Origin of the sequence: Nocardioides sp. cx-169 (assembly GCF_021083605.1) — a bacterium.
Classification (GTDB): Bacteria; Actinomycetota; Actinomycetes; order Propionibacteriales; family Nocardioidaceae; genus Nocardioides.
This window is the reverse complement of record NZ_JAJNRO010000002.1, coordinates 562,355-676,163: the sequence shown is the minus strand read 5'-3', so window position 1 is coordinate 676,163 and position 113,809 is coordinate 562,355. Positions and strand designations below refer to the sequence as shown.

Annotated in this window: 104 protein-coding genes (1 of these 104 only partly in view); 47 read left to right on the top strand and 57 right to left on the bottom strand. The window is 72.5% G+C overall.

The features are described from left to right. The 3 genes from LRP67_RS04410 to LRP67_RS04400 form a co-directional block, all read right to left on the bottom strand. Window positions 1-558, bottom strand: the 5' portion of a protein-coding gene (locus LRP67_RS04410) for a bifunctional 2-polyprenyl-6-hydroxyphenol methylase/3-demethylubiquinol 3-O-methyltransferase UbiG (RefSeq protein ID WP_231268964.1). The gene continues 48 nt to the left of window position 1, outside the view; only the first 558 of its 606 coding nucleotides appear in the window; its start codon is at window positions 556-558; the stop codon falls past the left edge of the window. Between the two features lie 62 nt (window positions 559-620). After that, the gene (locus LRP67_RS04405; RefSeq protein WP_231268963.1) at window positions 621-2,981 is read right to left on the bottom strand and encodes a DUF6351 family protein; all 2,361 of its coding nucleotides are present in this window, start codon (window positions 2,979-2,981) and stop codon (window positions 621-623) included. A gap of 26 nt (window positions 2,982-3,007) precedes the next feature. Next, the gene (locus LRP67_RS04400; protein ID WP_231268962.1) at window positions 3,008-3,400 is read right to left on the bottom strand and encodes an OsmC family protein; all 393 of its coding nucleotides are present in this window, start codon (window positions 3,398-3,400) and stop codon (window positions 3,008-3,010) included. Between the two features lie 333 nt (window positions 3,401-3,733). Here LRP67_RS04400 and LRP67_RS04395 point away from each other — a divergent pair, with 333 nt between their 5' ends. Further along, window positions 3,734-4,693 (top strand): YihY/virulence factor BrkB family protein, encoded by a 960-nt coding sequence (locus LRP67_RS04395; protein WP_231268961.1) that lies wholly within the window; start codon window positions 3,734-3,736, stop codon window positions 4,691-4,693. An 87-nt stretch (window positions 4,694-4,780) separates the two neighbouring features. On the opposite strand, the gene LRP67_RS04390 is transcribed toward LRP67_RS04395, so the two are convergent. The 4 genes from LRP67_RS04390 to LRP67_RS04375 form a co-directional block, all read right to left on the bottom strand. Then, complete coding sequence (locus LRP67_RS04390; protein WP_231268960.1) at window positions 4,781-6,034, bottom strand: HNH endonuclease signature motif containing protein; 1,254 nt, start codon at window positions 6,032-6,034, stop codon at window positions 4,781-4,783. 115 nt (window positions 6,035-6,149) lie between these two features. Next, entirely contained in the window at window positions 6,150-7,271 is a 1,122-nt protein-coding gene (gene nagA, locus LRP67_RS04385) for an N-acetylglucosamine-6-phosphate deacetylase (protein WP_231268959.1), read from the bottom strand. 2 nt (window positions 7,272-7,273) lie between these two features. Continuing rightward, entirely contained in the window at window positions 7,274-8,512 is a 1,239-nt protein-coding gene (locus tag LRP67_RS04380; protein WP_308189693.1) for a PTS transporter subunit EIIC, read from the bottom strand. Beyond that, the gene (locus LRP67_RS04375) at window positions 8,509-9,291 is read right to left on the bottom strand and encodes a GntR family transcriptional regulator (protein WP_231268958.1); all 783 of its coding nucleotides are present in this window, start codon (window positions 9,289-9,291) and stop codon (window positions 8,509-8,511) included. The genes LRP67_RS04380 and LRP67_RS04375 overlap by 4 nt, the downstream gene beginning before the upstream one ends. Before the next feature lie 106 nt (window positions 9,292-9,397). Between LRP67_RS04375 and LRP67_RS04370 the strand changes: the two genes are divergently transcribed. Genes LRP67_RS04370 through LRP67_RS04355 form a run of 4 tightly spaced genes read left to right on the top strand, consistent with a single transcriptional unit; the run spans window position 9,398 to window position 11,772 of the window. Further along, window positions 9,398-10,438, top strand: coding sequence for an SIS domain-containing protein (locus LRP67_RS04370; protein WP_231268957.1), 1,041 nt, complete (start codon window positions 9,398-9,400; stop codon window positions 10,436-10,438). After that, a complete protein-coding gene (locus LRP67_RS21290) occupies window positions 10,389-10,694 on the top strand; it encodes a PTS glucose/sucrose transporter subunit IIB (RefSeq protein ID WP_308189696.1) in 306 nt (101 codons plus the stop codon). Before LRP67_RS04370 ends, LRP67_RS21290 begins: the two co-directional genes overlap by 50 nt. Then, complete coding sequence (locus tag LRP67_RS04360) at window positions 10,691-11,140, top strand: PTS glucose transporter subunit IIA (RefSeq protein ID WP_231268956.1); 450 nt, start codon at window positions 10,691-10,693, stop codon at window positions 11,138-11,140. The genes LRP67_RS21290 and LRP67_RS04360 overlap by 4 nt, the downstream gene beginning before the upstream one ends. Next, window positions 11,137-11,772, top strand: coding sequence for an HAD family phosphatase (locus tag LRP67_RS04355; protein ID WP_231268955.1), 636 nt, complete (start codon window positions 11,137-11,139; stop codon window positions 11,770-11,772). The genes LRP67_RS04360 and LRP67_RS04355 overlap by 4 nt, the downstream gene beginning before the upstream one ends. Before the next feature lie 4 nt (window positions 11,773-11,776). Here LRP67_RS04355 and LRP67_RS04350 read toward each other — a convergent pair whose 3' ends face one another. Together LRP67_RS04350 and LRP67_RS04345 are read right to left on the bottom strand one after the other, a co-directional pair. Beyond that, window positions 11,777-13,021 (bottom strand): acyl-CoA desaturase, encoded by a 1,245-nt coding sequence (locus tag LRP67_RS04350; protein ID WP_231268954.1) that lies wholly within the window; start codon window positions 13,019-13,021, stop codon window positions 11,777-11,779. Between the two features lie 29 nt (window positions 13,022-13,050). Next, window positions 13,051-14,166 (bottom strand): ferredoxin reductase, encoded by a 1,116-nt coding sequence (locus tag LRP67_RS04345; RefSeq protein WP_231268953.1) that lies wholly within the window; start codon window positions 14,164-14,166, stop codon window positions 13,051-13,053. A gap of 85 nt (window positions 14,167-14,251) precedes the next feature. On the opposite strand from LRP67_RS04345, the gene LRP67_RS04340 reads away from it, so the two are divergent. Then, window positions 14,252-15,427: a CdaR family transcriptional regulator gene (locus LRP67_RS04340; protein WP_231268952.1), complete on the top strand. Its 1,176-nt coding sequence runs from the start codon at window positions 14,252-14,254 to the stop codon at window positions 15,425-15,427. Window positions 15,428-15,432: 5 nt separating this feature from the next. Beyond that, window positions 15,433-16,386: an SGNH/GDSL hydrolase family protein gene (locus tag LRP67_RS04335; protein ID WP_231268951.1), complete on the top strand. Its 954-nt coding sequence runs from the start codon at window positions 15,433-15,435 to the stop codon at window positions 16,384-16,386. Window positions 16,387-16,399: 13 nt separating this feature from the next. Here the strand turns inward: LRP67_RS04335 and LRP67_RS04330 are convergent, their stop codons facing one another. After that, window positions 16,400-17,884, bottom strand: a complete 1,485-nt coding sequence (locus tag LRP67_RS04330) for an amidohydrolase (protein WP_231268950.1) — start codon at window positions 17,882-17,884, stop codon at window positions 16,400-16,402. A gap of 118 nt (window positions 17,885-18,002) precedes the next feature. Between LRP67_RS04330 and LRP67_RS04325 the strand changes: the two genes are divergently transcribed. Beyond that, entirely contained in the window at window positions 18,003-18,641 is a 639-nt protein-coding gene (locus LRP67_RS04325; protein WP_231268949.1) for a hypothetical protein, read from the top strand. 10 nt (window positions 18,642-18,651) lie between these two features. Here LRP67_RS04325 and LRP67_RS04320 read toward each other — a convergent pair whose 3' ends face one another. After that, window positions 18,652-20,127: a serine/threonine-protein kinase gene (locus tag LRP67_RS04320; protein ID WP_231268948.1), complete on the bottom strand. Its 1,476-nt coding sequence runs from the start codon at window positions 20,125-20,127 to the stop codon at window positions 18,652-18,654. Between the two features lie 31 nt (window positions 20,128-20,158). On the opposite strand from LRP67_RS04320, the gene LRP67_RS04315 reads away from it, so the two are divergent. Beyond that, window positions 20,159-20,728 (top strand): RNA polymerase sigma factor, encoded by a 570-nt coding sequence (locus tag LRP67_RS04315; protein WP_308189691.1) that lies wholly within the window; start codon window positions 20,159-20,161, stop codon window positions 20,726-20,728. After that, window positions 20,725-22,203 (top strand): M1 family metallopeptidase, encoded by a 1,479-nt coding sequence (locus LRP67_RS04310; protein WP_231268947.1) that lies wholly within the window; start codon window positions 20,725-20,727, stop codon window positions 22,201-22,203. Before LRP67_RS04315 ends, LRP67_RS04310 begins: the two co-directional genes overlap by 4 nt. A 21-nt stretch (window positions 22,204-22,224) precedes the next feature. On the opposite strand, the gene LRP67_RS04305 is transcribed toward LRP67_RS04310, so the two are convergent. From LRP67_RS04305 to LRP67_RS04290, 4 genes are all read right to left on the bottom strand, one after another. After that, window positions 22,225-22,404 (bottom strand): hypothetical protein, encoded by a 180-nt coding sequence (locus LRP67_RS04305; RefSeq protein ID WP_231268946.1) that lies wholly within the window; start codon window positions 22,402-22,404, stop codon window positions 22,225-22,227. Between the two features lie 231 nt (window positions 22,405-22,635). Beyond that, entirely contained in the window at window positions 22,636-23,067 is a 432-nt protein-coding gene (locus LRP67_RS04300) for an Hsp20/alpha crystallin family protein (RefSeq protein ID WP_231268945.1), read from the bottom strand. Then, window positions 23,064-23,564, bottom strand: a complete 501-nt coding sequence (locus LRP67_RS04295) for a DUF1269 domain-containing protein (protein WP_231268944.1) — start codon at window positions 23,562-23,564, stop codon at window positions 23,064-23,066. Before LRP67_RS04295 ends, LRP67_RS04300 begins: the two co-directional genes overlap by 4 nt. A gap of 134 nt (window positions 23,565-23,698) precedes the next feature. After that, a complete protein-coding gene (locus LRP67_RS04290; protein WP_231268943.1) occupies window positions 23,699-23,983 on the bottom strand; it encodes a hypothetical protein in 285 nt (94 codons plus the stop codon). 360 nt (window positions 23,984-24,343) lie between these two features. Here LRP67_RS04290 and LRP67_RS04285 point away from each other — a divergent pair, with 360 nt between their 5' ends. After that, window positions 24,344-25,024: a response regulator transcription factor gene (locus tag LRP67_RS04285; protein WP_231268942.1), complete on the top strand. Its 681-nt coding sequence runs from the start codon at window positions 24,344-24,346 to the stop codon at window positions 25,022-25,024. Window positions 25,025-25,271: 247 nt separating this feature from the next. Next, entirely contained in the window at window positions 25,272-26,906 is a 1,635-nt protein-coding gene (locus LRP67_RS04280) for an ATP-binding protein (protein WP_231268941.1), read from the top strand. A gap of 31 nt (window positions 26,907-26,937) precedes the next feature. On the opposite strand, the gene LRP67_RS04275 is transcribed toward LRP67_RS04280, so the two are convergent. Then, complete coding sequence (locus LRP67_RS04275; RefSeq protein WP_231268940.1) at window positions 26,938-27,801, bottom strand: universal stress protein; 864 nt, start codon at window positions 27,799-27,801, stop codon at window positions 26,938-26,940. A 44-nt stretch (window positions 27,802-27,845) separates the two neighbouring features. Next, a complete protein-coding gene (locus LRP67_RS04270) occupies window positions 27,846-29,372 on the bottom strand; it encodes a YfcC family protein (protein WP_231268939.1) in 1,527 nt (508 codons plus the stop codon). Window positions 29,373-29,534: 162 nt separating this feature from the next. On the opposite strand from LRP67_RS04270, the gene LRP67_RS04265 reads away from it, so the two are divergent. The 5 genes from LRP67_RS04265 to LRP67_RS04245 all read left to right on the top strand — a co-directional run bounded on the left by LRP67_RS04265 (window position 29,535) and on the right by LRP67_RS04245 (window position 34,201). After that, window positions 29,535-30,758: an arginine deiminase gene (locus LRP67_RS04265; RefSeq protein WP_231268938.1), complete on the top strand. Its 1,224-nt coding sequence runs from the start codon at window positions 29,535-29,537 to the stop codon at window positions 30,756-30,758. Between the two features lie 5 nt (window positions 30,759-30,763). Further along, window positions 30,764-31,765 carry an ornithine carbamoyltransferase gene (gene argF, locus LRP67_RS04260; RefSeq protein WP_231268937.1) on the top strand — a complete coding sequence of 334 codons (1,002 nt, stop codon included), beginning with the start codon at window positions 30,764-30,766 and terminating at the stop codon, window positions 31,763-31,765. A gap of 1 nt (window position 31,766) precedes the next feature. Beyond that, window positions 31,767-32,741, top strand: a complete 975-nt coding sequence (arcC, locus tag LRP67_RS04255; RefSeq protein WP_231268936.1) for a carbamate kinase — start codon at window positions 31,767-31,769, stop codon at window positions 32,739-32,741. A gap of 210 nt (window positions 32,742-32,951) precedes the next feature. Further along, a complete protein-coding gene (locus tag LRP67_RS04250; protein ID WP_231268935.1) occupies window positions 32,952-33,170 on the top strand; it encodes a hypothetical protein in 219 nt (72 codons plus the stop codon). A gap of 44 nt (window positions 33,171-33,214) precedes the next feature. Next, window positions 33,215-34,201, top strand: a complete 987-nt coding sequence (locus tag LRP67_RS04245; protein WP_231268934.1) for an NAD-dependent epimerase/dehydratase family protein — start codon at window positions 33,215-33,217, stop codon at window positions 34,199-34,201. A gap of 73 nt (window positions 34,202-34,274) precedes the next feature. Here LRP67_RS04245 and LRP67_RS04240 read toward each other — a convergent pair whose 3' ends face one another. From LRP67_RS04240 to pdhA, 4 genes are all read right to left on the bottom strand, one after another. Next, on the bottom strand, window positions 34,275-35,579 hold the full coding sequence (locus tag LRP67_RS04240; protein ID WP_231269004.1) for a serine/threonine-protein kinase: 1,305 nt from the start codon (window positions 35,577-35,579) through the stop codon (window positions 34,275-34,277). 89 nt (window positions 35,580-35,668) lie between these two features. Then, a complete protein-coding gene (locus LRP67_RS04235; RefSeq protein WP_231268933.1) occupies window positions 35,669-37,105 on the bottom strand; it encodes a dihydrolipoamide acetyltransferase family protein in 1,437 nt (478 codons plus the stop codon). Next, complete coding sequence (locus LRP67_RS04230) at window positions 37,105-38,088, bottom strand: alpha-ketoacid dehydrogenase subunit beta (protein WP_308189690.1); 984 nt, start codon at window positions 38,086-38,088, stop codon at window positions 37,105-37,107. Before LRP67_RS04230 ends, LRP67_RS04235 begins: the two co-directional genes overlap by 1 nt. Then, entirely contained in the window at window positions 38,085-39,305 is a 1,221-nt protein-coding gene (gene pdhA, locus LRP67_RS04225; RefSeq protein ID WP_374107389.1) for a pyruvate dehydrogenase (acetyl-transferring) E1 component subunit alpha, read from the bottom strand. The genes LRP67_RS04230 and pdhA overlap by 4 nt, the downstream gene beginning before the upstream one ends. Window positions 39,306-39,484: 179 nt before the next feature. Here pdhA and LRP67_RS04220 point away from each other — a divergent pair, with 179 nt between their 5' ends. Beyond that, window positions 39,485-39,943, top strand: a complete 459-nt coding sequence (locus LRP67_RS04220; protein WP_231268932.1) for an SRPBCC family protein — start codon at window positions 39,485-39,487, stop codon at window positions 39,941-39,943. A 145-nt stretch (window positions 39,944-40,088) separates the two neighbouring features. Here LRP67_RS04220 and LRP67_RS04215 read toward each other — a convergent pair whose 3' ends face one another. The 9 genes from LRP67_RS04215 to LRP67_RS04175 form a co-directional block, all read right to left on the bottom strand. Beyond that, complete coding sequence (locus LRP67_RS04215; protein WP_231268931.1) at window positions 40,089-41,009, bottom strand: cation diffusion facilitator family transporter; 921 nt, start codon at window positions 41,007-41,009, stop codon at window positions 40,089-40,091. Window positions 41,010-41,171: 162 nt separating this feature from the next. Beyond that, window positions 41,172-42,125, bottom strand: a complete 954-nt coding sequence (locus LRP67_RS04210; protein WP_231268930.1) for a glutathione S-transferase family protein — start codon at window positions 42,123-42,125, stop codon at window positions 41,172-41,174. A gap of 43 nt (window positions 42,126-42,168) precedes the next feature. Further along, entirely contained in the window at window positions 42,169-43,164 is a 996-nt protein-coding gene (locus tag LRP67_RS04205) for a putative zinc-binding metallopeptidase (protein ID WP_231268929.1), read from the bottom strand. Between the two features lie 13 nt (window positions 43,165-43,177). After that, window positions 43,178-44,056 carry a transglutaminase family protein gene (locus LRP67_RS04200; protein WP_231268928.1) on the bottom strand — a complete coding sequence of 293 codons (879 nt, stop codon included), beginning with the start codon at window positions 44,054-44,056 and terminating at the stop codon, window positions 43,178-43,180. After that, window positions 44,053-46,560 (bottom strand): circularly permuted type 2 ATP-grasp protein, encoded by a 2,508-nt coding sequence (locus LRP67_RS04195; protein ID WP_231268927.1) that lies wholly within the window; start codon window positions 46,558-46,560, stop codon window positions 44,053-44,055. The genes LRP67_RS04200 and LRP67_RS04195 overlap by 4 nt, the downstream gene beginning before the upstream one ends. A gap of 7 nt (window positions 46,561-46,567) precedes the next feature. Further along, entirely contained in the window at window positions 46,568-49,819 is a 3,252-nt protein-coding gene (locus LRP67_RS04190; RefSeq protein ID WP_231268926.1) for a DUF2126 domain-containing protein, read from the bottom strand. 138 nt (window positions 49,820-49,957) lie between these two features. Continuing rightward, window positions 49,958-51,028: a histidinol-phosphate transaminase gene (gene hisC, locus LRP67_RS04185; protein WP_231268925.1), complete on the bottom strand. Its 1,071-nt coding sequence runs from the start codon at window positions 51,026-51,028 to the stop codon at window positions 49,958-49,960. A gap of 9 nt (window positions 51,029-51,037) precedes the next feature. Beyond that, a complete protein-coding gene (locus LRP67_RS04180) occupies window positions 51,038-51,598 on the bottom strand; it encodes a VanZ family protein (RefSeq protein WP_231268924.1) in 561 nt (186 codons plus the stop codon). A 9-nt stretch (window positions 51,599-51,607) separates the two neighbouring features. Further along, the gene (locus LRP67_RS04175) at window positions 51,608-52,216 is read right to left on the bottom strand and encodes a TetR/AcrR family transcriptional regulator (protein ID WP_231268923.1); all 609 of its coding nucleotides are present in this window, start codon (window positions 52,214-52,216) and stop codon (window positions 51,608-51,610) included. A 60-nt stretch (window positions 52,217-52,276) separates the two neighbouring features. Between LRP67_RS04175 and LRP67_RS04170 the strand changes: the two genes are divergently transcribed. Beyond that, the gene (locus tag LRP67_RS04170) at window positions 52,277-53,683 is read left to right on the top strand and encodes a carotenoid oxygenase family protein (RefSeq protein ID WP_231268922.1); all 1,407 of its coding nucleotides are present in this window, start codon (window positions 52,277-52,279) and stop codon (window positions 53,681-53,683) included. On the opposite strand, the gene LRP67_RS04165 is transcribed toward LRP67_RS04170, so the two are convergent. Then, window positions 53,667-54,593 carry a dimethylarginine dimethylaminohydrolase family protein gene (locus LRP67_RS04165; RefSeq protein ID WP_231268921.1) on the bottom strand — a complete coding sequence of 309 codons (927 nt, stop codon included), beginning with the start codon at window positions 54,591-54,593 and terminating at the stop codon, window positions 53,667-53,669. The genes LRP67_RS04170 and LRP67_RS04165 overlap by 17 nt on opposite strands. Before the next feature lie 102 nt (window positions 54,594-54,695). Here LRP67_RS04165 and LRP67_RS04160 point away from each other — a divergent pair, with 102 nt between their 5' ends. The 7 genes from LRP67_RS04160 to LRP67_RS04130 are packed head-to-tail and all read left to right on the top strand — an operon-like array spanning window position 54,696 to window position 59,898. Then, on the top strand, window positions 54,696-55,367 hold the full coding sequence (locus LRP67_RS04160) for a GntR family transcriptional regulator (RefSeq protein ID WP_231268920.1): 672 nt from the start codon (window positions 54,696-54,698) through the stop codon (window positions 55,365-55,367). An 18-nt stretch (window positions 55,368-55,385) separates the two neighbouring features. Next, window positions 55,386-55,781 (top strand): phage holin family protein, encoded by a 396-nt coding sequence (locus LRP67_RS04155; RefSeq protein ID WP_231268919.1) that lies wholly within the window; start codon window positions 55,386-55,388, stop codon window positions 55,779-55,781. Then, complete coding sequence (locus LRP67_RS04150) at window positions 55,778-56,305, top strand: low molecular weight protein-tyrosine-phosphatase (RefSeq protein WP_231268918.1); 528 nt, start codon at window positions 55,778-55,780, stop codon at window positions 56,303-56,305. Before LRP67_RS04155 ends, LRP67_RS04150 begins: the two co-directional genes overlap by 4 nt. Continuing rightward, on the top strand, window positions 56,302-57,159 hold the full coding sequence (locus tag LRP67_RS04145; RefSeq protein WP_231268917.1) for a fructosamine kinase family protein: 858 nt from the start codon (window positions 56,302-56,304) through the stop codon (window positions 57,157-57,159). The genes LRP67_RS04150 and LRP67_RS04145 overlap by 4 nt, the downstream gene beginning before the upstream one ends. 60 nt (window positions 57,160-57,219) lie before the next feature. After that, window positions 57,220-57,918 carry a response regulator transcription factor gene (locus LRP67_RS04140; RefSeq protein ID WP_231268916.1) on the top strand — a complete coding sequence of 233 codons (699 nt, stop codon included), beginning with the start codon at window positions 57,220-57,222 and terminating at the stop codon, window positions 57,916-57,918. Further along, a complete protein-coding gene (locus LRP67_RS04135) occupies window positions 57,915-59,363 on the top strand; it encodes a HAMP domain-containing sensor histidine kinase (RefSeq protein WP_231268915.1) in 1,449 nt (482 codons plus the stop codon). Before LRP67_RS04140 ends, LRP67_RS04135 begins: the two co-directional genes overlap by 4 nt. Continuing rightward, complete coding sequence (locus LRP67_RS04130; protein WP_231268914.1) at window positions 59,356-59,898, top strand: hypothetical protein; 543 nt, start codon at window positions 59,356-59,358, stop codon at window positions 59,896-59,898. Before LRP67_RS04135 ends, LRP67_RS04130 begins: the two co-directional genes overlap by 8 nt. On the opposite strand, the gene LRP67_RS04125 is transcribed toward LRP67_RS04130, so the two are convergent. Both LRP67_RS04125 and LRP67_RS04120 read right to left on the bottom strand, forming a co-directional pair. After that, complete coding sequence (locus LRP67_RS04125; RefSeq protein WP_231268913.1) at window positions 59,891-60,157, bottom strand: hypothetical protein; 267 nt, start codon at window positions 60,155-60,157, stop codon at window positions 59,891-59,893. The genes LRP67_RS04130 and LRP67_RS04125 overlap by 8 nt on opposite strands. Next, on the bottom strand, window positions 60,154-60,624 hold the full coding sequence (locus tag LRP67_RS04120; protein WP_231268912.1) for a hypothetical protein: 471 nt from the start codon (window positions 60,622-60,624) through the stop codon (window positions 60,154-60,156). Before LRP67_RS04120 ends, LRP67_RS04125 begins: the two co-directional genes overlap by 4 nt. 201 nt (window positions 60,625-60,825) lie before the next feature. Here LRP67_RS04120 and LRP67_RS04115 point away from each other — a divergent pair, with 201 nt between their 5' ends. Next, on the top strand, window positions 60,826-61,776 hold the full coding sequence (locus LRP67_RS04115; protein WP_231268911.1) for a GlxA family transcriptional regulator: 951 nt from the start codon (window positions 60,826-60,828) through the stop codon (window positions 61,774-61,776). Window positions 61,777-61,783: 7 nt separating this feature from the next. Here LRP67_RS04115 and LRP67_RS04110 read toward each other — a convergent pair whose 3' ends face one another. The 5 genes from LRP67_RS04110 to LRP67_RS04090 form a co-directional block, all read right to left on the bottom strand. Further along, window positions 61,784-63,055 (bottom strand): anthranilate synthase component I family protein, encoded by a 1,272-nt coding sequence (locus tag LRP67_RS04110; protein ID WP_231268910.1) that lies wholly within the window; start codon window positions 63,053-63,055, stop codon window positions 61,784-61,786. Next, on the bottom strand, window positions 63,052-63,624 hold the full coding sequence (locus LRP67_RS04105; protein ID WP_231268909.1) for an aminodeoxychorismate/anthranilate synthase component II: 573 nt from the start codon (window positions 63,622-63,624) through the stop codon (window positions 63,052-63,054). Before LRP67_RS04105 ends, LRP67_RS04110 begins: the two co-directional genes overlap by 4 nt. A gap of 9 nt (window positions 63,625-63,633) precedes the next feature. Then, the gene (locus tag LRP67_RS04100) at window positions 63,634-65,547 is read right to left on the bottom strand and encodes an anthranilate synthase family protein (protein ID WP_231268908.1); all 1,914 of its coding nucleotides are present in this window, start codon (window positions 65,545-65,547) and stop codon (window positions 63,634-63,636) included. Window positions 65,548-65,620: 73 nt separating this feature from the next. Next, complete coding sequence (locus tag LRP67_RS04095) at window positions 65,621-67,819, bottom strand: UvrD-helicase domain-containing protein (RefSeq protein ID WP_231268907.1); 2,199 nt, start codon at window positions 67,817-67,819, stop codon at window positions 65,621-65,623. Window positions 67,820-68,195: 376 nt separating this feature from the next. Continuing rightward, window positions 68,196-68,963, bottom strand: coding sequence for an enoyl-CoA hydratase family protein (locus tag LRP67_RS04090; RefSeq protein WP_231268906.1), 768 nt, complete (start codon window positions 68,961-68,963; stop codon window positions 68,196-68,198). Window positions 68,964-69,018: 55 nt separating this feature from the next. Between LRP67_RS04090 and LRP67_RS04085 the strand changes: the two genes are divergently transcribed. From LRP67_RS04085 to LRP67_RS04045, 9 genes are all read left to right on the top strand, one after another. Beyond that, entirely contained in the window at window positions 69,019-70,542 is a 1,524-nt protein-coding gene (locus LRP67_RS04085) for a molybdopterin-dependent oxidoreductase (RefSeq protein ID WP_231268905.1), read from the top strand. A gap of 86 nt (window positions 70,543-70,628) precedes the next feature. Next, window positions 70,629-71,294 carry a fasciclin domain-containing protein gene (locus LRP67_RS04080; RefSeq protein ID WP_231268904.1) on the top strand — a complete coding sequence of 222 codons (666 nt, stop codon included), beginning with the start codon at window positions 70,629-70,631 and terminating at the stop codon, window positions 71,292-71,294. Between the two features lie 40 nt (window positions 71,295-71,334). Beyond that, entirely contained in the window at window positions 71,335-71,937 is a 603-nt protein-coding gene (gene sigK, locus LRP67_RS04075) for an ECF RNA polymerase sigma factor SigK (RefSeq protein ID WP_231268903.1), read from the top strand. Continuing rightward, entirely contained in the window at window positions 71,934-72,641 is a 708-nt protein-coding gene (locus LRP67_RS04070; protein WP_231268902.1) for an anti-sigma factor domain-containing protein, read from the top strand. Before sigK ends, LRP67_RS04070 begins: the two co-directional genes overlap by 4 nt. Beyond that, on the top strand, window positions 72,641-74,632 hold the full coding sequence (locus tag LRP67_RS04065) for an FAD-dependent oxidoreductase (protein ID WP_231268901.1): 1,992 nt from the start codon (window positions 72,641-72,643) through the stop codon (window positions 74,630-74,632). The genes LRP67_RS04070 and LRP67_RS04065 overlap by 1 nt, the downstream gene beginning before the upstream one ends. Next, window positions 74,629-75,921, top strand: a complete 1,293-nt coding sequence (locus tag LRP67_RS04060; protein WP_231268900.1) for a cyclopropane-fatty-acyl-phospholipid synthase family protein — start codon at window positions 74,629-74,631, stop codon at window positions 75,919-75,921. The genes LRP67_RS04065 and LRP67_RS04060 overlap by 4 nt, the downstream gene beginning before the upstream one ends. Then, entirely contained in the window at window positions 75,918-77,189 is a 1,272-nt protein-coding gene (locus LRP67_RS04055; RefSeq protein WP_231268899.1) for a cyclopropane-fatty-acyl-phospholipid synthase family protein, read from the top strand. The genes LRP67_RS04060 and LRP67_RS04055 overlap by 4 nt, the downstream gene beginning before the upstream one ends. Further along, window positions 77,189-78,013 carry a DUF1295 domain-containing protein gene (locus LRP67_RS04050; RefSeq protein WP_231268898.1) on the top strand — a complete coding sequence of 275 codons (825 nt, stop codon included), beginning with the start codon at window positions 77,189-77,191 and terminating at the stop codon, window positions 78,011-78,013. Before LRP67_RS04055 ends, LRP67_RS04050 begins: the two co-directional genes overlap by 1 nt. Before the next feature lie 43 nt (window positions 78,014-78,056). Next, window positions 78,057-78,866, top strand: a complete 810-nt coding sequence (locus tag LRP67_RS04045; protein ID WP_231268897.1) for a tyrosine-protein phosphatase — start codon at window positions 78,057-78,059, stop codon at window positions 78,864-78,866. Here LRP67_RS04045 and LRP67_RS04040 read toward each other — a convergent pair. The 8 genes from LRP67_RS04040 to LRP67_RS04005 all read right to left on the bottom strand — a co-directional run bounded on the left by LRP67_RS04040 (window position 78,813) and on the right by LRP67_RS04005 (window position 89,007). Then, window positions 78,813-79,913, bottom strand: a complete 1,101-nt coding sequence (locus LRP67_RS04040) for a YihY/virulence factor BrkB family protein (protein ID WP_231268896.1) — start codon at window positions 79,911-79,913, stop codon at window positions 78,813-78,815. The genes LRP67_RS04045 and LRP67_RS04040 overlap by 54 nt on opposite strands. Window positions 79,914-79,982: 69 nt before the next feature. Beyond that, window positions 79,983-81,143, bottom strand: a complete 1,161-nt coding sequence (locus tag LRP67_RS04035; RefSeq protein ID WP_231268895.1) for an acyl-CoA dehydrogenase family protein — start codon at window positions 81,141-81,143, stop codon at window positions 79,983-79,985. Next, the gene (locus tag LRP67_RS04030; RefSeq protein WP_231268894.1) at window positions 81,140-83,047 is read right to left on the bottom strand and encodes a biotin carboxylase N-terminal domain-containing protein; all 1,908 of its coding nucleotides are present in this window, start codon (window positions 83,045-83,047) and stop codon (window positions 81,140-81,142) included. Before LRP67_RS04030 ends, LRP67_RS04035 begins: the two co-directional genes overlap by 4 nt. A 5-nt stretch (window positions 83,048-83,052) precedes the next feature. Continuing rightward, window positions 83,053-84,627, bottom strand: coding sequence for an acyl-CoA carboxylase subunit beta (locus LRP67_RS04025; protein WP_231268893.1), 1,575 nt, complete (start codon window positions 84,625-84,627; stop codon window positions 83,053-83,055). 76 nt (window positions 84,628-84,703) lie between these two features. Next, window positions 84,704-85,840, bottom strand: a complete 1,137-nt coding sequence (locus LRP67_RS04020; RefSeq protein WP_231268892.1) for an acyl-CoA dehydrogenase family protein — start codon at window positions 85,838-85,840, stop codon at window positions 84,704-84,706. After that, window positions 85,837-87,576, bottom strand: coding sequence for an acyclic terpene utilization AtuA family protein (locus LRP67_RS04015; RefSeq protein WP_231268891.1), 1,740 nt, complete (start codon window positions 87,574-87,576; stop codon window positions 85,837-85,839). Before LRP67_RS04015 ends, LRP67_RS04020 begins: the two co-directional genes overlap by 4 nt. Window position 87,577: 1 nt before the next feature. Continuing rightward, a complete protein-coding gene (locus tag LRP67_RS04010; RefSeq protein ID WP_231268890.1) occupies window positions 87,578-88,396 on the bottom strand; it encodes a TIGR03084 family metal-binding protein in 819 nt (272 codons plus the stop codon). Beyond that, on the bottom strand, window positions 88,393-89,007 hold the full coding sequence (locus LRP67_RS04005; RefSeq protein WP_231268889.1) for a TetR/AcrR family transcriptional regulator: 615 nt from the start codon (window positions 89,005-89,007) through the stop codon (window positions 88,393-88,395). The genes LRP67_RS04010 and LRP67_RS04005 overlap by 4 nt, the downstream gene beginning before the upstream one ends. A gap of 165 nt (window positions 89,008-89,172) precedes the next feature. Here LRP67_RS04005 and LRP67_RS04000 point away from each other — a divergent pair, with 165 nt between their 5' ends. From LRP67_RS04000 to LRP67_RS03985, 4 genes are read left to right on the top strand one after another with little or no spacing between them, the layout of a single operon-like run. Beyond that, window positions 89,173-90,552 carry an extracellular solute-binding protein gene (locus LRP67_RS04000; protein WP_231268888.1) on the top strand — a complete coding sequence of 460 codons (1,380 nt, stop codon included), beginning with the start codon at window positions 89,173-89,175 and terminating at the stop codon, window positions 90,550-90,552. Continuing rightward, the gene (locus LRP67_RS03995; protein WP_231268887.1) at window positions 90,549-91,496 is read left to right on the top strand and encodes a carbohydrate ABC transporter permease; all 948 of its coding nucleotides are present in this window, start codon (window positions 90,549-90,551) and stop codon (window positions 91,494-91,496) included. Before LRP67_RS04000 ends, LRP67_RS03995 begins: the two co-directional genes overlap by 4 nt. Beyond that, complete coding sequence (locus tag LRP67_RS03990; RefSeq protein ID WP_231268886.1) at window positions 91,493-92,410, top strand: carbohydrate ABC transporter permease; 918 nt, start codon at window positions 91,493-91,495, stop codon at window positions 92,408-92,410. Before LRP67_RS03995 ends, LRP67_RS03990 begins: the two co-directional genes overlap by 4 nt. Before the next feature lie 21 nt (window positions 92,411-92,431). Further along, complete coding sequence (locus LRP67_RS03985) at window positions 92,432-93,190, top strand: SDR family oxidoreductase (RefSeq protein WP_231268885.1); 759 nt, start codon at window positions 92,432-92,434, stop codon at window positions 93,188-93,190. A gap of 80 nt (window positions 93,191-93,270) precedes the next feature. Here LRP67_RS03985 and LRP67_RS03980 read toward each other — a convergent pair whose 3' ends face one another. Genes LRP67_RS03980 through LRP67_RS03965 form a run of 4 tightly spaced genes read right to left on the bottom strand, consistent with a single transcriptional unit; the run spans window position 93,271 to window position 97,026 of the window. Continuing rightward, complete coding sequence (locus tag LRP67_RS03980; RefSeq protein ID WP_231268884.1) at window positions 93,271-93,939, bottom strand: histidine phosphatase family protein; 669 nt, start codon at window positions 93,937-93,939, stop codon at window positions 93,271-93,273. Continuing rightward, window positions 93,939-95,021, bottom strand: a complete 1,083-nt coding sequence (locus LRP67_RS03975; RefSeq protein ID WP_231268883.1) for a phosphotransferase family protein — start codon at window positions 95,019-95,021, stop codon at window positions 93,939-93,941. The genes LRP67_RS03980 and LRP67_RS03975 overlap by 1 nt, the downstream gene beginning before the upstream one ends. Continuing rightward, complete coding sequence (locus LRP67_RS03970) at window positions 95,018-95,773, bottom strand: SDR family NAD(P)-dependent oxidoreductase (protein WP_231268882.1); 756 nt, start codon at window positions 95,771-95,773, stop codon at window positions 95,018-95,020. Before LRP67_RS03970 ends, LRP67_RS03975 begins: the two co-directional genes overlap by 4 nt. Beyond that, window positions 95,770-97,026, bottom strand: coding sequence for an acyl-CoA dehydrogenase family protein (locus LRP67_RS03965; protein WP_231268881.1), 1,257 nt, complete (start codon window positions 97,024-97,026; stop codon window positions 95,770-95,772). The genes LRP67_RS03970 and LRP67_RS03965 overlap by 4 nt, the downstream gene beginning before the upstream one ends. Before the next feature lie 29 nt (window positions 97,027-97,055). Between LRP67_RS03965 and LRP67_RS03960 the strand changes: the two genes are divergently transcribed. Further along, on the top strand, window positions 97,056-97,634 hold the full coding sequence (locus LRP67_RS03960; protein ID WP_231268880.1) for a hypothetical protein: 579 nt from the start codon (window positions 97,056-97,058) through the stop codon (window positions 97,632-97,634). Window positions 97,635-97,713: 79 nt separating this feature from the next. On the opposite strand, the gene LRP67_RS03955 is transcribed toward LRP67_RS03960, so the two are convergent. Further along, the gene (locus LRP67_RS03955) at window positions 97,714-99,918 is read right to left on the bottom strand and encodes a 3-hydroxyacyl-CoA dehydrogenase NAD-binding domain-containing protein (protein WP_231268879.1); all 2,205 of its coding nucleotides are present in this window, start codon (window positions 99,916-99,918) and stop codon (window positions 97,714-97,716) included. A 192-nt stretch (window positions 99,919-100,110) separates the two neighbouring features. Then, window positions 100,111-101,322 (bottom strand): acetyl-CoA C-acetyltransferase, encoded by a 1,212-nt coding sequence (locus LRP67_RS03950; protein WP_231268878.1) that lies wholly within the window; start codon window positions 101,320-101,322, stop codon window positions 100,111-100,113. Window positions 101,323-101,478: 156 nt separating this feature from the next. On the opposite strand from LRP67_RS03950, the gene LRP67_RS03945 reads away from it, so the two are divergent. Further along, window positions 101,479-102,222: a MerR family transcriptional regulator gene (locus LRP67_RS03945; protein WP_231268877.1), complete on the top strand. Its 744-nt coding sequence runs from the start codon at window positions 101,479-101,481 to the stop codon at window positions 102,220-102,222. A 184-nt stretch (window positions 102,223-102,406) separates the two neighbouring features. Here LRP67_RS03945 and LRP67_RS03940 read toward each other — a convergent pair whose 3' ends face one another. Next, the gene (locus tag LRP67_RS03940) at window positions 102,407-103,858 is read right to left on the bottom strand and encodes a DEAD/DEAH box helicase (protein WP_231268876.1); all 1,452 of its coding nucleotides are present in this window, start codon (window positions 103,856-103,858) and stop codon (window positions 102,407-102,409) included. Between the two features lie 207 nt (window positions 103,859-104,065). Between LRP67_RS03940 and LRP67_RS03935 the strand changes: the two genes are divergently transcribed. Next, window positions 104,066-104,950, top strand: a complete 885-nt coding sequence (locus tag LRP67_RS03935) for an NAD(P)H-binding protein (protein WP_231268875.1) — start codon at window positions 104,066-104,068, stop codon at window positions 104,948-104,950. A gap of 3 nt (window positions 104,951-104,953) precedes the next feature. Here the strand turns inward: LRP67_RS03935 and LRP67_RS03930 are convergent, their stop codons facing one another. From LRP67_RS03930 to LRP67_RS03915, 4 genes are all read right to left on the bottom strand, one after another. Continuing rightward, window positions 104,954-105,640: a CPBP family intramembrane glutamic endopeptidase gene (locus tag LRP67_RS03930; protein WP_231268874.1), complete on the bottom strand. Its 687-nt coding sequence runs from the start codon at window positions 105,638-105,640 to the stop codon at window positions 104,954-104,956. 67 nt (window positions 105,641-105,707) lie between these two features. Beyond that, on the bottom strand, window positions 105,708-105,902 hold the full coding sequence (locus LRP67_RS03925; RefSeq protein ID WP_231241360.1) for a CsbD family protein: 195 nt from the start codon (window positions 105,900-105,902) through the stop codon (window positions 105,708-105,710). Beyond that, window positions 105,820-107,397, bottom strand: coding sequence for an NAD(P)/FAD-dependent oxidoreductase (locus LRP67_RS03920; protein WP_269210984.1), 1,578 nt, complete (start codon window positions 107,395-107,397; stop codon window positions 105,820-105,822). Before LRP67_RS03920 ends, LRP67_RS03925 begins: the two co-directional genes overlap by 83 nt. A gap of 22 nt (window positions 107,398-107,419) precedes the next feature. Then, window positions 107,420-108,577: a CaiB/BaiF CoA-transferase family protein gene (locus tag LRP67_RS03915; protein ID WP_231268873.1), complete on the bottom strand. Its 1,158-nt coding sequence runs from the start codon at window positions 108,575-108,577 to the stop codon at window positions 107,420-107,422. Window positions 108,578-108,671: 94 nt separating this feature from the next. Between LRP67_RS03915 and LRP67_RS03910 the strand changes: the two genes are divergently transcribed. The 4 genes from LRP67_RS03910 (at window position 108,672) to LRP67_RS03895 (ending at window position 113,802) form a co-directional block, all read left to right on the top strand. Next, window positions 108,672-109,211, top strand: a complete 540-nt coding sequence (locus LRP67_RS03910) for a PadR family transcriptional regulator (RefSeq protein ID WP_231268872.1) — start codon at window positions 108,672-108,674, stop codon at window positions 109,209-109,211. After that, window positions 109,208-111,223: an NADPH-dependent 2,4-dienoyl-CoA reductase gene (locus LRP67_RS03905; RefSeq protein WP_231268871.1), complete on the top strand. Its 2,016-nt coding sequence runs from the start codon at window positions 109,208-109,210 to the stop codon at window positions 111,221-111,223. The genes LRP67_RS03910 and LRP67_RS03905 overlap by 4 nt, the downstream gene beginning before the upstream one ends. A gap of 103 nt (window positions 111,224-111,326) precedes the next feature. Beyond that, complete coding sequence (locus tag LRP67_RS03900; RefSeq protein WP_231268870.1) at window positions 111,327-112,478, top strand: MalY/PatB family protein; 1,152 nt, start codon at window positions 111,327-111,329, stop codon at window positions 112,476-112,478. 10 nt (window positions 112,479-112,488) lie between these two features. Continuing rightward, complete coding sequence (locus LRP67_RS03895) at window positions 112,489-113,802, top strand: UDP-glucose/GDP-mannose dehydrogenase family protein (protein ID WP_231268869.1); 1,314 nt, start codon at window positions 112,489-112,491, stop codon at window positions 113,800-113,802. Window positions 113,803-113,809 lie beyond the last annotated feature (7 nt).

The following is a 113,809-nucleotide window of genomic DNA, read 5'->3' as shown; positions in this document are numbered from 1 at the left end:
CGGACGCAGGTCCCACGAGGACAGGAGCAGGTCGGGCGGCAGCCCCGCGGCGCGGGCATCGGTCAGGAAGTCGGCGAAGTCGTAGCCGCGGGCGGCACCGAAGCCGACCACGACCCGCCCCTCCTCCTCGACGTGCGCCCGCATCCGGCGCAGCACGTCCACGCGGGTGCTCGGCGCCAGGAACGTCATCACGTTGCCGGCACAGACGATCGCGTCGAATCGCTCCTCGATCCCCTGGGCAGGCAGGTCCAGCTCGGCCAGGTCGCCCACGATCCAGCGCGGCCCCGGGTGGTCCGCGACGGCCGCCTCGATCAGCACCGGGTCGACGTCGACGCCGACCACGTCGTGCCCCCGGCGGTGCAGCGCGGCACCCACACGACCCGGTCCGCAGCCGGCGTCCAGGATGCGCGACCCGCGCCCCACCATCGCGTCGACCAGGCGGGCCTCGCCCTCCAGGTCCTCCCCGGCGGCCGCCATGCCGCGCATCCGCTCGACGTACCAGGACGAGTGGCCCGGGTCCGCGGCCACCTTCCGCATCCACGCGCTCTGCTCCACCATGCCTGCATTGTGCCGCCACCCCCGGTCCCCCCTGCTGCCCGGAGGTCGGACCGGCGGGGTCGTCAGCGGTGGAGCAGGCCGCGGAACGAGGGGCTCGACCAGCCCTCGCCCGAGGCTGCGGGCACCCTCGGGAGGTTGCGACCGCCGTGGACGACCCGGCCGCGCGCGTCGGCGTACGCGAGCCAGGTCTGGGCGGGCTGGGAGCCCAGGCCCGGTCGGGAGTAGTCGCAGACGCCGCGCGGGAAGATCGCCTGCAGCCGGGCCCACTCGGCGTCGGTCAGCGGCACCAGGAGGAAGTCGTAGGCGCTGCGCTCCAGCGGCGTGAGCCGGCACGAGAGCCGGTCGTTGTGGACGTCGTCGCCGGCCATCTCGCGCGGCGTGCTCAGCCGCAGCTGAAGGGACTCCGGCAGCACGCAGTCGACCTCGTCGCCCGCGCCGGGCACCTCGCCGACGCCGGGCACGTTGGTGCACCGGTCGGTGAGGTCGGCGGGCTTGTCCTGGACGACCTTGCGGGCGAGCGGGACGGTGCGACGATCGCGCTCGACCCGGGTCAGCCACCGGTCCATCTGCACCAGCGCGTCGTTGGCCCAGCCGAGGTCGCCGATGAGCGGAACGGCGCCGAACCACATCACCCGGTTGTCGGTGTGGCCCTGGTCGCGCCGCAGTCGTTCCTCGGTCCAGAAGGCGTGCGCGTAGTCGTGGGCGAGCCCCGGGTCGGGGCCCCCGAAGTTGATCATCGCGACCTGGTCGAGGTTGGTGGCGAGGTTGACCAGGCCGGTGCGGTAGGCGCGCGCCACCGACGCCGGGTCGCCCACGGTGCGCCCCGCGATCGGCTGGCTGTCGACGTCGAGTCCGCCGAGCTTCTCGTTGAGGTCGAGGAACTGCGCGGTCGTGATCCGGCCCGCCTTCAGTGCCTCGAGCCCGTACTGGATCCCGGCGTTCGCGAACGGGATGCCCCCGAAGCCGCGCCCGGCCCGCTTCTCCTGCGGGGTCCACACCGACGACGGACGCGGGCCGATCAGGTTGACCATGAGGTCGAGCACCGAGCAGCGCACGCCGCCCGGATTGATCTCGGAGTCGTAGCGGGTCGCCGGGTCTCCGGCCACCGGCGCCGTCGTACCGCCGCACTCGTCCTCGGGGTTCAGCGCCGACTTGAAGAGACCCTCGTCGGCGACGACGGCATTGAGGTGGGTGAGGTGGCCCTCGACGTCGGCCATCTGGGTCGGCAGCCAGGCCACGCCCGGACCCCAGCGGCTCGGCTCCTCGAAGTAGCGGCGCATCAGGTGGTAGTCGGCGAACTGCGCGCCCGCGGTCAGCGTGTCCGGGTAGGAGCAGGTGGTGATCAGGCCCTGGTAGATCCCGGGGTAGGCGTTGGCCACCGTGTGCTGGGCGATGGAGCCGCCCGAGCAGCCGGTGCCGATCGTGTAGCGGATCGTCCCGTAGCGCTCGACGAAGCGCTCCTTGGCCATCACCAGCGACTCGGCGTTCATCGCCACGTTGCAGTTGTGGCCGGTGTTGTCGAGCGCGGTCGAGATGACCGAGAAGCCCTTTCCGAGCGCGGTCACGTAGCTCTGGGTGACGCCGGGCGTCTCCGAGGGGATGGTGCCGGAGAAGTCCTCGAGCGGCGGCGTCCCGGGCGAGTACGACGCCCCGCAGCCGCCGCCGTGGGTCACCAGCACCTTGCCGTTGAACTGCCGCTGCGGTCGCCAGGGCGCCCACGGCTTCCCGGGCTGCCACAGGGTGAGGATCGTGTAGCGGTCGCGGTCCTGGAAGCCGTCCTCGCGGCGGACGATGAACGGCACCCGGACGCCGCGGTCCGTGGTCGTCGTCGCCATGTCAGCGGGCGGGTCCTTCGGGTCGTAGGGCTGCAGCCCGCCGGTCAGGGGGTTCGTCGACCGGTAGAGCAGCGAGTACGTCGCCGGCTGGTTGCACTGCGCGTCGCGCGCCGTCGCCTGGCAGCGGTAGTGCCTCAGCTGCGGTCCGGAGAAGAGCGGCCCGCCGGCGGGGTGGTTGGTGACGACCGCCCGCGCGCGGTAGCCGCGCCAGCGCGCGACGACGACGTTGCGGCCGACCCGCAGCCCCCTCACGATCCCCTCGTAGCGGCCGGTGGGACGCACGGCGAAGCGCTTCGTGACCTCGCGGCGGCCCACGAACACCCGGATGCTGCGCAGCCGCACCCCCTTGGCGGCCGTGACCGCCACCCGCGCGTCACCCTCGGAGACCAGGTCGGCGCGGTTGGACAGCACCCGCACGATCAGCTTGCGGCGCTGCGCCCCGCGCGCGAGCGGCGTACCCGCCGGGTCCTGGCGCCCCACGGCTGTTGTCGGCGCCGGGGCCGACGCCGCGTCGGCGGGCGTGAGCACGGGCGCGGCTACGAGGGGCAGCAGCAGCGCCGAGGCGAGGGCGACGAGACGTCGGTGCATGGGTGTCCTCCAGGGGTTCGAGAGGCCTAACGGCCGAACCGCCCGACAGGTACGCCGCCGCGCAGCGCGCGTGGGATCTCGGCCACCTCGTCGACCACCGCGGCCAGCCGTGCCAGGTCCGCCTCCGACGCCGGCGACTCGAGCGTCACCGCGTAGGTGACCCCCGTCGAGCGCCACTCCTCGTCGAACCCGCCGTCGGCCTCGACCACGATCCCGTCCACCCGCACCCCGAGCCGCTCGGCCTCACGGTAGGTGTCGTTGAGGACGCACAGCGCCACCGACAGGTGCATCACCTGCGCGCCGTTCGCCGCTGGGCCCGCCACCACTCCCTCCTCGGTCCAGGCGTGGGCGAGCACCACCCCCTCCGCTGCGCGCAGGGTCCCGGCCGTCGCGCGGACGCCGTACGGTGACAGGTGCATGATGGGCTCCTATCAGTTGCGCTGGCGGACGTGAGGTTCTCGCTCGATGCTCGCCTCCACAAGAGTCAACCCGTGGAAGCTCCGGGGGCTCCGACATCCGTCGTCATCGTTCCACCATGATCGCCTGCCGGAGCCCGACCGTCGGCGTCTGTCGGGCGCTCGTCGTCTGGTCCTTCGAGGGCGCGTCCTACCACCGCGTGTCGGCCTGAGTCTGCCAGGCGATGAGAGATCGATCGCCGTGAGTGCGGCGCCTCCGCCCGTACTCATGGCGGTGGCACCTGGGCATCGACACCCACGCAACCGGAGCGAATGATGAGTCCGGTGACGCGAAGCGTGGACGATCCCACGGGCGGCGGGGCGGAGGATGCTCTCGCCCCCTCCCAGTTGTCGGTCCGGAGCTGGCGACAACTGCTGGGGCGAGCCGCGCGGCATGTGGTGGAGGCCCGTCTTCCCTTCCTCAGCGCCGGGGTCGCGTTCTTCGCAGTCTTGTCGGTCGCGCCCGTGCTGGTGACCGCCCTCTCGGTCTACGGCGTCCTCAATACGCCCGCTCAGGCGATGAGGCAGCTCGCTCGGGGGGCGGAGGTGCTGCCGCCGCAGGTCGAGCTGCTCGTCACCGACCAGCTGACCAGCATCACCACTGCCTCGACGGAGGTGCTGACGGTGCGCGGACTGGCCGGGCTCGCGCTGGCGCTCTGGACCGCCACGACCGCGATGGTGGCTCTCATCGATGCGTTGACCGTGGCCTACCACGAGACAGAGACGAGAAGTTTTCTGCGACGGACGTTCCTCGGCCTGCTGCTCGTCCTCAGCGGGGCGCTCCTGCTGGGCGCGGTGATCGCCGTTGCCGGCATGATCTCCCGGACCATCGAGGACTCTCCCAGCTACGTACGCGGGGTGGCGGCTATCGCGGCCTGGCCGATGCTGGCAGTGGTGATGGGCACGATGCTTGCTGTCCTCTACCGGTTCGCCCCGGACCGCAAGAGCCCCCAATGGCGATGGACGACGTGGGGAGCAACCGGTGCCACCGTGCTGTGGGCAGCCACCTCCGCTGCGCTGTTCACATACGTGCAGAACCTCGGCACCTATGGGACCACCTACGGCTCGCTCGCCGGTGTAGCGATCAGCATGTTCTGGCTGTGGGTCACCATCCTGCTCATCGTGTTCGGAGCGGCTGTCAACGGTGAGTCGGAAAGGCAGACCGGGTACGACTCCACCATCGGTCCTGAGCGCCCGCCGGGTCAACGCAGAGCGGTGGTCGCCGACAGCACGCCGTCCCACCTCAACGAGCCCTGAGCTCGACCTGCGTCTATCCGGCGCCATTGCCGCGACCGTGTCACCGAACTGATCATCCGGTGAAACACTCGTCCGACGCGGTCAACCTCAACGTCCGACCAACTGAGCCGGGGCGCGGGAGCGATGTCGGTGGCCGGTGGGGGTGGTGGTCTCGATCGTGTGGCGGACTTGGGTGATGACGGGGGTGGCGAACCAGCCGGGGGCCTGCTTGGCGAGGTTGCAGCGCTGACAGAGGCCCTGGAGGTTGGCCGCGGAGGTCTCGCCGCCGGCCTGGAAGGCGTGGGCGTGGTCGGTCTGGGCGATCGGGGCGCCGCACCAGGGGGTGCGGCAGAGGTCCTGGTCGCGGGTGGCGACGAGGTCGGCCAGGCCTTGGGGGGCAAGGCGGGCGCGGGAGTCCATGGCGATCAGCTCGCCGGTGGCGGGGGCGACGTAGAGGCGGCGGATGAAGGCTCGCGCCTGTGCCGTCGCGTCCTTGACGAGGGCGCGAGCCCAGGGGGCGGGCACTGGGCCGTAGCCGGCCAGGTGCGCCGCGTCGTCGGCCTGGCCGAGCAGGGACCGGTCGGTCATCACGAGCTTCACCTCGACGCGCGGGGTCTCCGCGGCGGAGGCGCCGGTGACGCGTGCGACGAGCGTGTCGGCCATGACCTGGCCCTTGCCGCGCTCGTCACCGCTGGCCACGGCGGCTTTGGCGGCGGCCAGGAGGGCGGCGTAGACACCGACGCCGGCCGTGACCGGGAGCAGGGCGGTGACCCAGCACATCGTGTCCGGGGCGGGGCGGATGCTGACGTGGCGCTCGGTCTCCGCCTTGCGAGCCCGGGCGACGATCGCGGCGGCGTCGAGCTCGCAGGCGAGCTTCTTGGCGGCCCGCGCCAGGGCGGCGTCGCTCATGGTCGCGGCCTCGCCGGTGGCGCAGAGGCGGCGGTCGATCTCGGCCCGGTGCTCGAGCGCCAGGCAGGCGGTCTCGCGGGCCAGGATGGTGGCGCGCCACTCGTTGAGCCGGCCCTGCCGCATCAGGGCGAGGGTGTGCGGCATCTCGCCGGCCAGGACCTTCGCCAGCCCGAGCAGGCGCGAGCCCTTGTGGGGAGACTCCCGCCGGGCCAGGGCGAGCTGCTCGGCGACGCCCTCTCCGACGCGCTCGGCACGCGCCCCCGCCGCGACCTGGGCGGCGCGCTGGGACTCGTCGAGGTCCACCGCGGTCGTGGCCTGCGCCGCGCTGCCGATGCAGTGCAGCTCCTCGATCTTGCGGATGAGGTCGATGCGCTGAGCGTCCGAGAGGTCACGCGGGCAGTCGGCGAGGGCGGAGGCGGTCTCGTCGAGCTGTCGCATGATGACGTCGAACATGTGTTCGATGCTATGCCTCGCCGGGGACATCGGTCCATCGGCGAGCGAGCGTCTGTGGATACCCACCGACCTACCGCCGGCCTGTGCACACCAGGTGGCCTGGACGGCCCAGAGATCAGGTCACCCAGCGTCCGCAGTGGAGGACGCGCTGGACGGCGAGGTCCTGGTCGAGGACGACGAGGTCGGCGCGGTAGCCGGGGCGCAGGGCGCCGACTCGGTCGAGGTGCAGGAGAGCGGCGGGGGTGGAGGTGGCGGCGCGGACCACGTCGGCGATGGGCAGCCCAGCCACCTGGACGGCGTACTGCACGGCCGCTGCCATGGTGAGCGTCGAGCCGGCGATGGCGCCGCCCTCGGCCAGTCGGGCGACGCCGTCACGGACGGTGACCGTCATCCGCCCCAGCCGGTAGTCGCCGTCGGCGGCGGCCGCGGCCGCCATCGCGTCGGTCACCAGGACGAAGAGGTGCGGCTTGGCCTCCGCCGCGAGCCGCAGCGCGGCGGGGTGGACGTGCACGCCGTCGGCGATGAGCTCGACGTAGGCGTCGGGGTGCTCCAGCAGCGCCGCGATCGGGCCGGGCTCGCGGTGGTGCAGTGGCCGCATCGCGTTGAACAGGTGGGTGCCGACGCTCGCGCCCGCGTCCAGCGCCGCCCGCGCCACGTCGTACGTCGCCTCGGTGTGGCCGATCGCCGACACGACTCCCGCGGCCGTGAGCCGGCGGATCGCGTCCAGGCCGCCGGGCAGCTCCGGGGCGAGGGTGACCATCCGGACGTGGCCGCGCCCGGCATCGAGCAGGGCGTCCAGCAGGGACGGGTCCGGGTCGGTCAGCAGGGCCGGGTCGTGGGCGCCGGCGCGGCGCGGGCTCAGCCACGGGCCTTCGAGGTGGATGCCGGCCACGACGCCCTCGTCGGCGGCCGCCGCCAGCTCGGCGACGGAGGACAGGAGGCGATCCGGCGTGGCCGTCACCAGGCTGGCCATCATCGTCGTGGTGCCGTGCCGGAGATGGGCGGCGGTGACGGCGGCGGCGTCCACCCGCGAGCCGGTGTCGTAGGAGGCGCCGCCCCCGCCGTGCGCGTGCCCGTCGACGAACCCGGGGACCAGGGTGGCGTCGGGCAGGTGCACGTCGGCGCTGCCGGACGGCACTCCGGATCCCACGTCGGCGATCCGGTCGCCCTCGACGAGCACCCACCCCGGCGCGAAGACCCGCGCCGGGGTGACCACCCGTCCGGCCGAGATCAGCATGCTCAGACGCTAGCGTCCGCGGCCACCAGGGACTCCTCGCCCTCCTCCTCGCGACCCGGGGTGCGCAGGTTCCACCGGCGGATCACGAAGCGGAACAGGACGTAGTACAGGGCGGCGTACCCGAGCCCGATGGGGATGAGCAGCAACGGGTCGGTGGCGATGTTGAAGTTGAGGATGTAGTCGAACAGCCCCGCCGAGAACCCGAAGCCGTCCTTGATCCCGAGCCAGTTGACCAGCGCCATCGAGGAGCCGGTCAGCAGCGCGTGGATGACGTAGAGGGGCCAGGCCACGAACATGAACGCGAACTCCAGCGGCTCGGTGATGCCAGTGAGGAACGAGGTCAGGGCCGCGGACAGCATGATGCCGCCGACGGCCTTCTTGTGCTGCGGCTTCGCCTCGTGCCAGATCGCGAAGGCCGCGGCGGGCAGCGCGAACATCATGATCGGGAAGAAGCCGGTCATGAACGCGCCCGCAGTGGGGTCGCCCTGCAGGAAGCGTCCGATGTCGCCCGTCTTGCCCTCGAACTCACCGAAGATGAACCACGGCGGGTTGTTGAGCACGTGGTGCAGGCCCAGCGGGATCAGCAGCCGGTTGAGGGTCCCGTAGACGAAGCCGCCAAGGACGGAGTTGTCGGTCACCCACTCGCCGAGGCCGGTGATGCCGGCGTCGAAGCCCTCGTAGACCAGGCTCATCAGCACCGACAGCACGATGGCGGCCACGGCGGTGATGATCGGGACGAACCGGCGGCCCCCGAAGAAGGCCAGGTACGGCGGCAGCGAGATGCGGTGGTAGCGCTGCCACAGGAACGCCGACACGAGACCCATGACGATGCCACCGAGGACGCCGTAGTTGATGAGCTCCTGCTGCTCGCCCTCGGGCGCGGCCCCGAGCACGAACGGGGACATGGCGTCGCCGACACCGGTGAACACCAGGTATCCGACCACGGCCGCCAGCGCGGTCGAGCCGTCGGCCTTCTTGGCCATGCCGATGGCCACGCCGACGGCGAACAGCAGCGGCAGGTTGGCGAAGATGGCGTCGCCGGCCGCGCCGATGACGGCCGCGACCTTGTCCCACCCGAGGCCGTCGGCACCCAGGAGATCCGGCTGACCCAGCCGGAGCAGCAGGGCCGCCGCCGGCAGGGCCGCGATCGGGAGCATCAGGCTGCGCCCGAACTTCTGGACCGGCGCCAGGTTGAGGCGCCGCCTCTCGTTGGCGCCTGCGGACGCCTCTGCTGTGCTCATCGCTTCCTCTTCCTCTCGGGGGTGTTGCGGCGGTGGCCCAGGTCGTCGCGGCCCAGGGACATGTGGATCTGGTAGCGGTCGCCGCGGTAGCGGGACACGACGTGCTCCATCGGTCGCCCGGCGCTGGACGACACGCGGCGGAACACGAGCAGAGGGGTGTTGACCGGCGCGTCGAGACGCCGCGCGGTGGCAGCGTCCGCGGTCTCCCCCCACAGCGTCTGCTCGGCGGCGTCGATGGGGGCGTCGAAGACGTCGGCGAACAGCTCGTAGAGGGAGCCGCCGAGGTCATGACGGTCCAGGCCGGGGAGCAGGGCTCGGGGGTACCAGCCGTGCTCGAGCGCGATCGGCTCGCCGTCGGCGAGACGCACCCGGTCGACGCGCCATGCCGTGCCGTCGCCGTCGAGCCCGAGTGCGTGGACGACGTCGGTCGGCGGCTCGTCGAGCTCCACCGACAGCAGCCGGGTGGAGGGCTCCAGTCCGCGGCGGCGCATGTCCTGACTGAACGATGCGAGGTGCAGCCGGCTCTCCAGCCGGGGGGTGGACACGAAGGTCCCCTTGCCGTGCACGCGGCGCAGCAGGCCGTCGGAGACCAGGCCGTCGATGGCCTTGCGCACCGTCGCGCGGGACACGCCGTACGTCGCCATGAGGTCGCGCTCAGAGGGGATCGCGGCCCCCGGCCCCAGCTCTCGGGCAGCGAGCTCGGCGAGCGCGTCGCTGAGCTGGGCGTGCTTGGTGAGCGGTCCCTCGATGAGGGTGCGGTCACGGGGACTGGTGGACACGTGAGCCTCTCGACGGAGCCTGGTAGCACTGGTACGGTCTGGTCCGTACCAGTTGGGAGTGTGGGCCCCGTCACCCGGGGATGTCAAGGACCAGGGCGGGGGAGCGATGAGCACACAGATGGCCCGGGAGATCGCCGAGCAGCCCGACGCCGTACGGCGCACGCTCGCCGCGCTGCGTCCCCACCGCGACGCGGTCCGCTCGCTCCTGCACGGACGCCGCCGGGTCCTGTTCGCCGCCCGCGGATCCTCCGACAACGCCGCGATCTACGGCCGCTACCTGCTCGAGACCCAGGCCGGTGTCGCCGGCGGACTGGTCTCCCCCAGTGTCGCGACCCACTACCGGTCGCGGCTGGACCTGTCGGACTGCGTCGTGGTCAGCGTCTCCCAGTCGGGGGCGACCGAGGAGATCGTGGCGACCCAGGAGTGGGCCCGCTCCTGCGGCGCGGCCGCCCTCGCCGTCACCAACGTCGCCGACTCCCCGCTGGCGAGCGCAGCCGACCTGGCCCTGGTGACGCAGGCGGGAGCCGAGATCGCCGTGCCCGCCACGAAGACCTACCTCACGCAGCTCGTGGCGATGGCGGTGCTGACCGCCTCCGTGCTCGAGGACCCGGGACCGCTGGACGCCGTGCTGGACCGGGTGCCCGGCGAGATCGAGCGGCTGCTCGACGTTCCCGTCGACGAGGCGGTGGTGGCCCTGCGCGACACGGCGTACACGGTCGTGTCGGGGCGCGGGCTGATGATGGGCACCGCGCTCGAGACCGCGCTGAAGCTCGAGGAGACCTGCAAGCGTCCGGTGCGCGGCTACTCCTACGCCGACCTGCGGCACGGCCCGATCGCTGTGGTCACCGAGGGCATGACCGCCCTGCTACTGGCCGCGCCGGACGGTCCGCTGCTCCAGCCGCTGGTCGACCTCGCCGACGACCTGGCCTCGCGCGGTGCCCGGGTCGTGGGCATCGGCGGCGACGCGGCCTTCGCGCGGGCGTGTGCCGTCCATGTCGCGGGGCCCGAGCTCACGGAGGCCGCCGCACCGCTGGGCGCCATCGTGCCCGGCCAGCGCATCGTCGAGGGGCTGGCTCGCGACCTCGGCCTGGACCCCGATCGCCCCCAGGGGCTGGCCAAGGTCACCTCGACCGACCCAGACTCATGACCTCACCACCGAAGGAGCAGAGATGAGCAGCAAGGCCGAGCAGATCCTGGCGGGCCTCGGCGGCGCCGACAACGTCGTCGAGATCGAGCCCTGCATCACCCGCCTGCGCACGGAGGTCAACGACGCCTCCCTCGTGGACGAGAAGGCGCTCAAGGCCGCGGGCGCGCACGGCGTCATGCAGTCCGGCACGGTGGTCCAGGTCGTCGTCGGCCCCGAGGCCGACAACCTCGCCGACGACATCGAGGACCTGATGTGACCGAGGTGCTCGCGCCCCTGGCCGGGCGGGTCGTGGCGATGAGCGACGTGCCCGACCCGGTGTTCTCCACGGAGATGGTCGGCCCCGGCCTCGCGATCGACCCCGACCCGGGCGAGGTCACGGTCGTCTCGCCCGTGGCGGGCAGGGTGGTCAAGGTGCACCCGCACGCCTTCGTGGTCCTGGCCGACGACGGCGTCGGCGTCCTGGTCCACCTGGGCATCGACACGGTGCGGCTGGAGGGCCGCGGCTTCGAGGTGCTGGTCGAGCAGGGCAGCACCGTCGAGGCCGGCACCCCGATGGTCCGGTGGGACCCGGCCGCCCTCACCGACGCGATGTCGGCGCTGGTGCCGGTCGTGGCGATGGACCGCCCGAAGGGCTCGGTCGCGGCGCCGGCGGATGACGCCCGCGCGGTCGCCGGCGACCTGCTCTTCACCGTCACCACGTGAGGCCCGCGGCGCTGCTCCTCGACCTCGACGGGACGCTGGTGGACTCCGAGCCGCTGCAGCGCGCCGCCTACGCGTCGTACTTCGCCAGCCGGGGCTGGGACGTCGCCGACCTCACGATCTTCACCGGGCGCCGGGCGACCGACGTCTTCGCCGTGGAGCCGGGGCCGTGGGCCGGCGAGGACCCGCTCGTGCTCCACGAGGCGGTCGTGGCCCACTTCCCCGAGGACTCGCTGCCCGACGAGGTGCCGGGGGCCCGAGACCTGGTCCTGGCCGCAGCAGGCGCCGCGGTGCCGGTCGCGGTCGTGACCTCGGCGGGTGCGCAGTGGGTGGCCCGGGCGGTGGGGGCGCTCGGCGTCCTCGAGCACGTCGCTCTCGTGGTCACCGCCGCCGATGTCACCGACGGCAAACCGCACCCCGCGGGCTACCTGCTCGCGGCCGAGCGACTGGGGGTCTCCCCCGCCGGCTGCCTGGCCGCCGAGGACTCGCCCGCCGGCGTACGCGCGGCGGTCTCGGCCGGCGTGGGCCAGGTTGTCGGCGTCACCACGACCCACGACGACGCCGTCCTGGCCGCCGCCGGCGCCACCGAGGTCCTCCCCGACCTCCGCGTCCTCGCGGCGCGGCTGCGCCGGTGACGTTTCAGGCCGCCTGGCGGACCTTGAGCCGGCGGGCCTGCTGGGTGAGGCGGGCCTGGGCGGCGCGGCGGACCTTGGGGCCCTTGCTGGTCATGGCGTAGAGGACCTTGAGCTGGCTGGGCAGGTTCTTGGCGTTGGTGGTGGCCAGGAAGTCGTTGGGCAGGGAGAGCCGGACGACCTTGTGCCAGGCGCTCGCGACCTGCTGCGGCAGCGGGGCCATGTGGTAGCTCAGGCCGTAGCGCTGGAAGAGGTCCTGCACCTGCGGGGCGATCTCGGCGTAGCGGTTGCTGGGCAGGTCGGGGAACAGGTGGTGCTCGATCTGGTGCGACAGGTTGCCGGTCATGAAGTGCATGGCCTTGCTGCCGGAGATGTTGGCCGAGCCGAGCATCTGGCGCAGGTACCACTCGCCGCGGGTCTCGCCCTCGATCGAGGAGCGCTCGAAGGTCTCGACTCCCTCGGGGAAGTGGCCGCACATGATGACCGAGTGCGTCCACAGGTTGCGCACGACGTTGGCGGTGACGTTGGCGGCCAGGGTCGGCAGGAACGAGCCCGTGGGCAGCGACATCGCCGGGTGGACGACGTAGTCCTTGGTCATCTGGTTGCGGATCTTCTTCAGCGTCTGCTTGGCGCGGGCCTTGAACTGCGGGTCCTTGCGGCGCTTCTCGCTGGCGAGGTTCTTGCCGAGCTCGAGGTCGTAGGCGGCGATGCCGTACTCGAAGAAGCAGGCGTTGATGAAGTTCCAGACCGGCTGGGCGAGGTAGAGCGGGTACCACCGCTGGTCCTCGTCGACGCGCATGATGCCGTAGCCGAGGTCGTTGTCCTTGCCGACGACGTTCGTGTAGGTGTGGTGCAGCTCGTTGTGCGAGTGCTTCCACTGGTCCGACGGCGAGGCGTTGTCCCACTCCCAGGTGGTGGAGTGGATCTTCGGGTCGCGCATCCAGTCCCACTGGCCGTGCATGATGTTGTGCCCGACCTCCATGTTCTCGATGATCTTCGCGACGCTGAGGCCGGCGGTGCCGAGCACCCAGGCCGGCGGGAAGGCACTGGCGAGCAGCACGGCCCGGCTGGCGAGCTCGAGCTTGCGCTGGGCGTCGATCACCTTGCGGATGTACGCCGCGTCGCGCTCGCCGCGGCTGTCGAGGATCGACTGGCGGATGGCGTCGAGCTCGACGCCGATCTGCTCGATCTCCTCCGGCGTCAGGTGGGCGATCGGGTTCGTGCTCTCGGTCTTCTTCTGAAGGACGGTCATGTCGATCTCCTCGGGTCTGGGTCGATCGGTCAGTGGTCGATGTCGCAGGCGCCGGCGGCCGCGTTGATGCAGGTCTGGATGATGACGCCGTCACCGGGGGCGGCGACGGTGAGCTCGCCGTTGCGCAGGTCGCGCACGGCGCCCTCGCGCAGCGGCAGCACGCAGCCGAAGCAGACGCCCATGCGGCAGCCGCTCGGCATCAGGACGCCGCCGGCCTCGGCGGCGTCGAGGATCGGGGTGGCGCCGTCGCCCTCGACGGTGATGCCGCTCTTGGAGAACGACACGCTGCCGCCCTCGCCGGTCGCGACGACCGCGGTGCGGAACCGCTCGATGTGCAGCGGCAGGTCGCGGGCGGTGTGGTGCTCCTCGAGCGCATCGAGGAGGCCGACCGGCCCGCAGGCGTACGTCGTGCGCTCGGCGAGGTCGGGGACGATGGTGTCCAGGTCGTGCACGTCGAGCATCCCGTGGACGTCGGTGTGCAGCTCGACCAGGCGCACCCGGCCCTCCTCGGCGTACTGGCGCAGCTCCTGGCCGAAGATCACCTCCGAGCGCGACAGCGCGGAGTGCAGCAGCACGATGTCGGCGTCGAGCCGCTCGGCGCGCGAGAACAGGTTGCGCAGCATCCCGATCACCGGCGTCACGCCGGAGCCGGCCGTGACCAGCAGCAGCTTGGCCGGGACCGGGTCGGGGAGCACGAAGTCGCCCTCGGCCTGGCCGAGCTGCAACATCTGGCCGACCCGCGCGTGGCGCACCAGGTGGGTGGAGACCGCGCCGTCGGGGATCGCCTTGACGGTGATGCTGATGTGGCCGTCGGCCCGGGGGCCGTGGGTCAGCGAGTAGGTGCGCCACAGGCGGACGCCGTCGACGTCCACGCCCACCCGGACGTACTGACCGGGCACGTGACCGGCCCAGTCCTTGCCCGGCTTGAGCACGATCGTCGCGGCGTCGGCGGTCTCCGGGACGATCGAGACGATGCGCGCGCGCAGGTCGGCGCCCGAGCGGAGCGGGGAGAAGATGTCGAGGACGTCGGCCGGCACGAGCGGCGTCACGGCGGCCTCGGCCACGCGCATCAGCCGGTCTCGCAGCGCGCGGGAGCGCCGGGCGGGCTGGCCGCTCGAGGCGCGCAAGAGAGCTACGGAGGACATACCTCTACTTTCCTCCACCTCAGGGGGTAAAGTCATGACCTCAGGGCGTGAAGACTCAGGTCACAATTGTTCGGAGGAGACAACCGTGTCGCCTTCCCGGCGTCCGACGGCCGGCCAGGGCCTGCTGATCCCGGTCGAGGCAGTCGCCGAGATCCGCTCCCACCTGCCGTCGGTGGCCGACGACGTGGTCGCCGCGATCATCGAGGAGGTCCCCAGCTACGCCGACGCGTTCGGCGGGCGGATGGGCGAGACCATCCGCAACGCCGTCCAGCTCGCCCTCGGCGGGTTCCTCTCCCTGGCCGGCGGCACCCCCGGCGCCGAACCGCGTACCCCCGCCGCGCCCGCGGTCGAGGGCGCCTACCAGCTCGGCCGCGGCGAGGCCCGCAGCGGCCGCTCGACCGACGCCCTGCTGGCGGCGTACCGGATCGGGGCGCGCGTGTCCTGGCGCGAGATGTCGACGTACGCGGTCGCGGCGGGGCTCTCGGCCGAGACGCTGGTGTCGTTCGCGGAGCTGGTCTTCGCCTACATCGACGAGCTCTCCGCCGCGAGCGTGGCCGGGCACACCGACGAGCTCGCGACCTCGGGGCGCGTGCGCCAGCGGCTGCTCGAGCGGATCGCCCACCACCTGCTCGTCGGGTCGCCGGCCGAGACCGTGACCAGCGCCGCCGAGCGCGCCGGCTGGGCCCAGCCCGAGACCCTGACCGCAGTCATCGTGCCGGAGTCCCAGGTGCGCCCGGTGCTGGCCGAGCTCTCGCCCCAGACCCTGCAGACCGAGCTGCCCGACCTGGACGAGGTCGCGCTGCTGCTGGTCCCCGACGCGCACGGCCGGGCGCGCGGCGCCCTGCTGCGCACGGTGGCCGACCGCAGCTGCGTGGCCGGACCAGCGCGGCCCTGGCTGGACGTGCGCGCGTCGTACGACCGGGCGATGCGGGCTCGGGCCTCGGGCCTGGACGGCGACACCGAGGCACACCTGGTCCGGCTGGTCCTGACCGCAGACGCCGACGCCCTCGCGGACCTGTGCGCCGACGCGCTGGCGCCCCTGGCCGGCCTGCGGCCCGGCGTCGCGGAGAAGCTCGCCGACACGCTGCGGGCGTGGCTGCTGCACCAGGGTCGCCGCGACGACGTCGCCGAGGCGCTGTTCGTGCATCCGCAGACGGTGCGCTACCGGATGGGCCAGCTGCGCGACCTGTACGGCGACCGGCTCGAGGACCCGCAGACGGTACTCGCCCTGACCATCGCGCTCGGGGCCTCCGTACCGTAGAGCCCATGCCCACCCCCCGGACCGCCCGCGCCCTGCTCGTCGGCGTGGTCGTGCCCGCCCTGCTGCTGCTCGCCTCGTGCGCGGGCGACGATCCGCCGCTGGACACCACCCCGACGCCGCGTCCCTCCCCGCCCGCCGATGCCTCGGGCGGCGCCGCGGGCGACCCATCGGGCGACGCCTCGGAGGCTGCGGCAGGGACCTACGTCGCCCTGGGCGACTCCTTCGTGGCGGCGCCGCTGGTGCCGGACACCGACCCCGACGACGGCTGCCAGCGCTCGGATGGAAACTACCCCCACCTCGTGGCGGCGGAGGCCGGCTACGAGCTCGTCGACGTCAGCTGCATCGCGGCGTCCAGCACCTCGATGGTCGGCGCGCAGGTCAGCGGGGAGACCCAGAGCCTGCCGCAGTTCGACGCGCTCGACGCGGACGTCGACCTGGTGACCGTCACGATCGGCGGCAACGACTTCGGGCTGTTCTCCCAGCTGCTGGTGGCCTGTCTGCAGGCAGGGCAGGGCGACCAGCGCGGCGCCTCGTGCCAGCAGGCCCAGGCCGGCAACGGCGACCGGCCACTCGAGCAGGCGGCGAAGATCCGGGCACGGGTCGAGGCCGTCACCCGCGGGATCAGGGACCGGGCGCCGAACGCCCGCGTGGTCGTCGCCAACTACCCCCAGCTGCTGCCGGACCGCGGCTCGTGCCCCGACCTCGTCCCGATCGCCGCCCGCGACTACCCCTACGTCGTCCGCGTCAACAAGGCACTCTCGGACGCCGTCCGGCTCGGCGGCAGGGCCGGCGGCGCGGAGGTCGTCGACGTGTTCAAGGCGAGCAAGGGCCACGACATCTGCGCCGACGAGCCGTGGGTCAACGGCATCCAGACCGACCCCGAGCGGGCGCTCGCCCTGCACCCGTTCGCCGAGGGCCAGCGCGCCGTCGCCGACCTGGTGCTCGCGGCGATCTCGTAGCGACGCCGGTCCGCTACAGCGCCGAGTGCACGACCCGCCCGGCGGCGACGGTGAGCGCGACGGGCATCGAACGGAGCTGGCGGGCGACCTCCGCCGCGTCCGCACCGGCCGCCAGCGGGTCCCGCTCCAGCAGGACCAGGTCGGCGCGGGAGCCGGCACCGACCGTCGGCTGGAAGTCGACGGACGCGGCGAGAGCCTCGCCCGGGGTGAGGGCCTGCTCGGCGTGCCAGGGCCCCTCGTCGTCGGCGCCGCGATGGACGGCGGCGGCGATCGCCAGCCACGGGTCCAGCGGCGACACCGGGGCGTCCGAGCCCAGGGCCAGGGGGACGCCCGCGTCGAGCATCCAACGGAACGCGAAGCAGCGCTCGCTGCGGCCCGGCCAGATCTGCTCGGTGAGGACCCGGTCGTCAATGAGGTGCGCGGGCTGGACACTGGCGCGCACGGCGACCGCGGCCATGCGCCGCACGTCGTCACGGGCGACGAGCTGGGCGTGCTCGATCGAGCCTCGGGCGCCGGTCGCGGCGTAGACCGACAGCGCGTGCGCGACCGCCGCGTCGCCGATCGCGTGGGTGGCGACCTCGAGGCCTCTGGCGTGCGCCCGCGCCAGCAGGGCGTGCAGCTCGTCGGCGCTCTGGTTGGCCGCGCCGAGGCCACCGTCGGCGTAGGGCTCGCAGCACCAGGCCGTGCGGGTGTTGAGCGAGCCGTCGCTGATGATCTTGAGCGGGCCCATGGTCAGCCGGTCGTCGCCGGGCAGCAGCAGGTCGCCGGTGCGATGCCCGGCCGCGAGCACCTCGTCGAGCCGGTCGGCGTACGTCGCCACGCGCACCCGCAGGACGTCGCAGCCCTCGGTCCACCGCTCGACCCAGTCACTCGGGCCGCCGCCGAACTCGAAGTCGACGACGCCGACCACCCCCTTGGCGGCCGCGCGGTGCAGGGAGTTGAGGTAGCCGGTCGGGGAGATGCCGTCGTTGCCGACCAGGCCCGGCAGGTCGGCGTAGGCGGCGAACCACTCGTTCTCGGAGATGGTGTCGTCGCGCACCTCCAGGCCCAGCGCGCGCTGGGCGGAGCTGCTGAGCCACGCGTGGTGGGCATCGCCGGCGATCAGGACGACGGGCGTCTCACCGGCGACGGCGTCGAGCTCGGCCACGGTGGGCTGGCGCTCCCAGACGGCCGGCCGGTGACCGAACCCGACGAGCGGGCGACCCGGGTGCTCGGCTAGCCAGAACCGGACCAGGTCGAGGGCGTGGTCCGGGGAGTCCGCGGCGCTGAGGTCGAGCCGCGTAGACGTCAGCGACCACTGGCCGAGGTGGGTGTGCTGGTCCCAGAGGCCGGGCACCAGCCAGCGCCCGCCCGCCTCGATCTCCTCCACGCCATCGGGCCGGGTCAGGCGCGGGCCCACCTCCACCACGCGGCCACGCTCGACGAGGACGTCGACCGGTACGTCGGGCACGTCCCGGCCCGGGGTCACTGGCACCAGGCGGGCGTCGCGAACGATCACCCCGCCCACGCTACGGACAGGGCGCCGATACGACAGCCCCGGGCCCACCGGTCGAGTCATCGCAGCGCTCGGCCTGTCCTGCCCAGGTGAGGCGCCCTGCGGTGGCTACGGTGAGGCCATGGACGCGCGGGCACTCGGGGTGGCGGTCCTGCTCGCCGCGCTCGGGGTCGCCGGTGGCTACTGGGCGGTCACGGCGACCGAGGACGAGCCCGCGCGTCTGAGCGCCGCCGAGCCGGTGCCGGGCCGGTCGCCGTCGTACCCCTCGGATCCCGAGGTCGAGGTGCTCCCCGACCCCAGGACGCCGGCGCTGGAGGCCGGGCTCGCGCTGGTGCCGCGGCGGATCGGAAACCGGCAGTTCGGGGCGTGGCTGTCGGTGCCGGTGGGCTGGGTGCGCACCGACAGCGACCTGGTCGAGACCAAGTGGGAGCCGCAGAAGGCCCCCGTCAACAGCTACCTGCTGCGGATCAAGTCCGTGACCGGTCAGCGACAGACGGTCGCCCAGGCGCTGGCGCAGCGACTCGGCGCGCTGGAGTCGACCGTGGCCCAGTTCGAGCTCGAGGTCGAGGTCGAGGACACGCTCGTGGCGACGTACGTGCTGGACGGCTACCGGCGGCTCACGATGGAGCGCTTCCTCGAGCTCGACGGCGACGGCATCGCCGACGTCACCGTCGTCGTCATCGGCCGGCTCGGCGACCGGGACGGGCTGCTCGACCTGCTGGAGCGGGTCAGTGCCAGCGCGGAGCCCACCGACGGCTGAGCGACCCCCCTCACAGCCCGTGCGTGTCCACGCTGTCGAGCACCCGGTTGGCGGTGCCGCGGTCGGCGCTGCGGACCTGGACCCACAACAGCCGGTTGGCGGCGACCTGGACGACCCGCTCGACGGTGACGCCGCCGGGGCAGCCGGTGTGGACGACGGTGGTGGAGGGGTCGCCGCTGGACTCCGTGACGGGGTCGTCGTGGTCGTCGCACTCGGGGTGCCGGGGCAGCAGCGAGGGCAGGGACTCCCCGGGGAACAGCCCGACGAACACTCCCTCGGCGGAGGAGGCGGGGTCGGTCCACGCCGCCGCCGTCCCGACCGAGAGCGCGGGATAGGTGCGCTCCTCGACGTTGGGCGGCACCCAGCCGTCAGCGGCGATCGCGCGGTCCCAGTCGTCGGGCACGCGAGCGGTGAGCGACCCGGTGTCGTCGGTGACCTCGACCTCGTCGTCGCGCAGGCCCAGCCCGAGGCCGAGCCCCGCGACCGCACCGGCCGCCAGCACGAGCAGAGCCAGCGACGCCGCGACCCCCCGTCGACGCCGGCGAGGCGGCGGCACCGCCTCGGTGGTCCCGCCCGCCGCCCCCGGCGGCGACGCCGTCGGCCGCACGCCCGGCTGGGTCAGCTCGGGGTCGAGCGGCAGCCACGGCTCGGCGATCTGCCCGGGGTCACCGGCCTCGTCGCCGTACGCCGAAGCCAGCGCGGCGGCGTACTCGGCGACGGAGCCGAAGCGGTCCTCGCGATCGCGCGCCAGCGCGCGTGCCACGACGGCCTCGACCTCGGCCGGCACCGGGCGCTCCGGCGCCGACAGCGGGGGCGGTGGTCCGGGCGAGGCGGCGGCCGTCAGGTCCGCATGCGCGTACGGCGGTCGGCCGGCGAGCAGCACGTAGGTGAGGACACCGAGGGAGTACTGGTCGGCGCGCGCGTCGAGCGGCTCGGCCTGCGCCTGCTCCGGCGCGACGAAGGACGGGGTGCCGGCGACCATGGTGAGTCGTGACGACATGTCGAGTGCCTTGCCCAGGCCGAGGTCGCCCACCATCGCGCGGATGTCGCGGTCAGCGGTGCGGAACAGGACGTTGGCGGGCTTGACGTCGCGGTGCAGGATGCCGCGGTCGTGCAGCGCCTGGAGCCCGAGCGCGACCTGCCGCACCACCTCGAGCGCCTGGCGGGTCGTGAGGCCGTCGACCTCGAGCCGGTCGGCGAGGGTGCCCTGATCGGCGTAGGTCATCACCAGGTAGGGGCGGCCGTCGTCGAGCGCGCCCGCGTCGTAGACGGTGACGACGTGCGGCGACTCCACCCGGCGCAGGTAGCGGCCCTCCTCCAGGAATCGCTGGCGCACGTGGGCGTCCTCGGTCCAGTTGTCCGCGAGGACCTTGACCGCCACCGGCGAGTCGAGCTGCTCGTCATAGGCCAGCCAGACCGTCGCGAAGCCGCCCGCGCCGATGCGCCGCCGCACCACGTAGCGGCCGATGCGGCTCGGTATGGACACGCTGCATTATGTTCCAACGACACGAGACGAGATGAGCGACATGACGAGCGAGGGGCTGACGCCCGACGAGATCGACGAGCTGGCGCGGCAGGCCCGCGACGGCGACCGCGACGCGCTCGAGGCCTTGCTCGCCGCCGTGCGCCCCCGCGCGCTGCACGTGTGCCGCGGCGTCCTGCCCCACACCCCCGACGCCGAGGATGCCTGCCAGGAGGCGCTGCTCAAGATCGCGACCAAGATCGGCTCGTGGGGCGGGCGCGGCCGGTTCACCACGTGGATGCACGTGGTGGCGCTCAACTCCGCCCGGTCGACGTACCGCCGCATGCGCAACCATGCGGTGGCCGCGGAGACGCCGTCACACCTCGAGACCCCCGACCCCCGCACCACCAGCGTCATCGCCGGCACCCGCCTCGACCTGCTCGAGGCGATGGAGACCATCGAGCGCGACCACCCGCAGTTCGTCGAGCCGCTGCTGCTGCGCGACGTCTACGGGCTGTCCTACGAGGAGATCGCCGAGCACGTGGGCGCTCCGCTCGGCACGGTCAAGGCCCAGATCCACCATGGCCGCAAGCTGGCCCGCCCACTGCTGAGGGGCAACCCGTGACCCGACTGGCCGCGCTCACCTGCGCCCTCCTCCTGGCCGGGGGCGGCCTGTCCGCCTGCGGCGGCGACTCAGACGAGGCGCCCACCGGGGACCGGACGGGCGAGCCCTTCTGGAACCGCGCGACCCAGAGGGACACGGACACGGCCAGCGACCCGGCACTGGAGCCGGCGGTGAGCGAGCCGCGGGAGGACTCGGTCTACCCGGAGGCAGGCGACCCGAGCGTCGACGCGCTCCACTACGACCTCACGCTCGGCTGGGACCCCGACACCGACACGCTCACCGGCTCCGAGGTGCTCACGTTCCGCTCGACCGTCACGGCGGAGACCTTCCAGCTCGACTTCAGCGAGCCGATGACGATCTCCTCGCTCACCCTGGACGGCGAGAAGGTCGAGTTCGAGGAGCGCGGCAAAGACCTCGTCGTCACCGCGGACGTCGTGGCGGACCAGGAGTACGAGCTCGCCCTCGAGTACGACGGTCAGCCCGGTCCGGTGCCGGTCCCGACCAAGCGCGGCGACTTCAGCGGCACCGGCTTCACGGTGACCGACACCCACGAGACCTGGACGATGCAGGAGCCGTTCGGCGCCTTCACCTGGTACGCCGTCAACGACCAGCCCGCCGACAAGGCGCTCTACGACTTCACCCTGTCCGTCCCCACCCCCTGGGTCGGCGTCGCCAATGGCGCACTCGAGTCCCGCACCGACGAGGGCGGCACGACCACGACGGTCTTCTCGCTGGACGCCCCGGCAGCCTCCTACCTCACCACCGTCGCGTTCGGTGACTTCGAGATGACCGAGGACGAGTCGGAGTCCGGGATCCCCATCACCTACTGGGTCAACCGCTCGGAGTCCCCCGAGATCCTCGAGCGGCTGCGGACCACGCCGGCCGCGATGGCGTGGCTGGAGGAGCGGCTCGGGCCCTACCCGTTCGAGACCTTCGGCACGGTGGTCGTCGACTCCGAGAGCGGCATGGAGACCCAGACGCTGGTCACCCTCGGCAACACCGAGTACACCACCTCGGAGGCGGTGATCCTCCACGAGCTCGCGCACCAGTGGTACGGCGACAGTGTCACCCCCGAGGACTGGCGCGACGTGTGGATGAACGAGGGCATGGCGATGTACCTGCAGGGCATGTGGCAGGCCGAGCACGACGGCCGCACCGTCGACGAGCAGATGGACGAGTGGGCCGAGTTCGAGGACGACGAGCGCGCGTTCGCCGGGCCGCCGGCGGCCTACTCCCGCGAGGCCTTCGGCTCGGGCAACATCTACTACAGCCCCGCCCTGATGTGGCACGAGCTGCGCGAGCGCATCGGCGAGGAGGCGTTCCTCGAGCTCATCCGCGCCTGGCCCGAGGAGCGTGCCAACGTGAGCACCGGGCGTGAGGACTACCTTCCCTGGATCGAGGAGCAGACCGGGGAGGAGCTGTCGTCGTTCCTCGACGCCTGGCTGCTCGGCAGCAAGACCCCGCCGCGCGACTGACGGCGGCTGCGGTCCGGGCGCTCACTCGGCGCTGGCGACGGCCTCCAGCATCCAGCCGACGGTCTCGCTCAGCATCAGCCCGACGGCAGCGCCGAGGGCGAGACCCAGGCCGACGAGCAGCAGCAGGGTCATGGTCGTGCCGATGCGGCGGTTCCGCTCGAGGAACCCGACCGTCGGGAAGGGGCGGGGAGTCGTGGTCATGAAGACCACGCTTCGCGTATGCGCGGTCATCGCTCAGGGCACGTCGCCTCTCGGAGACCGGGACCAACGGCCCACCCGTCCCGGGTCGACCGGAGGGACGTCTCGTCGCCGGGCCGCAGACAGAGACGTGGCGCCCTCCCACATGGGGAGGACGCCACTGCCGGGCGCGCCGCGCGCGGCGATCGCGCGGCGCCCCGGCACCGCCCGCCGGCTGGCGGGCGGGGACCGGGTCTACCTGCCGGACGAGCCGTCGGACGAGGAGCGCTGCTCACCGCTGGTGATCGGGATGCTCTGGGACCCGCCGCCTCGGCCCGCCGGCATGGAGACCGTGAGGACGCCGTGGGAGTAGTCGGCCGCCACGTCCTCGGCTCGCGTGCCCGCGGGGAGGGCGATGACGCGCGCGAAGCTGCCGTAGCGGATCTCGCTGCGGTGCTGGTCGTGGGTCTCGGCCCGGCGCTGACCGCGCAGATGGAGCATCCCACCCTCCACGGTCAGCTCGATGTCCTTGGTGGGGTCGACGCCCGGGATGTCGGCGCGGATGATCCTCCGGTCGCCTTCCACCCACTCCTCGACGCGGACCTGCGGCTCCATCCCCGGCGCACCCATCCAGTCCATCAGGTCGGTGAGCACGGAGTGGCGGTCCCGGTTGGCCTGGATGCTCATGCTTCGCTCTCCTCCAGCATCCGCCGCAGATTGGCCTCCTGGTCGGCGGACAGGTTCGTCTCGATCAGCTCGCCCTTGATGCCCTGCTCGCGCAGCGACTGGTGCACCCGGTCGACGACCGCACCGGAGGAGAGGACGAAGAGCGCCGACGTGCCGGGGGTGACCTGCTTTCGCACGTCGGCGATGAAGTCGTCGTCGATGCCGATGTCGGTCAGCGACCCGAACACTGCCCCGGACGCCGCCCCGACCACCAGCCCGATGAGGGGGATGAAGAAGATGACCCCGAACAGCAGTCCCCAGAACATGCCTCCGAGCATCCCGGTCGCGATCAGGTTGTTGGCCTGTCGGGTCTTGGGCTTCTTCTTCCCCTCCTCCCACGAGACGGTCGCCGCGTCCAGGACGGTGATCAGCTCCTGCTTCTGCAGCCTGGACAACGCGTCCTCGGCCTGCTGCGCCCCCTCGGGGGTTTCGAACTTCCAGACGGTCAACGTTGCCATGTCGTTCTCCTCATGTGGTCGGTGACCGCCGCGCTCGGTGCGCCTCGCGGCGTCGGCCCCCTCTGTGCGTCGCCGGACGGTCCGGTGATCGCCGTTCGTGTCTCCACCGGCTAGGCGGCCAGATGGCGGGGTCCCTACTCGACCTTCGAGGTTGAGCCGGCCCGGTGGCGCCGCTCGGGCCGGGGCGTGACCGCTCGGCCGCGCCTGGTCGCCTCGGCGACGCGCACTCTGATGAGCCCCCGGGCGATGGCCTCGCACAACGAGACCGAGTTCTCCGCGCCCCCGGCCGAGCGGAGCACCAGCCGGTCCGCCTGGTGCACGACCCTGAGGATCTGTCCGGGCGGCATCGTGCCGGCGAACTCGGCCATGAACTGCTCGGCGAGCCTGGCTATCTCGGTGCGGTGCGTGACGGCGTCCATGATCGGTCTCCCTCGTCGGTATGAAGGCGCCCCCTCAGCGTGATGTGGGTCGATTTGCCTGCCAAGTGACCAACGGCCCGGTGCGCCCGGGACCCACCGGGTGCACACCGCCAACCCGGCACCACCGTCATCGCGACCACCGGATCGGGCACTGGGGCGGGCAGAACCGCGCCTCCCCCGGGACGCGGACCGGGCCCTGCGCGCTGCCCGAGTGGGTGGTGTTCGAGCCCGGTAGTGCAGGTAATCGGCCCATCCACCCAGTCAGGACCGTCCGGCGTCCGGAGAACAGAGGCCAAAGACCCGGGCCTTTCATGGCCGTCGACCTCCCCGATCCTCGATTCGGCGAAGTACCGTTTCGGTATGGACGACGAGGCCTCGGGGCCGCAGTTCGCGCCGGACCTGCCCATCAAGGTCTTCCTGCTCGACGATCACGAGCTGGTACGCCATGGGGTACGAGGCCTCCTGGAGCGCGACGGCGACATCGTGGTCATCGGCGAGTCCGGCCTGGCCAAGGAGGCCGCTCGCCGGATCCCGGCGCTGAAGCCGGACGTGGCGATCCTCGACGTACGGCTCCCGGACGGCACCGGCGTGCAGGTATGCCGCATCGTCCGGGCCATCGATCCCGGCATCGCCGCGCTGATGCTGACGTCCTACGACGAGGACGAGGCGCTGTTCGCCGCCATCATGGCCGGGGCGTCGGGCTACGTCCTGAAGGAGGTACGAGGCGCGGACCTGGTCGACACGGTCCGTAGGGTGGCCGCCGGTCAGTCAATGCTCGACCCGGCCGTCACCTCCCATGTGCTCGCCCGTCTGCGTGACGGGCCGCCGGTCGATCCCTTGACCAAGCGTCTGACTCCCAAGGAGCGACAGGTCCTCAGCCTGGTCGGACTGGGCCTGACGAACCGCCAGATCGCGACTCGTCTCGGACTGGCCGAGAAGACGACGAAGAACTACGTCTCCACGGTGTTGGGCAAGCTCGGAGTCAGGTCGCGCACGCAGGCCGCGATCATCGCCGCCCAGCTGGAAAACCCGCATCACTAGATCCCGCAGACGGGGCGAGTCACTCACGAGAACCGCCGGAGCACCGAGAGGTTTTGCGAACGCGACAACCGGGCAACGGTCAAGGAGCAACCGACCCAAGGGTCATCCATCCACGAAGCACACTGTTTTCCATCTGGGGGGATGTAGCTAATTCGGCCTTGAGGAGCGGGGCATGTGGGAGTTGTCGAGCGATATCGGACCAGATGACCCACGAAGCGCGGGCGGGGGACGGCCCTTCGAGGAGCTCATGCGCACTGCCACGGAACAGGCAGAGGCCCAGGCCGACGAGCTGGCCCGCCTGCATCTGCTGCTCTCTTCGCTGGCCGACCTGAGTACGGACGGGGCCCTCGAGGACCTGCTGGCTCAGATCCTCGATCTGGCGGTCGACCTCGTGCACGCGGGTCATGGAGCGCTGAGCATCACCGACACCCGTGGGAGCACCCCGCCCCGGCTGTACACCCGGGGCCTGACCGACCAGGCCGCGGGAGCCGAGGACAGCCACGAGGCCGGGGCAGCACTGCTGCGACAGCTGATCCACGGGGAGGCGTCCGCCGACCCCGGTGATCTCGTGGACCCGCTCCCGGCCGGGGACCACGGCTCGACCCTGTTGCCGATGCGCACCTTCCTCAAGGTGCCCGTCCACGTCCGCCGCAAGCGGTTCGGCACCCTGCACCTGACGGGCAGCACCCGCCGGCCGGCCTTCAGCGCGGGCGACCAGGAGGCCGTCACGACCCTGGCCGTCGCCGCGGGCGGGTTCATCGAGACCGTGCTCCTGCGCGAGCAGGCCGCGCGCCGAGCCAGCTGGTTGGAGTCGGCCACCGCACCGCAGCCAATCGACGACAGTGCGCACCAGGTCGTCGCCGACCGGGCACGCGAGCTCTTCGGCGCCGACATCGCCTGGGTGGTCGGCGGACCCGACCCGGACGACCTGCGCCTGTGGGCGGTCTCCGGGGTCGAGGGCACCACTCCCGAAGCCCTGGCCGCCGTGGACTTCGACCGGTCGCTGGAGCGCTGCGTCACCGCCAGCGGTCGCGCGCTGAAGGCCAACAGCCTCGCCGAGCACCCCCGTGCCGTCGACGTCGGGGCGGCGCTGGGCACCGGCCCGACGGGCCAAGGGGTGGTCGTGCCGCTGCCGCGCTCCCACGACGGCACCGCCGCGGTCGCGCTGGGGTGGACCGGCGGCCGCGAGGCCACCGAGGTCTGCCACGACGCCGCGCTGCCCACCCTGCTCGCCGAGCAGGCGGCGGTGACGCTCCAAGTGGCCGAGGCGCGGCAGGACCAGCAGCGACTGGCCGTGCTCGAGGACCGCGACCGCATCGCCCGCGACTTGCACGACCTGGTCCTGCCGCGGCTCTTCGCCGTCGGCCTGGAGCTCCAGGGCACGTCGTGGCTGCAGGATCCCGACGCGATCGCGCACCGGTTGGACCGCTCGATCGCCGACATCGCCGACACGATCCGCGACATCAGGCGCACCATCTTCACGCTGGGACCGGCGAACGACTCCTCGGACCCGCGGGCCGCCGTGATCGAGATCGTGGAGCGTGCGGCCCGGACCATGAAGCTGCGCCCGACCATCCAGTTCCGCGGCCCGCTGGGGCTGTTGATCGACAGTGACCTGCTCCCCGACATCCTGGCCGTGCTGAGCGAGGCGCTGTCGAACGCCGTCCGCCACGGCTCGGCGTCGGCCTGCACCATCGAGGTGAGCGTCCGGGACGGGATCCGGGTCCAGGTCACCGACAACGGCACCGGGATGCCCGATGCGATCGTCGAGAGCGGCCTGGCCAACGCCCGACTCCGTGCCGAGCGGCGCGGTGGCCACCTCCACGTCACCTCGGAGCCGGGCGAAGGGACCAGCCTGCTCTGGTCGGTGCCCCTCACCTGATCGGCTCGGTGGGCGGAGCCAGGGACGCCGCCTACCGCGCCGGCGGGATCACGCGGACGGGGCACTCCGCGCCGCGCAGGACGGCGCGCCCGGTCCCGCCCAGCGTGCCGAGCCCGACGCCGTGCGGGCGCCGGACGAGCACGAGCAGGTCGGCGGAGCGGGAGGCCGCCACCAACGCGGGCACGGGCCGGTCGTGCACAATCCGGACCGCCACGTCGACGTCGGGGTAGCTGAGACGCGACTCCCGCAGCAGCGCGTCGATGGCCTCCGCCGACCCTCGAGTCGCCTCCTCCGGGGCGACCCGGGAGACGATGATGTCGTCGTAGACCCCGGGCAGCCTCCAGGAGTGGAGGACCACCACGCGGGCACGACGCGTGACCGCCTCCGCGAACGCGTCGGCCAACAGCTCGAGGGCGCTGCCGGGCGACTTCATGGCGACCACCACGTCCCCGGGCACGGTCTGCGACGACCACGCCACCGGCACGCTCACCACGGGACAGCTGGCACGCGCGGCGGCGCCCGCGCCCGCCGTGCCCTCCAGGGGCCGCTCGAGCAGCGGCCCGTCACGGCCGACGTAGAGCACGGCGGCCTCCGCGGCCGCCTCGGCGAGCTGGGTCGCCACGGCGCCCCAGCGCAGCTGGGTCTCGACCTCGATGTCCGGCGCCAGCAGCCTCGCGTCGCCTGCCACCCGCTCCAGCAGGGCCGAGCCCCGCTCGGTCAGCCGGCGGCCGACGCTCCGGCCCACCTGGACCAGGCCCAGGCGATCGGGCACCACGTGCACGAGCCGGACCCACGCGTCGAGTCGACGAGCCTCCTCCATCCCAGCGCGTACCGCGGCGCCGGTGGCGGGTGAGTCGTCCACCCCGATCAGCACCGGCTGGAGGTGAGTGCTCATGTCGAGGTCCTGCTCCTCTCCGGAGGAGGGGCCGACGGACCGCATCAGAGGGAGGCGATGACGGCGATGTAGAGGGTGCAGAGGACCAGCAGGATCCCGAGGAGGGGAAGGACGAAGCGGACGTACTGGTCGTAGCGCACCTTGGCGAGCGCCAGACCACCCATCACCACCGCCGACGTCGGTGTGATCAGGTTGACCAGTCCGGACGCCGACTGGTAAGCGGTGACCACCGACGCTCGGCTCACGCCGGCGAAGTCGGCGAGCGGCGCGAGGATCGGCATCGCGAGCGCGGCGTGCCCCGACGAGGAGGGGACCAGGAAGGCCAGTGGCAGGTTGATCAGGAACATCACCGCGCCGAAGATCCCGGAGTCGGTGTTGCGCACGATCTCCTCCATCGAGTGCAGGATCGTCCCGGTGATCTCGGCGTTGTTCATGATCACCGTGACCCCACGCGCCAGGACGATGATCAGCCCGACGCCGATGAAGTCGCCGGCTCCCCGGACCAGGGTGTCGGTCAGACCCTTCTCCCCCAGCCCGCCGATCAGGCCGATCACCAGGGACATCGCCAGGAACAGCGCGGCCAGCTCGGGGAAGTACCAGTCGAGCTGCCAGCCGTAGCTCTCCGCGTTCGGCCCGTTGATCACCTGCGCCCACGGGACGATCGCGAAGATCATGAACGCGAACGTCAGGCCGACGGTCGTGAGGACCAGCTTCTGCCGGCCGGTCAGCTCGGCCGAGTCGCGCAGGCCCTGCCTGCGCAGCTCCTCGTCACCCTCCGCGTCCGGGGCCCGCGACGAGCTCGGGTCCGCCTTGACCCGGCGCGCGTAGCGCAGCACCCACCACACCGAGATGGGCACCAGCACCAGGTACATGATCAGGCGGGCTCCGATGCCGTCCCCGATCGAGATGCCGGCCGCGTCGGACGCGACGCCGGTCGCGAACGGGTTGACGGTCGACGCGAGGGTGCCGGTGCCCGCGCCCACCATGATGATCCCGGCGACCACCATCCGGTCGTAGCCCAGGGCCAGCACCAGTGGGATGACGAGGGCGTAGAAGCCGAGCGTCTCCTCCGCCATGCCCTCGGTGGTGCCGCCGATCGAGAAGAGCACCATCAGCACCGCGATCAGCACGGGGCCGCGTCCACTCATCCGCTGCGCGACCCTGGCCACTCCGTTGTCGATGGCACCGGTGCTCATCGACATCGTGATGAAGATGCCGATCGCGATCACGAAGAGGAACACCCCGGCGGCGCCGTACAGCTCTCCGGACTCGTAGGGGCCGATGAAGCCGTCGGAGCCTTGCACGCCGTACAGGCCGTTGACCGGCGCCAGGAACAGCTGCATCAGGCGCTCGCCGAAGGTGAGGGGATCCGAGGTGCGCTCATAGCTGCCGGTGATGGGGGCTCCGTCGTCACCGGTCTGGTAGGCGCCGGTGGGCACGATGAAGGCCAGCAGCCAGACCGCGATGGTCACGACGAACAGCACGGTGAACGCGCTCGGGAACCGGAACTGCTTGGGGGCCTCCGGCTCGGCTTCCTGCGCGGGGGGTGGGGGCGCCGCGTGCTTGGCCATGAGACTTCCTCTGCTCGTCGGACGAGGGCACCTCACACGAAACCTGGGCAGGCAACCGGCCTGACGTGCCGGAAGTCATCGGGGCCCTGGGACCTTCGGCCCTCCTGGGGCGGCGGGCCAGCACGCAGGTTGAAATCTCCAGACAACGAAGGAGATCGGACCATGACGTTGCACGTGGACTCTGAGGTCGGCCGGCTGCGGCAGGTGATCTTGCACCGTCCGGACCTGGAGCTGAAGCGCCTGACACCCTCCAACCACGACGAGTACCTGTTCGACGACGTCTTGTGGGTCAAGCAGGCCAAGCTCGAGCACGACGCCTTCGCCGAGGCGCTGCGCGACCAGGGTGTCCGGGTCCACCTGCTGCACCAGCTCCTCGCCGAGACGCTGGCCGTGCCCGAGGCGAAGAAGTTCATCCTGGAGCGCTCGCTGGACGAGCTCGTCTACGGGCCCATGGCGCTGCCCAGCCTGCACCGGGCGTTCGGCGACATGGACGACACCGAGCTCACGACGGTCCTGATCGGCGGCATGACCAAGCGTGAGCTGCTGGAGCGGGTCGAGGAGCCGACCTCGGTCGTCGTCCAGGCCCTGGGCCTCGACGACCTGCTGCTGCCTCCGCTGCCCAACCACCTCTTCACCCGCGACACCTCGGCCTGGGTGTTCGACGGCGTCTCGATCAACGCCATGCGCAAGCGGGCGCGGATGCGCGAGACGATCCACTACGAGGCGATCTACCGCTGGCACCCGCTCTTCGCCGACACCTCGTTCAACGTCTGGAGCGAGGGGACGGTCAACGGCTCGGCCACGACCGAGGGCGGCGACATCCTGGTCCTGGGACGCGGGGTGGTCCTGATCGGCATGAGCGAGCGCACCACGCCCCAGGGCGTCGAGCGCCTGTCCCGGCAGCTGTTCCGCAACGGCAGCGCGCAGAAGATCGTCGCGCTGTCGATGCCGCACGCGCGTGCCTTCATGCACCTCGACACCGTGATGACGATGGTCAGCGAGGACACCTTCACCAAGTACGTCGGCCTCGGCATGCTGCCGTCGTACACGATCGAGCCGGGCGACGACGAGTCCCAGCTGAAGGTGACCTCGCACCCCGCGGAGGACATGCATCGAGCCATCGCCGAGGCTCTGGGGCTGGACGCCATCAACGTCCTCACGGCCACCCAGGACGTCCACGCCGCCGAGCGCGAGCAGTGGGACGACGGCTGCAACGTGCTGGCCGTGCGTCCGGGTGTCGTCGTCGCCTACGAGCGCAACGTCACGACCAACACCTATCTGCGCAAGAAGGGCGTCGAGGTCATCACCATCAGGGGCAACGAGCTCGGACGCGGCCGCGGCGGCCCCCGGTGCATGTCGTGCCCCATCGAGCGAGAAGGGATCTAGACGCCATGGCGTTCAACCTCAGGAACCGCAGCCTGGTCCGGGAGCTGGACTTCACCCCCAGGGAGTGGAAGTTCCTCCTCGAGCTCGCAGCCGAGCTCAAGCTGGCCAAGTACTCCGGCTCGGAGCGGCCACGGCTCAACCGCAAGAACATCGCGCTGATCTTCGAGAAGACCTCGACCCGCACGCGCTGCTCGTTCGAGGTGGCGGCCTTCGACCAGGGCGCACGCGTGACCTACCTGGATCCGAGCGGCTCGCAGATCGGGCACAAGGAGTCGATGGAGGACACCGCGCGCGTGCTCGGGCGGATGTTCGACGGCATCGAGTACCGAGGGGCAGCCCAGAGCAACGTCGAGACGCTGGCGAAGTACGCGGGCGTGCCGGTGTGGAACGGGCTGACCGACGACTGGCACCCCACCCAGATGCTGTGCGACATGCTCACCATGCGCGAGCACTGCGGCAAGCACGACGAGGACATCGCCTTCGCCTACCTCGGCGACGCCCGCAACAACATGGGCAACTCGCTGCTGGTCACCGGCGCGATGATGGGCATGGACGTGCGCATCGTCGCACCCGAGCACCTGTGGAACGACGCGGAGATCATCGCCGAGGCCCGCCGGATCGCCGAGGACACCGGCGCCCGCATCACCCACACCGCAGACGTCGACGAAGGCGTCGCCGGCGTGGACTACCTCTACACCGACGTGTGGGTCTCGATGGGTGAGCCCAAGGAGCTGTGGCTCGAGCGCATCGACATGCTCAAGAGCTTCCAGGTCAACATGGCCGTGGTGAAGGCGACCGGCAACCCCCACGTGAAGTTCCTGCACTGCCTACCGGCCTTCCACGACCGCCACACCACGGTCGGGGAGGACCTGTACCAGCAGACCGGCATGGAGGCGCTCGAGGTGACCGACGAGGTCTTCGAGTCCAAGCACTCCATCGTCTTCGACCAGGCGGAGAACCGGATGCACACGATCAAGGCCGTCCTCGTCGCCACGCTGGGAGACTGACGTGCGGATCGTGGCCACGCTCGGCGGCAACGCCCTGCTGCAGCGCGGGCAGAAGCCGGACGCCGAGGTCCAGGAGGCCAACGTACGAGTGGCGGTGGCCTCCCTGGCTCCGCTCGCCGAGCAGCACGAGCTGGTGCTCACCCACGGCAACGGCCCCCAGGTGGGGGTCCTGGCCTTGCAGAGCGCGTCGGACCCCCGGCTCACCACGCCGTACCCGTTCGACGTGCTGGGCGCCCAGACCCAGGGGATGATCGGCTACTGGCTGCTCCAGGCGATGGAGAACGAGCTGCCCGGACGCCAGGTGGCGGCGATCATCAACCAGACCCTCGTGGCCGCGGCCGACCCCGCCTTCGCCGACCCGACCAAGTTCGTGGGCGAGATGTACACCGAGGCCGAGGCGATGCGCTTCGCCTCGGAGCGCGGCTGGGTCGTCAAGCCAGACGGGACCGGATGGCGACGGGTCGTGGGCTCGCCACGACCGCACCGGGTGGTCGAGACCAGGCTGATCCGGACCCTGCTGAACACCGGGGCGGTGGTGGTGTGCGCCGGCGGTGGCGGGGTGCCGGTGATCCGCGACGAGCGCGGCAAGCTGACGGGCGTGGAGGCGGTCATCGACAAGGACCTGACCAGCTCGGTGCTCGCCGAGGCGCTCGACGCGGACGTCCTGCTCGTCCTCACCGACGTCCCCAACGTCATGCGCGACTACGGCACCCCCACGCAGCAGGCGATCCGCGAGGCCACTCCCGGCGGCCTGCGGGCTCTGGGCTTCCCGGCCGGCTCGATGGGACCCAAGGTGGAGGCCGTCTGTCGCTTCGTGGAGCTCACCGGCGGCACCGGCGCCATCGGACGGCTCGAGGACGCCATCGCGATCCTGCGCGGGGAGGCGGGCACGCTCGTGACTCCCAGCGGGCATTACGACCCCGTCGACGCCTCCGCCTTCGTGGCGCCGCGTCCCCCTCAGGTCGGGGCGGGTTGACCGAGCTCCACTCGTGCGCCCGGCGAGGCTCGCCGGGCCACGAGCCCAAGACCGCGACACCCCGGGACTCGGTGCGGGCCACCCGATCGCCCGTCGCGCCGCCCGGGGTGTCGCCCTGCTTCCCGGCGCCCGCGGGGAGACCGAACTGCCCGGTGGCAACCGGGCAGAAGCGCCCTCCTCCTGCGTCGGGTCCGCGACGACGATGATCAGATGACCGCGATCCTCAGGTACTACCGGGGCCGGCCCCCGCGCTCGGTGTGCCGCCACTGCCACGAGGCGATCGTGTCCATCGACGAGGTCGGCTGGCTGGACCCCGACGGCCGGCACACCTACGACATCTGTCCGCTGGATCGCTTCGGCAACCACTTTCCGGACGTCTTGACCCCCGAGGAGTCCGAGCTCCGGTCCCTCTTGGAGCCGCGATCCTGAGGAATCCGGTTGCGCGGGCCGAAGACCTGCCGCAGAGTCGCTGGATGCGGATCCTGGTCCTCGGTGGCACGGTGTTCCTGTCCAAGGCGATCGCGGCGGCGGCCACGGCGCGGGGACACGAGGTGGTGTGCGCCGCTCGCGGTGAGTCGGGCTCGTTGCCGGCCGGCGCGCGCCTGGTCGTGTGGGACCGCCGCCAGGACGCTCCCGCCGAGCTGACCGGCGCGCCGTACGACGCCGTCGTGGACGTCGCCCGGCAGCCGTCCTGGGTGCGCCGCGCGGTCGCGGCACTCGCCGGCTCCCACTGGGTCTTCGTGTCCACCATCAACGTCTACGCCGACGAGTCCACGCCGGGCGGCCGGCCCGGCACGCTGCCCCTGCGCGAGCCACGGCACGAGGACGCGGACCTCGCCGCGGACATGGACGCCTACGGGCCGATGAAGGTGGCCTGCGAGCAGGCCGTGCGCGACGGCGTCGCATCGTCGATGGTCGTGCGGCCGGGGCTGATCGTCGGCCCCGACGACCCCACCGGCCGCTTCAGCTACTGGCCGGCGCGCCTGGCCCACGGCGGCGAGGTGCTCGCCCCCGGCGCACCGCACGACACCGTCCAGGTCATCGACGTGCGGGACCTGGCGAGCTGGCTGGTGGCCGCGATCGAGGCCGGCACGACCGGCGACTACGACGCCGTCGGCCCGGCGCAACCACTGGCCGACGCGCTCGCCGCCGTCGCCGCCGGGGTGGGCGCCGCGCCGCAGTGGACCTGGGTGGACCAGGGCTTCCTCGCCGAGCAGGGCGTCGAGCCGTGGGCCGGACCCGACGCCGTACCGCTCTGGCTGCCCCGCCCCGAGTACGACGGCATGCTCGCCCACGACGTCACGCCCTCCCTGGCCGCCGGCCTGCGACCGCGACCGCTCGCCGAGACGGCCGCCGACACGCTGGCCTGGCTGCGGTCGGCCCCGGACGCCCCGGTGACCGGCATCGACCGCGATCGCGAGGCCGAGGTGCTCGCGGCCTGGCGGACGCGCACCGGGTGACGCGGGCCGCCGCGCAGGTCGACGGGCTCGGTGATCTCGCGCTCGTGGGCCACCGGGCCACTCGTCCCCAGCGCTAGGAGGTGATGCTGGGGAGGACCTCACCGATGCAGGCGAAGGTGGCGGCGTTGAGCGCCTGCTTGATCTGCGCCTGGCCGGCCAGGTCCGGGTCCAGGAACTTCCACTCCTCGTCGAAGAACCCGGCCTCGACCAGCGCAGGCACGCCGACCGAGCCGACGACCTGCTCGGCCATGCAGCGGGCGGAGTCGCCCGCCACCGGCTCGAACCCGGTCGCCAGGGCGGCGATCGCCTGGTCCTCGTCCGACCCGCCGGGGGTGGCCGACCCGCTGGGCGTGGCCGCAGCAGTGGGCGTCGTCGACCCACTCGGGTCGCTCGGCCCAGCCGAGCCCGGGTCGTCGTCGCGCGTGACGGCGTAGGCAGTCACGATCCCGGCCACGAGCAGGACCGAGGCCGCGCCCGCGACCAGCAGCAGGCGTCGGCGAGGCCGCGGTGGCCGCGGTGCGGGCCCCGCGTCCTGGTCCGGGAGCCGGAGCGCGGCGAGCAGCTCGTCGCGGAGCGCGTCGGCGCTGGAGTAGCGGTCCTCTGGCCGCTTGGCCATGGCCCGGCGCAGGATCCGGTTGGTCTCGCGGGCCAGCAGGCTGGTCTCGGGCAGCTGCGGCACCGACTGCTCGAGGTGGGCGGTGACGATCTGGTAGTCCGACGTGCCGGCGTACGGCGCCTCGCCGCTCACGGCGGACCACAGCAGGCAGCCGAGCGAGTAGACGTCACTGGGCACGCCGGGCTCGGCGCCGAGGTGCAGCTCCGGCGCCATGTACGTCGGGGTGCCCAGCGTGCCGCCGGCGGTGGTCAGCTGCGACTGGCCGTCGACGCGGCGAGCGATGCCGAAGTCGGCCAGGTAGGCGCTCAGGCCCGACTCGCGCCGGCCCACGAGCACGTTGGCCGGCTTGATGTCGCGGTGGATCAGCCCGCGCGCGTGGGCCGTGGCCAGACCGCCCGCGATCTGGGCGATCAGGTCGAGCGCGACGCGCAGCGGCGGCGGGCCGCTGCTGTGGATCAGCTGCCCGAGATCGCCGCCGTCGATGAGCTGGGTGGCGATGTAGAGCCGGCCGCCGGACTCGCCGTGGGCGTAGACGTGGACGACGTGCGGCGAGTCCAGTGACGCCTGGGCCTGGGCCTCGCGCGTGAAGCGGGCCCGGAACGTCTCGTCCTCGGCCAGATGCGGGGCGATCACCTTCAGCGCGACCCGCCGCTCCAGCACCGGGTCCAGCGCGACGAACACCACGCCCATGCCGCCCAGGCCCAGTCGTCGCTCGACCCGGTAGGGACCGACCATCTCCCCCGGCTCGGGGTACCCCGCCATGCTCACGCCACCCTTCCTACCCGGCGCCGACCCGTCAGAAACTGTCACCCCCCGCCCGCTGACCCGTCAGAAAGCTTCTGACGGGTCGGCTAGAAGAGGAGGGCGGAGGCGGGGTCCTCGAGGATGCCGGCGACGTCGGCCAGGAAGCGCGAGCCCTTCTCGCCGTCGATGTGGCGGTGGTCGAAGGACAGCGCGAGGGTCGTGACCTGGCGGGGCACGATCTCGTCCACGCCGTCGGTGGTGACCACCCAGGGCTGCTTCCGGATCGCGCCGAAGCACAGGATCGCGGACTCGCCGGGGTTGATGATCGGGGTGCCGGCGTCGACGCCGAAGACGCCCACGTTGGTGATCGTGAACGTCCCGCCGCTCATCTCGGCCGGCTGGGTCCTGCCCTCGCGCGCGGTCGCCGTGAGCGCGGCGAGCGCGTCGGCGAGCTCGGCCAGGCTGAGGTCCTGGGCGTCCTTGACGTTGGGCACGACCAGCCCGCGCGGGGTGGCCGCGGCGATGCCGAGGTTGACGTAGTGCTTGAGCACGACCTCCTGCGCGGCCTCGTCCCAGAACGAGTTGATCTCCGGCGTACGCCGGACGGCCAGCAGCACCGCGCGGGCGAGCACCAGCAGCGGGGACACCTTGACCTCGCGCAGCTCGCGGCGCTGCTTGAGCCGCTCCACGAGCTCCATCGTCCTGGTGACGTCGACGGTGACCCACTCGGTGACGTGGGGTGCCGAGAACGCCGAGCCCACCATCGCGGAGGCCATCATCTTGCGCACGCCCTTGATCGGCTCCCTCGTCTCGCGCTCTCCCGAGCTCGGGCGCCGCGACGGCTGCCGCCCGTCCAGGGACGCCGCGTCCTCGGCCACCTGGGCCGCACCGGCGGCGGCCTCGACGTCGGCGCGGGTGACGGTGCCGTGGGGACCGGTGGCGGGGACGCCCGCGAGGTCGACGCCGAGGTCCTTGGCCAGCTTGCGGACCGGCGGCTTGGCCAGGACGTGGAGCGGCGGCGTCGGGACCCACTCCGAGACCGGCTCGGGCACGATCGCGACGGCCGAGACCGCGGGCACGGCCGGCTCGTCGGCCTCGACGACGTCCTGCGGCTGGGCGCCGCCGGGCGCGAAGGCGCCCTGCACCTGCATCTGCGTCGCGGCGGCGGCCTCGGACGACGGGGTGACCGAGCCCTTGCGGGGGCGCCGCATCGGACCGCGATCGGCCTTGTTGCGCCCGACCAGGCTCTCGCCCTCGACCCGGCCGCTCGCGGCGGGGTTGGACAGGTCGATCTCCATCTCCGCGGCCACCGGGGCGCCGACGGTGATGATCGGCGTGCCGACCTCCACGGTCTCGCCCTCCGCGACGTGCAGGACGCTGACCTCGCCGGCGTACGGCGAGGGCAGCTCGACCAGGGACTTGGCCGTCTCGATCTCGACGACGATGTCGTTGATCGCGATGACGTCGCCGACCTTGACCTTCCAGGACACGATCTCGGCCTCGGTGAGGCCCTCGCCCACGTCGGGCAGGAGGTAGTCGGGCATCAGAACTCCCAGCTGCGGTCGACGGCGTCCAGGACCCGGTCCAGGTCGGGGAGGAAGTCCTCCTCGATCCGCGACGGCGGATAGGGGGTGTCGAAGCCGCCGACGCGGAGCACCGGCGCCTCGAGGGAGTAGAAGCACTCCTCGGTGATGCGCGCGGACAGCTCGGCGCCCATGCCGAGGTTGACGTGCGCCTCGTGGGCGACGACGGCGCGGCCCGTGCGGCGTACGGAGTCGAAGACCGGGCCCATGTCCAGCGGCGAGAGCGTGCGCAGGTCGATGACCTCGATCGAGCGTCCCTCGGTGGCGGCCGCCTCGGCGGCCCTCATCGCGGTCTTGACCGTGGGTCCGTAGGCCAGCAGTGTCAGGTCGGTGCCGACGCGGACCACCCGCGAGGTGAACAGCGGCTCGGGGGTCGCTGACTCGTCGAGGTCCGCCTTGTCGGCGTGGTACTGCCGCTTGGGCTCCAGGAAGATCACCGGGTCGTCGCACGCGATCGCCTGCTGGATCATCCAGTAGCCGTCGACGGGGTTGGAGCAGGCGACCACCTTGAGCCCGGGCGTGTGCGCGAACTGCGCCTCCGGCGACTCGCTGTGGTGCTCGACGGCGCCGATGCCGCCGCCGAACGGGATCCGGATGACCATCGGCATCTTCACGCGGCCCTGGCTGCGGAAGTGGATCTTGGCGACCTGGCAGACGATCTGGTCGTAGGCGGGGTAGACGAACCCGTCGAACTGGATCTCCACCACCGGGCGGTAACCGCGCATGGCCAGGCCGACCGCCGTACCGACGATGCCGGACTCGGCCAGCGGCGAGTCGATGACCCGGTCCTCGCCGAAGTCCTTCTGCAGGCCGTCGGTGATGCGGAAGACGCCGCCGAGCTTGCCGACGTCCTCACCCATGAGCAGGACCTTCGAGTCGTCCTCCATCGCCTTGCGCAGACCCATGTTGAGGCCCTTGGCGAGGGTGATCTTCTGGGTGCTCACTGGTGCCCTCCTACGGCAGAGCCCTCGAAGGTCTCGAGGTAGGCCGCGTAGCCGTCGCGCTGGGCGGCCAGCTCCTCGGTCTGCTCGGCGTAGACGTGGTCGAACATGCTCAGCGGCTGCGGGTCCGGCATCGCCTTGCAGCCCTCGCGCAGCGTGTGGCCAAGCTCGTCGGCCTCGGCCTGGACGGTCGCGAGGAACTCGTCATCGACCAGCCCGTTGCGGCGCAGGTAGACCTCCACCCGGGCGATCGGGTCCTTGAGCTTCCAGCTCTCGACGTCGTCGGAGACGCGGTAGCGCGTCGGGTCGTCGGTGGTCGTGTGGGCGCCCATCCGGTAGGTGTAGGCCTCGACCAGAGTCGGGCCCTGGCCGTCGCGAGCGCGCTGGAGTGCGGCCTTGGTGACGGCGTACGTCGCCAGGACGTCGTTGCCGTCGACGCGGACGCCGGGGAAGCCGAAGCCGAGCGCGCGCTGGTAGAGCGGGATCCGGGTCTGGCGCTCGATGGGCTCCGAGATCGCCCACTGGTTGTTCTGGCAGAAGAAGACCACCGGGGCGTTGTAGGACGCCGCGAAGATGAAGGCCTCGTTGACGTCGCCCTGCGAGGAGGCGCCATCGCCGAAGTGGGCGACGACGGCCGTGTCGCGGTCGGGCTCGCCGGTGCCGACGTCGCCGTCGCGCTGGACCCCCATGGCGTAGCCGGTGGCGTGCAGGGTCTGGGCGCCGATGACGATCGTGTAGAGCGCGAAGTTGTTGGCCGCCGGGTCCCAGCCGCCCTGGTCGACCCCGCGGAAGAGGCCCAGCAGGCGCAGCGGGTCGACGCCGCGGCACCAGGCGACCCCGTGCTCGCGGTAGGTCGGGAAGACGTAGTCCTGCGGGCGCAGCGCGCGGCCGGCGCCGATCTGCGCGGCCTCCTGGCCGAGCAGCTGGGCCCAGATGCCGAGCTCGCCGTGGCGCTGCAGCGCCGTGGCCTCGGTGTCGATGCGCCGGGTCAGGACCATGTCGCGGTAGAAGCCGCGCAGCTCCTCGGCGGAGAAGTCCTGGTCGAACTCGGGGTGGTGGACGCGCTCACCCTCGGGGGTCAGCAGCTGGATCAGCTCGGGGCCGCCGTCCTGCTGGGAGGGTCCGAAGACCTCCACGAGGTCGGGGCCGAAGCCTGAGGACTCGCTGGGCGAGTCGCCGGGAGTCTCACCGGGGATCTCACCGGGGGTCTGCTGGGTCACGGGCACTCCTTCGGATGTCACCGGCCGGGACGGGGTCTCCGCGAGGCCGAGGGCTGTCGTCCGGACGCGGGGCGCGGGGGTGGTGCGCCTGTGACCCGGAACACAATCGTGCCTGGCCAACCTACCGTCGGCATCGTCGGCGTCGCCAACTCGGGCAGCCCCTGACTAGCCTGGGCGACATGCCCCCCTCCGTCGTCACCGCCCGCACGACCGTCGACGCGCCGCCCTCGGTGGTGTTCGCGATCCTGGCCGACCCCCGCCAGCACCCCCGCATCGACGGCTCGGGCACCGTCCGGGACACCGTCTCCGGGCCCGAGCGACTCGCGCTGGGCGCGGAGTTCGGCATGGACATGAGGATGGGCGCGCCGTACAAGATCAAGAACCGGGTCGTCGAGTTCGAGGAGGACCGGCGGATCGCCTGGCGCCACCAGGGCCGGCACCGCTGGCGCTACGAGCTGGAGCCCACCGACGACGGCGGCACCCAGGTCACCGAGACCTGGGACCTCACCCGCTACCCCCTGCCGCTGCGCCTGGGTCTGTCTGCGGTCTTCGCCTCGCGCACCCGCAAGGCGATCGACGAGACCCTGGTCAAGCTGAAGCAGGCCGCCGAGCAGGACGTCTCGTCGGGCGCGGGCTGAGGGCTGGGCTCCGGCTGGCCGGCTGGGGGGGAGATTCACCGGGTGCCCGGTGAAACTCACGCCTCCCGCATGAAGTTTCGTGGGGGAGGCACGAGATTCACCGGGTGCCCGGTGAAACTTGGGACTGGTGAGGCGACCGCCCCGCTCAGTGCACCTCGCCGAGGTCCTCGTGACCCTGGTGGGAGAGCGGCTCGACCTGGAAGGTCGCGTGCCGTACGTCGAAGTGCTCGCCCATGCAGGCGCACAGCTGGTCCAGGATCGGGCCCACTCCCCGGTCCTCCAGCGCCTCGTCGGTCACCGTCACGTGGGCCGACAGGCTGGGCATCCCACTGGTGATCGTCCACGCGTGCAGGTCGTGGACGTCGACCACCCCGGGCACCTCGCCGAGGTGGCGGCGTACGTCGTCGAGGTCGAGGCCGGCGGGCGCGATCTCCAGGAGGATCACCGCCGAGTCGCGCAGAAGGACCAGCGAGCGGGGCAGGATCAGCACCGCGATCAGCAGTGAGGCGACCGCGTCGGCACGGTCCCAGCCGGTGGTCCAGACGACCACGCCGGCCGCGATCGCGAGCACGGAGCCCAGCAGGTCGGCCAGCACCTCGTTGGCCGCGCCGCGCAGGTTGAGCGAGCCGGTGTCCGAGCGGTTGAGCACGATCAACGACACGGCGTTGGCCAGCAGGCCGAAGGCGGCGAAGGCGACCATCGGCCCGGCGTCGACCTCGGTCGGAGCGCCGAGGCGGGTGATCCCGGCGTAGCCGACGTAGCCACAGACCCCCAGCAGGACCAGGGCGTTGAGCATCGCAGCGAGGATCTCGGCACGGTGGTAGCCGAAGGTCGAGCGCGGCCCCGCCGGCCGCGACGCGACGTACGACGCCCCGAGGGCGAGCACCACCGCCCCGGCGTCGGTGGCCATGTGGCCGGCGTCGGCCAGCAGCGCCAGGGAGCCGGTGAGGTAGGCGCCGACCAGCTCGACCACCAGGACGCTGCCGGTGACCGCGAGCACCCAGCGCAGCCGGGAGCGGTCGGCGGCGCGGCCGGCTGCGTGCCCGTGACTGTGCCCGTGTCCCATCGTCGCTCCGTAGCAGTTGGTGCTCTCATTCTCCTCTCCCGGTGAGTCAGCTCCCGCGCGGTCTCGGGCACGCTGACTCGACGCGGAGGACCGAGGCGGCTCGGGCCCAGCTACGGAGCCAGCCTGCTCATCCTGCGCGAGCGTCCGCCGGGATAGTCCCTGTCAGCCGCGACCGTGCGGTGTCAGCCAGACGGCGGGGTCGGGTCCGGCGGGGACGATCCCGGAGGGGTTGATGTCGGTGTGGACGACGTAGTAGTGCGCCTTGATCTGCTCGAAGTCGGTGTTGTCGCCGAAGCCGGGGGTCTGGAACAGGTCGCGGGCGTAGCCCCACAGGTGGGGCAGCTCGGTGAGCTTCTGGCGGTTGCACTTGAAGTGGCCGTGGTAGACCGCGTCGAAGCGCGCCAGCGTCGTGAACAGCCGGACGTCGGCCTCGGTGATCGCGTCGCCCATCAGGTAGCGGCGGTCGGCCAGGCGCTCCTCGAGCCAGTCCATGGCGACCCAGAGCCGCTCGTACGCCGCGTCGTAGGACGCCTGCGAGCCGGCGAAGCCGCAACGGTAGACGCCGTTGTTGACCTCGGTGAAGATCCGCTGCATGACCTCCTCCATCTCCTCACGGAGGTCCTCGGGCCACAGGTCCGGCGCGCCCTCACGGTGGTACTCGCGCCACTCGAAGAAGAAGTCGTGGGTGATCCACGGGAAGTCGTTGGTCACCAGCTCCCCGGTCGGGACGTCGACGATCGCCGGCACGGTGATGCCGCGCTCGTAGCCGGGGAACCGCTTGAAGTACGCCTCCTGGAGCCGCTCGATGCCGAGCACCGGGTCGCGACCGCCGGGGTCGAGGTCGAAGGTCCAGCTGCGCTGGTCGTGGGTGGGGCCGGGAGTGCCCAGCGAGATGACGTCCTCGAGGCCGAGCAGCTGGCGCACGATGATCGCCCGGTTGGCCCAGGGGCAGGCCTTGGCGGCCACCAAGCGGTAGCGCCCCGGCTCGACCGGCCAGAGCTGCCCGTCGACGGGGCCGTGCTCGGGCCGTCGGGCGTCCTGGGTGATCCGGTCCGGGACGTAGTTCATGTCCCGGCTGAACTCCTGGCCCTTCTTGACGTACTTCTCCTCGCTCATACCCCCAGGCTAGGTGAACACTCAACCACCGCGGTCGGGAGCGTCACGCCAAGGCAGCCGGCCGCAAGGAGGCCACGAACTCGAGCTTGTCGAGCACCGGGGCCGGGATCACGAAGGGGTAGAGGTCGTCCTTGCCCATGCTGCGGTTGATCTGGTTGAGCGCGGTGGACAGGGGGATCCACACGCCGGTGACGACGTCGCGGAACGTCGAGAACGCGTCGATGCCGCTCACCGTCACGAGGCCGAACTCGCGCGCGGTCTCGATGGTGTCGGCGATGTGCAGGAAGTGGGCCCAGGTCTCGGCGAAGTCCTCGAAGGGGTGCATGGTGGCGTACGTCGAGATGTGGGACTCCTCCCAGCCGGCCGGCGGCCCCTCGGCGTAGTGCCGGTCGATCTCGGCCTGGTAGTCCTTGGACTCGTCGCCGAACAGCTCGGTGCAGCGGCGCATCAGCTCCTCGCCGCGCACGAGCTGCCACTCGTAGTAGTGGCCGACCTCGTGCCGGAAGTGGCCGAGCATGGTGCGGTACGGCTCGGCGAGCTGGGCCCGCACCTGCTCGCGGTGGGACGCGTCGCTCTCGGCCAGGTCGATGGTGATGAGCCCGTCCTCGTGGCCGATCACGACGTTCTCGTCCACGCTCGAAAGCAGGTCGAAGGCCAGCCCGTCGTCGGGGTCGACGTCCTTGCCCACGACCGGGAAGCCCAGGGTGTCGAGCTCGACGACCAGGTGCCGCTTGGCCTGCTCGGCCAACGGGTAGTTCTCCAGGCCGACCGGGTCGTCGTCCGCCGGCCGGGTACGGGTGAGGTCGCAGGCGAAGCACTGCGCGCCCTCCAGCGGAGCCAGCCAGGTGCAGCCGGAGAGGTTGAGGTTGACGCAGACGTGCCACACCAGGCCGGACGCGTCGACGTAGCGGCCGCGCTCGTCGACGGGCACGATCGCGCGCTCCGCCCGCGAGTACGCCAGCGCCGTGCCGCAGGAGACGCAGAGGGAGTTCTCGAAGTAGAGCTGGTTGGCGCAGACGCGACACCGGAAGGCCTTCATGGCGGTGAGCCTCTCACTCGTCGAGCCGGGCGACGTCCACCGATACCCGAAGCGTCGACTTCCTCGCCTCGGTGAAGATGACGCCCTTCACCGGCGGCACGTCGGCGTAGTCGCGGCCCCACGCGACCGTGACGTAGCGGTCGCCGACCCACTGGTCGTTGGTCGGGTCGAAGGCGAGCCAGTGCTCGCCGCCGAGCCAGACCGCGACCCAGGCGTGGGAGGCGTCGGCGCCGACGACGCGCTCCCGGCCCGGTGCCGGCTCCGTGGCGAGGTAGCCGCTCACGTAGCGCCCGGCGAGGCCGTGGGCGCGCAGGCAGGCGAGCGTCAGGTGGGCGTAGTCCTGGCAGACCCCCGCGCGCCGGTCGAGGATGTCCTGGACCGTGGAGGTGACCGTGGTCGCGGTGGCGTCGTACTCGAAGTCGTCGTGGATGCGGTGCATCAGGTCCGTGACGGCGTCGCCTGCCGGACGGCCCGGGGTGAACGACGCCGCGGCGTACTCCCGGGCGGCCGGCACCTGCTCGACCTGCGAGGACGCGAGGGCGAAGTCCGTGGCCGGCCAGGCGCCGGCGCGGTCCGGGCGCAGGAGCGGCCGCAGCCGCTCCCACGGCTCGGCCAGGGCCTGGGCCGGCACCTCGGCGGGCGCGACGTCGACCTCGCTGGTCGCCTCCACGACGAGCTCGCGGTGGGGCCGGACGACCTGGAAGTACGTCGCCAGGTTGCCGTAGTAGTCGAGGTCCTGCGTGAGGTCGGACGCCTGCGGCGTCACGGTGACGTCGTAGGTCGCGACCCGCTGCCAGGGCAGCGGGCGCGGCACCAGGTGGGCCACGCCGAGGCTGTCGGTGACCTGGTCGTCGTAGGTGTAGGTGGTGCTGTGCCGCACGCGGTACCTCATGCGCGCTCGCCCTCCAGCGACTCGACCAGGTCCAGCGACCCGAGCGGCCTCGGGGCGGGCCCGCTGGCGTGGTGGAGCTCGGCGACCGCCTCGGCGAGGCGCGTGAGCTGCGTGGCGAAGGACGCCAGGAAGGCCTGCAGGTTGGGCCGGGACACGCCGCCGATGGCGACCAGCGTGGCGATGTCGACCTCCTCCAGCATGGCCAGCAGATCGGCCACCAGCCGCTCCGGGCGGGTGGAGCCGGTGGAGGCCGGCAGCGCCGCCAGGTGGGTGGCGACCTCGGACATGCCGAAGAGCAGCGAGCGCGGGTTGTCCCGGTCGGTGAGCAGCAGCTCCAGCACCCCGCCCGGCCGGACGTAGCCGCGGTAGCGGCGCCGGTGGGTGACCGAGCTCTCGGCCGCGACCAGCACGGTGTTGAGGACGTCGCGGTCGACGTCGATGCCGCGGCGCACGGTGGCGGTCTCCTCGAGGAGGTGGCACACCTGCACGGCGCGCTCGAGGTGCTGCCCGACGCCGATCATGTGCCAGCCCGCGTCGCGGATCATGCTCGCGGTCACGCCCTGCAGCGAGAGGACACCGGTGAGCATGCGGCCCGCGGACTCGCCGATCTGGTGGCTGTGCCGTGACCCGCGCAGGATGACCGTCGCGCGATCGGTGGCGCCGAAGGCCCGCCAGGTGTCGAGCGAGAGCTGGTCGCGTACGCCGGCCGCGGCCTCGCGCAGCCCCGCCAGGGCGTGCGCGGCCGAGCCGGGTCGCGCCTCGTCGAGCAGCAGCGAGCGGAACTCCTCGTCCAGGTCCTCGTGCACGGCGCCGCCCAGGCGCCGGACGACCTGCATCATCACCGCGAGGCTGGCCCCGCCGGTCGAGTGCGGCCGCGAGCCGAAGTCCTCGGCGAGGGCGTGCCCGGCCAGCACCAGCCGCAGCATGTCCTCGGCGCGCTCGGCGTAGCGACCGAACCAGAACAGGTCCTCCAGGATGCGCGGCACCGTGCCGGTCGAGGCCCGGCCGGCGGTCATCGGCAGGACCTCGGCGAGACCCTGGTCCGGGTCGGCGGGGTCGCCCTTGAGGACCCAGACGTCCTTGCTGGACGCGGGCCGGTCGTCCTCGTAGACGTTGGCCAGGCCGCCGACCAGGGGGCGGTACGCCGAGCCGTAGCGCAGGGTGAAGGTGCGCAGGGTCACCGAGCGCGGCTCCACCTCGCCGGAGTGGGCGCCGCCGGCCCGCCAGGTCGGCGCCTGCGACAGCGGCAGCCGCTCCTGCCCGACGTAGCGGTGCGGCTCGTCCAGCAGCCGCTCCCGTACGGCGGCCGGGTCCAGGCCGGCCAACCCCGTCGTGGGCCCGTCGATGCTGCGCACGAGCAGCCGGCCGCCGGGGCCCGGGTCGAGGAGCCGGTCGAGCACGTGGTCGAGGGAGGCGGGGTCGCCGCACCACCAGGTGGGCACCGACGGCAGCCGCAGCGGCTCACCGAGCAGGGCCTCGCAGACGGCCGGCATGTAGGGCAGCAGCCCGGGGTTCTCCAGCACTCCCGCGCCGAGCCCGTTGACCACCCGCACCCGGCCCCGCCGTACGGCCTCGGTCAGGCCGGCCACGCCGAGCTGGGAGTCGCCGCGCAGCTCGAGCGGGTCGCTCCAGGCCGCGTCGACGCGGCGCAGGATCACGTCGACGCGCTCGAGCCTGCCGAACACGCGCATCTGGACCCAGCCGTCGCGCACGACCAGGTCGCTGCCCTGCACCAGCGGGAAGCCGAGCGTCGAGGCGATGAAGGCCTGGTCGTAGGCCGTCTCGGAGTGGGTGCCCGGCGAGAGGACCACGACGCGCGGGTCGGCCGGCTCGTTCTGGGCGGACTGGATGAGCGCCGAGCGCAGCGCCCAGAAGTACGGCTCGATGCGGTGCAGCCCCGCCTCGCGGTACAGCTCGGGCATGACCCGGCTGATGACGCGTCGGTTCTCCATCGCGTAGCCGATCCCGGACGGCGCCTGCGCGCGGTCGGCCAGGACCCGCCACTCGCCGGCCGCGTCGCGCCCCAGGTCGGTGGCGGCCAGCACCAGGGGGCGGGGGTCGAGCGCCGACGGTCGCGCCACCACCCGGGTGAAGCCGGCGTGGCCGAGCACGACGGCCGGCGGCAGCACCCCCTCGGAGAGCAGCCGCTGCGCGCCGTACAGGTCGACCAGGATGGCGTTGAGCAGCTCGGCGCGCTGGGCGAGGCCGACCTCGAGTGGCGCCCAGGACGCGGCGTCGAGCACGAGCGGCACCGGGTCCAGCCGCCACGCCTCCGCCGCCCGGCCGGGCCGGGAGTAGGTGACCCCGTCGTCAGCGAGGAAGCGGACGATGTCCTCCTCGACCCGCCGCAGGTCGCGGTCCTCCAGGCCGACGGCGATCTCGGCCAGGCCCTTCCACGCCGTCCGCAGGGTGCCGTCGGGCGACACGACCTCGTCGTAGCGGGCGTGGGAGTCGCCGAGCGCGGGCTGGGTGAGCCGGTCGGCGTAGTCGCGGAGCAGGGTCATGGTCGGGTCATGGCCGGGGGACGCGGCGCAGGTCGAGGGTGTGCGGGTACTCCGCGCTCGCGGCGCGGCGGCCGGCCTCGCGCAGGGCACCGACGTCGATCCGGCCGGCGGTGTGGCCGCGCGGCTCGAAGCGGCTGGCCCGGCGCGCCTCGGCCTCCTGGGCGTTGACCGGCGGGGAGTCGTAGGAGCGGCCGCCCGGGTGCACGACGTGGTACGTCGCGCCGCCCAGGCTGGCGGCCGCCGAGATGTCGACGACGTCGAAGTGCAGCGGCGCCTGCACCGGGATCGAGGGGTGCAGCGCCGACCACGGCTGCCAGGCGCGGAACCGGACGCCGGCGTAGTGGTCGCCGCCCGCGGTCTCGGTCAGGGGCACGGGCACACCCTGGCACGTCACGAGGTGGCGTCGCGGGTCGATCCCGCGCACCGACACCTGCACCCGCTCGACGGAGGAGTCGACGTACCGTGCGGTGCCGCCGACGGTGGCCTCCTCGCCGAGGACGTGCCACGGCTCGATCGCGTTGCGCAGCTCGAGGGTGACGTCTCCGATGCGGGTGACGCCGATGCGCGGGAAGCGGAACTCGGTGAACGGGTCCAGCCACGACTCCTCGAAGTCGATGCCGAAGTCGCGCAGGTCCTGGGCGACCTCGGCGATGTCGGCGGCCGCGCCGTGCGGCAACAGGTTGTCCTCATGCAGGCGGGTGCCCCACCGCACGAGGGGCGCGGTGAGCGGTCGCTCCCAGAACATCGCGACGAGCGCGCGCACCAGCAGCGACTGCAGCAGCGCCATCTGCTCGTGCGGCGGCATCTCGAAGCCGCGCAGCTCCAGCAGGCCGAGGCGCCCGCGCGAGGAGTCGGGGCTGTAGAGCTTGTCGATGCAGAACTCGGCGCGGTGGGTGTTGCCGGTCAGGTCGGTCAGCAGGTGCCGCAGCGCGCGGTCGACCAGCCAGGGGCGCGGGGTGCCGTCGCCATCGGCCTGCTGGGCGACGAGGTGGGCGATCTCGGCGAAGGCGATCTCCATCTCGTAGGGCGCCTCGGGTCGGCCCTCGTCGAAGCGCGGCGCCTGGCTGGTGGGGCCGATGAACCGGCCGGAGAACAGGTAGGACAGCGAGGGGTGTCGCTGCCAGTACGTCAGCAGGCTCACCAGCAGGTCCGGGCGGCGCAGTAGCGGGGAGTCGACCGGCTGGGCGCCGCCGAGGGTCAGGTGGTTGCCGCCGCCGGTGCCGGTGTGCAGGCCGTCGAGGTCGAACTTCTCGGTGGTCAGCCGCGCCTGGCGCGCCTCGGCGTACAGGGTCGTGAGCAGGTCGCGCTGCTCAGCCCAGCTCGCGGTCGGCTGCACGTTGACCTCGATGACGCCGGGGTCCGGGGTCACGACGAGCTGCGTGAGGCGGCTGTCGGGCGGAGGGCCGTAGCCCTCCAGGACGATCGGGCAGCCCACCTTGCGGGTGGCGACCTCGACCAGCCGCAGCAGGTCGGCGTAGTCCTCCAGCCGCTCGGTCGGGGGCAGGAAGACGTGGACCACCCCGTCGCGCTCCTCGAAGGCGAGCGCGGTGGTCGGCACCCCCTCGGCGTCGACGACGGTGACGACCGGGACCTGGGGGTCGAGCGGCGGCCCGGCCTGCAGGTACGACGGCTCGCCGGCGTACTCGGGGTCCGTCCAGGCGATCGCGTCGAGCGGCAGTCGCAGGCCGACCGCACTGGTGCCGGGGGTGAGGACCAGGCGTCCGCGGCGGAACCGCCAGGCGGGGCTGGTCCAGTCCTCGCCGGTCACGAGCGGCAGCACCCAGCCGGTCGGCTCGGTGACGTCCGCGTCGAGGCGCGCCACCAGCTCCGTGGTCGGGTCGTGGCCCTCCGGCGCGTCGCCGTAGGGCTGTGCGAGATGGTCGGCGAGCGCCGCGAACGGGTCCTCGTAGGCGGGGAGCAGGTGCTCGGCGGGGAGGCCCAGCACCTGCGTGACCCGGCGGGCGAGGGCCTCGGTGTGGGTGCGGGCGTCGGGATCGCCGCCGGTGGCCCACGGGTCGGCGAAGAGGTCGGGGTCGCGCCAGAGCGCGACGCCGTCGGTGCGCCACTGCAGCGCGATGTTCCAGCGCGGGAGCGGCTCGCCGGGGTACCACTTGCCCTGGCCGCGGTGGACCACCCCGCCTTGGGCGTAGGTGCGGCGCAGGCGCTCGGCCAGGGTGGTGGCGAGCGCACGCTTCTCCGGCCCGTCGGCGTCCTCGCTCCACTGCGGGGAGGTGGCGTCGTCGAGGCTCACGAACGTCGGTTCGCCGCCCATGGTCAGTCGGACGTCACCCTCGCGCAGCCGTACGTCGACGGCCTCGCCGAGTGCGTCGATGCGGGCCCACTGCTCGTCGGTGTAGGGCCTGGTGACGCGCGGGTCCTCGTGGATGCGGCGGACCTCGTTGTGGAAGGCGAAGCGCACCTCGACCGGGTCGGTCGCGCCCTCGATCGGCGCCGCGCTGCTCGGGTGGGGGGTCGCGCTCAGCGGGATGTGACCCTCGCCCGCGAACAGGCTGGAGGTCGGGTCCATGCCGACCCAGCCGGCGCCGGGCAGGTAGACCTCGGCCCAGGCGTGCAGGTCGGTGAAGTCCTGGGTGGGCCCGCTGGGCCCGTCCAGTGCCTCCTGGTCGGCGGTGAGCTGCACGAGGTAGCCGGAGACGAAGCGGGCCGCGAGACCGTGCTGGCGCAGCAGGCCGACCAGCAGCCAGGCGCTGTCACGACAGGAGCCGACGCGGCGCGCCAGCGTCTCGTCGGGGGTCTGGACCCCGGCCTCCATGCGCACCGAGTAGGCGACCTCTCGGTGCACCGCGGCGTTGAGGTCGGCGAGGAAGGTGACGGTGGGGGTCGCCTCGGGCTGGGGCAGGGACCGACGGAACGCGTCGGCGGCCTCGGCGCCCTCGACCGTGCGCAGGTACGGCGCCAGGTCCGCGGCCAGGCCCGGCTCGTAGGCGAACGGGACCTGCTCGGCGTACTCCTCGATGAAGAAGTCGAAGGGGTTGATCACCATCAGGTCGGCCACCAGCCCGACGGTGATGTCGAGCGTCGTGACCTTCTCGGGGAAGACCAGGCGGGCCAGCCAGTTGCCGAAGGGGTCCTGCTGCCAGTTCAGGAAGTGCTCGGCCGGCTCGACGCTGAGCGAGTAGGCCTCGATCGGCGTCCGGCAGTGCGGCGCGGGCCGCAGCCGCACCACGTGCGGCGCGACGGCGACCGGCTCCGCGAACTCGTACGTCGTGCGGTGCTCGAGCGCAACCTTGATGGACATGGCCCACACCCTGCCCTCCCCGTGTTGCCGCGCGGTAACTCGGGCGGCCGGCGCCGTCGCGCGTCGGCGTACATGTAACTCAGTGTTACCTCGTCTGGGTGGATGACTGGTCACCCACCCAGACGGCGTAACACTGAGTTACAAGCGAAACGCCCGCGCCACCGCCAGCACCCGGTCGTTGGCCTCGGGCTCGCCGATGGTCACGCGGGCACCCTCGCCGGCGAAGGGGCGTACGACGATGCCGGCCTCCTCGCAGGCGGCCGCGAACTGCGCGGTGCGCTCCCCCAGGCCGAACCACACGAAGTTCCCCTGGGCGTCCGGGAGGTCCCAGCCGGCCGCCGCCAGCCCGGCGACCACCCGGGCCCGCTCGCCGGCCAGGGCCTCGACCCGCGCCATCAGCGCGTCGGTCGCCTCCAGGGAGGCGATGGCCGCGGCCTGCGCCACGTGCGAGACGCCGAACGGCAGGGAGACCGCACGCAGCGCACCGGCCACCGGCGGCGCCGCGACGGCGTACCCGACCCGGAACCCGGCCAGCCCGTAGGCCTTGGAGAACGTGCGGAACAGCACCACGTTGGGGTGGGCGCGGTAGGTCGCGATCCCGTCGACCGGGTCGGCCATCCGCACGAACTCCACGTACGCCTCGTCCACCACCACCAGGACGTGCGCCGGCACCTGGGCGAGGAACGCGTCGAGCTCCGACTGGGTCACCGCCGGGCCGGTGGGGTTGTTGGGCGTGCAGACGACGACCACCTTCGTCCGCTCGGTGATGGCGGCGGCCATCGCCTCGAGGTCGTGGCGACCGTCAGCGGTCACCGGCACCTGCACCGAGGCAGCGCCGGCCGTCGTGACGGCGATCGGGTAGGCCTCGAAGGACCGCCAGGCGTAGACGACCTCGTCGCCGGGGTCGCAGTACGCCGACAGCAGCTGGTAGACCAGCGCCACCGACCCGGTCGCCGCCGCGAGGTCGGAGACCGGCACGCCCAGGCGGGTCGACAGCGCGTCGTACAGGGCGCTGCTGCCCATGTCGGGGTAGCGGTTCATCACCGCGACCGCCTCCGTGGCGGCGTCGACCACGCCGGGCAGCGGCGGGTAGGGGTTCTCGTTCGAGGAGAGCTTGTACGTCGTCAGCCCCGACCGCGGGGTGGGCGGCCGGCCGGGGACGTACGCGGGGATCCGGGCGATGTGGGCACGGCTGGTGGGGCTGCTCATCGCCCCAGGCTAGGAGACCGGGGGCCGTCGGCCACGCCACGGCCTGAGCACGGCCGCCACGGCGAGGCCGACGGCGACGCCGAGGGCGGCGCCCGTGACGTTGTCGATGATGTCGGTGACGTCGCACGCGCGGTCGATGCGGGCCAGCTCCAGCTGGGTCTTCTCGATGGTGGCGGAGTACACCGCCAGCATGGCCAGGCCCAGCGGCACCGTCACCCAGCTGCTGCGCCAGCGGGCGGCCGTGAGCGCGAGGAGCGCGCCGGAGGGCATGAAGACGACGGTGTTGAGCAGGCGCTGCCCGCCGGAGAAGATCCAGAAGCCGTCCGGCGCCGGTCCCCCGATGTCCCACGAGCAGGTGGCCAGCCGCCCCTCCGCCGGGACGATGCCGGGCGCGCCACCGGCCGGGATCAGCGTGACCAGTCCGATGACGACCAGCGACCAGAGCAGGCCGACGGCGGTCCAGGCGGTCAGGCCGAGCCGGGACCGCAGCGCGAGGGCCACGAGCAGGCAGACGGCTCCGGACAGGACGGAGCCGAGCACCATGTACTCGACGCCACCGAACGGGAACACCCTCCGACGCTACCGAGCCCGTGCGCCGTCCGCCCGCAGCCCCTCGAGCAGGTGTGCCAGCATCGGCCACAACAGCTGCGCCTCGGGGTCCTCCACCACCTGGTGGAAGCCGGAGAGCTCGAGCATCAGGTAGCCGTGCAGGGCGCTCCAGAACTGGCCCGCCACGGCGGCGGGGTCGTCCTCGCGGAGGCCGCCGCCGGCCATCGCCCGCCGTACGAGGTCGACGAGCTGGCCGAACGCCGCCAGCCCGATGTCCAGCTCGTCGTCGTGCAGCCGGTAGCCGCCGAGGCTGGCCGAGCCGAACATCACCGCATACATCTGCGGGTCGGCCAGCGCGTGCTCGCGGTAGGCGACGGCCGCCCGGCGGAGGTCGTCGACCGGGTCGTCGGTGGGCTCCACCTCCGCCACCCGCGCCACCAGCCGGCGAAACCCCTCCGCGACGACCGCGCGGACCAGCGCGGGCATCCCCCCGAAGTGGGTGTAGACGGCCATCGTCGAGGTCCCGGCCTCGCGCGCCAGGCGCCGGGTCGTCAGAGCCGCCGGTCCCTCCTCGCCCAGCAGCTGGGCCGCCTGCTCGAGCAGTCGGCGGCGGACGTCGGGCTGCTCGGTCTCAGACACCTTGCCAGTCTCCCATAACGGCGTTATGGTCGTCACATAACACCGTTATTGGGAGACCTCATGAACCGCTACCTGCAGGACGGCTTCGCACCCGTCGCCGATGAGCTGACGGCCTTCGACCTCCCGGTGACCGGCGCGCTGCCCGAGCACCTCGACGGGCGCTACCTGCGGATCGGGCCCAACCCCGCCGCCGACCCGGGCGAGGACTACCACTGGTTCCTCGGCGAGGGCATGGTCCACGGCGTACGGATCGAGGACGGCCGGGCGCGGTGGTACCGCAACCGCTGGGTGCGCCCCGAGGCCGGAGACTTCGCCCCCAACACCAACGTCCTGCAGCACCGCGGGCGCACGATGGCGCTCGTCGAGGCCGGGACGCCGCCGTACGAGCTGAGCGAGGAGCTCGAGACCGTGGGCCGGTGCGGCTTCGCGGGCGACCTCGCCGCGGGCTACACCGCGCACCCGCACGAGGATCCGGCCACCGGGGAGCTGCACGCGGTGTCGTACAGCTGGACCCGCGGCAACCGGGTCGACTACTCGGTGCTGGACACCTCCGGGCGGATCCGCCGCCAGGTCGAGGTGGAGGTCCACGGGAGCCCGATGATGCACGACTTCGCGCTCACCGAGCACTACGCGGTCATCTTCGACCTGCCCGTGACCTTCGACATCGACATGGTGGCCGGCCGCGTGCCGCGCCCGGTCCGGCTGGCGGCCAAGCTCGCGCTCAACAGCGTCGTCGGGCGCAACCCGATGCCCGACCGAGTGGTCGACGCCATGGCCCGGGGGACCGGTACGCCGAGCCAGCTGCCGTACTCCTGGGATCCCGACTACCCCGCCCGGGTCGGCCTGCTGCCACGCGAGGGCTCCGGGGCCGACGTGCGGTGGTTCGAGATCGACCCCTGCTACGTCTTCCACACCCTCAACGCCTTCGAGGACGGCGACGATGTGGTGATCGACGTGGTGCGCCACCCGCGGATGTTCGCGACCGACTTCACCGGCCCCCACGAGGGGCTGTCATCCCTGGTCCGCCTCACCGTCGACACCGTCGCCGGCAAGGTGCGCGAGCACCGCTACGACGAGCACACCCAGGAGTTCCCCCGCCACGACGAGCGCCGCACCGGACGCCGCCACCGCTACGGCTGGTCGGTCGGCTTCGACGGTGTCACGCTCGGCGACTCGGTGCTGCTCCACGACGTCCAGGCCGGCACGACGCACACGCGCCGACTGGGCCCGGGCAAGGAGGTGGGCGAGTTCTGCTTCGTGCCGGACGCGGAGGACTCGGCCGAGGGCGCCGGCGTGGTCATGGGCTACGTCCACGACCGCACCACCGGCCGCAGCGACCTGGTGCTCCTCGACGCGCAGACCCTCGACGACGTCGCCGCCGTCCACCTGCCCGGCCGCGTGCCGGCGGGCTTCCACGGCAACTGGGCGCCGGCGGGCGCGCCCACCCCGCTCACTCCAGCGGGGTGATGACCTCGCCGCGGGCGAGCACCGGGAGGTCGCGGCCGAGGGTGATGTCGAGGGGGTTGGTGAGGCAGCGGACCGAGCCGCCGCCCTTGTGGAACTCCGACACCTCCACGACCACGACCTCGAAGCCCCACGACTCGAGCTGCGCGCGCACGCGCGTGGGGCAGGCCGGCATCACGACGGTGCGCCCCACCACGATCGAGTTGGCCGCGAACGTCGTGAGCGCCTCCTGCTCGGTGAGCACGAGCGGCTCCGGCACGAGCTCCATCAGCGCCCGCGCGGACGGCGCGTCGAGGGCCGCGGGGCAGACCAGCGCCCGGCGCGAGTCGAGCGGGCAGAAAGCCAGGTCGAGGTGGTACATCCCGGGGTGGGTGAGGCGCAGGCCCCGCACCCGCACGCCGAGCTCGAGCGCGAGGTGCTTGAGCGCGAGCTCCTCGGTGCGTGGGCCGTAGCCCACGACCAGCGCGTCGCCGAACGCGAACGCGTCGCCGGCCTCCAGGTGCGCGCCCACGCCCTCGCGACCGACGTACGACGTCGTCCAGCCGCGCCCGGCGAACCACTGCTGGGCTGAGCCGGTCTCCATGCGCCGCTGGGGGTAGCGCATGTGCGACATCACCACGTGCGGGTCGCCGCCGGGGCGGACCAGGCCGAGGCCGAGGTTCATGGCGTAGACCATGTCCGGCGCGTCCTCGCGCTGCGCCAGCACGTCGACCCTCGCGCCGAGGCCGCGCAGCGTGCCGACCAGGGCCTGCCACTGGTCGCTCGCGCGCGCCGGATCGGGCTGGACGTCGGGGTCCATGAACGGGTTGATCGCGTAGTCGATGCGAAAGTGCGTCGGCTCGACGACCGCGTAGTGGCGCCCCCAGGCCAGCTCGGTGCTGGTCGGATCGGTGGACTCGGTCACGGCGGTCACCGGCTCTCTCGAAGGATTGTCAGACAATCTGACAGAACCGCAGTGTAGGGCACACGGGCGGACGCGCACCACGCCGAGACCCGGGTGGCGCACAATGGGGGTATGGCCGAGCCGTTCGCGACCCTCCACCTGGAGCACGCCTCCACCGTGGACCGGGCGGCCGACGAGTTGCGGCGTGCCATCTTCGACGGCGAGCTGGAGTCCGGCACCAACCTGCGCGAGGTCGCCCTGGCCGCCTCCCTCGGTGTCTCGCGTCCGACCGTCCGCGAGGCCCTCACGATCCTCGTGGCCGAGGGCATCGCCACCCGCGAGCCGCACCGCGGTGTGAGCGTCTCGACGCCGCAGGCCGACTCGGTGCGCGACGTCTGCGCCGCGCGGTGGGTCCTGGAGGGCGCCGGGGTACGCCGCTGGCGCGAGGCCACCGACGAGCAGCGGGCCCGCGTGCACGAGACGCTCGCGGCCTACATCTCGGCGGTCCGGCGGGGCGCGTCGTACCAGCGGCTCAACGAGCGCCACCTCGACTTCCACGTCTCGCTCGTCGGCCTCACCGGCAGCGAGCGCCTCGTGCACATGGCCGACAACCTCGTCGTCGAGCTCAAGCTGGCGCTGGCCCAGGTCGACCGGATCCGCCGCAACGCCCACGACCAGGCCGACTCGCACGCGGCGCTGGTCCAGCTGCTCGACGACGACGACATCGACGGTGCGTCGGAGTTCCTGCGCCGCCACCTGGCCGACGCGGAGGTCGCGATCATCGAGGCGCTGGGGCTCGCCTGACCTGTCAGACTGACGCCCGTGCGTTTCCTGACCTGGCTCCTGACGACCGCCATCGCCTTGGCGACGGCCTCCTGGGTGATCGACGGCATCCGCTTCACCGGGCCCGGCTCCGGCACCGAGGAGCTCCGGGAGAAGCTGGTGCCGCTGATCCTGGTCTCGCTCATCCTCGGCGTCGTCACGTCGTTCGTGAAGCCGGTGCTGACGTTCCTCTCGATCCCGTTCATCATCGTCACGCTGGGGCTGTTCCTGCTCGTCATCAACGCGGGGATGCTGATGCTCACCGGCTGGCTGGCCGAGAAGCTCGACATCGGCTTCGAGGTGACCGGGTTCTGGCCGGCCGTCGGGGGCGCGATCATCATCACGCTCGTCACCTGGATCGTCGACGTCCTCATCGGCCCCGACGAGCAGCGGTGAGCCCCGCCGTCCCCCCGGCGCGCACCCCCGGGGCCTACGCCGTCGCGCTGGTCTGCCTCGGCAACATCTGCCGCTCCCCCATGGCCGACGTCGTGCTGCAGGAGCACCTGGCGCGCGCCGGGCTGGACGACCGGGTCACGGTCGCCAGCTGCGGCACCGGCGACTGGCACGTGGGCAACCGCATGGACAGCCGGGCGGCGGCCACGCTCGACGCCGCCGGCTACGACCCCACGCGGCACCGCGCCCAGACCCTCGACGCGTCCTGGTTCGAGCGCTTCGACCTGCTGCTCGCCATGGACCGCACCAACCTCGAGGACGTGCGCGCGCTGAGCGCGTCGGGGGGATCGACCCTGGACCCGGATCGCGCCATGCTGTTCCGCAGCTTCGATCCCGTCGAGCCCGGGGGTGAGGTGCCGGACCCGTACTACGGTGGGGACAGCGGCTTCGAGGAGGTACTCGCCATGGTCGAACGCACCACGGCCGAGCTCGTCGCCGCCCTCGCGCGAGAGCTCGACCACCCGTGACCCGCCAGCCGCTGGTCGCCCGACTGGCCGAGGACCTGCTGGGCTCCGCGGTCGTCGCGACGGCGCCCGTGGCCGGCGGCGACATCTGCACCGCCACGAAGCTCCGGCTCTCCGACGGCACCACGGCGCTCATGAAGACGCTCTCGCACGCGCCCGAGGCCTTCTTCGAGACCGAGGCCGCGGGCCTGCGCTGGATCGCCGACGCCGGCGGCGTCGGCGTGCCCGAGGTCCTCGCGGTGGACGCGGAGTGCCTGATCCTGCGCTGGGTCGAGTCCGGGCGCAACAGCATCGAGTCCGCCGCTGCCTTCGGCCGGGCGCTGGCCGCCACCCACGCCGCCGGCGCTGCGGCCTACGGCGCCGAGGCCGACGGCTTCATCGGCCGGCTGCCGCTGCCCAACCGCGCGACGCCCACCTGGGCGGAGTTCTACGCCGTCCGCCGCGTGCTGCCCTACCTCAAGCTGGCCCGCGACCGCGGCGCCGTCACCGACGCCGACGCCGCGACCGTCGAGGCGGTCGTCGGGCGGCTGGCTGCCCTGCTGCCCGAGGAGCCGCCGGCCCGCCTGCACGGCGACCTGTGGAACGGCAACGTGCTGTGGGGTCAGGACGGCCAGGTCTGGGTCATCGACCCCGCGGCCTACGGCGGGCACCGCGAGGTCGACCTCGCCATGCTCTCGCTGTTCGGCCTGCCGCACCTGCCGCGAGTGCTCGACGCCTACGACGAGGCCACCCCGCTCACCGACGGGTGGGAAGACCGCCTCGGTCTGCACCAGCTCTTCCCGCTCCTCGTCCACGCCTGCCTCTTCGGCGGTGGCTACGGCACCCGCGCCGCCGAGACCGCCGCCCGCTACGCCTGACCCGTCAGCGGGGTGGGGCTTCTCAGGGGCGGCTCAGGCAGTCCTGGCACAGTGGAGGCCGTGCCTCCCGTCCCCAAGCCGCGCGTCCTCGTCGTGGAGGACGACCGCGCCGTACGGGAGTCGCTGCGGCGCTCGCTGGAGTTCAACGGCTACGACGTGCGGCTGGCCGGGGACGGCGCGGAGGCGCTGGCCACGATCGGCGCGGCCCAGCCCGACGTCGTGGTGATGGACGTGATGATGCCGCGCCTGGACGGGCTCGAGACGACGCGCGCCCTGCGGACCGCCGGCAACCGGGTGCCGATCCTGGTGCTCACCGCCCGCGACGCCGTGGGCGACCGGGTCGAGGGGCTGGACGCGGGCGCCGACGACTACCTCACCAAGCCGTTCGCCCTGCAGGAGCTGCTCGCGCGGCTGCGCGCGCTGCTGCGCCGGGTGGTCCAGGACGAGGACGCCCCCGAGGAGGTCCTGACCTTCGCCGACCTGTCGATGAACGTCGCCACCCGCGAGGTGTTCCGCGGCGAGCGGCGCATGGAGCTGACCCGCACGGAGTTCACGCTGCTGGAGATGTTCCTGCGGCGACCGCGGCGGGTCCTGGAGCGGGCGTTCATCCTCGAGGAGGTGTGGGGCTACGACTTCCCGACCACCGCCAACTCACTCGAGGTGTACGTCGGCTACCTGCGCCGCAAGACCGAGGCCGAGGGCGAGCCGCGGCTGATCCACACCGTGCGCGGTGTCGGCTACGTGTTGAAGGAGTCATGAGCACCGACACACCCGCGAAGGCCGTCGGCGGCGGCTGGTTCCACTACCGACGCTCGCTGGCGAGCCGCGTGACCCTCCTGACGACGATGGCGGTGGGGCTGACCGTCGCCTTCCTCGCGGCCGGCGCCTACGTCACCGTGCGCATGCAGCTGCAGTCGACGCTGGACGACACGCTCATGGAGCGGGCCTACCAGACCACCAAGGCACCGACCCTGATCGACCGGCGCACCGGTGACGAGCTGCCGGCCTGGGCCGTGCTGGCCACCGACCTGCGGATCGCCGTCGTGTTCTCCGACGGCTCCACCCCGTACCGGCCGGAGAAGCTCGACGACGCCCCCCGGCTCGGCAGCCCCGAGCTCGCCGTGGCGCGGGGCGAGGCGAAGTCCAGCATCCGCACGGTGGTCGGCGGCGACCAGGAGTACCGCGCGGTCACCGTGCCGTACGGCGACGGCCAGGCGCTGGTGATCGCCCAGTCGCTGGAGGGCCAGCAGCGGGTGCTCACCAAGCTCGGCGTGGTGATGGCGACGTTCGGGCTGCTCGGCGTGCTGGCCGCCGGCATGGCCGGTTGGGGCGTGGCCCGCAACGGTCTGCGTCCCGTGCGTCGACTGACCAGCTCGGTCGAGCGGATCGCCCGCACCGAGGACCTGACCCCGCTGCCGGTGGAGGGCGACGACGAGATCGCCCGGCTGGCCTCGGCGTTCAACCAGATGCTGCTGGCGCTGGGCGCCTCACGTGATCGCCAGCGCCAGCTCGTCGCCGACGCCGGCCACGAGCTGCGTACGCCGCTGACGTCGCTGCGCACCAACGTGGACCTGCTCACGCAGGCGTCCTCGCCCGGCGGCCCCGACCTGCCGACCGAGGCGCGCGCGGAGCTGCTCGACGACATCCGCGCCCAGATCGAGGAGCTGACCACGCTCATCGGCGACCTGGTCGAGCTCGCGCGCGACGAGCCCCTGGCCCGCGTGGTCGAGCCGGTCGACCTGACCGGCATCGTCGACCACGCGATCAGCCGGGTGCGGCTGCGCGCGCCGTCGCTGACCTTCGACGTCGACGCCGAGCCGTGGTGGGTCGTCGGCGAGGCGAGCGGGCTCGAGCGCGCCGTCACCAACCTGCTCGACAACGCCGCCAAGTGGAGCCCGCCCGGCGGCCGGGTCACGGTCCGGCTCACGCGCGGCGTGCTGATCGTCGACGACGAGGGGCCCGGCATCGCCGAGGCCGATCGGCCCCATGTCTTCGACCGGTTCTGGCGCGCCGACGAGTCCCGGGGCCTGCCGGGATCCGGCCTCGGGTTGTCGATCGTGCGGCAGGTCGCGGAGCGGCACTCCGGATCGGTCGAGGCGACCGTGGCGCCCGGCGGCGGCGCCCGACTGGTCATGTGGCTGCCGGGCTCCGAAGAGCCGGCCCCGCCTCCCCCACCGGATCCCCGAGAGGACGCGCATGCGTGAACGCCGTACCGCCGTCGCCGCGTTGGTGCTGGCCCCCCTGCTCGGCGGCCTGCTCACCGCCTGCTCCGACGACGAGCCGCCGCCGAGCCCGCACGGGGAGGCCGCCGACCCGTGGAACCCCTGCGACGGCATCACCCCCGCCCAGGCGCGCAAGGCGTTCGGCACCGCGTTCACGATCGATGAGGGGGCCGAGGGCGAGCCCCGGTGCGTGCTGACCCCGAAGGAGAAGGGCGGGCCCGCGATGGAGGCCAACTACCTGCTCTTCCCCGCCGGCCTCGACGCCGCCTTCGAGGGTATGGGCGAGCTCGAGGGCGAGACCCTCGAGATCGAGGTGCCCGGCGCCGACGACGCCCGCCTGGTCATCAGCCCGGAGAAGGACTCGCTGCTCATCAGCGGCTTCGTGCAGAACGGCGACCTGATCCAGACCCTCAACCTGGTCGACCCGGCGCCGTTCGACCGCGCCGCCGCGGTCCGCGGGATGCGCCAGGCGCTGACCGCGTTCTCCGCGCACGCCCGGAACGCGGACGTCACCTGACCCCGCGCTCCCCGCGCAGGGCGAGCAGGCCGCCGACGACCGGGAGGCAGCCGAGGAGGCGATCGCGGGGGCGGAAGCCCGGGGCCAGGAGCACGGTCACCGCGACGCAGAGGTAGACCGCGCCGTGGACCGGGCCCATGGTCTGGGTCACCGTGCGGTGGTGGGCGGTGGCGAGGTTGACCAGCAGCGTCCCGAGCGTCGCCACCTCGAGCACGGCCAGGACCGCGAGCGTGAGCAGCACGCCGCGCGCCGGCCTCACGAGACGTAGTCCGAGCCGGGCCGGACCACCATGAGGATGACCACGGCGGCCCAGAGCAGGTTGAAGATGCCGGCGAGCATCCCGATCCGGGCGAGCTGACGCCGGTCCAGCGGGTCTGACAGCGCGGCCGCCTGCGCCGGCACGATCCGGAAGGCGAGCACGCCACCGGCCACTGCGGTGAGCACCATGGCGACCGAGATCCAGACCTCCCCGAAGCGGCCCTGCACGAACGACAGTGCGATCCCGACGAGCGGCACCAGGATCCCGATGACGCCGTAGACCCGAGTGATCCGGTGCAGCGCCTGCGCAACGGCCAGCGAGCGGCCGGCGTCCCGGACGGTGGTCCCGACGGTGGCCCCGACGGTGGCCACGGGGGCGTAGCGCGGGAAGAGCGAGCTCGCGATCGCCACGGGCCCGACGAACAGGATGCCGCCGAGCACATGCACGGCCAGCAGTGCGGCTTCCAAGGGTCCTCCGTGGGTCGTGTCCGGCCCGTACGCCGGGCGCGCTCGGCCGAGTGCCCGGCCGGACCCCGACGCTACGGCGCCGCACGGGGGTGCCACCAGTGGCCTGACCGCCATCGAACGCAAGGATCGCGCCACGGCGTCTGACCGGTGGTTGAGCCGTATCGGGTGACCTAGGGATCGGCGCTCGCTAGCATTCCTGCCATGCACACCGTCGCCATCTTGGCGCTGGAGGACGTCATCCTCTTCGACCTCGGCACCCCGGTCGAGGTATTTCGGACCGCCAGGCTGCTCGACGGTCGGGCGGCCTACCGCGTGCTGGTCGCCGGCCCCGAGCCAGAGGTCGGGGCGGGAGTCGTCTCGCTGCGGGTGCCCCACGGACTGGAGGCGCTCGAGACCGCCGACACCATCATCGTGCCGGGCCTCGCCGACCCGCTGCGACCGGTCCCGAAGGCGGTCGTGGCGGCGCTCAGGAAGGCCCACGAGGCCGGCACCCGGGTCGCGTCCATCTGCGTGGGCACGTTCACGCTCGCCGCGACCGGGCTGCTCGACGGGCGCCGCGCGACGACGCACTGGCGCGCTGCGGACCTCCTCGCCGCCCGCCACCCCGCGATCGAGGTCGACCCGGCGGTGCTGTTCGTCGACGAGGGGTCGCTGCTGACCTCCGCCGGCGCCAGCGCCGGCATCGACCTGTGCCTGCACCTGGTCCGGCGTGACCACGGCGCCGCGGTCGCCGCCGACGCCGCGCGCTCCGCCGTGCTGCCGCTCACCCGGCCGGGCGGGCAGGCGCAGTTCATCCTCCGCGACGCGCTGGGTCCCGACGCGACGCCGCTCTCGGCGACGCTGGCCTGGGTGGAGGAGCACGCCCACCGACCCTTGACCCTGCAGGACATCGCCGACCGCGCCGGGGTCAGCACCCGCACGCTCAACCGGCGCTTCCGGGAGCAGACCAACATGACGCCCCTTGCGTGGCTCGGGGCGGCCCGGATCCGGCTCGCGCAGTCGCTGCTGGAGACCACCGACCACTCCGTCGAGCGGATCGCGCACCAGACCGGCTTCGGGTCGGCGGCCAACTTCCGGGCGAAGTTCCGAGCCGCGCTCGACACCAGCCCGGCGGCGTACCGGCTGGCCTTCGCGACCTTCAGCCGCGGCTGAGCTCAGCTCAGCTCGGGAGCGTCAGCGCGGCGAGCAGCCGCTCCGCCTTGAGGGCGGCCTCCTCGTGCTCGGAGACGACGTCGGACTGCACGGTGATGCCGCCGCCGGTGCCCAGGAGGTAGCGCCCGTCGCCGGCGGTGGTCAGCGAGCGGATGACGACGCCGAGGTCGGCGCGGCCGTCGGCGGCCACCCAGCCGAACGCGCCGGCGTACACGCCGCGCGGGGAGTCCTCGACGGCCCGGATGATCTCCATCGTGCGGAGCTTGGGGGCGCCGGTCATGGAGCCGGCGGGGAACAGCGCGCGCAGCGCCGCCACCGTGGAGACGCCGCCCGCGAGGTGGCCGCGCACGGTGGAGACGAGCTGGTGGACGGTCTCGTAGGACTCCACCTCCATCAGCGCCGGGACCCGCACCGAGCCCGGGTCGCAGACCATCGCCAGGTCGTTGCGCAGGAGGTCGACGATCATCAGGTTCTCGGAGCGGTAGCGCGGGTCGGTGGCCAGCGCCAGGCGGTGCGCCTCGTCCTCCTCGGCGGTGCTCCCTCGCGGCGTGGTGCCCTTGATCGGCTTGGTCTCCAGGGTGCGGTCGGCCGTGATGAGTGCGTAGCGCTCCGGCGAGGAGCTGAGCAGCCACCCGCGCGCGTCCGCGACGTCGTGCTGCAGGAAGCCGGCGTACGGCGCGGGGTTGAGCTGGCGCAGCCGCAGGTAGGCCGCGACGGGGTGCAGGTCGCTCACCGTCTCGCGGCGGTAGGTGAGGTTGACCTCGTAGGAGTTGCCGGCGTGGAGCTCCTCCTGGACGTGGTCGAAGGCAGCCGCGTAGGTGGCGGCGGGCGGGCTCGGGTGCCGGACCCCCGGCGCGGGCGCCGGCCGCGGCACCCGGTCCCGCTCGGCGTGCTCGAACAGCCGCACCTGCCGCGCCCGCATCCAGACCGCGTCGGGGACCCCGCCCGGCTCAGCCACCGACGCGGGCAGGTCGCGGCGGCAGGCGTAGCCGAGGTAGCCGAACCACTGGTCCCCGGGCTCACCGCCCGCGAGCTCCTCCTCCAGGACCGCGAAGACGTCGTCGCCGACGACCTCGGAGCGGCCACCGACGTGACGCGTGACCTCGCGCCGGGCCGCGGAGTAGGACAGCGAGACGTCGTCGTCGTCCAGCCAGCCGATGAGCGAGCGCCGCCCCGACCACTCGCGGGCGCCGCCGCCGTCGAGCCAGAAGCAGCGCGGGTGGGCCGCGGCCACCTCGGCAAAGAGCGCGGCCGGGTCCCCCTGCGGGCTGTCGGTCACGTGTTCGCCAGGAAGTTGCGCACGAGCGCGGCGCCGTGCTCGGAGAGCACCGACTCGGGGTGGAACTGCACGCCGACGAGCGGCAGCTCGCGGTGCGCCACGGCCATCGTCACCCCGCTCACCTCGTCGACCGCCGTCCGACGCAGGCTGACGGGCAGCTCGAGCGCGGCCAGGGAGTGGTAGCGGACCGCGCGGAACCCGTCGGGCACCCCCGCGAACAGCCCGTCGCCGTCGTGGCGCACGACCGCCGTGACCCCGTGTCCGGGCGGCACCCGGTCGACCCGACCGCCGTACGCGGCGACGAGGCCCTGCATGCCGAGGCACACGCCGAGCACCGGACGCCGCGCGGCCAGGAGGACCGAGCGACCGACCGCGAAGTCGGCCGGGACCTCGGGGTGGCCTGGTCCGGGCGAGAGGACGACGTGGGAGTGGGCCAGCACCTGCTCGGGCGTGACCTCGTCGTGCTGGACCACCGCGGGCAGCACGCCCGTGACCTCGGCGACGAGGTGGACGAGGTTCCAGGTGTAGGAGTCGTGGTGGTCGACCACGACGACGTCCGGGGCGACCATGAGGCCGGGCTAGGGGCGCGGGCCGTCGAGGAGCAGGCCCACGACGAGCTCGTGGAGGAGGTCGTAGCCGCGCTCGGTGAGGATCGACTCGGCGTGGAACTGGATGCCGCGGTAGTGCGGTCCGGCCAGCGAGCTGATGTCCCCGGTCGCGGGATCGGCGTCGACCGAGACGCCGGCCGGCAGTGGAGCCTCGCCCTGGCGGGCGACGAAGGTGTTGTAGAAGCCGACCCGCTCGGTGCGCCCCTCGATCTGCACCTGCGACTGGGTGCCCTGGAAGACGATGTCCTTGTAGGTCAGGGGGATCCCGAGCTCGTGGCACAGCGCCTGGTGGCCCAGACACACCGCGAGGAAGGGCCGCTCGTCGGCCAGGAGGGACGACACGGCCTCGCGCAGCCGCGCCATCTTGGGATCCGCGTCGTCGCGCGGGTCGCCGGGGCCGGGCCCCACGATCACCAGGTCGAAGCCGTCGAGGCAGCCGGCGACGTAGTCCTCGTGGCGCACCACGGTGCTGGTGAGGCCGAGGACGCCGAGGACGTGGCGCAGCATGTTCACGAAGTCGTCCTCGCCGTCGAGGATGACCACGCTGCGACCGGCCAGCCGCGGGTCGGGCGGGGCGCCCGCCTGGTCGGTGAGCCAGAACCGGCTGAGCCGGCGGTTGCGCGCGTTGAGCGCGAGCAGCACGTCCTCATCGTTGACCAGCTCGGCGACGTTGACGTCGGGCACCGGCGCCGCCGGGACCAGTCCGAACGCGCGCAGGATGCCGGCCGCCTTGGCATGCGTCTCGGCCACCTCGTACGCCGGGTCGGAGTCGCGCACCAGCGTGGCCCCCGCGGTCACCTTGAGGCTGCCGTCGAGCCCGACGTCGGCGGAGCGGATCACGATCGGGCTGTCGACGACCGGACCGCCCACGGCATCGCGGCCCAGGACGGCCAGCGCGGCGCCGTAGTAGCCGCGGCCCTCGGTCTCGTACTTCTTGATCAGTCGGCAGGCGTTCTCCACCGGGCTGCCGGTGACCGTGGCGGCGTACATGGTGTCGCGCAGGACCTCGCGCGGGTCGCGGTCGGTGCGGCCGGCGAGCAGGTACTCGGTGTGCACGAGGTGGGTCATCGGCTTGAGGAACGGTCCGAGCACCTGGCCGCCCTCGTGGCAGATGTCGCACATCATCTTCAGCTCCTCGTCGACGACCATGAAGAGCTCGTAGATCTCCTTCTCGTCGTGGAGGAAGTCGAGGAGCCGGTCGTGCACCGAGCCGGAGCGCGGGATGCGGAAGGTGCCGCTGATCGGGTTCATCCGCACGTCGCCGCCGTGGATGGACACGTGCCGCTCGGGGCTGGCGCCGATCAGGTAGCGGTCGCCGGTGAAGAAGAGGTAGGTCCAGTAGGCGCCGCGCTCGCGCTCGAGCAGGTTCTTCAGGACGGTGAGCGCGACCTGCGGGCCCCAGTCGGCGACCTTGGCCCGGTAGTGGCGACCGATCACCAGGTTGGCGCCCTCGCCCTGCCCGATCTCGTCGTTGATGATCGCCTTGACCAGCTCGCCGTACTCCTCGTCGCCGGTCTCGAAGCCGCCGCGGTCGGTGAACTCCACCGGCACCTCGTCGATGGCCTCGATGATCTCGGCGACCGAGAACTCCAGCTCGGTCTCGACGTCCACCACCACGAGCGGGGCGCCGTCGTCGTGGGCCTCGAAGCCGCGCTCGGCGACCTGGCGGAACGGGATGGCCAGCAGCCGGTCGGCGAGGTGGCCCTCGACCGGCACCCCCTCGGCGAGCGGTACGTCGAGCAGCGACTCGACCACGCTGCGCCGCCCGCCCACCAGCCCGACGGTGTCGCGGTCGCCGGCCCGCGTCGAGCGCCGGATGATCGCCCAGGCCTCGTGCCCCTGGAGCGCGGCGATGGCGTCCCTGGCGGCGAAGGTCTCGGTCATGGGGGAAGCCTACGGCCGTCGGCCGGGCGTCGAGCGCGGGCGCCGCTGGTCGGTCGCGGGGACGCCCCCGCCGTCAGCTGACGGTGGTGAGGAGCTGCGTGGCGCGGGTGAGGACGACGTAGAGGGTGGCGCGTCCGGTGGCGGACTCGTCCTCGATCTCCTGGGGACGAACGACCACGATCCCGTCGAACTCCAGGCCCTTGGTGTCGAGGCCGGTGAGGACGACGACGCGGTCCGTGCCCGAGGGCGCGACGGAGGAGTCGACGGCCTGACGCGCGGCGGGGGCGTCGTCGGCGAGCTCAGGCCACGACGCCAGCCAGGCGTTGACCTCGGAGCGGCGCGCGACCGGGACCACGATCCCGACGGTGCCCGCGACCTGGCCGGCCACCTCGACGACCGCGGCGCGGGTCGCGGCCTCGAGGTCGGTCACGCCGGTGATCTCGACCGGCTCGACCCCGGTCGAGCGGACCGCCGTCGGCAGGTCGGCGTCCAGCCCCACGCGCGAGGCGTACGCCGCGGCGTACTCGTAGATCTCCGAGCTGTTGCGGTAGTTGGTCGAGAGGTGGAACTCGTGCAGCGCCTTGCCCTGCAGCGCCTCGGCGCGGGCGGCTGCCGACTCCTCGGGCACCGGCCACGACGACTGCGCGGGGTCGCCGACGATGGTCCACGAGGCGCCGCGTCCGCGGCGGCCCACCATGCGCCACTGCATCGGCGTCAGGTCCTGCGCCTCGTCGACGAGGACGTGGGCGAAGCCGTCGTCCTCGATCCGGTGGGTGGGGGGGGTCCAGGCGCGCCCGGTCGGTGCGTACTCACGGTCGGCGGCGGTCGTCAGCTCCTGCATGTCGACCCCGCCCTCGACCAGCGCCATCGGGTCGTCGCGCTCGTCGTCGGCCTTCGCCGGCACGTCGCCCAGCGCGTAGCGCAGCTCGTCGAGCAGCGCGACGTCCTCGACCGAGAGCGAGCCGTCGCTGCTCCACGACTTGGTGAGCAGCAGCTGCTCCTCCGCCGTCAGGATGCCGTCGGCGACCCGGGCCAGCAGCTCGGGGTCGCGCAGCCAGGTCAGCACGTGGGGGGCGTCGAGCGGCGGCCACCAGCTGACCGCGAAGTCCACGAACCGCTGGTCGGAGAGCATCTCCTCGTCGAACGCCTCGCGCCCCCGCTCGCGGCCCCGCTCGCCGCGGACCTGGCGCCACATGGCGTCGAGAAGCGCGGGCGCGACCCGGGTCAGCTGACGGTTGCGCCGGCCCTGGTTCATGAGCTGGCGGCGCACCCGGCCGAGGACGCCGCGGTCGAGCACGATCGTGTCGTCGCGCCAGAAGATCCGCAGCTCGGAGGGGCTGCCGGGCGCCTGCTGGCGCGCCGTACGGCGAAGCACCTCCGCCATCCGCGCGGAGCCCTTGACGTCGGCCACGGCCGGCTCGTCGTGGCGGGTCGCGCGCACCCCGTCGACGACCTCGCCCAGGGAGCGCAGGGCGACCGCGGTCTCGCCGAGGCTAGGCAGCACCCGGCCGATGTAGCGCATGAACACGCCACTGGGCCCGACGATCAGCACGCCGCCGGACTCGTAGCGTCGTCGGTCGTTGTAGAGCAGGAACGCGGCACGGTGCAGCGCGACCACGGTCTTGCCGGTGCCGGGGCCGCCGGAGATGGAGACGACGCCCTTGCCGGGCGCGCGGATCGCCTGGTCCTGCTCGGCCTGGATGGTCGCGACGATCGAGTGCATGGAGCGGTCGCGGGCACGCGAGAGCTGCGCCATCAGGGCGCCCTCGCCGACGATCGGCAGCTCGACGCCCTGGGCCTCGAGCTCGGCGTGCGCCTCGGCGTCGAGCAGCTCGTCCTCCACGCCGACGACCCGCGGGCCGGTGCATCGCAGCACCCGGCGGCGTACGACCTGGTGCGGCTCCGCGGCGGTGGCCTGGTAGAAGACCGCGGCTGCGGGCGCCCGCCAGTCGATCAGCAGCGAGTCGCGGTGGGCGTCGCGCAGGCCGATCCTCCCGATGTAGCGCGGCTGGGGGTCCAGCTCGTGGCGCAGGTCCAGCCGGCCGAACACGAGTCCCTCGTGGGCGGCGTCGAGCTGGGCGATGCGCTTGGCCGCCTGGAAGACCATCGCGTCGCGCTCGACCAGGCCGCCCTCGTGGCCCAGGCGACCGCGGTCGTGCCCCTCACGGGCCAGCGCCCGGGCCGCCGTGGCGGAGTCCTTCAGCTGGACGTAGACGCGGTCCACGAAGTCCTGCTCACGAGCAATCTCCCGCTCGACCAGCTCCTCAGTCAACGAACGTGTCCCCTCAGCACCAGACGGCCAGGCCCACCGGACGCCGGCGGGCAAGTCCTCAAGCCTATACGGCGTCCCACGCCGTCAGTGGCGGGTTCTCCAGAAGGGCGGAGACCCCGCTCCGGCGCGTCGTGCCCTGCGCCATGAACGGGGTCTCCGTGGTGGTCGGAACCGGTTCCCCGCGATCCCCCCAGACCCTCGGGTGACCGTGTCCCGTAGCCGGCGGCTGTACGTCTCCGACCTCGGGAACGCTACGTATCCGGTTGCCACATCCGATCAACCGCGCGGCCACGCTTTACCCAGCGATCGGTAACAGAGCCCCCTCAAAGGACCCTCAGCAGATCCACAGATCCACCGTCAGCGGACCCGAATGGGGCTACTTCTTCCGGCTGAGGAAGGCCAACATGGCCTCGCGAGCCTCATCGGAGGCGAACAGCGCACCGCTCAGGGCGGCCATCTCCTCCCCGCGTGCGGCGATCCGGTCGAGGATGTCGACGGCGAGGAGCCGCTTGGTCTCGCGCAGTCCCTGCGGAGAGCCGGTGACCAGCGACGCGACCACCGCGGCGACCGCGGCGTCCAGGTCGTCCGCGGGCACCGCCCGGGTCACCAGCCCCATGTCGACGGCCTCGGCCGCGGTGAACGGCTCGCCGGTGAGGAAGGCCAGCGACGCGGCGCGCGAGCTGAGCCGGGGCAGCACGGTGAGCGAGATGGCGGCGGGGGCGAGCCCGAGCTTGACCTCGGTGAGCGCGAACGTCGCCTCGGCGGCGGCGACCACGATGTCGGAGGCGGCGACCAGGCCGATGCCTCCGGCGCGGACGGCGCCCTGGAGGCGGGTGACGACCGGCTTGCGGTGCGAGACGATCTGGCGCTGCATCTCCACCAGGACCTTGGCGCCCTGCTCCATGCTCCCGGACGCGGCCTCGGAGAGGTCCGCCCCCGAGCAGAACACCCGACCGGTGGCCTGCAGGACGACGACCTTGACGTCGGTGTCCACGTCGACCGACGCGAGGTGGCCGAACAGCTCGCCGACGAGCTGCTGGGAGAGCGCGTTGCGGTTGTGCGGCGAGTCCAGCGTGATGGTCGCGACGCCGTCGGCGACCTCGAGGTGGACGAGCTCGTCGGCGGGAGCGGTGACGTTCGACATGGCGGCCATCCTGCCGCACCCCATCCGTGGGGCGCACGGTGACGAAGTCCTTCACATGCGCTCTCGACTGATCTACGCCGGCTTCGGGCTGCTCGCCGCCCTCCTGGGGGTGGGCGCCGGCCACCTGACCGCCTCGCTGCTCAACCCGGCGTCCTCGCCCGTCTTGGCCGTGGGCTCCACGGTGATCGACCTGACGCCCACCCCGATGAAGGAGTGGGCCATCCGGGAGTTCGGCAACCGCGACAAGACGATCCTGGTCGGGTCGGTGCTGCTCGGCGTGCTCCTGCTCGCCGCCGTCGCCGGGCTGCTGGCCCGTCGGCGGCTCGCCCTCGGCGCGGGCTTGCTCCTGCTGCTCGTCGGGGTGGCCGCGGCCGCAGCGATGTCGCGCCCCACCGCGGACCTCTCGGACCTGCTCCCCGCGCTCGTGACCGCCCTCGCCGGTGTCGGCGCCCTCGCCTGGCTCGACCGGGCCTACCGATCCGGGCGCCGCAGCGCAGCGGCCGACGCCGAGGACGCGGGGCCCAGCCGGCGCGGAGTGGTCGTCGCCGCGGCCGTCGTCGCCGTCGCCGCCGCGGCGCTCGGAGGCGCCGGTCGGGTCATCGGACGCCTGCGCAGCCGTCCGGAGGACGTGGACCTGCCCACAGCGGCGGATCCCGCTCGCGCCCTCCCCGAAGGCATCGAGGGCCGGGTGCCCGGCGTGACGCCGTTCCGCACACCCAACAAGGACTTCTACCGGGTGGACACCCGCCTCGACACCCCCGTCATCAGCGCCGACGACTGGACGCTCACGATCGACGGCGACGTCGAGCGCGAGCTGACGTTCAGCTTCGAGGACCTGCTCGAGATGCCGCTCATCGAGCGCGACATCACCCTGACCTGCGTCTCCAACAGCGTCGGGGGCCAGTACGTCGGCGCGGCGCGCTGGACCGGCGTCCGCCTCACCGACCTCCTGGACCAGGCGGGGGTCGGGAGCGGCGCCGACCAGATCCTCAGCACCGACTTCGAGGGGATGACCATCAGCACCCCGCTCGAGCTGGCTACGGACGGGCGCGACGCGATGGTGGCGCTCGGGATGAACGGCGAGGGGCTGCCGCGCGCACACGGCTTCCCGTCGCGACTCGTGGTCCCCGGCCTCTACGGCTTCATCAGCGCGACCAAGTGGGTCACCCGGCTGACCCTGACCACCTACGCCGAGCGGTCGGCGTACTGGACCGACCGCGAGTGGGCCACCGACGCGCCGATCAAGCTCTCGGCGCGCATCGACACCCCGAACGCGCTCGACGACCTGCCGGCTGGCGAGAACCTGGTCGGCGGTGTCGCCTGGGCCCAGCAGCGAGGCGGCGTCGCGAAGGTCGAGGTCCGCGTCGACGGCGGGGCGTGGCAGGCCGCTGAGCTGGGACCCGACGGCGGCAACGACTACTGGCGACAGTGGTTCTACCGCTGGGACGCCGCTCCCGGCTCGCACAGCCTCGCCGCCCGGGTCACCAGCGGCGACGGCGAGCTGCAGACGACCGCATCGGCCGAGCCGTTCCCCGAAGGCTCCAGCGGGCTGCACGAGCTCCTCGTGAACGTGGACTAGACGTCCAGAAAGCCGCCGGCGGCGCCAATCCGGACCAGGGACCGCACCGAACCACCTCCAGACACCATCAACGAAAGGCACGCATCATGAAGCTCCAGACCACCAGCCGCAACGCCGGCCTCGCCGCCGCGGCCATCGCCCTGTCGCTCACGCTCGCTGCCTGTGGCGAGGAGGACGACTCCAGCGCGGGCTCCGACGACACCTCGCAGTCCGCCTCGGAGACCCCGATGGAGGAGTCCCCCATGGAGTCCACCGAGGCCGCCGCGGCCGACCAGGTCTTCGGCGACGGCTGCGCCGCCGTCCCGACCTCGGGCGACGGCTCCTTCGACAGCATGGTCAAGGACCCGGTCGCCACCGCGGCCAGCACCAACCCGCTGCTCTCGACGCTGGTCACGGCCGTCGGCGAGGCCGACCTGGCCGGCACCCTGAACGACCTGCCGGAGGCCACCGTGTTCGCGCCGGTCAACGACGCCTTCGCGGCGATCCCGGAGAAGGACCTCAACGCGATCCTCGCCGACAAGGCCATGCTCTCCAAGATCCTGACCCACCACGTGGTGGGCGTCGAGCTCGACCCGATGGCGGTCGTCGGCGAGCAGGAGACGGTCAACAAGGACATGCTGACGGTCGCGGGCGACGAGACCGGCATGACGGTCAGCGACGGCACGGTCACCGCCAACGTGATCTGCGGCAACGTCCCCACCGCCAACGCCACGGTCTACATCATCGACCAGGTCCTCGCCGGCGCGAAGTGACCGGTTCCCAAGAGACGAGCTGAGCGCGAGGATCAGGCCCATGGACCCGACCAGGCCGGCCGTCGCCGGCGTCCCCTCTCCGGAGGGGGCGCCGGCGACGCCGGACCTCGGCGACCTGATGAACCTCTCCGCCCGGGGCGACCAGGCGGCGTTCGCCCAGCTGTACGACGCCATCGCCGCGCGCGTGTTCGGCCTGGCCGTCCGCGTGGTCCGCGACCCGGCGCAGGCCGAGGAGGTCACCCAGGAGTCGCTCCTGGAGATCTGGCGCACGGCGAGCCGCTACGACGGGGAGCTGGGCAGCCCGATGGCCTGGATCCTCACCATCGTGCACCGCAAGGCCGTCGACCGGGTCCGCTCGGCCGAGGCGGCGAGCCGCCGGGACACGACGTACCACTCGCAGAACCAGGCGGTCGACCACGACACGACCGCCGACGCCGCGCACGCCTCGCTGGAGGCCAAGCGGGTGCGCGACGCACTGCACTCCCTCACCCAGGTCCAGCGAGAGGCGCTGGAGCTCGCCTACTTCGGGGGCTACACACACACCGAGGTGGCTACGATGCTCGACCTCCCGGTCGGCACCGCCAAGACACGGATCCGCGACGGCCTGATCAGGCTGCGCGACACGATGGGAGTAGGAACATGAGCAGCGACATCCACGCGCTCTCGGGTGCCTACGCCGTCGACGCGCTCGACGACCTGGAGCGCGCCCAGTTCGAGCGGCACCTCGCGGAGTGCGAGACCTGCCGGGCCGAGGTGCGCAGCCTGCGGGAGGCGACCGCCATGCTGGCGGAGGCCGTCCGACAGGAGCCGCCCGCCGGGCTTCGCGACCGGGTCCTCGCCGGCATCGACACCGTGCGTCCGCTGCCTCCGGCGGTGCCCGCTCCCGAGCAGCGCAAGCGCCGGCGCCTTCCCCTCCTCCTGGCGGCCGCCTCGGTCGCCGCCGTGGTCGGAATCGGCGCCGTGGCCGCGTGGCAGCCGTGGGACGACGACACGTCCCAGGGCACGCCGAGCGCCGCCGAGCGGGTCCGCCGGGCACCCGACGCCGAGACCTTCACCCAGCGGGTCGACGGCGCCACCGTGACGCTGGTGCGCTCGGCCCAGCTCAACCAGGCCGTCATCTCGGCGGAGGGCCTGCCCCAGCTCGACGAGTCGCAGGTCTACGAGATGTGGCTCCTGCACGACGGGCTCATGGTCCCGGCCGGGATCATGGAGGGCGAGTCCGGCGAGCTCGAGCTCGAGGGCGATCCCGCCACCGCCCAGGGCGCCGGCATCACCGTCGAGCCCGCCGGCGGCTCCGAGGAGCCGAGCGGCGACCCGGTCCTGACCTTCGAGTTCGAGCAAGCCTGATGAGCCACCAGCACCGCCGCCGCGTCGCGGTGGTGGGATCCGGCGTGGCCGGACTCACCGCCGCGCATGTCGCCGCCGCGCACGCCGACGTCACGCTCTTCGAGGCCGACGGGCGCCTCGGCGGGCACGCCGACACCCACCTCGTCCACGAGGGCGAGCGCGAGCTCGCGATCGACACCGGCTTCATCGTGCACAACGAGCGCACCTACCCGGTCCTGCTGCGCCTCTTCGCCGAGCTCAGCGTCACCACGCAGGAGTCGGAGATGTCGATGTCGATCCGCGACGACAGCACCGGCCTGGAGTGGGCCGGCGCGCTCGGCCGCAAGGGCGTGTTCCCCGGTGCTCGCCACCTGCTGCGGCCCCACTACCTGCGGATGCTCGCCGAGATCCCGCGCTTCCACCGGGCCGCGCGTCGCCTCCTTGCCACGGAGGGGGCCGACACCACCCTGCGCGACTTCCTGGCCGCCGCCGGCTTCACGCCGTACTTCACGCGGCACTTCATGGAGCCCCTCGTCGCCGCGGTCTGGTCCTGCGACCCCGCGGTCTCCCTGGACTACCCGGCCCGCTACCTGTTCACGTTCCTGCAGCACCACGGGATGCTCGCGGTCTTCGGCTCGCCGCCGTGGCGCACCGTCACCGGCGGCTCCCAGGAGTACGTCGGTCGCCTCGCCGCCCGGCTGCCCGACGTGCGCACCGGCACCAAGGTGACCTCCGTGCTCGAGACGGCCGACGGCGTCGAGATCACCGAGGGCAACGGCGTGGTCTCGACCTACGACGCCGTCGTCCTCGCGACCCACCCCGGCCAGGCCCTGGCGATGCTCGCCGAGCCCACCGCCGCTCAGCGCGAGGTCCTCGGCGCGATGCCCTACGCGCCCAACGTGGCCCTGCTGCACACCGACACCGCCCTGCTGCCGCGCAACGCCAACGCGTGGGCCAGCTGGAACGTGCGCCGACCCGCGACCGAGGGACGAGGTCGCGCTGGGGTCCTGGTCACCTACGACCTCACCCGGCTGCAGCGCCTGGACACCGGGACCCGCTACCTGGTGACGCTGGGCGGCGAGCACCTCGTCGACCCGGCCACGGTCATCGCCCGGAGGGAGTACGAGCACCCGCTCTACAACCCCGCGTCGGTCGCCGCGCAGCGGCGGCTGCCGGAGATCGCCACCGACCGGGTCGTGTTCGCCGGCGCCTACCACGGGTGGGGCTTCCACGAGGACGGCGCGCGCTCGGGCCTGGCCGCCGCGGAGCGTCTCGGTCTCACGTGGGACGCACCGCCAGCCGAGACCGCCGACCCCGCCCGCGCGGCGGCGGTCTACGCGACCACGATCAGGCACACCCGCCGGACGCCGTTCGCGCGGACCTTCGAGCACCGCTCGCACACCTGGGTGGTGGACCTGGACCGGCTGCCCGACCACGGTCTGCTGGGCCGCTTCGAGGCGCGCGACCACCTCGGCGACCCGGACCGCACGATCCGCGCCAACGTCGAGGCGCTGCTGAGCCGTGAGGGACTTGCCCTGGGCGCCGGCCGGATCCTGATGGCCGCCCACACCCGCGCGTTCGGCCACTGCTTCAACCCGATCAGCGTCTTCTGGTGCTACGACGCCGCCGGCGACCTGGCCGCGACGGTGGTCGAGGTGCACAACACCTACGGCGACCGCCACGCCTACGTCGTCCACCCCGACGAGCAGGGCCGGGCGACGACGCCCAAGGCCATGTACGTCTCGCCGTTCCACGGCACCGACGGCACCTACGAGCTCGCCGTGCCCGCCCCGGGCCGGCGCCTGCACGTGGCCGTCACCCTCCGCAGCGACGACGGCGAGGTCTTCTCGGCCTCCCTCTCGGGGCGTCGTACCGACCGCGGAGCCTGGCGCGCCGCACCCGAGGCCCTGCGCGGCTCCGCGCTGATCCGGGCCCACGGCGTGCGGCTGTGGCTGCGCCGGCTCCCGATCCGTCCCCGGCCCTCGCACCACCAGGAAGGAGTCTCCCGATGACGATGACTCCCGCACGTCCCCTCGTGAACCACTGGCCCGGCCTCGACGTGGTGCCCGCCGGTCCGCGCGCCGCCGTCTCCGCGCGGGTCGCGAAGCGGCTCTTCCGCGCGGCGATCGACCGGCTCGACGTCACCGTGCTGGCCGGCGAGGAGACCTTCGGCCGGGGCGGCCCGGTCGCCGTCGTCCACCGTCCCGAGGAGCTCTACGCCCGGATCGGGCAGCACCAGCTGATCGGCTTCGGCGAGGCCTACCTCACCGGGGCCTGGGACGCCCAGGACCTGGGCGGGTTCCTCACCGTGCTCGCCGCCGAGGTCTCCGACCTGGTGCCGCAGAGCCTGCAGCGGCTGCGGGCCGCGATCGTCGCGCGGCCGCCGCGCGGGCACCGCAACAGCGAGGCCAACACCCGCGACAACATCGCGCACCACTACGACCTGTCCAACGAGCTGTTCCAGCAGTTCCTTGACCCCACGCTGAGCTACTCCTCGGCGCTGTTCCCCGGCGACGTCGTCGACCGGGGCGGGCTCCTGCAGGCGTCGGCGCCGTACGACGTGCCGGTCGCGGGCGACCTGCACGACGCCCAGGCCCGCAAGATCGAGCGCCTGCTCGACGAGGCCGGCGTGGGCGCCGGAACCCGGCTGCTCGAGATCGGCTCCGGGTGGGGCGAGCTGGCCGTCCGGGCCGCGCGCCGCGGCGCCACGGTCCGCACCATCACGCTCTCCGCCGAGCAGCAGGCCCTGGCCCGCGAGCGGGTCGCCGCGGCGGGGCTCTCCACGCTGGTCTCGGTCGACCTGTGCGACTACCGCGCGGTCGAGGGCTCCTACGACGCGGTCGTGTCGGTCGAGATGATCGAGGCCGTCGGGTGGGAGTACTGGCGGACCTACTTCGAGACGATCGACCGGGTGCTCGCGCCCGGAGGGCGGGTCGCGATCCAGGCGATCACCATGCCCCACGACCGGATGCTCGCCACCCGGCGCACCTACACATGGATCAACAAGTACATCTTCCCCGGCGGCTTCCTGCCGTCCGTGCGCGCGCTCGACGAGGTCACCTCGGCGCACACGGGCCTGTCCCTGACCGGCCGGCTCTCCATGGGCGCGCACTACGCCGAGACGCTGCGGCTGTGGGACGAGACGTTCCTGGCCGGCTCGCAGCGGGTGCTCGGGCTCGGGTTCGACGAGACGTTCCTGCGGATGTGGCACTTCTACCTGGAGTACTCGCGCGCCGGCTTCGCGGCCGGCTACCTCGACGTCAACCAGCTCACCTTCGCGCGGCTCGGGGAGGGCGCGTGAGTGCCGTGGACGTCGCGTCGCGCCTGGCCGCCGCGGTCGAGCCGTTCGTCGGCGGCGAGCTGCCGGTGCGGCTGCGCGCCTGGGACGGCTCGGAGGCCGGACCGGCCGGCGCCCCGCTGGTCGAGCTGCGCTCGCCGGACGCCGTACGCCGCCTGCTGCGCCACCCCGGCGAGCTCGGGGCCGCGCAGGCCTACGTCACCGGGGAGCTGGAGGTCCACGAGGAGGGCGGTTGGGACCTCGACGCCGCGCTCACCCACGCCTTCTCCATCGCCCGCGAGCGAGGCCTGAGCGGTGGGCGGCCGAGCGCCGCGGCGCTGGCGCGCGCCGTCCGCGCGGTCGCGGGGACCGGTGCGCTCGGGCGTCCCCCCGCGGCGCCGGCCTCGCAGGCGCGCATCCGCGGCCGGCTGCACAGCCCGCTGCGGGACCGCCGCTCGATCAGCCACCACTACGACCTCTCCCACGAGTTCTACTCGCTGATCCTGGACCCGAGCCTGGCCTACTCGTGCGGTTACCACGCCTCAGCCGACCAGCCGCTCGAGGAGGCGCAGGCCGCCAAGCTGTCGCTGGTCTGCCGCAAGCTCGGCCTCGAGCCCGGGATGCGGCTGCTCGACGTCGGCAGCGGCTGGGGGTCGCTGTCGCTGCACGCCGCCGAGCACTTCGGGGCGCGCGTCGTCGGGGTGACGATCTCGGCCGAGCAGAAGCGGCTCGGCGACGCCCGCATCACCGAGCGCGAGCTGGCCGACCGAGTCGAGATCCGGCTGCAGGACTACCGCGAGGTGCCCGAGCGAGACCACTTCGACGCGGTGTCGTCGATCGAGATGGGGGAGCACGTCGGCCAGGGCAACTACCCGGCGTACGCCGCGGTCCTGCACCGCTCGGTGCGCCCGGGCGGGCGGGTGCTCGTGCAGCAGATGTCGCGAACCGGCCGGTGGCCCGGCGGCGGTCCGTTCATCGAGTCGTTCATCGCCCCGGACATGTACATGCGCCCGGTCGGCGAGACGGTGATGCTGCTCGAGCGCTCGGGCCTCGAGACGCGCGACGTGCACGGGCTGCGCGAACACTACGTCCACACGGTCGCCGGGTGGCTGCGGCGCTTCGAGGCGAACGCCGAGCGGCTGACCGAGCTCGTCGGCGAGGAGGTCGTGCGGGTCTGGCGGCTCTACCTCGTGGGCGGCGCGATGGCCTTCCGCGACGGGCGCATGGGCGTCGACCAGATCCTCCTGGTCCGCCCCGGCGGCACGCACACCCTGCCGCTGGTGCGTGGGTGATGGCGGCCCTCCTGATCGTCAGCGCGGCCGCTCTCGGGTCGGTCGCGCTGATCATGCTTCTGACCGCGCTCCTGGCCCGCCGTCTGGGCCGGGTGGCCGTGGTCGACGTCGCCTGGGGGCTCGGCTTCGTCGTGGTCGCCGCGGTCTGCGCGGTGGTCGGGCTCGGCAGCGACCGGGACCCGGTCCGGCCCTGGCTGGTGCTCGCACTGGTCTCGGTGTGGGGACTGCGCCTGGCGTGGCACATACGCCGCCGCGCGGTCGGCCACGGCGAGGACCCGCGCTACGAGGAGGTCCTGGGCGGCACGCTGCCGGAGGTCGGTCTGGGCGTCGCGGTGCGCAAGGTGTTCGCGGTGCAGGGCCTCGCGGTCTGCTTCGTCTCGCTGCCGGTGCAGGTGGGCGCCGTCTCGGAGGTCCGGTCGTGGGCGGTCGTGGCGGCCGGCGTCGCGATCTGGGTCGTCGGCGTGGTCTTCGAGAGCGTCGGCGACGCCCAGCTGGCGGCGTACAGGAGGGACCCGGACCGCCCGAAGGTGATGGACCGCGGGCTGTGGCACTACACCCGCCACCCCAACTACTTCGGCGACGCCTGCGTCTGGTGGGGCCTGTGGCTGGTCGCCGGCCTCGCGTCGGGCTGGGAGGCCGGTCTCGCGACCGTGCTCGCCCCGGTCGCCATGACCTACTTCCTGGTGTTCGCCACCGGCGCGCGGCTGCTGGAGCGCACGATGATGCAGCGCGAGGGCTACCCGGCGTACGCCGCCCGGACCTCGATGTTCCTGCCGCTGCCGCCCCGCCGCCGCCCCGGCGGCGCCCGCCGCGCCGTCGCGTGACGGCGCGGCTCCGACTCGGCGCGGAGCCCATATCCTGCGACTCGTGCCCTCCGACGACGCCCGGCCTGATGTCCGGCCCGATGCCCCGCCCGAGGCGGAGCTGGGTGAGGAGCTCGTCCGCCTGGCCTCGGCCGACAACTTCCGCGACGTCGCCGGACCCGGGTACGCGACGACCGACGGCCGCGCCGTACGCCGCGGGGTGTTGTACCGCTCCAACGAGCTGACGCTCACCGACGAGGACGCCGAGGCCCTGTCCCGCCTGGGGATCACCACGATCTTCGACCTGCGCGACGCCCACGAGGTCGAGGCCCACCCGGACGCGCCGGTGCCCGGAGCCACGTGGCGCCACGTCGAGGTGCGGGGCATCCCGATGGACGCGGTGGTGACCCTTGGGACGCGCGAGCAGGGGCTCGCCGTGATGCGCGAGGTCTACCGGGGCTTCGTGGAGAAGCCGGGTGGGCGCGAGGCGTTCCGCGTGCTGCTGCACGAGATCGCCTCGGGCGACGCACCGCAGCTGTTCCACTGCACCGCCGGGAAGGACCGCACCGGCTGGGCCGCGGCGCTGCTGCTGCACATCGCCGGCGTGGACGCCGACACGATCCTCCAGGACTACCTCGCCACCAACACCATCGCGTCGGCCACGCGCACCAAGTATCTCGCGATGGTGCGCGAGCACCTCGGCGAGGACAAGGTCGACGTCTACGAGGCCGTCATGGTCGCCGACGGCGCGTACCTGCAGGTGGCCTACGACGCCGCCGATGCGGCGTACGGCTCGCTGGACGGCTACCTCGCCGACGGACTAGGGCTCGCGCGCGACACCCTGGCCGCCCTCCGCGCCCGCCTGGTCGTCTAGCCGGACGCTCTGGGTCCGGGCGGACCGGCCGTCCTTCTCGTGGCCGTCCAGCACGATCTCGTGGGTGTCCCCGTCGCGGCCGTCGAAGCGGACGATCACGGTCTCGAAGCCCTTGTGGCGCTGCATCTGCGCGTACATCGCGTAGACCCGGCGGTCCGCCTCGGTGAGGTCGACCGCGTCCGTGAACGGCGTCAGCAGCGCGCGCGGCCACAGCCGCTGGGCCAGCACCACGTTGAGCTCGACACCGAGCACCCCGATCACCGCGGCGATGTAGATCAGGCCGATGAGCCCCAGGACCAGGCCGAAGGTCTGGTTCATGGAGCTCGTGCCCGCCAGGACGTTGGTGGCGTAGACCGTGCCGAGCTGCTGTAGGGCCTGCCACCCCAGCGCGACGAAGAACGCCCCGGGGGCGGCGCGGGTGAGGCGGTCCCGGCGGGGCGAGGCCATCCGGAACAGCAGGGTGAGCACCAGCCCGACCACGACCACGGTCGCGCCGAGGATCAGCCAGCGAATGGTCGTGTTGATCTCGGCGCCGAAGTTCTCGGCGTTGCTGCCCGCCACCCCGAAGCCCGAGAGCACCAGCACCGCCACCCCGGCCGACGCCAGGAGGGTGAGGCTGCGAAAGCGCAGCAGGAACGGGTTGGGCCGGCTGTTGCGTGGCACGGCGAACGCCGTCGCCATGGTGTTCTGCGCCGCCATGCCCAGCCCCAGGCATCCGTACATCGCCGCCAGCGCTCCGACCACGACCGCGCCGGTCGAGCCGCGCAGGCCCTCGGGCCGGCCGAGCTGGTCGCCGATGATCGGGAAGTTGCTCAGCGCCGAGTTGAGCACCTGATCCTGGAGCTCGGGGTCCCCCTGCAGGACGAAGCCGAAGATCGACGTCGCCAGCAGCAGGATCGGGAAGATCGCGACGAAGGCGTAGTAGGTCAGCGCCGCCGACAGGTAGTTGCCCTGGTCGTCGAAGAACTTGTAGACCACCGCGATCGGCACGCCCAGCACCCGGAAGCGCCGCTGCGTGCGATCGAACCTCCCGACGACGTTGCCCACGCCGTTACGGTACCGGCGCCACCTCCGTGCGCCGCCCGGCGCGGCGGACGTCGGCGGGCAGGTACCACCTCAGTACGACTTCGGCAGCCCCAGCGAGTGCATCGAGACGAAGTTGAGGATCATCTCGCGGCTGACGGGGGCGATCCGGCCGGCGCGGGTGGCGACGAGCAGGCCCGCCATGCCGTACTCCTGGGTGATCCCGTTGCCGCCGTGGGTGTGGACGGCGCGGTCGGCGGCGTCGCAGGCGGCCTCGGCGGCGGCGTACTTGGCCATGTTGGCCGCCTCGCCGGCGGCCATGTCGTCGCCGGCGTCGTAGAGGGCGGCGGCCTTCTGGGTCATCAGCCGGGCCAGCTCGATCTCGATGTGCGACTGGGCCAGCGGGTGCGCGATGGCCTGGTGGGAGCCGATCGGGCCCTTGAAGACCACGCGCTCCTTGGCGTACGCCGTCGCCTTGTCGAGCGCGTAGCGAGCCAGGCCGGTGGAGAACGACGCCGCCATGATCCGCTCGGGGTTGAGGCCGGCGAACAGCTGGACCAGGCCGCCGTCCTCGTCGCCCACCAGGGCGTCGGCGGGCAGCCGGACGTCGTCGAGGAACACCTGGAACTGCAGCTCCGGGCTGACGATCTCCATCGGGATCGCCTTCGCCTCCAGCCCGGGGGCGTCGGTCGGGACCACGAACAGGCAGGGCTTGAGCTTGCCGGTCTTCGCGTCCTCGGTGCGCGCGACCACGAGCACGTTGTCGGCCTCGTCGACGCCCGAGATGTAGATCTTGCGCCCGGTCAGCACCCAGCCGTCGCCGTCGCGGCGCGCGGTCGTGGTGATGTTGTGGGTGTTGGTGCCGGCGTCGGGCTCGGTGATGGCGAACGCCATCGTGCCGGTGCCGTCGCAGATGCCGGGCAGCCAGCGCCGCTTCTGCTCCTCGGTGCCGTAGCGGGTGATGATCGTGCCGCAGATCGCGGGGCTGACGACCATGAGCAGCAGCGGGCACCCCTGCGCCGACAGCTCCTCGCACACTGCCGCGATGTCGCCGATGCCGCCGCCACCGCCGCCGTACTCCTCGGGGATGTTGATGCCGAGGTAGCCGAACTTTCCGATCTCCAGCCACAGCTCGGTGGTCTTCTCGCCGGAGCGCGCCTTCTCTGCGAACCACTCCCGGCCGTACTTGCCGGCCAGCTTGCGCACGGCCTTCCGGAGCTCGGTGCGCTCCTCGGTCTCGGTGAACGTGGTCATGCGTCTTCTCCTGTCTCGACGACGGCGAGGACCTCACCGGCGGCGACCTGGGTGCCTGGCTGGACGTGGATCTCGGCGACCGTGCCGTCGTGCGGCGCGCTCACGGTGTGCTGCATCTTCATGGCCTCGAGGACCAGGACCGGGTCTCCGGCACTGACGTTCGCACCCGGCTCGACGACCACTCGCACGACGGTGCCGGGCATCGGCGCGAGCAGCGAGCCGCTCGCGACCGCGTCGGCCGGATCCACGAACCGCGGGACCCGCTCGAGCCGCACGTGCCCGTGGGTGGAGTCGACGTCGACGACCAGGCCGGCGACCGCGACGTCGTACGTCGTGCGGACGCCGTCGGTCTCGAGCGTCACGGAGGTGGGGCTCGCCGCCACGACGACGTGGCCGTCGACGACGTACCCGTCGCGCCCGCCGAGCCACTCGACAACCAGATCGCCCTCGAAGTCGGTGCGCTGCGGCTGGGAGGTGACGTTGCGCCAGCCCACCGGGACCCCGGCCTGCACGGTCCGGGCCGCCCCGGCCCGCTCCGCCAGCGCCACCGCCGCCGCCACCGCAGCCGCCTCGGTGGTTGAGGAAGGACGGAGTCCCGTCTCGAAGCCCCCGAGGAACGCCGTGCTGACCTGACCCGACACGAAGGTCTCGTCCCGCAGGATCGCGACCAGCAGGTCCCGGTTGGTGGCCAGGCCGTGGATGCGGGCCCGGCTCAGGACCGACGCGAGCTTGCGGGCGGCGGCCTGGCGGGTGCCGGCGCGCGCGATGACCTTGGCGAGCATCGCGTCGTAGTGGGTCGACACCTCGTTGCCGCCGGCGAAGCCGGCCTCCACGCGGATGCCGTCCTCGACCGGGATGTCGAACGCCGTGAGCAGCCCGCTCTGCGGCTGGTAGTCGGCGCCCGGGTCCTCGGCGTACAGACGGACCTCGATCGCGTGCCCCTCCGGCCGCACCGCTCCCGCTACCGCCTCGCCCTCGGCCACCGAGATCTGCAGCGCGACCAGGTCGACGCCGAAGACGGCCTCCGTCACGGGGTGCTCCACCTGGAGCCGGGTGTTCATCTCCAGGAAGAAGAAGCGGTCCCTCTCGGCGTCGTAGAGGAACTCGACCGTGCCCGCTCCGCGGTAGTCGATCGCGGCCGCGGCTGCACGCGCGGCCTGGTGCAGCGCCTGGCGCGTCGGCTCAGGCAGCGCCGGCGCCGGCGCCTCCTCCACGACCTTCTGGTGGCGGCGCTGGATCGAGCAGTCGCGCTCACCGTAGACCTCGACCCCCTCGCCGTGGCCCAGGACCTGGACCTCGACGTGGCGGCCCTGCTCGATGTAGGGCTCGACGAAGACGGTCCCGTCGCCGAAGGCCGACTCGGCCTCCGCGCGCGCCTTCTCGATCTCGCCGGGCAGGTCGGCGAGGGAGCGCACGACCCGCATGCCGCGGCCGCCGCCGCCCGCCGAGGCCTTGACCAGCAGCGGCAGGTCGGCCTCGGTGGCGGTCTCCACATCGAGGTTGCCCAGCACCGGGACGCCGGCGGCCTCCATGAGCTTCTTGGACTCGATCTTCGAGCCCATCTGCTCGATCGACTCCGGCGCGGGGCCGATCCAGGTCAGGCCCGCGGCCGCGACGGCGCGGGCGAAGTCGGCGTTCTCCGACAGGAAGCCGTAGCCGGGGTGGATCGCGTCGGCGCCCGTACGGCGGGCGGCGTCGAGCAGCAGGGCGCCCTGCAGGTAGGTGTCGGCCGGCGAGGTGCCCGGGAGGCGTACGGCGTGGTCGGCCTCGCCGACGTAGGGCAGGCCTGAGTCGGCGTCGGAGTGGACGGCCACGGTCTCGATGCCGAGCTCGCGACAGGTGCGGAACACCCGGCTCGCGATCTCGGCGCGGTTGGCGACGAGGACTCTGTTGATGGTCGGCATGCGGCTCACATCCTGAAGACGCCGAAGCGGTCGGTGCCGCTGTACGCCGAGTTGTCGATCACGGACAGGCAGATGCCCAGGACGGTGCGGGTGTCGCGCGGATCGATGACACCGTCGTCGTAGAGCATCCCGGAGAGGAAGTACGGCAGGGACTGCTCCTCGACCTGCGCCTCGACGAGCTCCTTGATGCCCTTGAAGCCCTCGGCGTCGAACTCCTGGCCCTTGGACTCCGCGGACTGCTGGGCCACGATCTCGAGCACCCCGGCCAGCTGGGCCGGGCCCATCACCGCGGACTTGGCCGAGGGCCAGGTGAAGAGGAAGCGGGGGTCGAAGGCGCGCCCGTTCATGCCGTAGTTGCCGGCCCCGTACGACGCGCCCATGACCACCGTCAGGTGCGGCACGGTGGAGTTGCTGATCGCGTTGATCATCATCGCGCCGTGCTTGATGATCCCGCCCTGCTCGTAGTCCTTGCCGACCATGTAGCCGGTGGTGTTGTGCAGGAACAGCAGCGGGGTGTCGCTCTGGTTGGCGAGCTGGACGAACTGCGTCGCCTTCTGCGCCTCCTCGGAGAACAGCACGCCCTGCGCGTTGGCGAGGATGCCGATGGGATGGCCGTGGAGCCTGGCCCAGCCGGTGACCAGCGAGGTGCCGTAGAGCGGCTTGAACTCGTCGAACGCCCTACCCTCAGAGCCGCCCTCGCTCACGCCGTCGCAGATCCGCGCGATGACCTCGCGCGGGTCGAACGGCTCCTTCAGGTCGGTGGGGATCAGGTCGAGCAGGCCGTCGGGGTCGGCGTCAGGCTCGGCGTACGCCGCCGGGGCGCTCCGCGCCTTGCGCCAGTTGAGCCGCGCGACGATGCGCCGCCCGATCCGGATGGCGTCGCGCTCGTCCTCGGCGAGGTAGTCGGCGAGGCCCGAGGTGCGCGCGTGCATCTCGGCGCCGCCGAGCGACTCGTCGTCGGACTCCTCGCCGGTGGCCATCTTCACCAGGGGCGGGCCGCCGAGGAACACCTTGGCCTGCTCCTTGACCATGACCGTGTAGTCGCTCATGCCGGGCACATAGGCGCCACCGGCCGTGGAGTTGCCGAAGACCAGCGCGATCGTGGGCTGCTTGCGCGCGCTGGCCCGGGTCAGGTCACGGAACAGCTTGCCGCCGGGGATGAAGATCTCCTTCTGCGTCGGCAGGTCCGCGCCGCCCGACTCGACCAACGAGACGCTCGGCAGGCCGTTCTCCTCGGCGATCTGGGAGGCGCGGAAGATCTTCTTCACCGTCCAGGGGTTGGAGGCGCCGCCCTTCACCGAGGGGTCGTTGGCGGTGATCATGCACTCCACGCCCTCGATCACCCCGATGCCGGTGACCACGCTGGCGCCGACGGCGAAGTCCGAGCCCCAGCCGGCCAGCGGGCTCAGCTCCAGGAACGCCGAGCCCTCGTCGACCAACAGCTCGATGCGCTCGCGCGGCATCAGCTTGCCGCGACCGTGGTGGCGCGCGACGGACTTCTCCCCGCCCCCGGCCACCGCCTTCGCGTTCTCGGCGTCGAGCGCCTCGATCTTCTCGAGCATCGCCTCGCGGTTGCTCATGAGCGGTCCTCCTCGGTGGTTGAGGTGCGAGGAGCGCCAGCGACGAGCCTCGAAACCCGGTGACGTGCCTGTGGCCTCATGACGCGTAGCCCAACAGCTTGGCCGCGAGGTCGGCGAGCACCTCGGTGGCGCCGCCCCCGATGGGCAGGAGCCGGGCGTCGCGGTAGTGCCGCTCCACCTCGGTGCCGTGCATGTAGCCGGTCCCGCCGAACAGCTGGACCGCCTGGTCGCAGACGTAGGTCGCTGCGTCGCAGGCCGTCTGCTTGGCCAGGCAGGCCTCGGCGATGACGCTCTCCCCGGCCACGTGGCGGGCGGCGACAGCGTGCGTGTAGGCGCGCGCCACCTCGACCTGGCGGTGCATCTCGAGCAGCTTGTGGCGCACGACCTGGCGCGAGACGAGCGGCTTGCCGAAGGTGTCTCGCTCCTGGCAGTAGGCGTGGGCGAGCGCGAGCGAGCGGGCGGCGATGCCGTGGCCGTGGACCGCGAGCGCCATCCGCTCGACGACGAACTGCTCCGCGATGTACCAGAAGCCGGCGTTCTCCTCGCCGACCAGGTTGCCGACCGGGACCCGGACGTCGGCGAAGGACAGCTCGGCGGTGTCCGAGCAGTGCCAGCCCATCTTGGCCAGGGACCGGTCGACGGTGAAGCCGGGCGTGCCCTTGTCGATCACCAGCAGGCTCACCCCACCGGCGCCCGGACCGCCGGTGCGGACCGCGGTCGTCACGAAGTCGGCGCGCACGCCGCTGGTGATGAAGGTCTTGGCGCCGTTGACGACGTAGTGCTCGCCGTCGCGTACGGCGCTCGTGCGCAGGCTGCCGACGTCGGAGCCGCCGCCGGGCTCGGTGATCGCGAGCGAGCCGATCGTCTGCCCGGCCAGGGTCGGCCGCACGTAGCGGTCGACCAGCTCGGGCGAGCCGTGGGCGGCGATGTGCGGCAGCGCGATGCCGTGGGTGAACAGCCCGGCCATCAGGCCGCTCGACGCCCCGGCGGCAAACATCGCCTCCTGGAGCGCGACCGTGTCGAGCAGGTCGCCGCCCTCGCCGCCCACCGACTCCGGGAAGGAGATGCCGAGCAGCCCCTGCGCGGCGGCAGCCCGGTGCAGCTCGCGCGGGATCGAGCCCGCGTCCTCCCACTCCTGGAGGTGCGGGGCGACCTCGCGGCGGGTGAACTCGGTGGCGACCTCGCGCAGCGCGTCGCGGTGCTCGCTGCTCATGTCAGGTCCTCCTGGATGTGGACCAGGCGCGAGCGCACCCATTCGCCCAGGCCCTTGGCCTGGGGGTCGAAGCGGGTCGAGGCCGCGACCCCCTCGCCGAGCAGACCGCGGATGAGCACGTTGACGGCACCGAGGTGGGGGAGCAGGTACACCTCGACGTCGAGGTCTCGTGCCTCCGGGATCAGCTCGCGCACCTTGCGCGGGCTCATGAACTTGGCCAGCCAGGTGACGCGCTCGTCGTACTTGTCGGGACCGTCGGGGCCGTCGTGCGCGACCCACAGGCCGAGGTTGGCGTCGCCGCCCTTGTCGCCGGACCGGGCGTGGACGAAGGTCCCCAGCGGCACCCGCCGGGTAAGCGAGTCGGTCGGGGCGGGGTACGGCGAGGGCCGCAGACCGTCCTCGGTGTCGGGGCTCGAGAAGTCGGTGGGGTCCGCGATGACCTCGCGGCTCCCGTCGGCGTGCACGACGGTGTGGGTGACGGCCGAGCGATCGACGTACTCGGCCCGATAGACGCCGTACGGCGTGGGCGGTCCCGGCGGGGCGGTCATGGTGAATCCCGGATAGGACGCCAGCGCGAGCTCGACCGCGGGGCCGGTGAACGCCTTGCCGACCGGGCCCGCCTCGGGGTCGAGGGCCGTGCACCGCAGCAGGCAGGACGCGCCCTCCTCGGTGTCGGCGTCGGCGCCCGGGAGCGCCGTGCGGGTCCAGCTGACGCTCGCCGCGGTGAGCGACGGCTCGAGCTGCTCGCGGACCCACGCGGCCTTGGCGTCGATGTCGAGGCCGGTGAGGACGAGCTCGAGGGAGTTGCGGAAGCCGCCGAGGGTGTTGACGCAGACCTTGAGCCGCTCCGGTGGCGCCTCGCCGGTGACCCCCGAGATCGCGACCCGGTCGGGGCCGGCCTGGGCCAGGCGCACCGACGCGAGGTCGGCGACGACGTCGGGGTTGAGGTAGCGGGTGGTCTGGATCTCGTAGACCAGCTGGGCGGTGACGGTGTCGATGGTGACCGCGCCGCCGGTGCCGTCCTGCTTGGTGACGACGCACGAGCCGTCGGCGGCGATCTCGGCCAGCGGGAAGCCCAGCGGCCGCCCGGTGCGGGGCAGCCTCCGGAAGCCGGAGAAGTTGCCGCCCGTGGCCTGCGTGCCGCACTCGAGCACGTGGCCCGCGACGACGGCGCCGGCCAGCTCGTCGTACGACGTGGGCGTCCAGCCGAAGTGGGCGACGGCGGGCCCGACCACGAGCGAGGCGTCGGTGACCCGGCCGGTGACGACGATGTCCGCGCCCTGGCGCAGCGCGGCGGCGATGCCGAAGCCGCCCAGGTAGGCGTTGGCCGTGAGCGCGCCGTCGAAGGACAGCGCGCGCAGGTCGTCGCCCTCGACGTGGGCGACCTTGGCGTCCAGCCCGAGGCCGGTCGCGACCTCGCGGACCTTGTCGGCCAGGCCGGCGGGGTTGAGGCCACCGGCGTTGCCGACGATCTTGACGCCCTTCTCGAGCGCGAGCCCGAGGCAGTCCTCGAGCTGGCGCACGAAGGTGCGCGCGTAGCCGAGCGAGGGGTCCTTCATCGTGTCCCGGCCGAGGATCAGCATGGTCAGCTCGGCGAGGTAGTCGCCCGTGAGGACGTCCAGGGCCTGCCCCTCCTGGGCACCCTCCAGCATCTCGCGCATCGCCGCGAGCCGGTCGCCGTAGAAGCCGGAACAGTTGCCGATGCGCAGGGGCTTGGAGGCTCGTTCCACTCTCACCTCAGCCACCGTTCCTCACCCGCCCCTCGCCCGGAGGTCCCGCGAAGCACTGGGCGATCCCCAGCCACTGCTCGGCCTCGGCCCCCACGGCCACCAGCGCGGTGTCGTCGCGGTGGATGCGCTGGGTCGCCAGCAGGCAGAAGTCGTACGCCGGCCCGCTCACCCGCTGCACGGCGTCGTCCGGCCCCCAGGCCCACACCTCGCCGGACGGTGCGATGAGCTCGACGCGGAACTCCTCCGCGGGCGCCGGCAGGCCGTGGGTGGCGAACGCGAAGCCGCGGGTGCGCACGCCGAGGTGGGCGACGTGCCGGATCCGGTCGGTGACCTCCGGCTCGACGCCGAGCGCCTCATAGACGTCGAGCGCGTGGGCCCAGGTCTCCATGAAGCGGGCGGTCGCCATCGAGGACGGCGACATCGGCGGCCCGAACCACGGCATCCGCTCGCCCTCGGGGAAGTCCCGCAGCGTCTCGGCGAGGGCCGTGCGCGCCTTGCCCCAGCGCGCCAGCAGGGCGGCCGGGCTCAGCCGGGCGACCTCGTGGGCCGACGCGTCGACGTACCCGGTCGGATCCGCGATCGCGTCGAGCACGATCGCGTCCCAGGCCTCCTTGTCCGCCGGTCCCTCGACCGAGCGGGCCGCGGCCGCGGCGGTCTCGTCGGTCCAGAGCAGGTGCGCGACCTGAGTCGCCACGGTCCAACCCGGTGCCGGGGTCGGGGTGCTCCAGCCACCGTCGGCCCGCTCGCCCAGGCCCGAGACGGCGCTCCAGAGCCGGTCGGTCTCGGCGGCCAGGTCGGCGAGCAGGTCCTCGAGCAGCTGGTTCACGGGGTCTCCTTCAAAGCGGCGTCGAGGGTCAGGGCCCACTGGTCGAGGATGCCGGCGCGCCGGCGGGCGTCGTCGGTGATGGTGTCGGCGAGACCGAGGCCGCGGACCAGGTCGAGGGTCGCCTGGATGAGCTCGCGGGTCCCGGGCCGGGACTCGTCGGCGCCGAGCAGCTCCACGGTGAGGCGGTGCACCTCGCGCCCGACCCGCTGCTCCAGCGGAGCGACGGCGGCCAGCAGCGTCTCGTCGGTGCGCGCCGCCACCCAGAGCTCCAGCGCAGCGGTGAACACCGGCGAGGTGAAGTGGTCGCCGAGCATCTCGAGCACCGCCCGAGTGCGGCGCTCGCCCTGCGGAAGGCGCGTGGCCGCGGCGGCGAGCTCCCGGCCGCGCACCTCGGTCAGGTGCTCGACGGCGGCGACCACGAGGTCGTTCTTGGTCGGGAAGTGGTGCAGCTGGGCGCCCCGGCTCACCCCGGCCCGCTCGGAGACCAGCGTCGTGGTCGTGCCGCCGAAGCCGCGCTCGACCAGCACCTCCACCGTCGCCTGGAGCAGCCGGGCCCGCATCGCCCGGCTGCGCTCCTCCTGGGAGACGCGGGTCGCGGGTCCGGTGGTCATAGGGCGAGCCTGCCGCCTGATGAACAAACAGTCAAGCCTGACTTTTAGTTTTTACCGACAAGCAGCGTTGATCTCGATGTACAACGCAAGTGGCAGGAGAAGTGGGTACCGCAGTGGTTGCCCTGCGCCGCGCCCACCCGGGTCGGCCGTCCTGAGGAGGCCCCCATGAGGCGTACCCACCAGCTCGTCCCCTTGGCCGCAGCGGCCCTGCTGCTGGCCGCGTGCGCGACCGGGTCGTCCGACGACGAGTCGGACGACGCGACGTACGACCGCGAGGCCGAGCTCAGCGGCGCGCTGACCGTGATGGGCTTCGGCGCCGTCGACGAGATCGCGAGCACCCGGCTGGACCGCGCCGAGGAGGCGCTGGGCGGCGACGTCGACGTGGAGCTGGTCGAGGGCGACCTGGACATCCAGCAGTTCCTGTCGTCGGTGGCCAGCGGCGAGCCGCCGGAGATCATCTACGCCGACCGCAAGCAGATCGGCACCTTCGCCTCGCGGGGGGCGATCGTCCCGCTCACCGACTGCATCGACGGCGAGCAGGTCGACACCTCGGTCCTGCGGGAGTCCGCGCTGGACCAGGTCACCTTCGCCGACGAGATCTGGGCCGTGCCGGAGTTCAGCCTGGTCCAGATCGTGCAGGCCAACGGCGACCTCCTGCGGCAGGAGGGGCTGACGCTCGACGACGTCAACGGCTCCGACTGGGACGCCGTGGCCGAGGCCAACCGCGCGCTGATGGGGCGCCAGGGCGGCGACCTGTCGGTGATCGGCTACGACACCAAGCTGCCCGAGTTCCTGCCGCTGTGGGCCAAGGCCAACGGCGCCGACCTCATCTCCGAGGACGGACGCACCGCCCAGCTCGACGACCCGGCGGTCGTGGAGGCGCTGGAGTTCGCGGTGTCGGTCTACGACGAGCAGGGCGGCTTCAGCGACGTCAAGGCGTTCCGCGACTCCGCCGACTTCTTCGGCGAGGGCAACCAGTTCGCCTCCGGGACCCTCGGGGCGATGCCGATGGAGCAGTGGTACGTCAGCGTCCTCAACGACGTCTCGCCCCAGGCCCCGGTCGTCTTCGACACCTTCCGCGACACCGACGGCGAGCCGCTCGCCTTCGCCTCCGGCTCGGCCTGGGCGATCCCCAAGGGCAGCGCCAACCCCGAGGCCGCGTGCCGCTTCGCCCGGGTCATGACCGAGACCGAGAGCTGGGTGGCCGCCGCGCAGGAGCGCGTCCGCCTGCGCGGCGAGAAGGAGGGCGGCATCTTCACCGGGCTGCTGACCGCCAACGAGGAGGCCGACGAGCAGGTGCGCGCGATGGTCGAGCCCAGCGGCGAGGAGAAGTGGGACAGCGCCGTCACCGCCCAGTACGACGCCAACGACCACACGTTCTCGCTCCCGGCGAACCCCGCCGGCGAGGAGTTCGAGACGGCCTGGGAGGACGCGGTCAACCGGGTGCTCAACGGCCAGCAGTCGCCCCAGGAGGCGATGGCCCAGGCTCAGGAGGAGGCGCAGAGCGCCCTCGACGCCGGCTGGGCCGAGTGGGAGGAGCGGTGAGCACCGCCGCGCTCACCCCCTTCCGACGCGTGCCCTCCTCCCGCGGCGGCGCCGAGCGCCGGGACCGGCGCGCCGCGCTGCTCTTCATCAGCCCCTGGATCGTCGGCTTCCTGCTCTTCACCGCCTACCCGGTCCTCTACACCGGCTACCTCTCCCTGACCGACTACGACGTGATCAACGATCCCGCCTTCGTCGGGACGGCCAACTTCGAGGAGCTCCTGCAGGACCCCAAGGTCTCGCTGGCGTTGCGCAACACCTTCGTGTTCGTCCTGCTCAGCGTGCCGGCCCAGGCCGTCGTCTCCCTGGGGCTGGCCCTACTGCTCAACGCGGCGGGGCGGGCCTCGGGCTTCTTCCGCACGGCGTTCTTCCTGCCCAAGATGACCCCGCCGGTGGCGATCGGGATCCTGCTGCTGCTGCTGTTCAACGGCCAGAGCGGACTCATCAACGAGGCGCTCGGGCTCGTCGGGATCGACGGCCCCTCGTGGACCACCGACCCGACCTGGGTCAAGCCGGGGCTGGCGATGATGAGCCTCTGGACGGTCGGCGGCTCGGTCATCATCCTGCTGGCGGCCCTGCGCAACGTGCCGGAGGAGCTCTACGACGCCGCCCTCTGCGACGGGGCCGGCTGGTGGCGTCGCACCTGGCACGTGACCCTGCCGATGATCAGCGGAGCGCTGTTCTTCGTGGTCATCGTGGACACGATCGCCGGCTTCCAGTCGTTCACCGAGGCCTACACCGCCTTCTTCGGCAGCGGCAACACGACCTACGGCAACGACGCGGCGCTCTTCTACTCGATCTACCTCTTCCAGCAGGCCTTCGAGTTCCTGCACATGGGCTACGCCGCCGCCCTCGCGTGGGTGCTGTTCCTGATCATCATGGTCGTCACCTTCGTCCAGATCCGGGTCAGCAAGCGACTGGTCTACCTCGAGGGGGAGCAGCGATGACCGCCGTCGACACCCCGGCGCCGCGTACCGACCCCGTCGCGCCCCACGCCGCCGTCGCCCACGAGGAGCCGCCGACCCGTCGCCGTCGCGGCAGCCCCCTCCAGCGCGCGCTGGTCACCGCCGCGCTGGTGCTGCTCACCGTCGTCTTCGTCTACCCCTTCGTGTGGCTGGTCAGCGCGTCGTTCAAGCCGCGCGGCGAGGTCTTCGACAACCGGCTCATCCCGCGGACCTTCACCCTCGACAACTACGTGGAGGTGTGGAAGGAGCCGATCGGCCAGTGGCTGGTCAACACCGCCCTGGTGACCGTGCTCGCCACGGTGACCGTCACGCTCTCCAGCGCGCTGGTGGCCTGGGGCTTCAGCTACTTCCGCTTCCGCGGCCGGGGCGTGCTCTTCGGGGTCGTGCTGGCCACGATGATGCTGCCGGGCGCGGTGACGATGATCCCGACGTACCTGATCTGGGACGCGCTCGGCCAGGTCGGCACGCTCACCCCGCTGTGGGCCGGCAACCTGTTCGGCAGCGCCTTCTACATCTTCCTGCTGCGCCAGTTCTTCCTCGGGCTGCCGCGTGACGTCTTCGAGGCAGCCACCCTCGACGGCGCCAACAACTGGCAGGTCTTCTGGCACATCGGGCTGCCGCTCACCAAGCCGGCGCTGGTCGTCGTGGCGCTGTTCGAGTTCCAGGCGGCGTGGACCGACCTGATGCGGCCGCTGATCTACCTGCGCGACGCGGCGGACTTCACCGTGCCCCGCGGCCTGAAGTCGATGCTGGACCAGTTCGGCTTCGGCGGCGAGTGGCACTGGGAGATCGTCATCACGGCCAGCGTCATCGCCACGGTGCCGATGATCGTGCTGTTCTTCCTGGGTCAGCGGCACTTCGTGCGCGGCATCGCGACCACCGGCAACAAGGGCTGATCCGTAGGTCAGAATCGCTGCATGTCCACGATCTTGATCACCGGAGCGTCCTCCGGCCTCGGCGCCGAGATGGCCCGCCAGTTCGCCGCGAAGGGCTACGACCTCGCCCTGTGCGCCCGTCGCCTGGAGCGGCTCGAGGAGCTGCGCGAGGAGATCGCGGCGGCGTACCCCGAGCGCCGGGTCGTCCTCCGCGCGCTCGACGTCACCGACGACGAGGCGGTCTTCGAGGTGTTCCGCGCCTTCCGCGCCGACTTCGGCGCCCTCGACCGGGTCGTCATCAACGCCGGCCTCGGCAAGGGCGCGGCGCTGGGCACCGGCCGGTTCGACGCCAACCGCGAGACGGCGATGACCAACTTCGTCGCCGCCCTCGCCCAGACCGAGGCGGCGATGGAGATCTTCCGCGACCAGGAGTTCGGCCACCTGGTCATGGTCTCCTCGATGTCGGCGCTGCGCGGGATGCCCAAGTCGATGACGACCTACGCCGCCACGAAGGCCGGCGCGGCAATGCTCGCCGAGGGCATCCGCACCGAGCTCTACGGCAAGCCGCTGGGCGAGCGGCTCAAGGTCACCGTCCTCTACCCCGGCTACATCGCCTCGGAGATGAACGACTCGGTCGCCGACAGGCCGCCGTTCCTCGTCTCCACCGAGAAGGGCGTGCGCTCCATGGTCTCCGCCATCGAGAGACAGGTCGCCGACGCCTGCGTCCCACCCCTCCCCTGGGCCCCCCTCTCCCTGCTCATGAAGCACGCCCCCCTGCCCGTCCTCAAGCGCCTCATCTAGTGCCCCGTCGGGATAGTCCCGGACGAATGTGTCGTTCCAGCGGCCGAAAAACGACACAAACGTCCGGGACTACCCCACCCTCAGCGGTAGGTCAGCAGGTCGCCGCGCAGGTGGGTGTGCTCGTTGAAGGTGAGCAGGCGGGCACCCGTCGAGCCGACGACGACGCGGGTGACCGAGGAGTTGACCATGACCGTGTTGAAGCGGGACCAGACGCGGGCCGCGGTGGCGGGGTCGGCCTCCGGGTCGGTCAGGGCCGCGGCGACGACGGCGATGGTGCCGCCGGAGCTGACGACCACGACGGTGCGGCCGGGCCCGGCCTCCGCGACCACGGCGGCCAGCGAGGAGCGCACCCGGGCGACGAAGCCGGCGTAGGTCTCGGAGAAGCCGTGCGCCTCTCCCGCGCTCCAGCGCGCGGTCGCCCGCTCGAAGAGCTGCTGGAAGGTACGGCGGTCCAGCGGACCGGGCGGCAGGTCGGGCTGGGCGGCGACCAGCCCGACGTGGTCGAACTCGTCCCAGCCCGCATCGACCGTCACCGGCACGTCGCGCCAGCCGCCGCCCTCCGCGATCGCCTCGGCGGTCTCGCGGTGTCGCCGCATGTCGCCGCGGACCACCAGCGCGGGCGCCACGTCCTGCTCGCGCAGCCGGGCGCCGAGCACGCGGCCCTGCGCCCACCCGGTCTCGGACAGCACGTCGTAGTCGTCGGCGCCGAACGACGCCTGGCCGTGGCGCACCAACAGGAGCTGCCCCATCAGCCGGCCGACAGCAGCGAGCGGCAGCGGGTCTCGAGGTAGCCGACCGCCGGGCCGAACACGGCGTACTGCTCGTTGGTGGTCTGCCGGTGGAAGTAGCGGTACCAGATCTGCTGGGCGATCACGGCCAGCCGGAACAGCCCGAACACCTCGTAGAAGCGCCACCGCTCGGGCGTCATGTCGAAGCCCATCCGCTCGCAGTAGTGCTCGACCACCTCCCACCGCGTCCACATGCCCGGGGTCGTGGTCGGCTGGCGCCGGAACATCTGGAAGAACTCGTCGTCGCCGGCCTCGACCCAGTACGACAGCATCCCGCCGAGGTCCATCAGCGGGTCGCCGACGGTGGCCATCTCCCAGTCCAGCACGCCCACGACGCGCATCGGGTCGTCCGCGTCGAGGACCAGGTTGTCGAGGCGGAAGTCGTTGTGGATCATCCGCTGGGCGACGTCGGCGGGCTTGTGGGCCTCGAGCCAGGCCACGATGTCGGACCAGTCGCCGGTGTCGTCGGTGCGGGCGGCGGCGAAGCGCCTGGTCCAGCCGCCGAGCTGACGGTCGACGTACCCGTCACCACGGCCGTACGCCGCCAGCTCGGGCGCGGCCGACACGTCGACGGAGTGCAGGGCGACGAGCACGTCGAGGACGCTCTCGCACAGCCGCGAGACCTCCTCGGGCGGCAGCTCCCAGGGCAGGTCCCGGCGCGGGATCGTGCCCTCCATGCGCTCCATGACGTAGAAGTCCGAGCTGATGACCGACTCGTCGGCGCAGTGGCCCACCATCGTGGCGACGTACGGGAAGAGCGGCGCCAGCGCGCGCTGGATGGTGAACTCGCGGGCCATGTCGTGGGCGCTGGCGGCCTTCACGCCCGCCGGCGGTCGGCGCAGGATCAGGTCCCGCGCGGGGTAGCGCAGCAGGTAGGTCAGGTTGGAGGCGCCGCCGGGGAACTGCCGGACCTCCGGCGTGCCCTCGAGGTCGGCGCGGAACGCCAGCGCGTGCTCGCGCAGCCAGGCGGCGACCGCCTCGACGTCGAAGGCGTCCTCGTCGCGGACCGGCGTGGCCGGGTTGCCGGCGTCGCGGTCGCTCATGCGCCGACCTCGTCGAGCTTGGCCGCCTGCGCGCGCATGACCGCGTCGTACGTCGCCCGGTCGGACCACTTGAGACCGTAGGCGTCGCGAGCCGGCTGGTCCGGGAGGATCACCTCGTCGCCGCGGTCGAGACCCTCGAGCACCGCCGCGGCGATGTCGTCGGCGCTGATCGGCGAGGTCTCGACCAGGCGGCTGACGACCCCGGCCAGCGCGGTGTCGGCGCCTCGCAACGAGGACATCAGGTTGGTGCGGAAGTACGACGGGCAGACGACGTGAGCGCTCACGCCGTACGCCGCCAGCTCGTGGCCGGTGGTCTCGGTGAGCGCGACGACCGCCGCCTTGCTGGCGTTGTAGGACGCCATGCCGGCGGGGTGGACCAGGCCGGCGAGCGAGGAGGTGTTGACGATCCGGCCGGAGCGCTGGCGCTTGAGCATCGGCACGAAGGTGCGGGTGCCGCGCACCGCCCCGAGCAGGTTGATCTCCATGATCCACTGCCACTCGTCCATCGTGGCGACGTCGAGCCGACCGCCGCCCGCGACGCCGGCGTTGTTGACCAGGACGTCCAGCCCGCCCCAGGCGGCCTCCACGTGGGCGAGCGCCGCGGCCCAGTCGTCGTCGCTGGTGATGTCGAGGCGCAGGTCGGCTCCCTCCACCACGTCCGTGCGCAGGACCTCGTCGCCGCGCGCCTCGAAGGCGGTCGCCAGCGCCGCCCCGAGCCCCGACGCGGCGCCGGTGACGAGGACCCGGCTCACCGCTTGGTCCCGTACGGGCCGAGCTCGAGACGGGCGACGACGCCGAGGTGGACCTCGTCAGGACCGTCGGCGAGGCGCAGCGAGCGGGCCGAGGCCCAGGCGGCGGCGAGCGGGAAGTCCTCGGCCAGGCCGCCACCCCCGTGGATCTGGATTGCGAAGTCGATGACCTGCTGGGCCATGCGCGGTACGGCGACCTTGATCTGCGACACCTCGGACAGCGCGTTGAGCGGGCCGCCGACGTCCAGCTTCCAGGCGGCGTTGAGCACCAGCAGGCGAGCCTGGTCGATGGCGATGCGGGCCTCGGCGATCCGCTCGCGGTTGCCGCCCAGGTTGACCAGCGGCTTGCCGAACGCCGTGCGCCCGGTGCCGCGCTCGCAGGCCATCTGCAGGGCCAGCTCGGCCAGCCCGATGAGCCGCATGCAGTGGTGGACGCGGCCCGGCCCGAGGCGGCCCTGGGCGATCCCGAAGGCCTCCCCGGGTCCGCTGAGGATGTTGGCCGCCGGCACCCGGACGTCGGTGAAGGACACCTCCCCGTGGCCCAGCGGCTCGTCGTACAGGCCCATCACGCTGAGCATCCGCTCCACCTTGACGCCGGGCGTGTCGCGCGGCACGAGCACCATGGAATGGCGGTGGTGACGGTCGGCGTCGGGGTCGGTGAGCCCCATGAACACCAGGATCTTGCAGTCCGGGTGGCCGATGCCGGTGGACCACCACTTGCGCCCGTTGATGACGACCTCGTCCCCGTCGACGACGGCCGTGGCCTCCATGTTGGTGGCGTCCGAGGACGCGACGCCGGGCTCGGTCATCGTGAAGGCCGAGCGGATCCGGCCCTCCAACAGCGGCTCGAGCCACTCGCGGCGCTGATCCTCGGTGCCGTAGCGCAGCAGCACCTCCATGTTGCCGGTGTCGGGGGCGTTGCAGTTCAGCACCAACGGCGCGATCGCGGAGCGGCCGGTCAGCTCGGCGATCGGCGCGTAGTCGACGTTGGTCAGCCCTTCGCCGCCGTCGGTGCCGAAGCGTACGGCGTACTCGCCGGCGTGCTCGTGGGGCAGGAAGAGGTTCCACAGGCCGCGCTCGCGCGCCTTGGTCTTGAGCTCCTCGATCAGCGGGAGCGGCTGCCAGGGGTCGCCCGTACGACGGGCCTGCGCGAGGTCGCGGTGGTACTCCTCCTCCGCTGGCTCGATCTCGGTCTCGACGAAGTCCTTGACGCGGGCGGTCAGGTCGGCGGCGCGCGGTGAGGGAGAGAAGTCCACGTACCGCACAGTAGTGCGACGATGCTCCCGTGCAGACCCTCCTGCCTGCCCTGACCGCCCTCGCCGCGGTCGCGCTGCTCGCGGGCGGATGCAGCGGTGAGGGCGAGCCCGGGGCCACGCCGTCGCCCCCGCCGCCCTCGGCGTCCGAGCACGCCGGCGCCGACGAGCCGTCGCTGCGCGCCGGCCTCGTGCGCCTCTGGGTCGGCGACGACGCCACGGCCGAGGACACCGAGACGGGCGAGTGCTTCGCCGACGCGCTGATCGAGGCCTCGACCCCGCAGCAGCTGGCCGGCGCGGGCATCCTCGACGGCTCCCACACCGTTGTGGCCGAGCTGCCGGTCCTCGACCGGGCCGGCGCCGAGCTGTGGGTCGATGCCCAGCTCGCCTGCACCGACCTGGTCGCCGAGTCGACGCGAGCCCAGGTCGCCGCGACCAAGGGCAAGGTCGACCGCACCGCCTACGAGGCCTGCCTGCGCGACGCCCTCACCGAGCAGCAGCTGCGCGAGGCCGCCGAGGAGGCGGTCATGGGCAACCTCGCCGGTGACGCCGTCTCGGCCTTCAGCGCCGCCCAGCTCACCTGCGTCCAGCAGGCCCTCCCACCCGACTGACCCGTCACCGACTGCGCGAAATCACCGCTGACCCGTCAGAAAGTCCCTGACGGGTCAGCGGGGTGCGGCTTTGCGGGGCTCAGGCCGGGAAGGAGCCGCCGGTCTCCGCGAGATTGCGCAGCCACGGGGTGGGGCGGAAGCGCTCGCCGTACGTCGCGGCGAGCTCGTCGGCGCGCTTGACGAACGCCGTCAGGCCGATCTCGCCGTCCGCCCCAGAGCCGGACGGAGCCTCGTAGCCGGTCATGAACTGCGCCGCGCCACCGGTCATCGGCGGGAAGCCGATGCCCATGATCGAGCCGATGTTGGCGGCCGCCGCGGACTCGATCACGCCCTCCTCGAAGCACTTGGCAGTCTCGAGCGCCTCGGCGAAGAGCATCCGGTCCTTCACGTCCTGCAGCGGCGGCTGCTCCTCGGCGACCGGGAACAGCTCGGCCAGGCCCGTCCAGAGGGACTGACGCTTGCCGTCCTCGTAGTCGTAGAACCCGGCGCCGCGCAGGCGGCCAGCGCGGCCGGCCTCCAGCATCCGGTCGACGACCGCGGTGCCCGGGTGCTCCGGCGCGGGCGAGCCCTCGCGCTCGGCGGCCTCGCGGGTGGCCTTGGCGATCTTGGCCATGAGCTCGAGGTTCAGCTCGTCGGAGAGCTGGAGCACGGGGGCGGGGTAGCCGGCTTGGGTCGTGGCGCGCTCGATGGTCCAGGGGCGCACGCCCTCAGCCAGCATCGCCATGCCCTCGTTGACCATGAAGCCGATGACGCGGGAGGTGTAGAACCCGCGGCTGTCGTTGACGACGATCGGCGTCTTGCGGATCTGCTGCACGACGTCGTAGGCCTTGGCCAGCGCCGCGTCCGAGGTCGCCTTGCCCTTGATGATCTCGACCAGCGGCATCTTGTCGACGGGGCTGAAGAAGTGCAGCCCGATGAAGTCGGCCGGGCGGTCGACACCCTCCGCGAGCTCGGTGATCGGCAGCGTCGAGGTGTTGGAGCACAGGAGCGCGTCCTCGTTGACGTACGGCGCGATCTCGGCGAACACCTTGTGCTTCAGGGACGGGTCCTCGAAGACGGCCTCGATGACCAGGTCGCAGCCGGCGAGGTCGGACGGGTCGGTCGTGGCGGTGATCCGTCCGAGCAGCTCGTCCTTCTTCTCCGGGGTGGACTTGCCGCGCGAGATGGCCTTGTCCAGCAGCTTCTCCGAGTAGGCCTTGCCCTTGTCGGCGCTGGCCTGCTCGACGTCCTTGAGCACGACCTCCATGCCGGCGCGGGCGCAGGAGTAGGCGATGCCGGCGCCCATCATGCCGGCGCCGAGGACGCCGACCTTCGTGGCCTTGAACGGTTCGAACCCGTCGGGGCGCAGCGAGCCGGAGTTGATCGCCTGCAGGTCGAAGAAGAACGCCTGGATCATGTTCTTCGAGCCCTGGTTGACGATCAGGTTGGTCAGGTAGCGCGACTCGATGCGGGAGGCGGTGTCGAAGTCGACCTGCGCCCCCTCGACCGCGGCGCTGAGGATCGCGCGGGCGGCGGGGTAGACGGCGCCCTTGGTCTGCTTGCGCAGCAGCGCGGGGAACGCCGGCAGGAAGCCCGCCAGCGCCGGGGACTTCGGGGTGCCGCCGGGCATCTTGTAGCCGGGCGCGTCCCAGGGGTTCTGCGCGGCCTCGGGGTTGGCCTTGATCCACGCCTTGGCCGCGGGAACGAGCTCCTCGCGGGTGGCGACCAGCTCGTCGACCAGGCCCTTCTCCTTGGCGGACTGCGGGTTGAACTGCGTGCCCTGGAGCAGCACGTCCATCAGGCCGGACTGCAGGCCGAGGAGACGCACGATGCGGGTGACGCCGCCGCCGCCGGGCAGCAGGCCCAGGCTGGACTCGGGCAGGCCGAGCTTGACCTTGGCGTCGTCGACGACGATGCGGTGGTTGGTGGCCAGCGCGATCTCGAAGCCACCGCCGAGCGCGGCGCCGTTGATGGCGGCCACGACCGGACGGGGGTACTTCTCGAGGCGGCGCAGGCCGGCCTTGACGCTCTCGGCGAGCTCGAAGACCGAGGCGGCGTCGTCCTTGGTCGCCTGCACCATGGACTTGAGGTTGCCGCCGGCGAAGAAGGTCTTCTTGGCGCTCGTCACCACGACGCCCGTCACGTCGTCGACCTCGGCGTACAGCCGGTCGACGGCGTCGTTCATCGAGGAGATGTAGAGCTCGTTCATGGTGTTGGCGCTCGACGTCGGGTCGTCGAGGATCAGCGTGACGACGCCGTCGGCGTCGCGCTCGTAGTGCACAGCGGTCTCGGTCGTGGTGCTCATCTGGGTGTCCTGTTCTGGTGTCGGTGGTTGAGGTGCGAGGGCCGCTAGGCCCGAGCCTCGAAACCACCTGTTCTGGAGTTGTGCTGCAGGCCTGCGCTCAGCTCACGGGTCTCGACACGCGGGTCACGGCTTCGTTCCTCAGCCGTGCCGCTCGCTCGACCACCATCAGCGGGTCCGCTGACGCGTCCCCGCTCACACCAGCTCCACGATGGTCGCGATGCCCATGCCGCCGCCGACGCAGAGCGTGGCCAGGCCCCGGCGCAGGTCGCGGCGCTGCAGCTCGTCGATGAGCGTGCCGAGGATCATCGCGCCGGTCGCGCCGAGCGGGTGACCCATGGCGATCGCGCCGCCGTTGACGTTGGTGATGTCGTGGCTGATGCCCATGTCGCGCATGAACCGCATCGCGACAGCGGCGAACGCCTCGTTGATCTCGAACAGGTCGATGTCGTCGACCGTCAGGCCGGCCTTGGCCAGCGCCTTGCGGGCAGCCGGGGCAGGACCGGTCAGCATGATCACCGGGTCGGCGCCGGAGACGGCGGTCGCCAGGATGCGCGCCCGCGGCGTGAGACCGAGGTCGGTGCCGACCTGCTCGGAGCCGATCGCCATGACCGCGGCGCCGTCGACGATGCCCGAGGAGTTGCCGGCGTGGTGGACGTGGTTGATCTTCTCGATCCAGTGGTACTTCTCCAGCGCCACGTCGTCGAAGCCGGCGTCGGCGCCGATCTGCGCGAACGACGCCTTGAGGCCCGCGAGACCCTCGGGGCTGGTGTCGGGGCGGATCGTCTCGTCGTGGTCGAGGATGGTGAGGCCGCTGGCGTCCTTGACCGGGATGACCGCGCCACCGAAGTAGCCGTTGGCCCAGGCCTTGGCGGCGCGGTGGTGCGACTCGGCGGCGTAGGCGTCGACGTCACCGCGGTCCCAGCCCTCGATGGTGGCGATGAGGTCGGCGCCGATGCCCTGCGGGACGAAGCCGGTCTTGAGCGCCGTGGCCGGGTCGGAGGCCCAGGCGCCGCCGTCGGAGCCCATCGGCACCCGGCTCATCGACTCGACGCCGCCGGCGAGGATCAGGTCCTCGAAGCCGCCGCGGACGCGGGACGCGGCCTGGTTGACCGCCTCGAGGCCCGAGGCGCAGAAGCGGTTGAGCTGGACGCCCGCGACCGTGTCGGGGTAGCCGGCCGCGAGCGCGGCGGTCTTGGCGATGTCGCCGCCCTGGTCACCGATCGGAGTGACGACACCGAGCACGACGTCGTCGACGCGGGCCGGGTCCAGGCCGGGGTTGCGCTCCTTGACGGCGTCGAGCAGGCCGACCACCAGGTCGACGGGCTTGACCTCGTGCAGGGAGCCGTTGGCCTTGCCCTTGCCGCGCGGCGTACGGATGTGGTCGTACACGAATGCTTCTGCCATGACCGTCCTCGGTGTTGTGGTGACGTGCTGGTGTGTCGTGGGTCGAGCGCCCCCCCATGATTGTGACACTATCGGTGTCACAATCGTCAAGGGCGGCCGTGTGGGTTGACTCACCCGCGGGCTGCACGATGTCCGAGGCCCTCGAAGGAGGCAGGCATGAGCCAGGAGCCCGGCGCCGACGGCGCGAGCGAGCCGCGGGGCCTGCTCACCCTGGACGAGCTCACCGCCCGGGTCGGCATGAGCGTGCGCAACGTGCGCTTCTACACGACCAAGGGCCTGGTGCCGCCGCCGATCCGGCGTGGCCGCTCGGGCTACTACACCTCCGATCACGTGGCCCGGCTCGAGCTGGTGAAGGAGCTGCAGAGCCACGGGTTCACGCTCGCCGCGATCGAGGGCTACCTGGCAGGGATCCCGACGGAGTCCAGCCCCGAGGACATCGCCCTACGGCGCTCGATGCTCGCGCCCTGGCAGGCCGGGCGCCCCGTCGTACTCTCCCGAGACGAGCTGGTCCGGCGCTGCGACCGGGACGTCTCCACCGAGGACCTGCAGGTCCTGGAGGCCCTCGGCATCGTCGTACCGGCCGGCTCGGACGCCTTCGAAGTCGCCGAGTCGCAGCTGTCGGTCGGGCTGGCGCTGCTCGACCTGGGGTACCCGCTCGAGGCCGCCGTGGCCACCGGCGAGATCTACCGCCGCCACGGTCGCGAGATCGCCCATGAGCTGTACGACGTGTTCCGCCGCATGGTCTGGCCGGTCTACCGCGAGTCCGGCGCCACACCGGAGACGGTGCAGGCCATCGTCGAGCGGCTCAAGCCCCTGTCGATCGCCAGCCTGGTCTCCGCCTACGAGGCCGGCATGGACGAAACCAAGCGCGAGAACATCGCGCGCAAGGCGCGCGGCTGAGGTGAGTGCGCCGGCCGGGCCGTGAGTTTCACCGGGTCCCCGGTGAAACTGGTGGATCCCCCACCAAGTTTCATACGGGAGGCGTGAGTTTCACCGGGTCCCCGGTGAAACTCGTCAGCGCCACCCGCGCCGAAGCGCCCGCCACCAGGAGGTGACGGGCGCTTCGAGGAGTGCGTGGTGCGGGTCAGCGACGACCGGAGCTGAAGGACGCCGCGGTGTGGCCCCCGCCCGAGGAGGACGCCGAGCCGCCGCGCGAGCGACCGCCGCCGGAGCGAGCACCGCCGGCCTTGGGGGCCGCCTGGGCGGACCCGCCGCGGGAGCGGCCGCCACCGGACCTGGGCTGGCCGCCGGAGCGACCGCCGCCACCGCCACCGCCGCCACCGGAACGGCGACGCGGGCCGCTGCCGGCCGGGCGCGAGCCCGACGACTCGGGGCGGTCGAGCTCGATGCCGCCGACGACGACCGTGCGCTCGCCGGGGGCGAGGGTGGCCAGCATCGGGTGGGAGGCGCCGTCGATGCGCGTGGTGGTCGGCTTGATGCCGGCCGCGCGGGTCAGCTGGCGCACGTCGCGCACCTGGTCGTCGGTCATCAGCGTGATGACGGTGCCCGCGGCGCCGGCTCGCGCCGTACGGCCGGAGCGGTGCAGGTAGGCCTTGTGCTCGGTCGGCGGGTCCGCGTGGACCACGAGGGCCACGTCGTCGACGTGGATGCCGCGAGCGGCGATGTCGGTCGCGACCAGGGTCGTGGCCTTGCCGGAGTGGAACATCTCCATGTTGCGCGTGCGCGCGTTCTGGCTGAGGTTCCCGTGCAGGTCGACCGAGGGCACGCCGGACTTGTTCAGCTGGCGCGCCAGCGCCTTGGCGCCGTGCTTGGTACGGGTGAAGACCACGGTGCGGCCGGGCGCGCTGGTCAGGTCGACCAGGACGGAGATCCGGTGCTCGCGGGCCACGTGCAGGACGTGGTGGTCCATCGTCGACACCGGCGACTGCGCCGAGTCGGCCTCGTGGACCTTGGGCGAGTGCAGGAACCGCTTGACCAGGACATCGATCGCCTTGTCGAGCGTGGCCGAGAAGAGCAGGCGCTGCCCGGACTGCGGGGTCTTGTCCATGATCCGGCGTACGGCGGGCAGGAAGCCCAGGTCAGCCATGTGGTCGGCCTCGTCGAGCACGGTGACCTCGATGTTGCCGAGGTCGAGGTGACCCTGCTGCATGAGGTCCTCGAGGCGGCCGGGGCAGGCGACGACGATGTCGACGCCCTTGCGGAGGCCCTGGACCTGCGGGTTCTGGCCGACGCCGCCGAAGACGGTGATCGTCGAGAAGCCGGCGGCCTGGGCCAGCGGCTGCAGGGCGGCGTGGATCTGGCCGACGAGCTCGCGCGTGGGCGCCAGGATCAGCGCGCGGGGCGACTTGGGCGCCGCGCGGCGACCGCTGTCGCTCAGGCGGGAGATCATCGGCAGCAGGAACGCGTAGGTCTTGCCGGAGCCGGTGCGGCCGCGGCCGAGTACGTCACGACCGGCGAGCGAGTCAGGCAGCGTCGCGGCCTGGATCGGGGTCGGGACGGTGATGCCGTTCTTGGTCAGGATGGCGACGAGCGCGGAGGGGACGCCGAGCTCGGCGAAGGAAGGAACAGAGTTCACAGAAGTCACTAACGTTGGTGTGTCTCACCAAGCTGGCCCGTCGGCGACGGGCGGAAAGCATGTGCCTCACGAAGGAGGGGCGCGACCCGAGACGAGAAGTTCCGGTGCGCGCGGGAGCTCGAGGCAAGACTGAACGAGCTGCTGGATAAGACCCTAGAGCAATGGCGCTCCCAACCCCGCATTGCGACGCCTCCCTAGGGTGTGAGCATGACCACCGTCCTCGTCACCGGCGCCACGGGCTTCGTCGGTCGCCGGCTCGTGCCCGAGCTCGTCGAGCGCGGACACGCGGTGCGCGCGATGACCCGCCGCCCCGACGCGTACGACGGTCCGGGCGAGGCCGTGGCCGGTGACGTCCACGACCCCGCCAGCCTGGAGCGGGCGCTCGCGGGCGTGGACGTCGCGGTCTACCTCGTGCACTCGCTCGACGACGACGACTTCGAGCGCAAGGACGCGGAGGCGGCCACGGCGTTCGGGCGCGCGGCCGCGGGCGCCGACGTACGCCAGATCGTCTACCTCGGCGGTCTCGGCGCCGACGCCGACGACCTGTCCGCCCACCTCCGCTCGCGTCGCGAGGTCGAGAGGCTGCTCGGCGAGGCCGGGGTCCCGGTGACCGTGCTGCGCGCCGCGATCGTCGTCGGCGCGGGGGGCATCTCGTGGGAGATGACCCGGCAGCTGGTGAAGAACCTCCCCGCGATGGTGGTGCCCAGGTGGGCCGCCACCCGCACGCAGCCGATCGCGATCTCCGACGTCGTGCGCTACCTCGCCGGCGTCGTCGACGTGCCGCAAGCGCTGGGCCGGGTCTACGAGATCGGCGGCGCCGACCGGCTCAGCTACGTCGAGATGCTGCAGCAGGCCTCGCAGGTCATGAACGGCCGGACCGCCCGCGTGGTGCAGGTCCCCGTGCTGACGCCGAAGCTGTCGTCGTACTGGATCTCCTTCGTCACCAACGTCGACGTCACCACGGGACGCAACCTCATCGACTCCATGGGGACCGAGGTGATCGTCACCGACGACGCCATCCGCGAGCTGGTCCCGGGTGAGCCGTTGACCTACACGCAGGCGGTCGAGGCTGCGATCCGCGAGTCGGCGTAGGGGTCACCCGAACAGCAGCGGCAGCGCGAAGAGCATGGTCAGCGACCAGGTGCAGTGGGTCAGGATCGGAGCCAGGATGCCCCCCGACGCCCGGCGCTGGAGGCCGACGATCAGGCCGAGGAGCATCGCGGCGAAGGACAGCATCACGTTGCCCGAGGCCAGCGTGGCCACGAAGTAGGCCAGCGTCGTCCAGAGCACCGGCCGGCGCGGGATGGCCGCGTAGGCCGCCCCGCGGAAGAAGAGCTCCTCGGCCACGCCGTTGACCGCGGTGATGACGACCAGGAGGGGCAGCGATCCCTGGTCGGCGAAGTCGAGGATGGAGCTGACCTGACGCTCCAGGGGGTCGATGGTGCGCACGAGCAGGCCGCCGACCACGAACACCGCGGACAGCGCGAGGCCGATCAGGATCGGGGTGAGGACCGGCCGGACGTGCGCCTCACGGCGCTGGATCCGGCCCAGGTGCAGCGGACCGGAGGCGAAGGCACCGACCGCCCAGACGGCCGCGAGCCCGAACGTCGCGGGGTAGAACCAGCGGCTGCCCGGGTCGATGCGCAGCGACAGGCCCAGCACCAGGGCGCCGAGCAGGACGAAGCCGACGGTGACCAGCTGGCGACGGCGCAGCGCCTGCGGGGTCTCCCGGTGGTCGCGCGGAACGACGTCCCACAACGAGCGCTCGAGCCACGTCCGCACACAGATCACCCCTCGCCGTACGACTCTACGGGCGAGGGGTGATCGTGCTGGAGCGCTGTGACGAGGACTACTTCTTGAAGGCGTCCTTGACGTCTCCGGCGGCGTCCTTGACCTTCTCGACGCCGTCCTTCATCGAGGCGCTGGCCTGGTCGCCCTTGCCCTCGGCCTCGAGGTTCTCATCACCCGTGGCCTTGCCGGTGCCCTCCTTGGCCTTGCCGCCCAGGTCCTCGGCCTTGTTGCTCAGCTTGTCGTCCAGTCCCATCGCTACCTCCAGGGTTGTGCGGGTACGCCGCCGGGCGGATGCCCGCGGACGTCCCTCCAGTGAACGTCAGAACGCCGTCCTCCACCTCACCCCGGCGGATGGTCCGCAGATCCGTGACGTAGTTCTGCTTCAGCAGCCAGGGCGCCCGGTCGCCCTGCTTGGGCAGCCGGTCGAGGTCCCGGAGCACGTAGCCGGCCTTGAAGTCCAGGAACGGCTGCTCGCCCACCGCCGGGTCGCGCACCGCGACGACCGACGTGGCGCCACGCTCGTCGAGGTGCCGCAGCAGCCGGCACACGTAGTCGGCGACCAGGTCGGCCTTGAGCGTCCACGAGGCGTTGGTGTAGCCGATCGTGTAGGCGAAGTTCGGGACGCCGCTGAGCATCAGCGCCTTGTAGGCCATCGTCCGCGACAGCTCCACCGGCGCGCCGTCCACGTGGAGGTCGATGCCGCCGAAGGGCAGCAGCCGCAGCCCGGTCGCGGTCACGACCAGGTCGGCCTCGAGCTCGCGTCCGGACGTCAGCCGGATGCCGCGCTCGGTGAAGGTCTCGATGGTGTCGGTGACGACGGCGGCCGTGCCGCGCCGCAGCGCCTTGAACAGGTCGCCGTCCGGCACGAAGCAGACCCGCTGGTCCCAGGGGTCGTAGACCGGCTTGAAGTGCTCGTCGACATCCATGCCGTCGGGCAGCTGCTTGGCGGTCTGGCTGCGGATGACTCGCTTGACGAGCCCGGGGCGGCGCCGGCTCAGCTGGTAGAACCCGATCGCGGTGAGGATGTTGGACCAGCGGACGGCCGGGTAGGCCAGCCGCTGAGGCAGGCGCCTGAGCAGCCGGGCCAGCGGGTCGCGGCCCGCCCGGGAGAGCACGTACGTCGGCGAGCGCTGCAGCATGGTGACGTGCGCGGCGGTCTCGGCCATCGCGGGGACCAGCGTGATCGCCGTTGCCCCGCTGCCGATCACCACGACCCGCTTGCCGGAGTGGTCCAGGTCCTCCGGCCAGTGCTGCGGATGCACGATCTCGCCACCGAACCGCTCCTGGCCCGGCAGCTCGGGAGCGTAGCCCCGCTCGTAGTCGTAGTAGCCCGAGCACGCCCATAGGAAACTCGTCGTGATGGTCACGGGCTCGCCGTCGCGCTCGACCTCCACCGTCCACCGCGCGGTCTCGGAGTCCCAGCTCGCGCTGGTGACGCGGTGCCGGTAACGGATCAGCGCGTCGACGCCGTACTCGTGCGCGACCGTGCGCAGGTAGTCGAGGATCAGCGGCCCGTCGGCCAGCGCGGTGTCGCCGGGCCACGGCCGCCAGTGGAAGCCGAACGTGAACATGTCGGAGTCCGAGCGGATGCCGGGGTAGCGGAAGAGGTCCCAGGTCCCCCCGCTTCGCTCGCGGCTCTCCAGCACCGCCACGCTGCGGCCCGGGTGCTCGGTGCGCAGGCGGCAGGCCGCGCCGATCCCGGCCAGTCCCGCCCCGATCACCAGGACGTCCACGTGCTCGGTGCTCATGCCCGGATAGTAGAGCGAGCGCTCACGCCTGGACGGCGACGCCGCGGTCGATGAGGTCGTCGACACCCGCGACGCCCCAGGCGGCGAGGGCCTCACGAGTGTGCTGGCCGGCGGCGGCCGACGGGGGGAGGCCGAGCGTCGCGGAGGTGCGGGAGAAACGGGGGGCCGGCTGCGGCTGGACCATCCCGTCCCGCTCCACGAAGGTGCCGCGGGCGCGCAGGTGCGGGTGCTCGAACGCCTCGCTGATCGGGATGATCCCGGCGACGCAGGCGTCGGTGCCCTCGAAGAGCTCGACCCACTCGGCCTGGGTGCGCGACCGGAGGGTCTCGGTGAGCAGCGCCCGCATCTCGGCGTACCTCTCGGGCTCGCCCTGTCCGGGGCAGATGTCCTTGATGTCGAGCGTCGTGACGAGCGCGTCGAAGAACTGCGGCTCGAGCGCGGCCACCGAGAGGTGCCGGCCGTCGGCGGTCTCGTAGACGTCGTAGAACGGCACGCCGCCGTCGAGCAGGTTGGCGCCACGCTCCTCGGTGAAGCCGCCGCCGGCGAGGAAGGCCGCGGTCATGGCGTTGAGGTGGGCGGTGCCGTCGACGATCGCGGCGTCCACGACCTGGCCCCGGCCGGAGATCCTGGACTCCAGGAGGGCGGCGAGGACGCCGATGACCAGGTACGTCGAGCCGCCACCGAAGTCGCCGACCAGGTTGCTCGGGAAGTGCGGGCGGGCGGGATCCTGCCCCATGCCGTGGAGCGCCCCGGTGATCGCGATGTAGTTCATGTCGTGGCCGGCGGACTGGGCCAGCGGCCCGTCCTGGCCCCACCCGGTCATGCGGCCGTAGACCAGCCGCTCGTTGACGGCGAGGCAGTCGTCCGGGCCCAGCCCGAGCCGCTCGGTCACGCCGGGACGCATCCCCTCGACGACCACGTCGGCGCCGCGGACCAGCTCGAGGACGGTGGCGACCGCCTCGGGGTCCTTGAGGTTCAGGGCGACGCTGGGCCGGCCGCGGTTGAGCAGCATGCTCGCGCCTCCGGCGAGCAGCTGTCCGCCGGGACGCTCGACCCGGATCACGTCGGCCCCGAGGTCGGCCAGGATCATGCAGGCGTGCGGGCCGGGCCCGATGCCGGCGATCTCCACGACCTTCACCCCGCGCAGCGGCCCGGTGCCCTGACCCAGTTCGTACGTCATGGCGGCGAGCATGACAGAGCGGGAGTGACCGCGGCCGCGTGAGCCGCCGCACCGAATCTTGCAACTAGTTGCATAGGCCTGCCAGGCTGCCCGCATGGCCCTCGAGCACGCCCTTCTCGTCGCGCTGCGGGAGCGGCCCGCCAGCGGGTCGGATCTGGCCAGGCGATTCAGCCGCTCGATCGGGTTCTTCTGGAGCGCCACCCACCAGCAGATCTACCGGGTGCTGGCGCGCATGGAGGCCGACGGCTGGCTGCAGGTGACCCCGGTCGCGCAGGCGGGCAGGCCGGACCAGAAGGTGTACGACGTCACGCCGGCCGGCGCGGCCGCCCTGGCCGAGTGGCTGTCCGAGCCGACCCCTCCGCACGCGCTGCGCAGCGACCTCGCGGTGAAGATGCGCGGGGCGTCGTTCGGCGACCGCGCGGCGGTGCTGGACGTCGTCCGCGCCCACCTGGCCGACCACCACGCGCGACTGGAGCACTACCGCCGACTCATGGAGCGCGACTACCCGGCGCCCGACCACCCGGCGAGCCTGAGCGGGCTCGACCTCGACCACTACCTCGTGCTGCGCGGCGGAATCCTCACCGAGGAGACCTGGGTGACGTGGCTGACCGAGTACCTGGAGGCCCACACATGACCCCGTCGACGGACTACCCGAACCTGCTGTCCCCGATCACCCTGGGCTCGCTGACGCTGCGCAACCGCGTGGTCATGGGGTCCATGCACACCGGGCTCGAGGACCGGCGACGAGACCTCCCGGACCTCGCGGCGTACTTCGCCGAGCGCGCCCGCGGCGGGGTCGGGCTGATCATCACCGGCGGCTACGCCCCGAACAAGCGCGGCTGGCTCAAGCCGCTGGCCTCGGAGATGACGACGCGGCTGCAGGCGATGCGGCACCGCGAGGTGACGTCCGCGGTCCACGAGGAGGGCGGCGCGATCGCACTGCAGGTGCTGCACGCGGGCCGCTACGGCTACCACCCGCTCAGCGTCTCCGCCTCGTCGCGCAAGTCGCCGATCACGCCGTTTCGCCCGAGCGCCCTGACGACGCGCGGCGTGGACCGGACCGCCACGGACTTCGCGCGCTCGGTCGCGCTGGCGGTGAAGGCGGGCTACGACGCGGTCGAGATCATGGGCTCCGAGGGCTACCTCATCAACCAGTTCCTGGCCGCGCGCACCAACGACCGCACGGACGCCTGGGGCGGTACGGCGGCGAAGCGGATGCGCTTCCCCGTCGAGGTCGTGCGCCGCGCGCGCGAGCTGGTCGGGGACGACCTGCCGATCGTCTACCGGATCTCGCTGCTCGACCTGGTCGAGGGCGGCCAGACCTGGGCGGAGGTGGTCGAGCTCGCCGGGCTGCTGGAGGCCGCGGGGGTCACCGTGCTCAACACCGGCATCGGATGGCACGAGGCACGGGTGCCCACGATCCTCACCCAGGTCCCGCGCGGCGCCTGGCGATCCGCGACCGCGCGGCTGAAGGGCGTGGTGTCGGTTCCGGTGTGCGCGTCCAACCGGATCAACACCCCCGAGCTCGCCGAGGAGATCCTCGCCGCGGGCGAGGCCGACCTGGTGTCGCTGGCCCGCCCCCTGCTCGCCGATCCGGAGTTCGTGGCCAAGGCCGCGGCCGGCCGGGCTGACGAGATCAACACCTGCATCGCCTGCAACCAGGCCTGCCTCGACCACGTCTTCGCCAACCGCAAGGCCTCGTGCCTGGTCAACCCGCGCGCCTGCCGCGAGCTGACCCTCACGCTGGGCGCCACGCGGCGCGTCGCCTCCGTGGCCGTCGTCGGCGCCGGTCCGGCCGGCCTCGCCGCCGCGGTCTCGGCCGCGGAGCGCGGCTTCGCGGTGACGCTGTTCGAGCGGTCGATGGCGATCGGTGGGCAGTTCCGCCTGGCCATGGCCGTGCCGGGCAAGGAGGACTTCGCCGACACCCTGCGCTACTACGCCCGGCGGCTCGAGGTGCTCGGGGTCGACGTGCGGCTCGGGGTCGCCGCGTCGCCCGACGACCTGGCGGCCTACGACGAGGTGGTCGTGGCGACCGGGGTCGTGCCGCGGGTGCCGTCGTTCCCGGGGGTCGACCACCCCCACGTGGTGTCGTACGCCGACGTGCTCTCCGGCGCGGTCGTGCCGGGCCGACGCGTGGCCGTCGTGGGCGCCGGCGGCATCGGCGTCGACGTGAGCGTCTGGCTCACCCACGGCCCGGCCGAGGAGCTCGACGAGTGGATGTCGCACTGGGGCGTGGGCGACCCGTCGCTGCACCCCGGCGGCCTGACCGAGCGCAAGCCCCGCACGCCGCTGCGCGAGGTGACGCTGATCCAGCGCAAGACCACCCCGATCGGCATCGGGCTGGGCAAGACGTCCGGCTGGGCGCACCGGGCCGTGCTCAAGCAGTCGGGCGTCGTCCAGGTCAGCGGCGCGACGTACGAGCGGATCGACGACGCCGGCCTGCACCTGAGCGTCGACGGCGTCGCCTCGGTGCTCGACGTCGACCACATCGTGCTCTGTGCGGGGCAGGAGTCCGTGCGCGGGCTGTACGACGAGCTGGTCGCGGCCGGCGCGTCCGCGCACCTCATCGGCGGCGCCGACGTGGCCACCGAGCTCGACGCCAAGCGTGCGATCGAGCAGGGGACGCGGGTGGCGGCGGCGCTGTGAGCGGGCTTGTAACTCAGTGTTACGTCCGCTAGGAGGGTGGCCAGTCACCCGGGTAGTCGACGTAACACCGAGTTACAAGAAGCTGGCCGCTACCGTCGGCCGCATGATCCGTGACTTCACCGACAACGAGGCGCGACGGGCGCTGGTGCTCAAGTGGGGGACCGTCGAGCGCGACGTGATCCCGGCCTGGGTGGCGGAGATGGACTACGCACTGGCCCCGCCGGTGGCGCAGGCGCTGAGCGAGGCGGTGGCGCGCGGGGTGACCGGCTACCCGCCGTTCGAGATGGGCGGCGAGCTCGGCCGGGCGTACGCCGGGTGGGCGCGGCGGCAGTTCGGGAGCGAGGTCGACCCGGAGCTGGTGATCCCGACGGTCGACGTGACGGCCGGGGTGCGGGTCGCCCTGGACGTGCTCTGCGATCCCGGTCCGATGGTGATGCCCGGACCGGCGTACGCGCCGCAGCTGCAGGTGGCGCAGGTGACCGGGCGCGAGCGGGTCGACCTGCTCCTCGACCCTGACGCCGAGCGCGCCGAGCTGGACCTGGACCGGCTGGACCGGCTGTTCTCCGACGGGGCGCGCACCCTGCTGCTGACCCAGCCGCACAACCCGTGGGGACGGGCCTTCAGCCGCGCCGAGCTGGAGGGGGTGCGCGACGTCGTCGTACGGCACGGGGCGCGGGTGATCTCGGACGAGATCCACGCCCCGCTGGTGCTCGAGGGCGCCGAGCACGTCTCCTATCTCTCCATCGACGGCACCGCCGACCACGCGGTGGCGGTGGTCGCCGCGTCGAAGGCGTTCAACACCGCCGGCCTGCGGTGCGCCCAGATCATCAGCGCCGACCGCGCCACCCACGAGCGGCTCGTGGACGTGCCGCTGGTGCGCAACGACTCGTGGTCGCCGCTCGGCGTCGTCGCCGCGGTGGCCGCCTACACCGACGGGGACGAGTGGCTCGGGGCCCTGCGCACGCGCCTGTCCGCCCAGCGCGACCTGCTCGGCGTCCTGCTCGCCGAGCAGCTGCCGGCGGCCCGGATGCGGCCGCTCGAGGCGACGTACCTCGCCTGGCTCGACCTGCGCGCCTACGGCCACGACGACCCGGCCGCCGTCGCGCTCGAGCGCGGGCGGGTGCGGCTGGCGCCGGGCCACGACTACCAGCCGGGTCTAGGCGGACACGTGCGGCTCAACATCGCCACGTCGCCCGAGCGGCTGACCCTCATCGTCCAGCGCCTCGCCGAGGCGCTGGGAGAGCCTGCCTCATAGACTCCGAGCCGTGAAGATCACGGTGATCGGCTGCGGCTACCTCGGCGCCACCCACGCGGCCTGCATGGCCGAGCTCGGCTACGACGTCCTCGGCGTCGAGGTCGACGACCGCAAGCGCGAGCTGCTCGCCGCCGGCGAGGTGCCGATGTACGAGCCCGGCCTCGCCGACCTGCTCTCCCAGCACGTCGCCTCCGGCCGGCTGCGCTTCACCGACTCCCTCGAGGAGGCCGCCGCCTTCGCCGACCTGCACTTCGTCTGCGTCGGCACCCCCCAGCTGCCGTCGAGCATGGGCGCCGACGTCTCGTACGTCGAGGCGGCGATCAGCGGGCTGGCGCCGCACCTGACCCGACCGTCGTACGTCGTCGGCAAGTCGACCGTGCCGGTCGGGACCGCCGCCCGGATGTCGGCCCTGCTCGCCGAGTTGGCACCGGTCGGCGCCGAGGCGGAGCTGGTGTGGAACCCCGAGTTCCTGCGCGAGGGCTTCGCAGTCAAGGACACGCTGGAGCCGGACCGGGTCGTGCTCGGCGTCACCAGCGAGCGCTCGGAGAAGGTCCTGCGCGACTTCTACGCGCCGATCCTCGAGCGCGGCACCCCACTCGTCGTGACCGACTACGCCACCGCCGAGCTCGTCAAGGTCTCGGCCAACGCGTTCCTCGCCACCAAGATCTCCTTCATCAACGCGGTCTCCGAGGTGTGCGAGGCGGCCGGCGCCGACGTCGTGGACCTGGCCGACGCGATCGGCCACGACGTCCGGATCGGCCGCCGCTTCCTCAACGCCGGCATCGGCTTCGGCGGCGGCTGCCTGCCCAAGGACATCCGCGCCTTCGTGCACCGGGCCGGGGAGCTCGGTGTGGAGGACGCGATGTCGTTCCTGCGCCAGGTCGACGACATCAACCAGCGCCAGCGCTCGCGCGTCGCCGAGATCGCCGAGGGGATGCTGGGCGGCAGCGTCGCCCGGTCCCGGATCGCGGTCTGGGGCGCGGCCTTCAAGCCCGACAGCGACGACGTCCGTGACTCCCCCGCGCTGTCCATCGCCGGCAAGCTGCATCTGCGCGGCGCCGATGTCACCGTCTACGACCCGCAGGCCAACGAGACCGCGCGCGCGGCCTTCCCGACGCTCGGCTACGCCGGCTCCGCCGTCGACGCCGCCCGCGACGCCGACCTGGTGCTGCACCTCACCGAGTGGCCGGAGTTCCGCACGGTCGACCTCGCCGAGGTCGGGGGCGTCGTACGCCGCAAGCAGATCCTCGACGGCCGCAACCTGCTCGACCTCGACGCCTGGCGCGAGGCCGGCTGGACCGCCCGCGGGCTCGGCCGGCACTGAGCTCTGG

Coding starts and splice junctions, on each gene's coding strand:
- LRP67_RS04035 (WP_231268895.1), bottom strand. CDS start 81,143: ATGACCACGTTCACCGAGACCGAGGAGCGCACCGAGCTCCGGAAGGCC.
- LRP67_RS03915 (WP_231268873.1), bottom strand. CDS start 108,577: ATGACGTACGAACTGGGTCAGGGCACCGGGCCGCTGCGCGGGGTGAAG.
- LRP67_RS04240 (WP_231269004.1), bottom strand. CDS start 35,579: ATGGCGGGGTACCCCGAGCCGGGGGAGATGGTCGGTCCCTACCGGGTC.
- LRP67_RS04105 (WP_231268909.1), bottom strand. CDS start 63,624: ATGGTCGCCCCGGACGTCGTCGTGGTCGACCACCACGACTCCTACACC.
- LRP67_RS04005 (WP_231268889.1), bottom strand. CDS start 89,007: ATGACCACCGGACCCGCGACCCGCGTCTCCCAGGAGGAGCGCAGCCGG.
- LRP67_RS04220 (WP_231268932.1), top strand. CDS start 39,485: ATGCCCCCCTCCGTCGTCACCGCCCGCACGACCGTCGACGCGCCGCCC.
- LRP67_RS04235 (WP_231268933.1), bottom strand. CDS start 37,105: ATGCCCGACTACCTCCTGCCCGACGTGGGCGAGGGCCTCACCGAGGCC.
- LRP67_RS04325 (WP_231268949.1), top strand. CDS start 18,003: ATGGACGCGCGGGCACTCGGGGTGGCGGTCCTGCTCGCCGCGCTCGGG.
- LRP67_RS03935 (WP_231268875.1), top strand. CDS start 104,066: ATGACCACCGTCCTCGTCACCGGCGCCACGGGCTTCGTCGGTCGCCGG.
- LRP67_RS04130 (WP_231268914.1), top strand. CDS start 59,356: ATGCGTGAACGCCGTACCGCCGTCGCCGCGTTGGTGCTGGCCCCCCTG.
- LRP67_RS04190 (WP_231268926.1), bottom strand. CDS start 49,819: ATGTCCATCAAGGTTGCGCTCGAGCACCGCACGACGTACGAGTTCGCG.
- sigK (WP_231268903.1), top strand. CDS start 71,335: ATGGACCCGACCAGGCCGGCCGTCGCCGGCGTCCCCTCTCCGGAGGGG.
- LRP67_RS04030 (WP_231268894.1), bottom strand. CDS start 83,047: ATGCCGACCATCAACAGAGTCCTCGTCGCCAACCGCGCCGAGATCGCG.
- LRP67_RS04305 (WP_231268946.1), bottom strand. CDS start 22,404: ATGACCACGACTCCCCGCCCCTTCCCGACGGTCGGGTTCCTCGAGCGG.
- LRP67_RS04070 (WP_231268902.1), top strand. CDS start 71,934: ATGAGCAGCGACATCCACGCGCTCTCGGGTGCCTACGCCGTCGACGCG.
- LRP67_RS04170 (WP_231268922.1), top strand. CDS start 52,277: ATGAACCGCTACCTGCAGGACGGCTTCGCACCCGTCGCCGATGAGCTG.
- LRP67_RS04100 (WP_231268908.1), bottom strand. CDS start 65,547: ATGACCGAGACCTTCGCCGCCAGGGACGCCATCGCCGCGCTCCAGGGG.
- LRP67_RS04380 (WP_308189693.1), bottom strand. CDS start 8,512: ATGAGCACAGCAGAGGCGTCCGCAGGCGCCAACGAGAGGCGGCGCCTC.
- LRP67_RS04280 (WP_231268941.1), top strand. CDS start 25,272: ATGCGCACTGCCACGGAACAGGCAGAGGCCCAGGCCGACGAGCTGGCC.
- LRP67_RS04345 (WP_231268953.1), bottom strand. CDS start 14,166: ATGTCCTCCGTAGCTCTCTTGCGCGCCTCGAGCGGCCAGCCCGCCCGG.
- LRP67_RS04285 (WP_231268942.1), top strand. CDS start 24,344: ATGGACGACGAGGCCTCGGGGCCGCAGTTCGCGCCGGACCTGCCCATC.
- LRP67_RS04250 (WP_231268935.1), top strand. CDS start 32,952: ATGACCGCGATCCTCAGGTACTACCGGGGCCGGCCCCCGCGCTCGGTG.
- LRP67_RS04090 (WP_231268906.1), bottom strand. CDS start 68,963: ATGTCGAACGTCACCGCTCCCGCCGACGAGCTCGTCCACCTCGAGGTC.
- LRP67_RS03920 (WP_269210984.1), bottom strand. CDS start 107,397: ATGAGCACCGAGCACGTGGACGTCCTGGTGATCGGGGCGGGACTGGCC.
- LRP67_RS04200 (WP_231268928.1), bottom strand. CDS start 44,056: ATGAGGTACCGCGTGCGGCACAGCACCACCTACACCTACGACGACCAG.
- LRP67_RS04085 (WP_231268905.1), top strand. CDS start 69,019: ATGCGCTCTCGACTGATCTACGCCGGCTTCGGGCTGCTCGCCGCCCTC.
- nagA (WP_231268959.1), bottom strand. CDS start 7,271: ATGCTGATCTCGGCCGGACGGGTGGTCACCCCGGCGCGGGTCTTCGCG.
- LRP67_RS04400 (WP_231268962.1), bottom strand. CDS start 3,400: ATGCACCTGTCACCGTACGGCGTCCGCGCGACGGCCGGGACCCTGCGC.
- LRP67_RS04300 (WP_231268945.1), bottom strand. CDS start 23,067: ATGAGCATCCAGGCCAACCGGGACCGCCACTCCGTGCTCACCGACCTG.
- argF (WP_231268937.1), top strand. CDS start 30,764: ATGGCGTTCAACCTCAGGAACCGCAGCCTGGTCCGGGAGCTGGACTTC.
- LRP67_RS04270 (WP_231268939.1), bottom strand. CDS start 29,372: ATGGCCAAGCACGCGGCGCCCCCACCCCCCGCGCAGGAAGCCGAGCCG.
- LRP67_RS04205 (WP_231268929.1), bottom strand. CDS start 43,164: ATGAAGGCCTTCCGGTGTCGCGTCTGCGCCAACCAGCTCTACTTCGAG.
- LRP67_RS04195 (WP_231268927.1), bottom strand. CDS start 46,560: ATGACCCTGCTCCGCGACTACGCCGACCGGCTCACCCAGCCCGCGCTC.
- LRP67_RS03980 (WP_231268884.1), bottom strand. CDS start 93,939: ATGGGGCAGCTCCTGTTGGTGCGCCACGGCCAGGCGTCGTTCGGCGCC.
- LRP67_RS04050 (WP_231268898.1), top strand. CDS start 77,189: ATGGCGGCCCTCCTGATCGTCAGCGCGGCCGCTCTCGGGTCGGTCGCG.
- LRP67_RS04065 (WP_231268901.1), top strand. CDS start 72,641: ATGAGCCACCAGCACCGCCGCCGCGTCGCGGTGGTGGGATCCGGCGTG.
- LRP67_RS04025 (WP_231268893.1), bottom strand. CDS start 84,627: ATGAGCAACCGCGAGGCGATGCTCGAGAAGATCGAGGCGCTCGACGCC.
- LRP67_RS04080 (WP_231268904.1), top strand. CDS start 70,629: ATGAAGCTCCAGACCACCAGCCGCAACGCCGGCCTCGCCGCCGCGGCC.
- LRP67_RS04275 (WP_231268940.1), bottom strand. CDS start 27,801: ATGAGCACTCACCTCCAGCCGGTGCTGATCGGGGTGGACGACTCACCC.
- LRP67_RS04060 (WP_231268900.1), top strand. CDS start 74,629: ATGACGATGACTCCCGCACGTCCCCTCGTGAACCACTGGCCCGGCCTC.
- LRP67_RS04350 (WP_231268954.1), bottom strand. CDS start 13,021: ATGACCGTCCTTCAGAAGAAGACCGAGAGCACGAACCCGATCGCCCAC.
- LRP67_RS04335 (WP_231268951.1), top strand. CDS start 15,433: ATGCCCACCCCCCGGACCGCCCGCGCCCTGCTCGTCGGCGTGGTCGTG.
- LRP67_RS04000 (WP_231268888.1), top strand. CDS start 89,173: ATGAGGCGTACCCACCAGCTCGTCCCCTTGGCCGCAGCGGCCCTGCTG.
- LRP67_RS03925 (WP_231241360.1), bottom strand. CDS start 105,902: ATGGGACTGGACGACAAGCTGAGCAACAAGGCCGAGGACCTGGGCGGC.
- hisC (WP_231268925.1), bottom strand. CDS start 51,028: ATGAGCAGCCCCACCAGCCGTGCCCACATCGCCCGGATCCCCGCGTAC.
- LRP67_RS03900 (WP_231268870.1), top strand. CDS start 111,327: ATGATCCGTGACTTCACCGACAACGAGGCGCGACGGGCGCTGGTGCTC.
- LRP67_RS04405 (WP_231268963.1), bottom strand. CDS start 2,981: ATGCACCGACGTCTCGTCGCCCTCGCCTCGGCGCTGCTGCTGCCCCTC.
- LRP67_RS04370 (WP_231268957.1), top strand. CDS start 9,398: ATGAGCACACAGATGGCCCGGGAGATCGCCGAGCAGCCCGACGCCGTA.
- LRP67_RS04390 (WP_231268960.1), bottom strand. CDS start 6,034: ATGTTCGACGTCATCATGCGACAGCTCGACGAGACCGCCTCCGCCCTC.
- LRP67_RS04115 (WP_231268911.1), top strand. CDS start 60,826: ATGCACACCGTCGCCATCTTGGCGCTGGAGGACGTCATCCTCTTCGAC.
- LRP67_RS04295 (WP_231268944.1), bottom strand. CDS start 23,564: ATGGCAACGTTGACCGTCTGGAAGTTCGAAACCCCCGAGGGGGCGCAG.
- LRP67_RS03975 (WP_231268883.1), bottom strand. CDS start 95,021: ATGAGCGACCGCGACGCCGGCAACCCGGCCACGCCGGTCCGCGACGAG.
- LRP67_RS03950 (WP_231268878.1), bottom strand. CDS start 101,322: ATGGCAGAAGCATTCGTGTACGACCACATCCGTACGCCGCGCGGCAAG.
- LRP67_RS03910 (WP_231268872.1), top strand. CDS start 108,672: ATGGCCCTCGAGCACGCCCTTCTCGTCGCGCTGCGGGAGCGGCCCGCC.
- LRP67_RS04245 (WP_231268934.1), top strand. CDS start 33,215: ATGCGGATCCTGGTCCTCGGTGGCACGGTGTTCCTGTCCAAGGCGATC.
- LRP67_RS03945 (WP_231268877.1), top strand. CDS start 101,479: ATGAGCCAGGAGCCCGGCGCCGACGGCGCGAGCGAGCCGCGGGGCCTG.
- LRP67_RS04160 (WP_231268920.1), top strand. CDS start 54,696: ATGGCCGAGCCGTTCGCGACCCTCCACCTGGAGCACGCCTCCACCGTG.
- LRP67_RS04315 (WP_308189691.1), top strand. CDS start 20,159: ATGAGCGACATGACGAGCGAGGGGCTGACGCCCGACGAGATCGACGAG.
- LRP67_RS04290 (WP_231268943.1), bottom strand. CDS start 23,983: ATGGACGCCGTCACGCACCGCACCGAGATAGCCAGGCTCGCCGAGCAG.
- LRP67_RS04265 (WP_231268938.1), top strand. CDS start 29,535: ATGACGTTGCACGTGGACTCTGAGGTCGGCCGGCTGCGGCAGGTGATC.
- LRP67_RS03990 (WP_231268886.1), top strand. CDS start 91,493: ATGACCGCCGTCGACACCCCGGCGCCGCGTACCGACCCCGTCGCGCCC.
- LRP67_RS04020 (WP_231268892.1), bottom strand. CDS start 85,840: ATGAGCAGCGAGCACCGCGACGCGCTGCGCGAGGTCGCCACCGAGTTC.
- LRP67_RS04210 (WP_231268930.1), bottom strand. CDS start 42,125: ATGAGCGAGGAGAAGTACGTCAAGAAGGGCCAGGAGTTCAGCCGGGAC.
- LRP67_RS03905 (WP_231268871.1), top strand. CDS start 109,208: ATGACCCCGTCGACGGACTACCCGAACCTGCTGTCCCCGATCACCCTG.
- LRP67_RS04215 (WP_231268931.1), bottom strand. CDS start 41,009: ATGGGACACGGGCACAGTCACGGGCACGCAGCCGGCCGCGCCGCCGAC.
- LRP67_RS03985 (WP_231268885.1), top strand. CDS start 92,432: ATGTCCACGATCTTGATCACCGGAGCGTCCTCCGGCCTCGGCGCCGAG.
- LRP67_RS03955 (WP_231268879.1), bottom strand. CDS start 99,918: ATGAGCACCACGACCGAGACCGCTGTGCACTACGAGCGCGACGCCGAC.
- LRP67_RS04135 (WP_231268915.1), top strand. CDS start 57,915: ATGAGCACCGACACACCCGCGAAGGCCGTCGGCGGCGGCTGGTTCCAC.